Source organism: Arminella tubonensis (genome assembly GCF_003240585.1).
Taxonomy (GTDB): domain Bacteria; phylum Pseudomonadota; class Alphaproteobacteria; order Rhizobiales; family Rhizobiaceae; genus Rhizobium; species Rhizobium tubonense.
In genome coordinates, this window is record NZ_PCDP01000034.1 from 1 (window position 1) to 113,029 (window position 113,029).

General features: G+C 58.2%; 107 protein-coding genes and 15 pseudogenes (1 of these 122 cut by a window edge). 73 read left to right on the forward strand and 49 right to left on the reverse strand.

From position 1 onward, the window contains the following. Nucleotides 1-231 precede the first annotated feature (231 nt). On the reverse strand, nt 232-708 hold the full coding sequence (locus tag CPY51_RS10985) for an Lrp/AsnC family transcriptional regulator (protein WP_111160285.1): 477 nt from the start codon (nt 706-708) through the stop codon (nt 232-234). Between the two features lie 129 nt (nt 709-837). On the opposite strand from CPY51_RS10985, the gene CPY51_RS10990 reads away from it, so the two are divergent. From CPY51_RS10990 to CPY51_RS11030, 9 genes are read left to right on the forward strand one after another with little or no spacing between them, the layout of a single operon-like run. Next, nucleotides 838-2,313 carry an NAD-dependent succinate-semialdehyde dehydrogenase gene (locus CPY51_RS10990; RefSeq protein WP_111160286.1) on the forward strand — a complete coding sequence of 492 codons (1,476 nt, stop codon included), beginning with the start codon at nt 838-840 and terminating at the stop codon, nt 2,311-2,313. Nucleotides 2,314-2,324: 11 nt separating this feature from the next. Next, nucleotides 2,325-3,725 carry an aminotransferase gene (locus CPY51_RS10995; protein WP_111160287.1) on the forward strand — a complete coding sequence of 467 codons (1,401 nt, stop codon included), beginning with the start codon at nt 2,325-2,327 and terminating at the stop codon, nt 3,723-3,725. Continuing rightward, the gene (locus tag CPY51_RS11000) at nt 3,722-4,522 is read left to right on the forward strand and encodes an ATP-binding cassette domain-containing protein (RefSeq protein ID WP_111160288.1); all 801 of its coding nucleotides are present in this window, start codon (nt 3,722-3,724) and stop codon (nt 4,520-4,522) included. Before CPY51_RS10995 ends, CPY51_RS11000 begins: the two co-directional genes overlap by 4 nt. 45 nt (nt 4,523-4,567) lie before the next feature. Further along, nucleotides 4,568-5,371 carry a transporter substrate-binding domain-containing protein gene (locus tag CPY51_RS11005; protein ID WP_111160289.1) on the forward strand — a complete coding sequence of 268 codons (804 nt, stop codon included), beginning with the start codon at nt 4,568-4,570 and terminating at the stop codon, nt 5,369-5,371. 57 nt (nt 5,372-5,428) lie between these two features. Next, on the forward strand, nt 5,429-6,139 hold the full coding sequence (locus CPY51_RS11010; protein ID WP_111160290.1) for an ABC transporter permease: 711 nt from the start codon (nt 5,429-5,431) through the stop codon (nt 6,137-6,139). Nucleotide 6,140: 1 nt separating this feature from the next. Then, a complete protein-coding gene (locus CPY51_RS11015; protein WP_111160291.1) occupies nt 6,141-6,839 on the forward strand; it encodes an ABC transporter permease in 699 nt (232 codons plus the stop codon). A 34-nt stretch (nt 6,840-6,873) separates the two neighbouring features. Then, nucleotides 6,874-7,995, forward strand: a complete 1,122-nt coding sequence (locus tag CPY51_RS11020; RefSeq protein WP_275540471.1) for an NAD(P)/FAD-dependent oxidoreductase — start codon at nt 6,874-6,876, stop codon at nt 7,993-7,995. Nucleotides 7,996-8,043: 48 nt separating this feature from the next. Continuing rightward, the gene (locus CPY51_RS11025; RefSeq protein WP_111160293.1) at nt 8,044-8,397 is read left to right on the forward strand and encodes a cupin domain-containing protein; all 354 of its coding nucleotides are present in this window, start codon (nt 8,044-8,046) and stop codon (nt 8,395-8,397) included. A gap of 6 nt (nt 8,398-8,403) precedes the next feature. Beyond that, nucleotides 8,404-9,330: a 2-hydroxyacid dehydrogenase gene (locus CPY51_RS11030; RefSeq protein ID WP_111160294.1), complete on the forward strand. Its 927-nt coding sequence runs from the start codon at nt 8,404-8,406 to the stop codon at nt 9,328-9,330. Nucleotides 9,331-9,713: 383 nt separating this feature from the next. On the opposite strand, the gene CPY51_RS33365 is transcribed toward CPY51_RS11030, so the two are convergent. Next, nucleotides 9,714-9,989: a transposase gene (locus tag CPY51_RS33365; RefSeq protein ID WP_275540472.1), complete on the reverse strand. Its 276-nt coding sequence runs from the start codon at nt 9,987-9,989 to the stop codon at nt 9,714-9,716. Between the two features lie 656 nt (nt 9,990-10,645). Further along, on the reverse strand, nt 10,646-10,936 hold the full coding sequence (locus CPY51_RS11045) for a hypothetical protein (protein ID WP_111160296.1): 291 nt from the start codon (nt 10,934-10,936) through the stop codon (nt 10,646-10,648). Between the two features lie 1,216 nt (nt 10,937-12,152). Between CPY51_RS11045 and CPY51_RS11050 the strand changes: the two are divergent. Next, a pseudogene (locus tag CPY51_RS11050) lies at nt 12,153-12,419 on the forward strand (haloacid dehalogenase-like hydrolase); the annotation flags it as partial. A gap of 177 nt (nt 12,420-12,596) precedes the next feature. Here the strand turns inward: CPY51_RS11050 and CPY51_RS33370 are convergent. From CPY51_RS33370 to CPY51_RS11060, 3 genes and pseudogenes are all read right to left on the reverse strand, one after another. Further along, nucleotides 12,597-12,695: pseudogene (locus CPY51_RS33370) on the reverse strand (tyrosine-type recombinase/integrase); the annotation flags it as partial. Nucleotides 12,696-12,773: 78 nt separating this feature from the next. Next, the gene (locus tag CPY51_RS11055) at nt 12,774-14,285 is read right to left on the reverse strand and encodes a L,D-transpeptidase family protein (protein WP_244598598.1); all 1,512 of its coding nucleotides are present in this window, start codon (nt 14,283-14,285) and stop codon (nt 12,774-12,776) included. Nucleotides 14,286-14,775: 490 nt separating this feature from the next. Further along, nucleotides 14,776-15,765, reverse strand: coding sequence for an IS5 family transposase (locus CPY51_RS11060; protein WP_111160298.1), 990 nt, complete (start codon nt 15,763-15,765; stop codon nt 14,776-14,778). 775 nt (nt 15,766-16,540) lie between these two features. Between CPY51_RS11060 and CPY51_RS11065 the strand changes: the two genes are divergently transcribed. The 7 genes from CPY51_RS11065 (at nt 16,541) to CPY51_RS11095 (ending at nt 24,256) form a co-directional block, all read left to right on the forward strand. Beyond that, complete coding sequence (locus tag CPY51_RS11065; protein ID WP_111160299.1) at nt 16,541-18,157, forward strand: extracellular solute-binding protein; 1,617 nt, start codon at nt 16,541-16,543, stop codon at nt 18,155-18,157. A 69-nt stretch (nt 18,158-18,226) separates the two neighbouring features. Next, on the forward strand, nt 18,227-19,087 hold the full coding sequence (locus tag CPY51_RS11070; protein ID WP_111160300.1) for a carbohydrate ABC transporter permease: 861 nt from the start codon (nt 18,227-18,229) through the stop codon (nt 19,085-19,087). Continuing rightward, complete coding sequence (locus CPY51_RS11075) at nt 19,084-20,046, forward strand: carbohydrate ABC transporter permease (protein WP_111160301.1); 963 nt, start codon at nt 19,084-19,086, stop codon at nt 20,044-20,046. The genes CPY51_RS11070 and CPY51_RS11075 overlap by 4 nt, the downstream gene beginning before the upstream one ends. Then, nucleotides 20,043-21,140: an ABC transporter ATP-binding protein gene (locus CPY51_RS11080; RefSeq protein ID WP_111160302.1), complete on the forward strand. Its 1,098-nt coding sequence runs from the start codon at nt 20,043-20,045 to the stop codon at nt 21,138-21,140. The genes CPY51_RS11075 and CPY51_RS11080 overlap by 4 nt, the downstream gene beginning before the upstream one ends. Continuing rightward, complete coding sequence (locus tag CPY51_RS11085) at nt 21,140-22,198, forward strand: ABC transporter ATP-binding protein (protein WP_111160303.1); 1,059 nt, start codon at nt 21,140-21,142, stop codon at nt 22,196-22,198. The genes CPY51_RS11080 and CPY51_RS11085 overlap by 1 nt, the downstream gene beginning before the upstream one ends. 26 nt (nt 22,199-22,224) lie before the next feature. Further along, nucleotides 22,225-23,319 (forward strand): Gfo/Idh/MocA family protein, encoded by a 1,095-nt coding sequence (locus tag CPY51_RS11090; RefSeq protein WP_111160304.1) that lies wholly within the window; start codon nt 22,225-22,227, stop codon nt 23,317-23,319. Nucleotides 23,320-23,341: 22 nt separating this feature from the next. Then, the gene (locus CPY51_RS11095; RefSeq protein ID WP_111160305.1) at nt 23,342-24,256 is read left to right on the forward strand and encodes a sugar phosphate isomerase/epimerase family protein; all 915 of its coding nucleotides are present in this window, start codon (nt 23,342-23,344) and stop codon (nt 24,254-24,256) included. Nucleotides 24,257-24,313: 57 nt separating this feature from the next. On the opposite strand, the gene CPY51_RS11100 is transcribed toward CPY51_RS11095, so the two are convergent. Further along, on the reverse strand, nt 24,314-25,336 hold the full coding sequence (locus CPY51_RS11100) for a LacI family DNA-binding transcriptional regulator (RefSeq protein ID WP_111160383.1): 1,023 nt from the start codon (nt 25,334-25,336) through the stop codon (nt 24,314-24,316). A 319-nt stretch (nt 25,337-25,655) separates the two neighbouring features. Between CPY51_RS11100 and CPY51_RS11105 the strand changes: the two genes are divergently transcribed. The 7 genes from CPY51_RS11105 (at nt 25,656) to CPY51_RS11135 (ending at nt 31,962) form a co-directional block, all read left to right on the forward strand. Next, nucleotides 25,656-26,594: a sugar ABC transporter substrate-binding protein gene (locus CPY51_RS11105; RefSeq protein ID WP_111160306.1), complete on the forward strand. Its 939-nt coding sequence runs from the start codon at nt 25,656-25,658 to the stop codon at nt 26,592-26,594. 64 nt (nt 26,595-26,658) lie between these two features. Continuing rightward, the gene (locus CPY51_RS11110; protein ID WP_111160307.1) at nt 26,659-27,657 is read left to right on the forward strand and encodes an ABC transporter permease; all 999 of its coding nucleotides are present in this window, start codon (nt 26,659-26,661) and stop codon (nt 27,655-27,657) included. A gap of 1 nt (nt 27,658) precedes the next feature. Continuing rightward, nucleotides 27,659-28,441 carry an ATP-binding cassette domain-containing protein gene (locus tag CPY51_RS11115; RefSeq protein WP_195909507.1) on the forward strand — a complete coding sequence of 261 codons (783 nt, stop codon included), beginning with the start codon at nt 27,659-27,661 and terminating at the stop codon, nt 28,439-28,441. A 14-nt stretch (nt 28,442-28,455) separates the two neighbouring features. Next, nucleotides 28,456-29,667 (forward strand): aldose 1-epimerase family protein, encoded by a 1,212-nt coding sequence (locus CPY51_RS11120; protein WP_111160309.1) that lies wholly within the window; start codon nt 28,456-28,458, stop codon nt 29,665-29,667. Nucleotides 29,668-29,693: 26 nt separating this feature from the next. Continuing rightward, a complete protein-coding gene (locus CPY51_RS11125; RefSeq protein ID WP_244598617.1) occupies nt 29,694-30,773 on the forward strand; it encodes a fatty acid desaturase family protein in 1,080 nt (359 codons plus the stop codon). A 42-nt stretch (nt 30,774-30,815) separates the two neighbouring features. Continuing rightward, a complete protein-coding gene (locus CPY51_RS11130; protein ID WP_111160311.1) occupies nt 30,816-31,124 on the forward strand; it encodes a MocE family 2Fe-2S type ferredoxin in 309 nt (102 codons plus the stop codon). Between the two features lie 40 nt (nt 31,125-31,164). Beyond that, nucleotides 31,165-31,962: a 3-methyl-2-oxobutanoate hydroxymethyltransferase gene (locus CPY51_RS11135; RefSeq protein WP_111160312.1), complete on the forward strand. Its 798-nt coding sequence runs from the start codon at nt 31,165-31,167 to the stop codon at nt 31,960-31,962. A 112-nt stretch (nt 31,963-32,074) separates the two neighbouring features. Here CPY51_RS11135 and CPY51_RS11140 read toward each other — a convergent pair whose 3' ends face one another. The 3 genes and pseudogenes from CPY51_RS11140 to CPY51_RS11150 form a co-directional block, all read right to left on the reverse strand. Next, nucleotides 32,075-32,986, reverse strand: a complete 912-nt coding sequence (locus tag CPY51_RS11140; RefSeq protein ID WP_111160313.1) for an acetamidase/formamidase family protein — start codon at nt 32,984-32,986, stop codon at nt 32,075-32,077. Nucleotides 32,987-33,009: 23 nt separating this feature from the next. Then, nucleotides 33,010-33,733 (reverse strand): annotated as a pseudogene (locus CPY51_RS11145) (TIM barrel protein). Nucleotides 33,734-33,909: 176 nt separating this feature from the next. After that, nucleotides 33,910-34,938 carry a LacI family DNA-binding transcriptional regulator gene (locus tag CPY51_RS11150; protein ID WP_111160314.1) on the reverse strand — a complete coding sequence of 343 codons (1,029 nt, stop codon included), beginning with the start codon at nt 34,936-34,938 and terminating at the stop codon, nt 33,910-33,912. A 156-nt stretch (nt 34,939-35,094) separates the two neighbouring features. Between CPY51_RS11150 and CPY51_RS11155 the strand changes: the two are divergent. From CPY51_RS11155 to CPY51_RS11165, 3 genes and pseudogenes are all read left to right on the forward strand, one after another. Further along, nucleotides 35,095-35,511: pseudogene (locus CPY51_RS11155) on the forward strand (fatty acid desaturase); the annotation flags it as partial. A gap of 2 nt (nt 35,512-35,513) precedes the next feature. Beyond that, on the forward strand, nt 35,514-35,804 hold the full coding sequence (locus CPY51_RS11160) for a MocE family 2Fe-2S type ferredoxin (RefSeq protein ID WP_111160315.1): 291 nt from the start codon (nt 35,514-35,516) through the stop codon (nt 35,802-35,804). Between the two features lie 9 nt (nt 35,805-35,813). Beyond that, on the forward strand, nt 35,814-37,040 hold the full coding sequence (locus CPY51_RS11165) for an NAD(P)/FAD-dependent oxidoreductase (protein ID WP_111160316.1): 1,227 nt from the start codon (nt 35,814-35,816) through the stop codon (nt 37,038-37,040). Nucleotides 37,041-37,386: 346 nt separating this feature from the next. On the opposite strand, the gene CPY51_RS11175 is transcribed toward CPY51_RS11165, so the two are convergent. From CPY51_RS11175 to CPY51_RS11185, 3 genes and pseudogenes are all read right to left on the reverse strand, one after another. Next, nucleotides 37,387-37,803 (reverse strand): Tn3 family transposase, encoded by a 417-nt coding sequence (locus CPY51_RS11175; RefSeq protein ID WP_420820687.1) that lies wholly within the window; start codon nt 37,801-37,803, stop codon nt 37,387-37,389. 150 nt (nt 37,804-37,953) lie between these two features. Beyond that, nucleotides 37,954-38,313 (reverse strand): annotated as a pseudogene (locus CPY51_RS11180) (DDE-type integrase/transposase/recombinase); the annotation flags it as partial. Continuing rightward, a pseudogene (locus tag CPY51_RS11185) lies at nt 38,309-39,100 on the reverse strand (site-specific integrase); the annotation flags it as partial. The pseudogenes CPY51_RS11185 and CPY51_RS11180, both read right to left, overlap by 5 nt. A gap of 152 nt (nt 39,101-39,252) precedes the next feature. On the opposite strand from CPY51_RS11185, the gene CPY51_RS11190 reads away from it, so the two are divergent. From CPY51_RS11190 to CPY51_RS11225, 9 genes and pseudogenes are all read left to right on the forward strand, one after another. After that, complete coding sequence (locus CPY51_RS11190) at nt 39,253-40,485, forward strand: putative DNA modification/repair radical SAM protein (RefSeq protein ID WP_111160317.1); 1,233 nt, start codon at nt 39,253-39,255, stop codon at nt 40,483-40,485. Beyond that, nucleotides 40,485-41,942 (forward strand): UdgX family uracil-DNA binding protein, encoded by a 1,458-nt coding sequence (locus CPY51_RS11195; RefSeq protein ID WP_111160318.1) that lies wholly within the window; start codon nt 40,485-40,487, stop codon nt 41,940-41,942. The genes CPY51_RS11190 and CPY51_RS11195 overlap by 1 nt, the downstream gene beginning before the upstream one ends. Nucleotides 41,943-42,412: 470 nt before the next feature. Next, the gene (locus tag CPY51_RS11200) at nt 42,413-42,667 is read left to right on the forward strand and encodes a type II toxin-antitoxin system Phd/YefM family antitoxin (protein ID WP_111160319.1); all 255 of its coding nucleotides are present in this window, start codon (nt 42,413-42,415) and stop codon (nt 42,665-42,667) included. Then, nucleotides 42,667-43,092 carry a type II toxin-antitoxin system VapC family toxin gene (locus tag CPY51_RS11205; RefSeq protein WP_111160320.1) on the forward strand — a complete coding sequence of 142 codons (426 nt, stop codon included), beginning with the start codon at nt 42,667-42,669 and terminating at the stop codon, nt 43,090-43,092. The genes CPY51_RS11200 and CPY51_RS11205 overlap by 1 nt, the downstream gene beginning before the upstream one ends. Before the next feature lie 192 nt (nt 43,093-43,284). Beyond that, nucleotides 43,285-44,987: pseudogene (locus CPY51_RS34060) on the forward strand (ISL3 family transposase). 468 nt (nt 44,988-45,455) lie between these two features. Continuing rightward, entirely contained in the window at nt 45,456-45,728 is a 273-nt protein-coding gene (locus CPY51_RS11215) for a ribbon-helix-helix domain-containing protein (protein WP_111160321.1), read from the forward strand. Next, the gene (locus CPY51_RS33915; RefSeq protein ID WP_338049425.1) at nt 45,718-45,861 is read left to right on the forward strand and encodes a type II toxin-antitoxin system RelE/ParE family toxin; all 144 of its coding nucleotides are present in this window, start codon (nt 45,718-45,720) and stop codon (nt 45,859-45,861) included. The genes CPY51_RS11215 and CPY51_RS33915 overlap by 11 nt, the downstream gene beginning before the upstream one ends. A gap of 25 nt (nt 45,862-45,886) precedes the next feature. Next, nucleotides 45,887-46,015 (forward strand): hypothetical protein, encoded by a 129-nt coding sequence (locus CPY51_RS33920; RefSeq protein WP_338049426.1) that lies wholly within the window; start codon nt 45,887-45,889, stop codon nt 46,013-46,015. 99 nt (nt 46,016-46,114) lie between these two features. Next, nucleotides 46,115-46,717, forward strand: a pseudogene (locus CPY51_RS11225) (IS6 family transposase). Nucleotides 46,718-46,802: 85 nt separating this feature from the next. Here CPY51_RS11225 and CPY51_RS11230 read toward each other — a convergent pair. Beyond that, on the reverse strand, nt 46,803-48,644 hold the full coding sequence (locus CPY51_RS11230) for a type II toxin-antitoxin system HipA family toxin (protein ID WP_111160322.1): 1,842 nt from the start codon (nt 48,642-48,644) through the stop codon (nt 46,803-46,805). A 257-nt stretch (nt 48,645-48,901) separates the two neighbouring features. On the opposite strand from CPY51_RS11230, the pseudogene CPY51_RS11235 reads away from it, so the two are divergent. Then, a pseudogene (locus tag CPY51_RS11235) lies at nt 48,902-49,094 on the forward strand (helix-turn-helix domain-containing protein); the annotation flags it as partial. Nucleotides 49,095-49,163: 69 nt separating this feature from the next. Here CPY51_RS11235 and CPY51_RS11240 read toward each other — a convergent pair. The 3 genes from CPY51_RS11240 to CPY51_RS11250 all read right to left on the reverse strand — a co-directional run bounded on the left by CPY51_RS11240 (nt 49,164) and on the right by CPY51_RS11250 (nt 51,546). After that, entirely contained in the window at nt 49,164-49,421 is a 258-nt protein-coding gene (locus CPY51_RS11240) for a DUF2958 domain-containing protein (protein ID WP_111160323.1), read from the reverse strand. A 609-nt stretch (nt 49,422-50,030) separates the two neighbouring features. After that, nucleotides 50,031-50,969 (reverse strand): nucleotidyl transferase AbiEii/AbiGii toxin family protein, encoded by a 939-nt coding sequence (locus tag CPY51_RS11245; protein WP_111160324.1) that lies wholly within the window; start codon nt 50,967-50,969, stop codon nt 50,031-50,033. Then, nucleotides 50,959-51,546, reverse strand: coding sequence for a hypothetical protein (locus CPY51_RS11250; protein ID WP_111160325.1), 588 nt, complete (start codon nt 51,544-51,546; stop codon nt 50,959-50,961). The genes CPY51_RS11245 and CPY51_RS11250 overlap by 11 nt, the downstream gene beginning before the upstream one ends. A 517-nt stretch (nt 51,547-52,063) precedes the next feature. Here CPY51_RS11250 and CPY51_RS32820 point away from each other — a divergent pair. Further along, on the forward strand, nt 52,064-52,225 hold the full coding sequence (locus CPY51_RS32820) for a hypothetical protein (protein WP_195909501.1): 162 nt from the start codon (nt 52,064-52,066) through the stop codon (nt 52,223-52,225). A gap of 376 nt (nt 52,226-52,601) precedes the next feature. Here CPY51_RS32820 and CPY51_RS11255 read toward each other — a convergent pair whose 3' ends face one another. From CPY51_RS11255 to CPY51_RS11265, 3 genes are all read right to left on the reverse strand, one after another. Further along, a complete protein-coding gene (locus CPY51_RS11255; protein WP_244598601.1) occupies nt 52,602-52,973 on the reverse strand; it encodes a hypothetical protein in 372 nt (123 codons plus the stop codon). Nucleotides 52,974-52,985: 12 nt separating this feature from the next. Continuing rightward, complete coding sequence (fabF, locus tag CPY51_RS11260; RefSeq protein WP_111160384.1) at nt 52,986-54,251, reverse strand: beta-ketoacyl-ACP synthase II; 1,266 nt, start codon at nt 54,249-54,251, stop codon at nt 52,986-52,988. A gap of 199 nt (nt 54,252-54,450) precedes the next feature. Then, nucleotides 54,451-55,038 (reverse strand): TetR/AcrR family transcriptional regulator, encoded by a 588-nt coding sequence (locus tag CPY51_RS11265; RefSeq protein WP_111160326.1) that lies wholly within the window; start codon nt 55,036-55,038, stop codon nt 54,451-54,453. A gap of 98 nt (nt 55,039-55,136) precedes the next feature. Here CPY51_RS11265 and CPY51_RS11270 point away from each other — a divergent pair, with 98 nt between their 5' ends. The 5 genes from CPY51_RS11270 to CPY51_RS11290 all read left to right on the forward strand — a co-directional run bounded on the left by CPY51_RS11270 (nt 55,137) and on the right by CPY51_RS11290 (nt 61,847). Further along, on the forward strand, nt 55,137-56,249 hold the full coding sequence (locus tag CPY51_RS11270; protein WP_111160327.1) for an efflux RND transporter periplasmic adaptor subunit: 1,113 nt from the start codon (nt 55,137-55,139) through the stop codon (nt 56,247-56,249). Then, nucleotides 56,246-59,356, forward strand: coding sequence for an efflux RND transporter permease subunit (locus tag CPY51_RS11275; protein WP_111160328.1), 3,111 nt, complete (start codon nt 56,246-56,248; stop codon nt 59,354-59,356). The genes CPY51_RS11270 and CPY51_RS11275 overlap by 4 nt, the downstream gene beginning before the upstream one ends. Nucleotides 59,357-59,499: 143 nt before the next feature. Then, nucleotides 59,500-60,129 (forward strand): TetR/AcrR family transcriptional regulator, encoded by a 630-nt coding sequence (locus CPY51_RS11280; RefSeq protein WP_111160329.1) that lies wholly within the window; start codon nt 59,500-59,502, stop codon nt 60,127-60,129. 420 nt (nt 60,130-60,549) lie between these two features. Beyond that, nucleotides 60,550-61,530 (forward strand): 3'-5' exonuclease, encoded by a 981-nt coding sequence (locus tag CPY51_RS11285; RefSeq protein WP_111160330.1) that lies wholly within the window; start codon nt 60,550-60,552, stop codon nt 61,528-61,530. 170 nt (nt 61,531-61,700) lie between these two features. Further along, nucleotides 61,701-61,847: a DUF1127 domain-containing protein gene (locus CPY51_RS11290; protein WP_111160331.1), complete on the forward strand. Its 147-nt coding sequence runs from the start codon at nt 61,701-61,703 to the stop codon at nt 61,845-61,847. 152 nt (nt 61,848-61,999) lie between these two features. Here the strand turns inward: CPY51_RS11290 and CPY51_RS33925 are convergent, their stop codons facing one another. Both CPY51_RS33925 and CPY51_RS34065 read right to left on the reverse strand, forming a co-directional pair. Beyond that, nucleotides 62,000-62,344 carry a hypothetical protein gene (locus tag CPY51_RS33925; protein WP_338049428.1) on the reverse strand — a complete coding sequence of 115 codons (345 nt, stop codon included), beginning with the start codon at nt 62,342-62,344 and terminating at the stop codon, nt 62,000-62,002. Beyond that, complete coding sequence (locus CPY51_RS34065) at nt 62,257-62,754, reverse strand: transposase family protein (protein ID WP_111160332.1); 498 nt, start codon at nt 62,752-62,754, stop codon at nt 62,257-62,259. The genes CPY51_RS33925 and CPY51_RS34065 overlap by 88 nt, the downstream gene beginning before the upstream one ends. Nucleotides 62,755-63,130: 376 nt before the next feature. Here CPY51_RS34065 and CPY51_RS34070 point away from each other — a divergent pair, with 376 nt between their 5' ends. From CPY51_RS34070 to CPY51_RS11335, 8 genes and pseudogenes are all read left to right on the forward strand, one after another. Next, nucleotides 63,131-63,355 carry a DNA methyltransferase gene (locus CPY51_RS34070; protein WP_111160333.1) on the forward strand — a complete coding sequence of 75 codons (225 nt, stop codon included), beginning with the start codon at nt 63,131-63,133 and terminating at the stop codon, nt 63,353-63,355. 75 nt (nt 63,356-63,430) lie between these two features. Then, complete coding sequence (locus tag CPY51_RS11305; RefSeq protein ID WP_111160385.1) at nt 63,431-63,682, forward strand: ribbon-helix-helix domain-containing protein; 252 nt, start codon at nt 63,431-63,433, stop codon at nt 63,680-63,682. Nucleotides 63,683-63,684: 2 nt separating this feature from the next. Continuing rightward, nucleotides 63,685-64,050, forward strand: coding sequence for a type II toxin-antitoxin system RelE/ParE family toxin (locus CPY51_RS11310; protein WP_111160334.1), 366 nt, complete (start codon nt 63,685-63,687; stop codon nt 64,048-64,050). Between the two features lie 164 nt (nt 64,051-64,214). Continuing rightward, nucleotides 64,215-64,427: a hypothetical protein gene (locus CPY51_RS11315; protein ID WP_111160335.1), complete on the forward strand. Its 213-nt coding sequence runs from the start codon at nt 64,215-64,217 to the stop codon at nt 64,425-64,427. Between the two features lie 206 nt (nt 64,428-64,633). After that, nucleotides 64,634-64,777 (forward strand): annotated as a pseudogene (locus tag CPY51_RS33395) (3'-5' exonuclease); the annotation flags it as partial. Nucleotides 64,778-65,189: 412 nt separating this feature from the next. Next, nucleotides 65,190-65,564 carry a hypothetical protein gene (locus CPY51_RS11325; RefSeq protein ID WP_111160337.1) on the forward strand — a complete coding sequence of 125 codons (375 nt, stop codon included), beginning with the start codon at nt 65,190-65,192 and terminating at the stop codon, nt 65,562-65,564. A 60-nt stretch (nt 65,565-65,624) separates the two neighbouring features. Further along, nucleotides 65,625-65,804, forward strand: a complete 180-nt coding sequence (locus CPY51_RS11330) for a hypothetical protein (RefSeq protein WP_111160338.1) — start codon at nt 65,625-65,627, stop codon at nt 65,802-65,804. Nucleotides 65,805-65,892: 88 nt separating this feature from the next. After that, a complete protein-coding gene (locus tag CPY51_RS11335; RefSeq protein ID WP_244598603.1) occupies nt 65,893-66,381 on the forward strand; it encodes an NUDIX hydrolase in 489 nt (162 codons plus the stop codon). Between the two features lie 76 nt (nt 66,382-66,457). Here CPY51_RS11335 and CPY51_RS11340 read toward each other — a convergent pair. Next, nucleotides 66,458-67,308, reverse strand: a pseudogene (locus CPY51_RS11340) (IS701 family transposase); the annotation flags it as partial. On the opposite strand from CPY51_RS11340, the pseudogene CPY51_RS11350 reads away from it, so the two are divergent. Next, nucleotides 67,222-67,556: pseudogene (locus tag CPY51_RS11350) on the forward strand (XRE family transcriptional regulator); the annotation flags it as partial. The pseudogenes CPY51_RS11340 and CPY51_RS11350 overlap by 87 nt on opposite strands. Nucleotides 67,557-67,773: 217 nt before the next feature. On the opposite strand, the gene CPY51_RS11355 reads toward CPY51_RS11350, so the two are convergent. The 3 genes from CPY51_RS11355 to CPY51_RS11365 form a co-directional block, all read right to left on the reverse strand. Further along, nucleotides 67,774-68,157 carry a type II toxin-antitoxin system VapC family toxin gene (locus tag CPY51_RS11355; RefSeq protein WP_111160342.1) on the reverse strand — a complete coding sequence of 128 codons (384 nt, stop codon included), beginning with the start codon at nt 68,155-68,157 and terminating at the stop codon, nt 67,774-67,776. Then, nucleotides 68,154-68,354: a type II toxin-antitoxin system VapB family antitoxin gene (locus CPY51_RS11360; protein ID WP_111160343.1), complete on the reverse strand. Its 201-nt coding sequence runs from the start codon at nt 68,352-68,354 to the stop codon at nt 68,154-68,156. Before CPY51_RS11360 ends, CPY51_RS11355 begins: the two co-directional genes overlap by 4 nt. A 294-nt stretch (nt 68,355-68,648) precedes the next feature. Beyond that, complete coding sequence (locus tag CPY51_RS11365; protein ID WP_206607252.1) at nt 68,649-68,912, reverse strand: transposase; 264 nt, start codon at nt 68,910-68,912, stop codon at nt 68,649-68,651. Between CPY51_RS11365 and CPY51_RS11370 the strand changes: the two genes are divergently transcribed. Further along, nucleotides 68,860-69,228: a hypothetical protein gene (locus CPY51_RS11370; RefSeq protein ID WP_111160386.1), complete on the forward strand. Its 369-nt coding sequence runs from the start codon at nt 68,860-68,862 to the stop codon at nt 69,226-69,228. The genes CPY51_RS11365 and CPY51_RS11370 overlap by 53 nt on opposite strands. A gap of 131 nt (nt 69,229-69,359) precedes the next feature. On the opposite strand, the gene CPY51_RS11380 is transcribed toward CPY51_RS11370, so the two are convergent. After that, the gene (locus CPY51_RS11380) at nt 69,360-71,207 is read right to left on the reverse strand and encodes an ABC transporter ATP-binding protein/permease (protein ID WP_111160345.1); all 1,848 of its coding nucleotides are present in this window, start codon (nt 71,205-71,207) and stop codon (nt 69,360-69,362) included. 650 nt (nt 71,208-71,857) lie between these two features. Further along, a complete protein-coding gene (locus CPY51_RS11385) occupies nt 71,858-72,262 on the reverse strand; it encodes a host attachment family protein (protein ID WP_111160346.1) in 405 nt (134 codons plus the stop codon). Nucleotides 72,263-72,926: 664 nt separating this feature from the next. Between CPY51_RS11385 and CPY51_RS11390 the strand changes: the two genes are divergently transcribed. From CPY51_RS11390 to CPY51_RS32525, 3 genes are all read left to right on the forward strand, one after another. Then, nucleotides 72,927-74,717 (forward strand): putative bifunctional diguanylate cyclase/phosphodiesterase, encoded by a 1,791-nt coding sequence (locus tag CPY51_RS11390; RefSeq protein ID WP_111160347.1) that lies wholly within the window; start codon nt 72,927-72,929, stop codon nt 74,715-74,717. 367 nt (nt 74,718-75,084) lie between these two features. Next, nucleotides 75,085-75,270 (forward strand): DUF3008 family protein, encoded by a 186-nt coding sequence (locus CPY51_RS11395; RefSeq protein WP_111160348.1) that lies wholly within the window; start codon nt 75,085-75,087, stop codon nt 75,268-75,270. Between the two features lie 249 nt (nt 75,271-75,519). After that, nucleotides 75,520-75,696: a hypothetical protein gene (locus CPY51_RS32525; RefSeq protein WP_154677731.1), complete on the forward strand. Its 177-nt coding sequence runs from the start codon at nt 75,520-75,522 to the stop codon at nt 75,694-75,696. A 714-nt stretch (nt 75,697-76,410) separates the two neighbouring features. On the opposite strand, the gene CPY51_RS11400 is transcribed toward CPY51_RS32525, so the two are convergent. The 6 genes and pseudogenes from CPY51_RS11400 to CPY51_RS34075 form a co-directional block, all read right to left on the reverse strand. Beyond that, the gene (locus tag CPY51_RS11400) at nt 76,411-76,851 is read right to left on the reverse strand and encodes a hypothetical protein (protein ID WP_111160349.1); all 441 of its coding nucleotides are present in this window, start codon (nt 76,849-76,851) and stop codon (nt 76,411-76,413) included. Nucleotides 76,852-77,147: 296 nt separating this feature from the next. Beyond that, entirely contained in the window at nt 77,148-77,585 is a 438-nt protein-coding gene (locus CPY51_RS11405; RefSeq protein WP_111160387.1) for a hypothetical protein, read from the reverse strand. Nucleotides 77,586-78,088: 503 nt separating this feature from the next. Beyond that, nucleotides 78,089-78,394: a hypothetical protein gene (locus tag CPY51_RS11415; protein WP_111160350.1), complete on the reverse strand. Its 306-nt coding sequence runs from the start codon at nt 78,392-78,394 to the stop codon at nt 78,089-78,091. A gap of 841 nt (nt 78,395-79,235) precedes the next feature. Beyond that, complete coding sequence (zwf, locus tag CPY51_RS11425) at nt 79,236-80,702, reverse strand: glucose-6-phosphate dehydrogenase (protein ID WP_111160351.1); 1,467 nt, start codon at nt 80,700-80,702, stop codon at nt 79,236-79,238. Nucleotides 80,703-81,153: 451 nt separating this feature from the next. Next, nucleotides 81,154-83,682: a methyl-accepting chemotaxis protein gene (locus CPY51_RS11430; protein WP_111160388.1), complete on the reverse strand. Its 2,529-nt coding sequence runs from the start codon at nt 83,680-83,682 to the stop codon at nt 81,154-81,156. 209 nt (nt 83,683-83,891) lie between these two features. After that, nucleotides 83,892-84,044 (reverse strand): annotated as a pseudogene (locus CPY51_RS34075) (IS3 family transposase); the annotation flags it as partial. A gap of 319 nt (nt 84,045-84,363) precedes the next feature. On the opposite strand from CPY51_RS34075, the gene CPY51_RS11435 reads away from it, so the two are divergent. Further along, entirely contained in the window at nt 84,364-84,759 is a 396-nt protein-coding gene (locus tag CPY51_RS11435; protein WP_111160352.1) for a hypothetical protein, read from the forward strand. Between the two features lie 216 nt (nt 84,760-84,975). Then, entirely contained in the window at nt 84,976-85,455 is a 480-nt protein-coding gene (locus tag CPY51_RS11440) for a pyridoxamine 5'-phosphate oxidase family protein (protein WP_111160353.1), read from the forward strand. Nucleotides 85,456-86,028: 573 nt separating this feature from the next. On the opposite strand, the gene CPY51_RS11445 is transcribed toward CPY51_RS11440, so the two are convergent. Further along, nucleotides 86,029-86,211: a hypothetical protein gene (locus CPY51_RS11445; protein WP_111160354.1), complete on the reverse strand. Its 183-nt coding sequence runs from the start codon at nt 86,209-86,211 to the stop codon at nt 86,029-86,031. 188 nt (nt 86,212-86,399) lie between these two features. Between CPY51_RS11445 and CPY51_RS11450 the strand changes: the two genes are divergently transcribed. Further along, nucleotides 86,400-86,612: a hypothetical protein gene (locus CPY51_RS11450; RefSeq protein WP_111160355.1), complete on the forward strand. Its 213-nt coding sequence runs from the start codon at nt 86,400-86,402 to the stop codon at nt 86,610-86,612. Between the two features lie 215 nt (nt 86,613-86,827). Here the strand turns inward: CPY51_RS11450 and CPY51_RS11455 are convergent, their stop codons facing one another. The 5 genes from CPY51_RS11455 to CPY51_RS11475 all read right to left on the reverse strand — a co-directional run bounded on the left by CPY51_RS11455 (nt 86,828) and on the right by CPY51_RS11475 (nt 90,037). Continuing rightward, complete coding sequence (locus tag CPY51_RS11455) at nt 86,828-87,013, reverse strand: hypothetical protein (RefSeq protein ID WP_111160356.1); 186 nt, start codon at nt 87,011-87,013, stop codon at nt 86,828-86,830. Between the two features lie 1,088 nt (nt 87,014-88,101). Next, nucleotides 88,102-88,602 carry a hypothetical protein gene (locus CPY51_RS11460; RefSeq protein WP_146260118.1) on the reverse strand — a complete coding sequence of 167 codons (501 nt, stop codon included), beginning with the start codon at nt 88,600-88,602 and terminating at the stop codon, nt 88,102-88,104. Nucleotides 88,603-88,679: 77 nt separating this feature from the next. After that, entirely contained in the window at nt 88,680-89,123 is a 444-nt protein-coding gene (locus tag CPY51_RS11465; protein ID WP_111160358.1) for a hypothetical protein, read from the reverse strand. 26 nt (nt 89,124-89,149) lie between these two features. Next, on the reverse strand, nt 89,150-89,626 hold the full coding sequence (locus tag CPY51_RS11470; RefSeq protein ID WP_111160359.1) for a hypothetical protein: 477 nt from the start codon (nt 89,624-89,626) through the stop codon (nt 89,150-89,152). Between the two features lie 135 nt (nt 89,627-89,761). Next, complete coding sequence (locus CPY51_RS11475) at nt 89,762-90,037, reverse strand: hypothetical protein (protein WP_111160389.1); 276 nt, start codon at nt 90,035-90,037, stop codon at nt 89,762-89,764. A 162-nt stretch (nt 90,038-90,199) separates the two neighbouring features. On the opposite strand from CPY51_RS11475, the gene CPY51_RS11480 reads away from it, so the two are divergent. From CPY51_RS11480 to CPY51_RS11540, 13 genes are all read left to right on the forward strand, one after another. Then, nucleotides 90,200-92,002 (forward strand): adenylate cyclase, encoded by a 1,803-nt coding sequence (locus CPY51_RS11480; protein ID WP_111160360.1) that lies wholly within the window; start codon nt 90,200-90,202, stop codon nt 92,000-92,002. A 125-nt stretch (nt 92,003-92,127) separates the two neighbouring features. Next, the gene (locus tag CPY51_RS11485; protein WP_111160361.1) at nt 92,128-92,931 is read left to right on the forward strand and encodes a transporter; all 804 of its coding nucleotides are present in this window, start codon (nt 92,128-92,130) and stop codon (nt 92,929-92,931) included. Between the two features lie 45 nt (nt 92,932-92,976). After that, the gene (locus tag CPY51_RS11490) at nt 92,977-94,608 is read left to right on the forward strand and encodes a DUF1254 domain-containing protein (protein ID WP_111160362.1); all 1,632 of its coding nucleotides are present in this window, start codon (nt 92,977-92,979) and stop codon (nt 94,606-94,608) included. Nucleotides 94,609-94,671: 63 nt separating this feature from the next. After that, the gene (locus CPY51_RS11495) at nt 94,672-95,013 is read left to right on the forward strand and encodes a DUF2147 domain-containing protein (protein WP_420820688.1); all 342 of its coding nucleotides are present in this window, start codon (nt 94,672-94,674) and stop codon (nt 95,011-95,013) included. Continuing rightward, the gene (locus tag CPY51_RS11500) at nt 95,010-95,795 is read left to right on the forward strand and encodes a hypothetical protein (protein WP_244598605.1); all 786 of its coding nucleotides are present in this window, start codon (nt 95,010-95,012) and stop codon (nt 95,793-95,795) included. The genes CPY51_RS11495 and CPY51_RS11500 overlap by 4 nt, the downstream gene beginning before the upstream one ends. Before the next feature lie 37 nt (nt 95,796-95,832). Further along, nucleotides 95,833-98,037 (forward strand): DUF3604 domain-containing protein, encoded by a 2,205-nt coding sequence (locus CPY51_RS11505; RefSeq protein ID WP_111160363.1) that lies wholly within the window; start codon nt 95,833-95,835, stop codon nt 98,035-98,037. Nucleotides 98,038-98,063: 26 nt separating this feature from the next. After that, the gene (locus CPY51_RS11510; RefSeq protein WP_111160392.1) at nt 98,064-99,050 is read left to right on the forward strand and encodes a peptidyl-prolyl cis-trans isomerase; all 987 of its coding nucleotides are present in this window, start codon (nt 98,064-98,066) and stop codon (nt 99,048-99,050) included. Then, nucleotides 99,047-100,069: a HupE/UreJ family protein gene (locus CPY51_RS11515; protein ID WP_111160364.1), complete on the forward strand. Its 1,023-nt coding sequence runs from the start codon at nt 99,047-99,049 to the stop codon at nt 100,067-100,069. Before CPY51_RS11510 ends, CPY51_RS11515 begins: the two co-directional genes overlap by 4 nt. Nucleotides 100,070-100,198: 129 nt before the next feature. Further along, nucleotides 100,199-100,624 carry a hypothetical protein gene (locus CPY51_RS11520; protein ID WP_111160365.1) on the forward strand — a complete coding sequence of 142 codons (426 nt, stop codon included), beginning with the start codon at nt 100,199-100,201 and terminating at the stop codon, nt 100,622-100,624. Between the two features lie 15 nt (nt 100,625-100,639). Then, nucleotides 100,640-101,212 carry an OmpA family protein gene (locus tag CPY51_RS11525; RefSeq protein WP_111160366.1) on the forward strand — a complete coding sequence of 191 codons (573 nt, stop codon included), beginning with the start codon at nt 100,640-100,642 and terminating at the stop codon, nt 101,210-101,212. An 86-nt stretch (nt 101,213-101,298) separates the two neighbouring features. Continuing rightward, nucleotides 101,299-102,018, forward strand: a complete 720-nt coding sequence (locus CPY51_RS11530; RefSeq protein ID WP_420820689.1) for a hypothetical protein — start codon at nt 101,299-101,301, stop codon at nt 102,016-102,018. Between the two features lie 125 nt (nt 102,019-102,143). Continuing rightward, nucleotides 102,144-103,406 carry an alpha/beta hydrolase gene (locus CPY51_RS11535; protein ID WP_111160367.1) on the forward strand — a complete coding sequence of 421 codons (1,263 nt, stop codon included), beginning with the start codon at nt 102,144-102,146 and terminating at the stop codon, nt 103,404-103,406. 97 nt (nt 103,407-103,503) lie between these two features. Beyond that, nucleotides 103,504-103,851, forward strand: a complete 348-nt coding sequence (locus tag CPY51_RS11540) for a hypothetical protein (protein WP_111160368.1) — start codon at nt 103,504-103,506, stop codon at nt 103,849-103,851. A gap of 407 nt (nt 103,852-104,258) precedes the next feature. Here the strand turns inward: CPY51_RS11540 and CPY51_RS11545 are convergent, their stop codons facing one another. Then, entirely contained in the window at nt 104,259-106,187 is a 1,929-nt protein-coding gene (locus CPY51_RS11545; RefSeq protein ID WP_111160394.1) for an adenylate/guanylate cyclase domain-containing protein, read from the reverse strand. A gap of 292 nt (nt 106,188-106,479) precedes the next feature. Between CPY51_RS11545 and CPY51_RS11550 the strand changes: the two genes are divergently transcribed. Continuing rightward, the gene (locus CPY51_RS11550) at nt 106,480-107,589 is read left to right on the forward strand and encodes a sulfite oxidase (protein ID WP_244598608.1); all 1,110 of its coding nucleotides are present in this window, start codon (nt 106,480-106,482) and stop codon (nt 107,587-107,589) included. 468 nt (nt 107,590-108,057) lie between these two features. Here CPY51_RS11550 and CPY51_RS11555 read toward each other — a convergent pair whose 3' ends face one another. The 8 genes and pseudogenes from CPY51_RS11555 to CPY51_RS11590 form a co-directional block, all read right to left on the reverse strand. Beyond that, nucleotides 108,058-108,363: a chorismate mutase gene (locus CPY51_RS11555; protein ID WP_111160396.1), complete on the reverse strand. Its 306-nt coding sequence runs from the start codon at nt 108,361-108,363 to the stop codon at nt 108,058-108,060. A gap of 187 nt (nt 108,364-108,550) precedes the next feature. Further along, a pseudogene (locus CPY51_RS33400) lies at nt 108,551-108,733 on the reverse strand (DMT family transporter); the annotation flags it as partial. Between the two features lie 293 nt (nt 108,734-109,026). Next, on the reverse strand, nt 109,027-110,127 hold the full coding sequence (locus CPY51_RS11565) for an NADH:flavin oxidoreductase/NADH oxidase (protein WP_111160370.1): 1,101 nt from the start codon (nt 110,125-110,127) through the stop codon (nt 109,027-109,029). A gap of 405 nt (nt 110,128-110,532) precedes the next feature. After that, the gene (locus tag CPY51_RS11570; protein WP_195909505.1) at nt 110,533-111,174 is read right to left on the reverse strand and encodes a M41 family metallopeptidase; all 642 of its coding nucleotides are present in this window, start codon (nt 111,172-111,174) and stop codon (nt 110,533-110,535) included. A 267-nt stretch (nt 111,175-111,441) separates the two neighbouring features. Then, nucleotides 111,442-111,754, reverse strand: a pseudogene (locus tag CPY51_RS11575) (chorismate mutase). Nucleotides 111,755-111,939: 185 nt separating this feature from the next. After that, nucleotides 111,940-112,260: a DMT family transporter gene (locus CPY51_RS11580; RefSeq protein ID WP_111160372.1), complete on the reverse strand. Its 321-nt coding sequence runs from the start codon at nt 112,258-112,260 to the stop codon at nt 111,940-111,942. 196 nt (nt 112,261-112,456) lie between these two features. Then, nucleotides 112,457-112,912, reverse strand: coding sequence for a carboxymuconolactone decarboxylase family protein (locus CPY51_RS11585; RefSeq protein ID WP_111160373.1), 456 nt, complete (start codon nt 112,910-112,912; stop codon nt 112,457-112,459). A gap of 114 nt (nt 112,913-113,026) precedes the next feature. Continuing rightward, nucleotides 113,027-113,029: the 3' end of a GNAT family N-acetyltransferase gene (locus tag CPY51_RS11590; RefSeq protein WP_195909506.1), read on the reverse strand. 534 nt of this gene lie beyond the right edge of the window; 3 of the gene's 537 nt are visible here — the last part of the coding sequence; its start codon lies beyond the right edge, outside the window; the stop codon is at nt 113,027-113,029.

The following is a 113,029-nucleotide window of genomic DNA, read 5'->3' on the forward strand; positions in this document are numbered from 1 at the left end:
CCGGCTCCAACGCTGCGCGAGATGGAAGCTTCGCGTTTCCGCCGGTTGCTTACACCGCGCCAATTGGCGTATCCAAAACCGCCGAGGCTCTAATCGCTGCCGGATGAAAGTTCAGTGGCAGGTCACTTAGCCTGGCAATCGCGCAAAACCTCAATAATAGTGCGCTACAAGTTAAATAACTGAATTTATGATATTTATAAGCGCGCTGTGGTTCGATTCCTTTCAAAGTAGTCACTTAAATCGCTCGGCATCGATCGGAACAAAGAAGCCGACCTTGACCCGGTCCATGATCACCATGGTCTTGAAGCCCTTGATGTCGGGGTTCTCGTAGAAGAACTTCCGCGTGAACTGCTCGTAGTCCTCCATGCTCTCGGCGGTCACAATGAGCAGGAAGTCGGCATCTCCCGTCACGTAGTAGCCGTTCATGACTTCGGGCGTCTGTCGGATCGACTGCTTGAACCGGTCGACGATATCGGCTCGTTCGCGTTCGAGTGTGACCAGCACGAACATCGACACGGGCCGTCCGATTGTCTTTGGAACGACGATCGACACGTCTCCTTCTATAACGCCATCGGCGCGCAGCTTCTTCAGACGTCGCTGGACAGCGGTGGACGAAAGGCCCACCAGCTCCCCGAGCTCTTCGGAGCCGCGGCGGTTGTTGGTCTGAATTAGATTGAGAAGCTTAGCATCCAGGCGATCGATCGGCATGTGCAGTCCCTATGCGTCATTTTCGAATCTACGCAGTTACTGCGACAACTGCCGACATATAGCATAAATTCAATGCTGCAACGCACCTAACCTTGCTCGAAGAAACAGACGTGAATACCGAGCGAGAACATGCTTCATCCCACACCGTCCATCGCGGAACTGCTTGAGCACAATGCCCTCTTCGAGGTCAGGGCGTTCGTGGCCGGCGAATGGAAGGCTTCCGAAAAGACGATAGGCGTTGAAAATCCCGCATCCGGTTTGGAGATCGCCCGCGTCACGGTCTGCGGCGCGGACGTGGCGCAGGAAGCTATCAACGCTGCCGAGAGCGCCTTCTCCATCTGGAGCACCATGCTCGCCAGAAAACGCGGCCAAATTCTCCGCCGATGGGCGGATCTGATCGAAGAAAATGTCGAAGAACTGGCGTTGATCATAACGGCGGAGCAGGGAAAACCCCTGGCGGAATCTCGCGGCGAGGTCCTCTACGGTGCGGGCTTCGTGCATTGGTTTGCCAGCGAAGGCGAGCGTGCCTACGGCGAGACGATCCCCAGCCACAAGCCCAATAGCAAGCTCGTGGTTTCCATGCAGCCCGTCGGTGTGACGGCCGCGATCACCCCGTGGAATTTTCCGAGCGCCATGATCGCCAGGAAGGCCGCTGCCGCCCTGGCTGCAGGCTGCACGATGATTGTCCAACCATCTCTTGACACGCCTCTTTCGGCACTGGCGCTCGCCCGCCTGGCAGAGCGGGCGGGAATTCCCGCCGGGGTCTTTCAGGTCGTCGTTGGCGATCCCGTCGTGCTAAGTGAGGAATTCATTTCCGACCAGCGCGTTCGCGCCCTCAGCTTCACCGGATCGACAGAGGTGGGACGCATTCTGCTGTCGAAGGCCGGCAGGACTGTGAAGAAGGTCTCGATGGAACTTGGTGGCAATGCGCCGTTCATCGTCTTCGGCGACGCGGATCTTGAAGAGGCGGTTCGCCTTTGCGTCGAGGCTAAGTTTGCGACCTCCGGACAGGACTGCCTTGCCGCCAACCGCATCTATATCCAGTCGCCGCTCTATGATCGCTTCTGCGCATCATTCGCGAAGGCCGTAGCGCTGCTGAAGGTGGGCGATGGCCTCGATCCCGAAAGCGACATCGGTCCGATGACCAAGCGCTCGGTGGTCGAAAAATGTCGTGCGCATGTGAAGGACGCGCTGTCCAAGGGCGCCATCATTGCCACGGGCAAGCTGGACGAGCGAGAAGGAAACTTCGTCACGCCGACGGTCATTGTCAATGTCACCGACGACATGCTGATCGTTCGCGAAGAGACGTTCGGTCCGGTCGCTGCAATTCTCTCTTTCGAAACGGAGGAGGAAGTCGTCGCCCGCGCAAACGACTGCGAGATGGGCCTGGCGGCCTATGTCTGCACGCGGGATCTCAACCGCGGAATTCGGCTCTCGGAGAACCTGCAGTACGGCATGGTCGCGCTGAACACCTCATCCTTCACAGGAGCGCCTATCCCGTTTGGCGGCTGGAAGTCTTCCGGGCTTGGACGCGAGGGTTCGCGGCACGGGCTGAGCGAGTTCATGGAACTTAAATATGTCTGCTTTGGTAATCTTGCCGCATGAGGGAAATTGAAATGTATTCCATCGACGAAATTGCGGCGCTTGACCGCAACTCCGTTCTTCATCCCTTCACCAACCTGAAGGACTATGCGAGCGGCGCGGCTGGCGGCCCGACGATCATGGAAACCGGGAAGGGCGTTCGCATTACCGACGCCACGGGCCGCGAATACATCGATGGCTTCGCCGGGCTCTATTGCGTCAATGTCGGCTATGGACGCACCGAGGTGGCGGAAGCTATCGCACGGCAGGCCTATAAGCTCGCCTACTACCACAGCTATGCAGCTCATACGACCGAAGAGCTGGCCCGCTTGTCCGCCCGTCTCGTGAAAATGGCTCCGGGCGACATGTCCAAAGTATTCTACGGAATGTCCGGGTCGGACGCCAACGAGACCCAGGCGAAGCTTGTCTGGTACTACAACAACCTGCGCGGCAAGCCCAAGAAGAAGAAGATCATCGCCCGCGAGCGCGGCTACCACGGTTGCTCTGTCGTCTCCGGCTCGATGACGGGTCTGAATTTTTATCACGACCACATGGATCTACCCATCTCGGGCATCCTTCGCACCGGAGTGCCGCACTATTACTGGGGGGCGAACGAGGGCGAGACCGAGGAGGAGTTCTCGGAACGCCGCGCCAAGGAACTAGATGCGCTTATAGTGGCAGAAGGTCCAGATACCGTCGGCGCGTTCATCGCCGAGCCCGTCCTCGGTACGGGCGGCATCATCCCGCCGCCGGCCGGTTACTGGCAGAAGATCCAGGCCGTGCTGCGCGAACACGACGTGCTGCTGATCGCCGACGAAGTCATTACCGGCTTCGGCCGTGTCGGGGCCGATTTCGGTTCGCATCTCTACGGCATCGAGCCTGACCTCATCACCGTCGCGAAAGGCCTGACGGCCGCCTACGTGCCGTTGTCCGCGTGCATCGTCGGAAAGCGGGTCTATGAGGTGATGGAAGAGGGGTCGGCCAAGGTCGGAAGCTTTTCCCACGGTTACACCTATTCCGGCCATCCGATTGGGGCTGCAGCGGCCAACGCCGTGCTCGACATTGTCGAGAACGAGCAACTTGCAACGAAGGCGGCATCGCGCGGCGCCTACATGCTGTCCAGCCTCAAGAAGGCGTTCGCCCAGTTGCCGATCGTCGGCGAAGTCCGCGGCGTCGGCATGCTGGCTGCCGTCGAGTTCGTCGCGGATCGTGACAGCAAGACGCGCTTCGATCCGGCGCTGAAGATCGGCGCGCGCATCTCGCAAGCCGCCCGCGACCGCAATCTGATCGCCCGCGCAATGCCGCATGGGGAGATTCTTGGATTTGCCCCGCCGCTGGTGATGACCGAGGCAGAGATCGACGAGATGGTCGGTATTGCTTCTGCTGCCGTCAAGCAGGTGATGGACGAGCTCGTGGCTGCGGGACATCGTGTATGATCGTGGAGGCGGGAGCCGAGACAACTGCCGAGTATGCGTTGAAGATCCATGATCTTCATAAAAGCTACGGCGCGACTGCGGTTCTCAACGGCGTAAACATCAGGGTCAGGGAAGGCGAGGTGGTCTCCCTCATCGGATCGTCGGGATCTGGCAAAAGTACGCTGCTTCGCTGCGTCAACTTTCTGGAAACACCGACCTCGGGCGCCATTGATATGTACGGGGAGGCTATTTCGGTTGCGGCCGCCGGAAATGGTCTGACGACGATCACGAACAAGTCGAACATTCCGCGGTTCCGCACGGTGGCAGGCATGGTATTCCAGAGCTTCAATCTGTGGCCCCATCTTTCGGTGCTGAGCAACGTCACCGAGAGTCTCATCTGGGTGAAGAAGATGCCGAAGAAGGACGCCATCGAAGTCGCGATGTCCGTCCTGGAAAAGGTCGGGATGGCGGAGAAACGGGATGCCTATCCCGCGCACCTGTCGGGCGGCCAGCAGCAACGTGTCGCCATAGCCCGCGTTCTTGCCATGCAGCCCAGGATCATGCTGTGCGACGAGCCGACGTCGGCGCTCGATCCGGAGCTCGTCGGCGAGGTCCTGAAGGTCATCCGCAATCTTGCTGCCGAGGGCAATACGATCCTGCTCGTCACACACGAAATGCGGTTCTCGCGCGACGTATCGAGCAGGGTTCTTTTTCTTCACAAGGGGCTCGTCGAGCAAGACGGAAGTCCATCCGAAATATTCGGTAACCCAAGATCCGAACGACTGAGGAGGTTCATCGACACCACAGGCATGAATTGACGACCAGCCAATCTGCTAAAAAATCTCAAAGAAGGGGAATGCAAAATGAACAAGACCACTCTCGCCGCCCTGCTGTGCGGCTTTCTCGTGCCAACCATCGTCCATGCCGCCGGAGACACCCTTGCTATTGGGACCGAAGGCGATGCGCCCCAGTTCAGCATGGCCGACGCCAACGGCAATGTCACCGGCTACGATGCCGACGTCGGCAACGCGCTCTGCACTGAATTGAAGCTGACCTGCAAGTTCGTCGTGCAGTCCTTCAGCACGCTGATCCCGTCCATCGACACCAAGCGCTTTGACGTCATCATCTCCGGCCTCGGCATCACCGACGAGCGCAAGAAGAAGATCGACTATTCGATCCCCTACGGTTCCACGCCGCAGTACTTCGCGGTCGCCAAGGATTCTCCATTGGCAAAGATGACCTCGCTCCCCGACGTGACCAAGGCCCTTTCGGGAAAGACCGTCGGCGTCGTCAACGGCACGACCTACGCGAAATACATTGCAAAGCACATTCCGGACGCCGATCTCAAGACATACGACTCCACCACGCAGCTCGACGCAGACCTGTCGGCCGGCCGTCTGGATGCAGCCTACGGCGACGCGCCGACCTGGGACGACTTCCTGAAGTCAACTGACGGCGCGGGCTTCACGCGTGTCGGCATCAAGATCCGTTCGATCGACGATCCGGACACGCTGGGCCATGGCATGGGCGTCGGTCTGCGCAAGGGCGACACCGAGCTGCAGGCGAAGCTCGACAAGGCGCTCTGCAAGCTGATCAACGACGGCACCATGACCAAGATCAGCACGAAGTGGTTCAACGACGATTACACCTTGCCCTGCAAGCTCTAATCCAACCACATGCAGCCACTGTCGCATGACGGCAGTGGCTGCACGGAGGGCTGCGCAATGCAAACACTTTGGCTTCTCCTGATCGAGCAGGGTTGGGGCGCCGCAATCCTGCGAGGAAGCCTTGTGACCATTGTCGTCGGGCTGCTCGGCATGCTGATCGGGCTTGCCTTCGCCATCCCATTCGCGCTCGTGCGCTGGACGAAGATTGCCGCGCTGTCACAGGCGATCCATAGCTACACCTTGCTGGTTAGAAGCATCCCTGGACTGCTGGTCATCTATCTGCTGTTCTTCGGCTCCGTCGAAAGCGTCGATGCCGTGGCGGCATTCTTCGGATTCCAGGAGGCGGCCAAGAACGCCTACCCATTCATCATGGGAACCGCCTCCATCGCGATCATCTCCTGCGCCTATTCCGTCGAGGTGCTGCGCGGCGCGTTGCAGGCCATACCGACCGGCCTGCTTGAAGCCTCGAAGTCGCTGAGCCTTCCCCGCGGCATAGTCTACATGAAGATCATCGCCCCCCTGATGTTCCGCTATGCGCTTCCTGGCCTGAACAACGTCTGGCAGTCGACCATCAAGGACACCTCGCTGATCTCCGTCGTCGGTTTGGAAGAGGTGATGCGGCTCTCATCCATCGCAGCCGGGACAACACGAAGCCCGCTATTCTTCTACATGATCGCGGGGTGCGTCTTTCTGGCAATCACCGGTGTCAGCCAGATATCGTTCACATTTCTCGAGTCCCGTCTCGGGCGCGGATTCAAGGTGAGCTGACATGGATCTGGACCTGATACAGACGGCCCTGCCGCTTCTCTGGAAAGGCGCTGAGACGACGCTGGTCATCGCATTCTTCGGACTGGCGATTGGCCTGCCGCTCGGTATCGCCCTCGCTCTTGGAAGATTGTCATCAATCCGCTGGGTCGTGGCCGCGACTTCCATCTACAGCGCCGTGTTTAGAGGAACGCCGCTGCTGGTCCAGATATTCATCCTCTATTACGGGCTCGGCCAGCTTGGCGCCGTCAGGCACACGCCGATCCTATGGTGGTTGATTGGAAACAGCCTCCATTGCGCGATACTGGCGGTCATCTTGAACACGATTGCCTATACGTCGGAGATATTCCGGGGCGGGTTCCTCGCGGTGCCGAGAGGCATGATCGAAGCGGCGCAGGCGAGTGGCATGTCGCCATGGACAACGCTGCACCGGATCCACTTTCCCCTCGCTCTGCGACAGGCGCTGCCGGCTTATGCCAACGAGATAGCGATCCTCGTCAAGGAATCGAGCCTGGCGTCGACGATCACGGTTCTGGAGATCACCGGTTATGCCAAGCGGCTTATGAGCGAAACCTTCGCCATCATAGAGGTCTTCGTGCTGGCTTCGATCTTCTATCTCGCAGTTAATCTCATCGCACTGTCTCTGGCCTCATGGTTGGAAAGACATCTTGCCACGCCCGATAGCAGAACACGCGCGAAATAAGGGCTCGCTCCCGCGCGCATAGGATGATGCGCAAGTGGCCCTCACGACTACGAAAGGCAACGAAATGAAACATTTGATCGTCGTGGGAGCAGGGGTCGTCGGCCTCTCTGCAGCGAGGGCCGCCCTTAGATCCGGCTACAGCGTGACCGTTCTGGAACAGGGGTCTCTTCCCAATCCCAATGCTGCTTCCTACGACCAACACCGTCTTATCCGCTACCAGTATGGCAGCGCTGCCGGGTACACGCGGATGGTGGGGAAGGCGTTCGAGGCCTGGGACAAGGTCTGGGTCGATCTAGGCGAAGTCCTGTTCGAAAAGACGGGCACGCTGGGCATCGCCCACGGTTCCAACGACTACGTGGTGAAGTCGCTGGCGACATTAAAGGCGCTGGGAATTGCGCATGAGCGAATGACCAGCACGGAGATCGAGCGGATCGCACCGCAGCTTACTCTGCCGGAAACCGCATGGGGACTGCTTAATTCGGACGGCGGCGCGCTCCTTGCCGACCGCATCGTCGACGGCCTTCTGGCGTGGAACATAGCGAATGGGGCCGAGATGCGAGCCAGTTGCCGTGTGGAGCATGTCGACCTCGAACGCGCGTCTGTGAGCCTGGCCGATGGCGAGGTCCTCGAAGGCGACGTCCTCGTCATCGCTGCGGGCGCCTGGCTCGGACAACTGCTGCCCTCGTATTCGTTACCCACCTACCGCCAGGCCGTTTGCTATGTCGAGGGGCCGGAAACGATGATGGCCCACTGGCGCAACGGCCCGTGCCTGACGGACATCGGCGTCGGCGACAACTATGCACTGATGCCCGTGCGCGGCACCGGATTGAAGTTCGGATCCGGCGCGCATCGCAGGGCGGGATCGCCATCGGACGGCTTTGGTGCCGACCTTGCCGAGGGCTATGAGGTGATCGCTTCATTCGCTCCGTATTTGCGGAATGCGGATGCATACAAGCCGGTTGGCATGGCGGTCGGCTACTACGTCAAGGATAGCACCGAGAAGTTCAGGGTCGACGCCATCGGCAAGTCGATGATCGTCACCAACTGCGACGGCCAGATGTTCAAGTTCGGCCCGCTGATCGGCGAACGCGTCATTGCCTGTGCCAAGGGAACGATCAGCGCAGACGAACTTCAAAGTTGGGCAGCCGGCGCGTAAGCCTGAACCTTATTCCAACACACATTCAACAGAGGAAAGGCAACAGACATGAGTGGCATGACATTCTTCGACCACGACAATCTTCCGGAACCGCGCAAGGGCGCACCGCTTCCAGATCGTCTGGTCGAGGGCAACCCGACCTTCCTGACATGGGACATCGAAAAATCCGCCGACGGCAACGTGACCAGCGGCATCTGGGAAGTGACACCCGGCGCCTACTGGTCCATCAAGGGTGAAAGCTGGGAGTTCTGCTCCATTCTTTCCGGCATCTCCGAGATCGTCGAGGAAGGTCAGCCGACCCGCCGGATCCAGGCAGGCGACACCTTCGTCCTAAAGCCGGGCTTCAAGGGCATCTGGCGGGTGATCGAGACTACTCGCAAGCTCTGGGTACAGAAGGACTGAGCAAACATGACCTTCGTCTACAAAGCCGATCCTGCAAGAGGCGCCGAGTGGGCGAAGCACTTTGCTCTGGCGATGCCCGAGACACCGTTCCATGTGTGGCCTGACGTCGGCGATCCGTCGGATGTCCGGTTTCTTGCGGCATGGCAGCCCCCGGCCGATCTGATGGGCCTCTTCCCCAACCTGGAGGTTCTGTTCTCTATCGGCGCCGGGATCGACCAGTTCGATCTCGGCGCCATTCCAGCGCATATTCCGGTGGTGCGAATGATCGAGCCTGGCATCAGCAGTGCGATGAGCGAATACGTGACGATGGCCGCGCTCGCCCTCCATCGTGATCTCCCCAGCTATCTTGACCAGCAAAAGCGTAAGGTCTGGCAGGAGATCCGCGTGGTCCCGGCTTCCCAGCGCCGCGTCGGCATTCTTGGTCTCGGCGAGCTAGCCCAGGCTTCTCTTGAGAAATTGATGCCGTTCGGTTTTCCGCTTTCGGGATGGAGCCGCTCGAGACGAGTGTTGACCGGCGTGCATTGCTATGGCGGACGCGACGAACTTGAGGCGTTCCTAGCAGCGACCGACATCCTGATCTGCCTGCTCCCGCTTACTAGCGATACGACGAATTTCCTGAACGCCGACGTGTTTTCGAAGCTGCCATCGGGAGCATCTCTCATCCATGTCGGACGCGGTCCCCAGCTTGGTCACGAGGCGCTGCTCGAAGCCCTTGATAGCGGGCATCTGTCCGGGGCATTTGTAGATGTCACCGCACCGGAGCCGCTGCCGGAAGGGCACCGCTTCTGGTCACATCCCAAGATCGTCATAACCCCGCACGTCGCAAGCATGACGCAACCCGAGACGGCGGTGAAAGTCGTAGTCGAAAATCTACGCCGCCGTTCGTCGGGCGAGCCAATGACCGGAGTGGTCGACCGCGACCGCGGATATTAAAACCATATTGCGGACGACGCTGCCCCGTCCCCCAATCGCGCCTGAAAAAGATTTTTGACGCCGGCGTTTCGTTATCTTTTGTTCGCTCATGGAAGACTCGACAGGGCCCTTGGTCACCAAGGCGCGCGCATCGGTGCCGAAGGGAGCCTCACTCTGGCGCTTTTGAATCTTGTTGTCCTTGCCGACATCAACATGGCCAGTTCCTGCTGGGCGGGAGGGCAGCCGAAGCTTTTCGCCACGCTGGACCGTAGCCGGATGGCCTTGTCGAGGCTGGAAGTTGTTCGTGAGCCGCCGATCTCAGGTCCTCACAAGAATACTTCAACTACATTCAATGCTGTCCGACCACGACTGGGCTTCCGCAGGTTCGCGTACTGGCCGAGGTGCTAGCAGGGGAGGACCCGGGAGAAGCCCGGCACCGAAATCTCCATGCTCATCAGCGTCGCGAGACTGCGCATCAGACCTTGGGTCTGGCGCAGAGGCAGCCCGTAGACAAGACGCAGGGTCAAGCACAGCGTAATCGCCAGATCCGAGTATTTCGGCTGGCCGCCCCGAGATATCCGGCGCGACGCAGACCACAAGCAAAGCGCATCATCACTCACCCACACGGTCAAATCACCACGTTGACGCAGGCTTTCATTATACCGCGCCCAATTCGTCACCTGAAATTTCTGCTTGGCAATTTTGTGCCGTCGGTCGGCATTGAACTTATGCGCATCAAATGCATCCTGGGAGCAAAAACACAGCCAGATATTAGCAAACCCGGAATCGATGCAACAACGTCTATTGGAATGAACCAGTTGCAGGCCAGCGCAATGCAGAAGATCTTGCCGAGTTCAGTTTTAAGAACTAACCGCCGGTTATTTATCACTATTTGAATTTCAGGCACTGTGGTCGCCGGTTCAGATCCTCTCAAGGCGAACAACCTGTGCGTTCGTCGGCCGGAGATCATTCGCGAGCAGCTATTTGATTGCAGTTAGATCCATCGTGAACAAGACCATAGCGGGAATTCCGTTGGATCGGTCAAGAACAATGCTGATCTATGATTTGGCCCGTTCATATTTGGAGGAGGTATTTGATCTCGACATAGTTGTAGGACTTGCCGTCGTGCCCTTGATTTGGCCGCCAAAAGAATTTGGCGCCGGGAAACTGCCACCAGGCCGGAGGCGCGCCCGATGGCGCTATCATTCAGTAGATCGACCAGAACGACGCTGCATCGGCATCCAGTACTATCGTTTTAAAACTGTCGGGGGCGAAATCTTACGGCTAAATGCAAAACGACAGAATGAGTGCCAATACGCCAAGAAAGAAAACAGTATCAGCCACCTACTTGATGCGAACTTGCCGAAATCACGGTTAGATTCGGGCGGTGCTGGGCAGCCTGTGGTGGGGAGGGCACCTTGTGAAGGAATTCGAAAGCGGCGAGGTCGAAGTGTTCATCGCTGCCCACGACGGCGACAGTCCAGAATTCCGAAGCCGCGCCAAACATCGTCGAGACCTTTACCACCTCGATGTCGCCTGGCTCGGCGGTCGTTGCGGTGGTATTCGGCTTGCGCCGGGCCCAATAGAAGCGACTGGCTTCCAGTTGATCGATGCTGATCGTGTTCATGCGCCTTCCTCCTCAGACTCGGACAAAAGCCTAGAGCAGATTATTGACGGAGTCTCAGGGGAGGCTGAGGTATACAGTATTTGGCGAGCCGCAGCTGTTAAGCAAGGTTGGTTGGTATCGGACATGGGAGACAGCTAGTTTCAGTTGCCGCGCTGTCAGGGCCAACTTCCCCTCCGAAACGTCGCGAAACGTCATCGAGCCAGGTAGGCGGCCGACCCGAGTTGCGGTCGCAGACCAGGCGATGGGCCGGGCGACTCACCCGCGAATTCGCTTCTTTGCCTATGAGTTCACCAACTGAAACGAAGACCGGAAGACCCGTAATAACCTGGTTGCGACCCGCTCGGATCTAACTCGTTATCTTGCTGGACTCTCGTCGCCCACCGCCGACGGTTCGCGGCTTTGTCTTTGCCATCGGCGGAATCTGTCGACTTGCTGGCTGTTACGAGCGTAGATTGGCCGCGAGTTTTGGCGACCGTCGAGCAACAAGTCAGAAAAACAGCGGGAAGAACAATCAGAATGCCTAACGCAATTCTCCGTGTGACCCCGTACCGGATCGGCTGCGAAGACATCCCTACCGCCTTTTGACTATTGCTAATAATCAGATGCTATTCGATTTCACGTCCATTGGAAACTATAGGCTATTTAGGTCAGCGATGTCGCAGACTAGCGTGGCATGGATTGCCAGCAAGAGTAGGTCGCGTGCCACCCTGCTCGATCCGCTTGTCGTTTGGCACTTAATCGTAAGAATGCGGCCGTTCATCCAAGGTCTGGCATTTAAATTGAGACTGGCGGACGTGAATCCCGGTCCGGGACGACGATATACCTAGCCACAACCTTCTGTAATCGTTGAGATTTGCAAAGGTATCGCGAGCGAGATGCTCGTAACGAATATCGTGACGAATCCCAATTTAAGTGGCAAGAGCTGATCGAAAATCTCGAATTATGTGCCAAATCTCAAATTGTGTGCAGTGCTAAGTATATGATTTCCTTGGAATCGGAGTCTCACGATTAAATGCCAAACGACCCCATGCGCCGAGAATCTCAAATCAAGTGCAACTGCGAAGACGTCCGCGACCGACGTGCGCAGTCCACGATCTCGTCTATAGTGCTGGCGAAGCGAGCTTTGTTCTCGCCCATCATATGGCCACGCAGCATGTGAAGCATTTCCGGCCCGGCGCGTTGGACGATGGCCACACCAGCTAACAGGGCTGGCCTTATCCAAACCTGGATCGGCCACCGTCCAATCGCTGCGTTCGGCAATTCAGATGGCGACCTTCAGATGCTGCAATGGACGTGTAAGGTGGAAACTGTGCATTTCTGCCTGTACGTCCATCATACCGATGCCGAACGCGAATTCGCCTATGATCGGAAATCATCGATTAGCAAGCTCGATAAGGGATTAGACGAGGCACGGACTGACGGTTGGACTTTGGTCGACATGAAGAAAGACTGGAAGACGATCTACGTTTCAAGCGTCAAATGAAGCTGCACCGTCGGCATTCTGGCAAAGTTTAGAATTGCCGATCTGACTTTTCAGCAAGGGCATTGCGTTATGTCGCAGCAGAAGTGCTCGTTATGCTCGGAGTCTCCTTTTGGCGCGTTGCGCAGCCCTCGACTTGCGACCAAGTGGCCATCGACGCGAGCGCCGATGGCCACTGCTTTAAAGGTCGATTTGTTCTGAAAGAAGCAGTGCATCATCTACCTCGATCCCGAGGTATCGAACTGTGCTCTCCAGTTTGATGTGACCGAGTAGAAGCTGGACCGGCAATGGGGGATTACCCTGGCATTCTTCCTTTTCGGACAGAGACTCGCGCAGCCACATCGGTGGTATGCGGCACTATTGGGTGCGGCTGAACGTGGTGGTCGCCATCGCGTTCAGTGTTTCCGCATCGCGTCCGTAGATATCGTCGTAGTATTCGACGGTTCCGTTGGTTGTCGGCCATGCAGTGAAGTAGGCAACATATACAGGCACCTGTTCAGGAAGCGGCATATCCTTCTTTTCGCCACCCTCGATCTGCTGACTGACGAAGTCGACCGTCTGATTGAGGACGGCCGCCGCCATGGCTCGCGGGTTCTCCAGGCGCACACAGCCGTGGCTGAACATGCGGTCTTGGGACGCGAATTTGCCGCGAGCCGGCGTGTCGTGCATGTAGATGTCATGGGCATTGGGGAAGAGGATCTTCAATTGCCCGAGCGCATTATCTGGCCCTGGCGGCTGGACAACCGATATATTCTCGAGCGGTTGAGACCAATCGACCTTCGCTGATGGCATCTGCTTCCCCTTCACGGAAACGACATAGCCTTGTTTGTCCAGATAGGCCGGATCGCGCTTTAGATGTGGCAGCATCTCATTGTGAATGATCGATTGTGGCACACCCCAATCAGGATTGAATTCGACCGTCTTGATCGACGCATTGAAGAAATTTGTCTGATGGTTCTGCTGGCCGATAACAGCCCTCATCGAAAGTGTTGTCTGGTCGTTTTCGTTATAATATGCCATGTAGGAGGGCTGGTTGATGAAGACGTACCGCGGCGGGAATTGCTGCGGCAGCCAACGAATCTCCTCCATGGCCACGATTACTTTTTTGATATTAGCGGCGGTGTCCGGCCCTTGTCCGGATGTCCGCAGGTAATGCAGTTCGGCTGCAAGCTGGCCAAATTTCGGATTGCCCGGCATCAGTTTGTCGAAGACGGGCATGAGATCGGGCAAGCCGGATAGCTGGGACATCGTTGTCCTCAAGTCTACCGGCTTGCGTTTGAAATCGTAATAATGGGACAGCTGGTTCGGATCGATGCGGCCACGGAAATTGTCCTGCAAGAACATCAACATCTTGCTGGACAACGCTACCTCGAACTGGGCCAACGCCTTCGCTCGCTCCGGTGAACCTTGCGGCAGGGGCTCAAACGTTGCCGACACGGCGTAATCCTCTGGCGTCAACCCCCACTCGCCGGCCTGTTTCATCAGGTCGATTGCCTGCGCAGCCTTCACCGTCGCGCCCTTGCCATCCACCCAGATGAGCTTCGCCTTCGGCTGATTGTAGTAGGCCTCGATGACATCCGCGATATCGACGTTCATACGCACTTGCAGGCTGCTCATCTCGTGGAAGATTTTTGCCTGCCTGGCGGCTACGGGATCAAAAAGCGTGGCGAGAGGCGATGTATTATCCTGTGGCGAGAGTTCGGCAGTCCGACGCGTCGGCGCGGCGTAGAGAGCCGATGATTGAGTCCCACCCGCAAGAGCCGCAGGCGAGGCTTCCGGCGGCTTGGTGGTCGCCGCCAGCGCACTCCCAGAAAGCATGAATAGGCTGACGAAAGACGGGAGTGCACAAATGACTAGACTTCGTTTCATCTCATGTCCCACAACTCGACTTAATTTCTGTCCATGGGCTCCGACGGTGGTTCGGCATCGAGATCTACATGCCATTGTTTCGAACTATCGAAAGTTCCCGTCAACAGGCCGATGCCTTGTACTCATAAATAGGCCATTTGAAGGTCAATTAAGACGCCGATGATAAAGGCCAGAGATCCGCCTCACATAATGGATGGCCCCGGAAGGAGCCCGACCCGTTACATAGCCCATGCCATGGTAGGGCAAACAATGGTTCAGACCGTAACCTCTGCCATTTTTGACGATCGGCGCGGACGCGTTAAGCGACCGCGCGTTGTCGTCGTCTTCAGTCATCTCTTGTTCCGAGGTCGTGTTTGCAGTCTGAAGATCATAGCTCCCCAGATCAACGACGGCGGATTCTCTGATGCGGTATGCCGATTTAAATTCGGCGATGAACGGCGTTGGTGCATGGATCCGTTGTTGGCCACAATTAAGTCTATGATGGCGCTCGTCATTTCGTCTTTGCCTTGCAACGAACGGACTTCGGGCGTGCACAGGCAAGCATGCAGTTGAGAACGGCGCAACCGATGGCGACCTCTGTCTGCTGGGCCGGGAAGGAGCGAGCCCTCAAGCGCCGTGCGATCATTCCCTTGTATCGCCCGATGGCGGTCTCGATCAGAGCCCTCTTGCCGTAGCCGGTGGACGCCTGCCACTTCATGCGGCCATCTATATTGATCGACGCTATGTGATCGTCTCTCTGGCCGGGTGGTTCGGTGTCGGTTCGTTCCACTGCGTTCGAGCGTGGTGGAATGACAATCCGGACTTCGGCGCTGTGCCGCAGGACGGCGTTGTAGGTAGGGTCGCCATCATAGGCGCCGTCGGCGGCGAACAGGTCGATCTGGCCGTCGATCTGGTCGAGCAATGGCTCCACCTGCGAGGCATCGCCTGTGTCCTGATCTGTCAGCGTATGAGCTATGATCTCGCCGTTGTCGGCATCCAGGGCCAGATGCAGCTTGCACCACTTGCGGCGGGATTTGGCACCATGCTTTTCTTTCAGCCACTGGCCGGCACCGTAGATCTGCAGGCCGGTGCTGTCGACCAGCACATGCAATGGACCACCCGGCACTGCCGCTCCGTCATCCAATCCGACTGACGGCTTCCAGGTCCGCGCCCTGCGGCTTAGCGTCGTGTGATCGGGAACGGGCAGGTTCAATCCCATCAGTTGGAGCACCGAACCCAGCAAGCCCTCAGTCTGGCGCAGCCGCAGTCCGAACGCCAGGCCCAGCGTCAGGGCAGTCTCAATTGCCAGATCGGCATAGCGCGGCTGGCCACCTAGTGTCTTGCGCCGCAGAGCCTGCCATCCGACCAGCGCTTCCGGCGTCATCCACAGGGTCAGACTGCCGCGCCGACGAAGACCCGCCTCATATTCCGGCCAGTTCGTCACCTTGAACTTCATCTTGCGGATGCGATGGCGGCGGGCGGCGTTATGTTTATGCGGCATGGTGCGGAATCACAGTGATTGCGGTCTCAACTGCTTACTGTCCAACCGTTGAATGATCCGTGCGCCAACGCCGTGACGAACGGGAACCGCAGTTGCTGAAGTCAGAATTGCAAAAATCGTGCAGGCCGAGCCGCAGCAGTTTCGGCTATTGCAGTGACCTTTGTGTCGGTGCGGGGTCGAAGGGTTTGCAACAGAAGCGCAGTCAGACTTGGTGCGGTCGATGGCAACGACGATGGCTGGAGAGGAGAGATCACTATGGCCGTTAACAGCCAACACTTCGTTCCGTACGCTAGCGCCAAAGACGACCAGCGAAAAGATAATTGCAAGTTTTGCCCAAACGCGCACGAATGAGATTGTTCGCTTTCCCATAAGCCAATTCTAAATGGCAGGCAGTTCGAGTTCAACGCCACACTTGGACGGTCGCCTTTGGGCGAATTGCTTAGTCGACTCTACCATTTCGCCGCTCCGTATGACCACGTTCTCGTCGGCGGCACGGGAACTGGAAAGAGCGTGACCAGACTTTATCCGCCGCAGATATGATTTAAATTGATGTGATCGACAGCACCGCACCAAAATACATAAGATCCGAAATTCTCACGGCATTGGCATTGCGTACTCTTGCCGAAAGGACTCCTTGTCGCTTATTTCAGTATTTCAGTTGGACTAGGTGGAGCTATAAAATGATTTGAATTGATGTTGACATCAATCTTTTGAGGCGTCAATAATCCTCACATATCGGCGGAGGAGGAAGCTGCCGAGTAGGAGGAACACCAAAATGTCGAATCTTATTCGCATGTCGCGACGCGACTTGCTGGCCACCGGCGGCCGGGCGCTCGCTTTGACTGCTGCCGCGGGCATCGCCCCACAATTCATTCGTCCAGGCCGTGCCTATGCGGCCGATGCCCTCGCACCGGGTATGATCGGCGGCCCCACTGGGTTTGCCGGTGCCGAGCGCTATCAATATGGGCCCGACACCCCAGAGGGTCGGGCAATCGAGGCGGTAAAGCAGATAAAGGGTGCCGGCAAGGCGCCGACCAAGATCGTCCTTGGTCTATCCGACGGATCGATCGGCCAATTGACGAAACCGTTCCCGGCCGGCGCGCCTTCGATCAAGGATCTGTGGGAGAAAGAAACCGGCATCACGCTTGATATCGTCGGCGTCCCGAATGGTCAGGAATTCACCAAGACGATGCAGGACATCTCCACCAAGGGTGGGGCATTCGACATCTACGCCGTGGAATGGAACCGCCTTGGCGATCTGGCCGAGACCGGCGGCATCATCAAGATGGACGACTACGTTGCTGCCCACAAGCCTGAATGGGATGATCCAGAGCGCGGCTATGTCAACGGCAAGAAGGGCGTTTCGCTCCTCAACCAGTACCGTGGCTCGACCTACGGTGTTTCTCTCGACGGCGACTTCCAGACCTGGAACTACCGAACCGATCTCTTCAACGACGAGAACGAGAAGAAGGCATTCTCCGACAAGCACGGATATGCACTGGCGCCGCCGCGCACCTTCAAGCAGCTCGACGAGATCGCCGCGTTCTTCCATCGACCGGACAAGGGCCTGTTTGGCTGCACCGATCTCAGGAACCAGGGCTGGGGCTATACCAACTGGTACCAGCGCTTTACGTCGATGGCGTCGCCAAACCAGTATCTGTTCAGCGACGACGGCAAGCCGTTGATCAATTCCGATGCCGGCTACAAGGCGACACAGGAATACGTCGATTCGCTTTCCTACCATTCGCCGGATGCGATCTCCTGGGGATGGCCCGAGCAATACGGCAACTTCGCCGCGGGCGGAGCCGCGATGACATGCGCCTTCTCGAACCTGCCGAAGTTCCTCGATAACAAGTCGAACGAAGGCTCGAAGATCACCGGAAAAATCGGTTCGATGCTGCCGCCCGGTCGCGAGATCGACGGTCAACTCGTTCGCCGTTCCGTACTTTGGTTCAGTCTTTCGGCCTCCATCTCCTCGCAGAGCAAGAACCCCGAGATTTGTTATCTCCTGCTGCAATGGCTGGGTTCCAGCCGCATCTATTCCTGGATGACCGCCAATCCGAGCGGTTACTTCGATCCGTTCCAGCTGGCAAACTTCGCAGATCCTCTCGTTCGCGAGACCTATCACGCCTACCACATGGACGTGGTGCGTGAGACCGTCAGTCGCGTGGTTCCGTCGATCAACTATCCCGGAGCAACTGCATTTCACAATGCCCTCGACGAAAATCTGGTCGCAGCGCTGACGAAGAGCAAAACTGCTCAGGAGGCGATGGCGGACACGGAAAAGCAGTGGATGCGCATTGCCCGCCGTATCGGCGAGGACAAGCTGGTCGGGGCGATCAAGACCAACAAGGAAGCCTGGCCGACGACGCTGGACCCGCTTGAGGGTTGACGAAAAATTCCGACGTCCGGGCGGCCATGCCGCCCGGATATTTGTCAATCATTTTCGATCGTATCCTTCATGAACCGTTCGCTGCCCTTCGAAATCTTTCGCTACAGCGCCATTCTGGTTGCGCTCGCGGTCACGCTTGTCCCGACACTCTGGATGGCGTCGATGGCGTTCAAGCCGATATCAGAGTGGTCGGCGAGCGGCGCTGCGTTGACCTGGTGGCCCAAGCATCCGACGCTCGACAATTTCCGCTTCATTTTCGGGACCTCGACCAACGACCTGATTGTTGCTCTTGACCGCACCGCGGCCAAGCCGATCCTCGCCTCTTTGCTGTCGGCAGTGTTCGGAACGATCATCGCCATGGTGTGCGGCACGTCGGCCGCCTATGGCCTTTCCCGCTTCGGCTCGGGCCAGAACCTTCCGCTGGCGCTGATCCAGCTTCGGTTGTTTCCGCCGATGGCGGTGATGATCCCGGTGATGATCATGTGGGCCTTTTTCGGCATGATCGATAGCTGGTGGGGTCTGGCGCTGATTTACGGCATCGTGACGCTGCCTTTCGCGTTCTGGCTAATGAAGACATTCTTCGACGACATGCCGCGGGAGATCGAAGATGCGGCGCTGGTGGAAGGCTGTTCGCGCTTTCGCGTCTTCGTCAAGATAACTCTGCCGATGATGCGGCCGGCGCTTGCGAGTTCCGCGCTGTTCGTTTTCATCCTCAACTGGTCGGACTATCTGATCTCGCTGCTGCTGACGACGCGCGAGTGGGTGACAATACCGGTTTACATGGCTTCGCTGTCATCTTCGATGACCGGTCAGCTATATGGTGCCAAGGCAGCCCTCGGGCTGATCGCAGCGGTGCCGCCTGTCATCATGGGCATCGCCATCCAACGTCATCTCGTACGCGGATTGACCTTCGGAGCCCTGAAGCAATGAGCGTGCTTGCGACCGAGGAGAAGCTGCCTGTGGCCGTTGATGTCGAAAAATCTGGGGCGCGGCCGGAAGACGGAAGGCGACTTGGCTTGCTGCTGACGCTGCCGGCGCAGATTCTCGTGCTGTTCATCGCGCTGTTTCCGCTATTGATGCAACTTTATATCAGCATGACCGATTGGTCGCCGCTCGACGGCACCGGCTGGTGGCGCGCCTGGCAGGCATGGAATTACTTTGCCAACTACACTGATCTCGCCGTCGACAGCCGGTTCTGGAGCGCGCTCGGCCGCACGGCCCTGATCACGGTTGTTTGCGTACCTGCGGAGTTTCTGCTTGGCCTCGGGCTTGCCATCCTCTTCATTGACGATTTCCCTGGAAAGCGCTTGTTCTATTCCATCATGCTGATCCCGATGATGGTGGTGCCTGCCGTTGCCGGATATATGTTCTTTATGCTTTTCCAGTCGGGTGGCCCGGTCAACGACCTGCTCTCGGCCCTGACCGCAACTCCGATCACGCTCGCCTGGCTGTCTAGCCCCGGCACTGCCTTGATCGCAGTCATGGTGGCCGATATCTGGCAGTGGACGCCGCTGATGTTCCTGATCCTCCTGGCGGGTCTGGTCGGCGTGCCGGAAGACCAGATGAAAGCTGCGACGCTGCTCGGAGCCTCGTGGACGCAGCGCTTTCGAACGATCGTCATACCGAAGATGAAGACCATCATCATCATCGCGCTTGCCATCCGCGTCATTGAGAACTTCAAGATATTCGACACGCTCTACATCATGACCGGCGGCGGACCTGGTGTCGCAACCGAGACCATCTCTGTCTATATCTACAAGATCACGCAGCAGGACTTGATCTGGGGCTATGTCGCCGCCATCGCGCTCGTCATCCTGATCGTTCTTTCGGTGCTTGTCTCGCTGGCGATCAGCCGGATGAACGCTGCCAAGAAGGAGGCCGTCGCGTGACCACCATCCATCTCAACAACCTGGTCAAACGCTTCGGCGCCTTCACGGCACTGAAGACGATGGACCTCGAAATCCGCAACGGCGAATTCATGGCATTGCTTGGGCCGTCCGGCTGCGGAAAGTCGACGACAATGAATATGATCGCCGGAATGGAAAGCCCGTCAGAAGGACGCATTCTCTTCGACGGGCGGGACATGAACGGCGTCACGATGGGGCGGCGAGGCGTCGGCTTCGTCTTCCAGAACTATGCGATCTTCACCCATATGAGCGTCTACGACAACCTCGCCTACGGACTGAAAGTGCGCGGCACCGCGCAAACCGAGATCGACCGGCGCGTCAAGGCAATCGCCGAATTCCTGCAGTTGACGCCCTTGCTGAAGCAGCCCTCCGCGAAGCTTTCAGTCAATATCCTGCAACGGCTGGCGATCGGGCGATCCGCGATTGTTGAGCCGGCCATCTTTCTCCTCGATGAGCCGCTTTCCAACGTTGATGCAGCCTTTCGCGCTGTCATGCGCACCGAGCTCAAGCATCTGCAGCGCCAGTTCAAACAGACCATGGTCTACGTCACCCACGACCAGCTGGAAGCCATGACCATGGCCGATCGCATCGCCGTGATGGATCACGGCGTACTGCAGCAGGTCGGTACGCCGCTTGAAGTCTACAATGATCCGGTCAACCTGTTCGTCGCCGATTTCATCGGTTCCCCAGGAATGAACCGCCTGAACGGCAGACTGGCAGAGTCGGACCGCGGCTTGGTGGTCGATCTTGGCCGGTTGGGACGGACCGCACCGATCTCGTCAGATCTGGCCGCCGCGGCGCGGCACAATGGCGCGCGGGAGGTGGTCTACGGTTTCCGGCCCGAGCGCGTGTTGCTGAGTGGCTCGGGCGAAGGCATTCCGCTGCCGGTCACCTTCGTCGAGCGCATTGGCGCGCGAACCATCGTTCATCTCGGCGACGGCGAGCAGCGGGTCAAGGCGGTGTTCGACAACAATGTCGGCCTGCAATCAGGCAAGACGGCGCATGTCGCGATCGAGCCCGGCGCTATCCGGCTGTTCGATGCGAAATCAGGCATCGCGATCCGGGAGGCACGATGATGGCCGGTATTTCATTCCGCAATGTCACCAAGGCCTATGGCAAGAATGTTGCCGTCGACAATGCCTCGTTCGACATCAAATCCGGCGAGTTCTTCTGCTTCTTCGGCCCGCCGCTTTCCGGCAAATCCACCATACTGAAGCTCATTCTCGGACTGGAAACGCCGGATGAAGGGGAAGTGCTGATCGGCGGCAAACCGGTCAATCATGTCTCGCCGGCCGCTCGCAATGTGGCGATGGTGTTTCAGAACCTTGCGCTCTTCCCCCACATGAGTGCCGGCGACAACGTCCGGTTTCCGCTCGTCGAACGAAAGGTGCCAGAGGCTAAAATCCGCGAACGTGTGGATGCCGTGGCGGCGAAGCTGCATATCGGCCACCTGTTGCACAAGCCGCCGGCCCAGCTTTCGGGCGGCGAGCGTCAACGCGTGGCGATCGCTCGTGCTCTCGTCCGCGATCCCGTTGCCTATCTGATGGATGATCCGATCTCGGCGCTCGACGCGCGCCTTCGCGAAGAGACCCGCGTCGAACTGAAGCGCATCCAGCGGGAGCTTGGCCAGACGCTGATCTATGTCACCCACGACCAGGAAGAGGCAATGTCCGTTGCCGACCGGATGGCGATCATGCAACACGGCAAAATCCGACAGGTGGGCACGCCTGTCGAGATTTACGACAAGCCGGCCAACCAATATGTCGCGCGGCTGCTCGGCGCGCCGATGATGAATATCATGGCTGCCGTCAGAGGCGCCGGGCTGGAAATTGCCGAAGGTACGATCGTCTTGCCGTTCGACCTGACGCCGAACGCGGTTACGGGCGTCGGCATTCGGCCGGAAGACCTGAGGGTCGAACCCTGGCGCGAAGGCAGCGTCTGCCGGCCGGCCCGTGTGTTCGAGGTCGAGCCGCTCGGCGGCTATACCGTCGTGACGCTGGATACGGGCAGCGAAAAGTTGCGGGCGCTGATGCGCGGACAGCCCGAGGTTCAGCTCGACAGCGCCGTTGCGCTCAGCTGTGATGCGGCAAAAGTACATTTCTTCGGATCCGCGGGCGAGGCGCTGGTTCGATAAGACGAAACGAGTATTGGGAGGAACATATGTCAGACAACAAGGGATTCATTCCCGATCCGCGGGTTCGTGTCCGCGAATTCCGGATCGGCTGCATTGGCGCCGGCATGATCATGGCCGAATGTCATCTCGCAGCCTACAAGGAGGCGGGCTTCCCGGTTGTCGCCATCGCCTCGCGCACGCAATCGAAGGCCGAGCAAGTTGCCAAGCGCTGGGGCATCCCGAAAATGCATGCGACGCCGGAAGAACTAATCGCAGACCGGAATGTCGAGATCGTCGATCTGGCCTATCCGCCGGACCAGCAGCCTGACCTTATACGCATGGCTCTCGCCGCGCCGCACATTAAGGCGATTCTGGCACAGAAGCCGCTTGCGCTGTCGCTCGGGGAGGCGATTGCGCTGCGCGACGAAGCGGCCAAGGCCGGCAAGATCCTCTCCGTCAACCAGAACATGCGCTACGACCAGTCGATGCGCGTGCTGAAGCAGATCCTCGATCGCGGCGAACTCGGCGACGTCGTTCTGGCGACGATCGAGATGCGGGCCATACCGCACTGGCAGGGTTTCCTTCAGGGCTATGACCGCCTGACGCTCGCCAACATGAGCGTGCATCACCTTGATGTCTTGCGTTTCCTGTTCGGCGATGCGGAAGAGATAACGACGATCTCCCGCACCGATCCACGCACCGCCTTCGAGCACAAGGACGGCATCACGGTATCGACGCTGCGGTTCCCGAACAACGTTCTCGCAGTGTCGATGGAGGACGTCTGGGCCGGGCCTCGCGAAGAGGGCTTTGACGCCGACAATTATATCAAGTGGCGGGTGGAGGGCACGTCAGGCGTTGCCCAGGGGACGATCGGCTGGCCGGACGGCACGCCTTCGACACTCACCTATGCATCGAGGAAAACGACCGACGGCAAGTGGGTGACGCCGACATGGGAGACCATGTGGTTCCCGCATGCCTTCATCGGCGTGATGGAGCAGCTGCAATACGCCGTCAAATCAGGCGAGGCCCCGGCGCTTTCGGTCGCTGACAACGTAAAGACCATGGCGCTGGTGGAGGCCGGGTACCGGTCGATGGACAGCGGCCGGGCGATAAAACTTAACGAAATTTCGATCAATTCATGAATTCCAAGGGAGGAACCACACCATGATGCAGACAGGTATTTTCACCGGCTACTTTCCGTATGGCCTTGAGGAAACGGCCACGAAGATCCGGGCTCTCGATTTCAATACGGTGCAGCTCGACATGCATTTCAAGGATGTCGATGTTTCGGCGGGGCAGATCACCAAGGACAAGTGCGTTCGCATCCGCAACACCTTTCGCGACCATAATCTGCCGATCTCGTGTATCTCCGGATACACGAACATCATTCATCCTGACAAAGAGGAGCGCGGTCGTCGCGTCGCTTATCTCAAGGAAATCATCGGGCACGCCCAACATCTCGGCACGCCCTACGTGATCTCCGAAACCGGCACCTACAACACCGAATCCGATTGGGTGCATCATCCGAAGAACAAGACGGAGGAAGGGTTCGAGGAGTGCCGGAAGGTGGTTGCCGATCTTGCCCAGCATGCCTACGATCACGGTGCCGTCTTCCTGCTCGAGACCTACGTGAACAATGTCGTCGGATCGGTCGAGGAGACCGTCAGGATGTTCGCACAGGTCGATCATCCCGGCCTCGGGCTTCTGATGGACCCGACCAACTATTTCGAGACCCACAACATCGACCGGATGGATGCGATCCTCAACCAGGTCTTCGACACGCTGTCCGACAAGATCAAGATCGGCCACGCCAAGGACGTCAAGCGTTCCGGTTCCGACAAAAGCGAAAAGCATGCCGACATCGGCGATGACGATGCGCTGGAGAGCCACACCTTCCGCGGCGTCGGCGAAATCGAACTGCCGGCACCGGGCCTTGGTTCGCTCAACTACGATCTCTATCTGAAGCGTCTGGCGCAGAAACATCCAAACATCCCGATGATCATCGAGCATCTGGATGAAACCGACGTTCCGCGCGCCAAGAAGTTCCTTGACGGAAAGCTTCGCGCCCAGGGTCTTTAAGCCAGGTGACTTCAGCACTTCCTGCGCCCGATCCGGCGCGCAGGGAGTGCTGCCTGTTCAGACCTCTGGAATGTTTTCCTTGAAGATTACCTGCAGTCGCGGGGGATGCCCCTCATAGGGTGTCCCCAGGACCGCGTGTGCGAGAATATTGAGCGATTCACGCGCTTCGACCCGTGGATTTTGATCGATGACTGCGTCCATGGTGCCGTCGAGCAGCAGAGATTTCGTGTCTTCGGTCGCGTCGTGGCCGACGAATACGATCGAGGACTGGAGGTTACGCATCTTCAGCGCTCTCGCTATGCCCATGCTGCCGGCGCCGACGTTGTAGATTGCCGCAAGATCGGGATGCTTTTCGAGTAGCGCTGATGCCTCGGAATAAGCTCGCTCCTGATCGTCCAGCATTTCGCGGATCTCGACGATCTCGATATAGGGAAATTCCTCCGCCAGGATATGTCGGAAGCCCATTTCCCGCTCTTCGTGTCCCCGATAGGAAAGCGATCCTGCAAGCAATGCCACCTTGGCGTGGGGCCTCGCACCAATGAACCGACTGAGGAGGTAACCCGCCAGCCGCCCCGCCGCCCTGTTATCGATGCCGACATAGGCGATGCGCGGTACATGCGAGATGTCCGAAACCACTGTGGCGACTTTCACCCCGCTTGCGGCAAGCGAGCGGATGGCTTCTCTCACCGTCGGATGATCGAGCGCGATAACGCCGACGCCATCCGTGCGTCCCTCCAGCTCGCGAAGGGTGCGGGCGAGGGAATCCGGACTGAACCCTTCGATCATCAGCACGCTGACATCCAGCTCCGGGCGAGCGGACGCTAGAATTTCGATCTGGCGGCGAAACGTCGAGATGAAGGCATTGGCACCGGCGGGTAGCGCGAAATGCAGCTTGATCCTGGTCGGGTTGAGGGCCACCGTGCCGCCCTCTGTTTCAGCCGAATAATCGAGCTTTTGCGCCGCTGCGAGAACCACCTGCTTGGTTCGCAACTTCACGCCCGGGCGATTGTTCAGCACACGATCGACTGTTGCCGGAGAAACGCCGGCCTCGCGCGCAATATCTAAAATGGTGGACCGCAATTTCAGACCTTCTGTTCGCTGCAGCCTCTCGGCAAAGGCGTTGCTGATGCAATTTGATGTAACGGTCTCATTCAATTGGCCACAATCGACCTTCTGTCAATAGTTCGCCGGTTTCGATGGCTTGCCCATGACGTGTTTTGATATCTTTTGATGTTGACATGGATATGTCGCATCTTTATTCATCATTTCAGTCGGATGGCGAGGAGGCTGTCCACCCACAGTTCGCAATCAACCACTACTGCTAGCGGTGCGAACAGGCTTGCGACGGAGATCTGCCCGGCGCGGTATCGGCAACTGGCAGGTCGGTGGAGGAGACAACATGAAGATCTTTGCACGACTTGCGGCCGCTGCCGGCTTTGTCCTGGCAATATCGACCAGCTATGCGGCCCACGCCGAAGACACCCAGAAGACCTTCTACCTGCTCTCGCACGGCGGCCCGTCCGATGCCTTCTGGCTGGACTGGAATTCCGGCGCGACCAAGGCTTGCGCGCAGTTGAAAGTCACCTGCAAGATTTCGTTCAGCGGTGGCGACATGGCCTCGCAGAAAGAAGCGTTCAACTCGGCAATCGCTGCGAAGGCGGATGGCATTGCGACGACCTCGGCCCAGCCCGGATTGTGGACTGGCGAAGTCAAGGCAGCCAGAGCCGGCGGCATCCCCGTCGTCTTCTTCAATACCGACGACGTTTCGACGGACAGGCAGGCCTATGTCGGCGCCGATCTAACGGACGCCGGGGTGACGTGGGCGAAATATCTCGTCGACAAAAAGCTCGTCAAATCAGGCGACAAGGTCTTCCTCCCCGTCGAGGTTCCCGGCGCAAGCTACCAGCAGCTCGAAACGCAAGGCATTGCCAGTGTGTTCGATCCGCTTGGCATCAAATATGATGTCGTCGATTGCGGCACGGATCCGGCCGGAATTATCGCGAAAATGAGCGACTACATGGTCGCGAACAATCCGCCGGCGATCATTGCGCTCGGTGACTCAGTGGCTGCCAGCGTAAAGCGGGTATTCGATTCAGCCGGTGTCGCGCCGGGGAAGATCCCCGTTGTCGGCTGGGGCAATTCGAAAGAAACGGCCGAAGCCGTCAAGGCCGGCTATGTCAATGCGGCGGCCTGGCAGTACCCATCGGCTCAGGGTTTCATGCCCGTGGCTCTTCTGGCGCTTGCAGCGTCGGGCGAGCCGATCGGTTATGACATCCACACGTTCGGCCTTTACGACGCCACCAGCGTTGAGCCGATCCTGAAGCTTTACAGCAAGTGACGGCTCGGCGTCCGATCTGCCTGCGCTCGGGCGCCGTAACCACAACGGTTGGTGCAACATGACCATGACAACATCGGCGACAACAACTTGGAGCAGGGGCTGGCCGGCAATCGGCCGCTCACCGCAAATCGCGTCGCTCATAATCCTGATAGTGGTCCTTGCCGCGTTCTCTGTCGCGAACGGAAACTTCCTCTCTCCGCTCAACATATCGAACATGCTCGCGTTTCTACCGGAGCTTGGCATTATTGCGCTCGGGATGACCCTTCTGCTGACCGCCGGCGAATTCGACCTTTCGGTTGGTGCGGTGTTCGGCCTAGCGCCCGTGGTCGTTACGCTGCTGGTGCAGACAGCGCATATGAACATCGGGATTTCACTGTTGGCGGGACTTGTCCTGTGTGTCGTCATCGGCGCGATCAACGGGCTGGTGGTCACCAAGGTCAAGATTTCCTCGTTCTTGGTGACGTTGTCGATGCTGCTGATCATCAGGGGGGTGGCGCTTTACATAACGCAGGGCTTTCCGCTGAAATCCTGGGATCAGCCCGGATTATTCGTGACCCTCCTGGCCGGCACCATGGAAATCGGACAATTCAAGCTCTACGTCTCGCTCTTGTGGTTCGTCGGCCTGTCGTTGCTGGCCACCTACATCCTGCAATACGCCAAGCTCGGCAACTGGGTTTCCGCCATCGGATCGAACCGAAATGCGGCTGTTGCTCGTGGCGTGCCTGCCGACAAGGTTAAGATCTGGCTGTTCATCCTGACCTCCGTATTGGCGGGATTGGCGGGGATGATCAGTGCGTTTCGGATATCCGCTGCCTCGCCTGTCGCCGGAACGGGTTACGAGCTGGAAGTCATCGCAATGGTTGTCGTCGGGGGCACGGCGTTGACCGGTGGTCGCGGTACCATATTAGGCACCGTCGTCGGCGCCCTCATGCTTCGCGCCATACGCAACGGCATCGTGCTGATCGGCGTGCCGGGCCTCGCCTACAACATTTTCGTCGGCGGCATCATCCTTGTCATGCTGATCCTGCACGCTCTGCTGCAGAAGAATACGGCAAGGAGCTGAGATCATGGAAGAGGTTCTTCGGCTCGAAAACCTGCAGAAATTCTTCGGCAATGTTCGGGCGCTAAAGGATGCCACGTTCACGCTGAACGAAGGCGAAGTCGTCGCGTTGCTGGGAGATAACGGCGCTGGCAAGTCGACCCTGATCAAGGCCATCTCCGGCATCCATCCAGCCGACCAGGGCAATATTTTTGTGCGTGGAGCCAAGGTCTCGATAAAGTCGCCACGCGAAGCGATGGCACTTGGTATCGAGACGATCCATCAGGATACCTCCCTTGCGCCGGATTTAAGTATCGCCCGCAACCTGTTCCTTGGTCGTGAGCCCACCAAGCTGTCGTGGCTTGGCGTCTTTGCGCCAATGGATCTTGTCACTCTCCGCGCGGCGGCATCGACGCTCCTGAAGCGCGTCGGGATTTCCAAGAAGCTGAATGCGGATGCGCCCGTCAGCACGCTTTCGGGCGGCGAGAGGCAGTCGATCGCCATTTCCCGGGCTATGCAATTTGCCGCCAAAGTCATCATCCTGGACGAGCCGACCAACAATCTCGGGGTCGAGGAAACGCACGGGGTTCTGCGGTTCGTCAAGGAGGTTCGCCAGGCCGGGCATTCCGTGTTGTTCATCACGCACAATATTCACCACGTCTTCCAGGTGGCCGACCGTATCGTCGTCATGCGCCGTGGCGAGGTCGTCGCCGAATTGATCGTCGCGGAGACCGATTTGCTGACAGTCGAAAGCATCATCATGGGGGTGGACAAGGCCACGCTCGTGGGCGATGCGATGGCGCATTGAAGGCGGAATGCGCGATGGTTAAACTTTATGGTCAGACGCTCAACCGCCGCCAGCTTACGGAGCGTACCGGTCTGCTGTCGCAGGTCGCAGGCGTCCGGCTTTCGACGCTGTCCGACGGCGTCGAACGAGGAATTCGAATGCTCGAGTTCCGCACCGGGAGTGGGCTGCGATTTACCGTTCTGGTCGATCGGGCAATGGATATTGCAGACTGCGACTACAAGGGACTTGGGATCGCGTGGAATTCCCCGACCGGATTTCGCAATCCCGCCCTCCACGAGTATGAAGGCGAAAATGGTCTCGCGTGGGCGCGCTCCTTTTCAGGGCTGCTTGTGACGTGCGGTCTGGACCATATCCTTGGTCCTGAAAAGGTGCCCGCCTCCAACTACAACTATCCCGGAAAGACGACGATCCGCCACTCTTTGCACGGCAGGGTCGGCAATATTCCGGCCCGTCTCACAGGCTATGGAGAAACCTGGGAGGGTCACCGCTGTGTCCTCTGGGCCGAGGGCATCATCCAGCAGGCGGCTGTTTTTGGCGAGAACCTGCATCTCGTTCGCCGGATCGAAGCCGATGTCGGCGGCAACGAAGTTCGGGTCAGCGACCGCGTGATCAATCAGGGTTTCATGCCGACGCCACACATGATCTTCTACCACGTCAACGTCAGTTATCCACTCTTGGATGAGGGGTCGCGGTACGTCGCGCCGATCACCGATGTGATCTGGGCGTCCCACGCGGGCGCCGAGTACGCCAGTCAGAATGCCGGCTACAAGGTGGCCCTCGGACCTCAACAGAGCTTTCGCGAACAGGTCTGGCAGCACGAGTTGGCGGCAGATGGAAACGGCGACGTTCCCGTTGCCATTATCAATGATCGTCTCGGTCTTGGCTTCGAAGTCGTGACGTCCAAGGCGCAGCTTCCCTGCGCCTACGTCTGGCAGAATTATCAGGCGGGCCAGTATGCCTTGGGGATTGAACCTTCGACCAATCATGCGCTCGGAGAAACCTTTGCCCGTGAGCGCGACGAGCTGATCTGGCTTGAGCATGGCGATGCGAGGTCCTACGATGTCAAGTTGCGGGTGTTGGACGATCGCGAGCAAATTGACGCGACTGAGCGTAGGATCGAGGCGATTTCGGCGGCACCCGCGGCCGACTTCCCGGCGATGTCAAATCGATTTCCCCCTTTGCGGGGCAGAGAGGCTCGACCGAATGGAGCTGTGGCGTCGCAATGACAGGTCAAAAACAGGAAACAATCGTGATGAAGCGCGACTACAGCCTCGTCGGTGAAAGTACCAGAAAGGCAATCGAGACCGGATTGGCTTCCGCCGAATGGTATCACACCGATGTCCCCCGCAAGGTGATGAAAGATCTGATGCAACGCTCGGATCTTCCCGCCATTCGTGACACGCTGATCTGGATTTTGTCATTCGTCATCTCTGCAGCCGGGGCGATATATTTTTGGCCGACCTGGTTCTGCATACCCTTCCTGTTTGTCTATGGAGTGCTTTACGGCTCCTCCTCGGACTCGCGATGGCATGAATGCGGCCACGGTACGGCGTTCAAGACCCGCTGGATGAACAACGTCGTCTATCAGATTGCCAGCTTCATGCTGATGCGCAATCCCGTCACCTGGCGCTGGAGCCACGCGCGCCATCATACCGATACGATCATCGTCGGTCGCGACGCCGAAATTGCCGTGATGCGACCACCTGATCTCCTGAGAGTCGTTGTGAATTTCTTCGGAATTCTCGACGCCTGGTATTCGATGATCGCACTTCTGCGCAACTGCTTCGGTACGGTGAGCGCGGAGGAGAAGACCTTCATACCCGAGATGGAGTGGTCGAAAGTCATCTTCGCGGCGCGGATCCATATTGCGATCTACGTGTTGACCATCGGGCTGTCCATCGCCACTCGCTCGTTTCTTCCACTGATGCTGGTCGGCCTGCCACGCCTTTATGGTTGCTGGCACATGGTTCTCACCGGTCTGCTGCAACATATCGGACTTGCCGACAACGTCATCGATCATCGACTGAATAGTCGCACCGTGTACATGAACCCGATCAGCCGGTTCATATACTGGAACATGAACTACCACGTCGAGCATCACATGTTTCCGATGGTGCCCTATCACTCGCTTCCGAGATTGCATGCCCTGATCAAGCACGATCTGCCCGTGCCCAATCCTTCGATGTGGCACGCCTATAGGGAGGTCTTTCCCGTCCTTATCCGGCAGCTCAGGAACGAGGACTATTTTCTGAAGCGCGAACTCCCACCGACCGCGCGGCCCTACAAGGATGAATTCCACCATCTAGATGAACTTTCAGGCGCTGCCGAGTAACGGCTGAGCGCTTGGGAACAAACCATTGGAGAGCGCCAGATAATGTGGATCGAAGTGTGCAAGGTCGGTGATATCGATCAGGAAGACCTCATTCGGTTCGATCACGGCGACCGGACCTTCGCGGTCTACCGGTCGGATGAGGACGAGTATTTCGCGACCGACGGTCTGTGCACCCACGAGAAGGTTCACCTGTCCGACGGTCTCGTCATGGGCGACATCATCGAATGCCCAAAGCATAACGGCCGCTTCAACTACAAGACAGGAGAGGCAAGGGGGGCACCGGTTTGCGTCAACCTCCAGACCTATCCCGTCAGTATCGAAGCCGATAAGGTTCGGATCATGATAGGCTGATCGGCCTCGTATGACCTGTCAAACAACAAAGGATGTCCACATGCGCCAAGCAAGGCCCACCGTCGCCGATCTGAGAGCGATGCGCGGAAAGCGCCAGCTGACGATGCTGAGAGTTCTCACACTGGACGAAGCCGAAGCTGCCGAGAGGGCAGGCGTGGACATCGTCTCCGTCCCGCCGGAACTGGTCTGCGACCCGCGCTACCGCGAAGTCGCGCCCAGCCTTTTCACGATGCCGGGAGATAACTTCTACGAAGTCGGCACAGCGGACGATTTCGTTCGTTGGGCCTTCAGGCTCTACAAGGCCGGTGCCGACGCCGTTTATTGCAGCGCCAGCTATGCCACGATAAAGCGTATGGCAGACGAAGCTATCCCGGTTATCGGCCATGTCGGCCTCATCCCATCGCGGGCGACGTGGACAGGCGGCTTCAAGGCCGTCGGGAAAACGGCCGAAACAGCGATGCAGGTCTTCGAGGCGGTCAAGAACCTGGAGGCTGCAGGCGCGATCGGCGCCGAAATCGAGGTTGTGCCCGTCGAAGTGGCCAGGGCAATTTCGGAACGAACTTCGCTGATCATGTTGTCGATGGGCGCGGGGGACGGTTGCGATGCGCAGTACCTGTTCGCTGACGACATATTGGGCCAGACCCGTGGCCACGTCCCGCGTCATTCGAAGGTCTATCGCAACTTTGCCGCGGAGTACGAGCGTCTGCAGGCGGAGAGGATTGAGGCCTTTAGTGAGTTTGTAAACGACGTTACATCAGCGCGTTATCCGGAAGACCGCCACGTCGTCAACATGAGCAGCTCGGAGCTTGAGCGTTTCGAGCAAATGCTCCCGAAATAAATTGAGTCGAGATTTGATCCGTGTCGTATCGTCGCTGCTGCGACAATACGAGGTGTGACGAGATCAAAGGCGACCCTGGCATAGCCAATTTTGAATCATGCGAGTAAAATGCTTATCCCTTGATCAGCCACTTCTTGGCAACACGACAGGCGATCGTATAGGCGGGATCGAAGACATTGGCGACATCGTAGCGTACGACCTGGCCGAGTAGGTGGCTTGCGGCCTTCTTGTCCAGGCCGTAATCCGATGTCAGCCAGTTCAGCATTTCGGTGGTGGCGTGCTGGAGCGCCTGATCGAGAGGTCGGGCGTTGCCGATGGTCAGGATGTCTTCGGCGGTTTCGCCGCGCGGCCAGACCAGCGTCGCCATTTTTTCGACGGTGAGCCGAACCGTCACTTCAAACGTGGTTTCGACGCCGGTCCCGACAATCTCGCCATCTCCCTGGACTGCGTGACAGTCACCCAGAAAGAACAAGGCGCCGGGGGCCGACACCGGCAACCAAACCGTCGTGCCGGGACCAAACAGGCGGTAGTCCATGTTGCCGCCATATTCACCGCTGGTCGCTGTCGATATCGCCTGGCCAAGGGCTGGCGCGACCCCGAAGCACCCGATCATCGGGGCGAGGGGCAGAACGAAACTCTCGAGGCCGGTGACTGGCTCGGAAAGCCGCACGGTCGATGCTTCGCGATCGATGGTCCACAGCGTCATGTCGCGCGGTGGGAGGTCCCGAATCGTCTCGGGATCGACCACATTGGCGGCCACTGCACCGCGGGTAAAACCACTGTCTCTCGTCGGCGTCATACTGATGATCTCGACCTTCAGTGCATCCCCGGCCTCCGCGCCCTCCACAAAGATCGGACCATTCATCGGATTAGGCCCATGCGCCTGCCTGCCGCCGTCGCTATCGTATCCGGCTGCATCGAGTGTCTGCGTGATGACGGTATCGCCATCGGCGATCCGCAGCGCTGATGGAAAAGAACCGATGACATTGTGAAAGGTCGTCGGAATAAAGTGGTGCGTGGTCATATAGTTACCCTTGCTCGTGTGCACTAGCCTCCGGAGGCCAGATAATCCATGCCTGCCTTCAGTGCCGTTGCCGGTTGTGCCAGAGCGTGAACATCGGGGCAAAGGGCTGGAAGGAGAACGGACCGATATATCCCGCTTCCCGCATAACCTTCATCTGCCCGAGGTTGTCAATGCGGTCATCCTCGTCGACCAGCACGCGGTGGGGGGTCGCGAATCGGCAACCACAACGTCGGGATCGCTAACGCCCGAAATATGCACCAGACCCGTCATACCGGGAAAGATCGCCTTCTCGCCAGCGAGATGATGATGAAAGGTGTCATGGACAAGCTTAAAAGTCGATTGCGCCCGGAGATCTTCGATCGCGGCGGCCGCTTGGTTGCAGCGCCGTTCGAAGATTGGCCTGACGGATGCCATCTTGCTTGCCGCTGCCGTCATTGACCGGAACCAGCACGAGCGCCTTGGCGCCGCAATCCCTGGCATAGTCGATCGAGCTCCAGGCCTCGGCTGCGCGGGTATCGTTCCATTCGTTGAAACGCTGCAGGGCGTTGATCGAGATGATCGTCAGACCATGACGGGCGGCTGCGTTCTTGATCACGGACGCGGTGTTCCGTCAAGAATGGCGTTGCCCGAGAGGTCGTTGCGAATTTCGACCGAATGGACGTCCAGCGATTTCGCCATCGCAAAGAAATCGTCGATCGGCATCGACGGAGCGCACATATGGTTCAGCGCAAATCGAATGGAATTCAGGGTCTTTCCTCCTCAGCCGGTCCCGATCACAGAAGGACATTCGGTCGACACGGCTCTTCGCCAAGGCCTGTCGAAAATAACGGTGCAATCCATGCAGCAATTTGTCTCTCACCCGTCATCGATGATAGAAATCGGATCTGGCTGATGGGATTCTTTCATTCTCTGACGACCTGCTCTCAAATATTCTCGGAGATGAATATCTCGAACGGCAGGAAGGATTGCCCCGGCACGGCGGCATCGCCTCGCTCCACCGCGTCGATCATCAGGGCCATCAGTTCCTTGCAGAGTGCGGGCAACGGCGTTCCGATGACCATCGTCACAATATCGTCCGCAAGAGCCGCCTTTGATTCCGGCGTCAGTTCGCTGACGATGGCGATGAGTTTGCCGGCCAATCCCTCCTCGCGGATTGCCGAGATAGCGCCTTCCATTCCGCCGCCGCAGATGTAGAGGCCGACAAGGTCCGGATGCTTCTGCAGCAGGTTTAATGTCGCCTCATGGGTGATCTCGGCGGTCTCGAGATTGATCAGCGTGTCCAGAACCTCGAATTCGGGAGCATTCTCACGAAAATAGGATCGAAAGCCAATCTCGCGAAGCTCGTGCCCATGGAAGCGATGGCTGCCGACAAAACATGCGACTTTGCCTGGCTTGTCTGCTGATTTGGCAATCATCCATGCGGCGGTTCGCCCGGCCTTGCGGTTGTTCAGCCCGACATAGGCGTTACGGACACCCGACGCCAGATCGGATAATAGCGAAAACACAGGCACGCCACTCTCTTTCAGTTCCTCGACGACCGTGGACAGTGCGGGATAATCCGGCCCGACCAGAGCGACTGCCTGGCTACGAGAGGAAACAGCCCTCAGTTTCTCGATGATAGCCGTCGGCGTCGAAGCTGCCGAGAACTCGATCCGGATATCAATGCGGGCACTTGTCACCGCAAGGGCGGCGACTTCCAGTTCTCTAGCGAAGGCCTGGTAGAAGGACTGGTTCGGCTTCTGCAGAACGATGCCGAACCTGTACTGCGACAGATCCTCGAAGACACGTTGCCGCAACAGGCCGACGGCATGATAGCCGATCGACTGCGCCGCATCGTAGACCCGTCGAGCGGTCTCTTCACGCACCCGGTGGCGGCCGTTCAACACCCGATCGACCGTTGCAACGCTCACGCCTGACGCCTTGGCAAGGTCTGTAATGGTAGGACGGCGCATGCGGGCTCCTGATGTCTTCCACCATCGATGATACACGAACGTGATAGTTTATGATAGATTCCATCATTACGGCATTGAGGCAAGCGGAAAGTCGACTTATCCTGATGCCTATAGACTTTGACAGACTTTGCAGGAGCGCGAACCCCGGAGGCGACAATGACGATGCATACCCCGAAGCGTGACTACGACCTGACAGGCGCCAGCGCCAGCGCCGCCGTAGAGACGGGGCTGGCTGCTGCGGAATGGTATCACACCGACGTCCCGCGCAAGGAGATGAAGGCGCTGATGCAGCGATCCGACGGAGCCGCCATTCGCGACACGGCCATCTGGATCGGCTCTATGCTGGTGCTTGCCGGGCTCGGCATCTATTTTTGGGGAAGCTGGCTGTGCGTGCCGTTCTTCCTGGCATATGGCGTGCTATACGGCTCTGCTTCGGACAGCCGCTGGCACGAATGTGGCCATGGTACTGCCTTCAAGACCCGCTGGATGAATGACGTCGTCTACCAGATCGCCTGCTTCATGATCGTGCGAAATCCGGTTAGAACGAAAAGAAAATGCCCGAGGAGGAAAACCATATGAGCGGAAACTGGCTTGAAGTCTGCGCGGCGGAAGAGATCGACGAGGAAGATGTCATCCGTTTCGATCACGCCGGCCGGACCTTCGCCATCTATCGCAGCCCCGACGATGAATACTTCGCGACGGATGGCCTTTACACACACGAAAAGGTCTATCTCGCCGATGGGCTCGTCATGGACGAGATCATCGAATGTCCGAAGCACGGCGAAGCAAAAGGCGCTCCGGTCTGCGTCAATCTCGCGACTTATCCGGTAAAGGTTGAAGGCGGCGCCGTCTTCATTTCCATCTAGGTGCCCGCCATGTCTCATTTCGTCATCGTCGGGGCAGGGGAATGCGGTGCACGCGCTGCGTTCGCGCTTCGCGAAAAAGGCTTCGCTGGCGCGATCGCGCTGATTGGCACGGAAACGATCGCTCCCTACGAGCGGCCGCCGCTGTCCAAGGAAACGCTGGCAGAATTGCACCTGCCGAAATTCGTGGCCACGCTGGAACGTTACGCCGAGGCCGGCATCGAGCTGCTGACTGGGGTGACGGTTTCGCACATTGATACGGCAGGCAAGTCGGTCACCATGTCAGACGGTCGGCGCATCCTGTTTAACAAGCTGCTACTGGCGACCGGTGCCCATGCGCGACCCTTTCCCGGCATTTCAAGCACGGGCGGCCGGATCCGGTCGTTGAGGACGCATGCGGATGCCTTGGCGCTGCGCGAGGTAATCGTGCTCGGCCGACATATCGCCGTTATCGGCGGCGGCTTCATCGGTCTTGAACTGGCCGCAACCGCCCGCAAGCTCGGTGCCCAGGTCACGGTCGTCGAAGGCCTGCCGCGCGTGTTGAAACGCGGCGTGCCAGAGGAGATTGCCGAGGTAATCGCGGGACGACACCGGCAAGAAGGCGTCACTATCCGTTGTGGCGTGGCTATCGCTGCGCTCGAGGAAGATAACAAGGAGGCCCGGATCCGCCTTGCAAGCGGCGAGACCATAACCGCTGACGTGATCTGCGTCGGCATCGGCGCGCTGCCGAACATTACCCTTGCGGCGGATGCCGGGCTGACGATCGACAACGGCATCGCCGTCGACGATCGGCTCCAAACCTCGGCGCCCGATGTCTACGCCGCCGGTGATTGTTGCTCGTTTCCGCTGACGCTATACGGCGGCCGACGGGTCAGGCTCGAATCCTGGCGTAACGCGCAGGAGCAGGGAACGTTGGCTGCCGCCAACATGATGGGAGCAAACGAACCGATCTCGGCGGTGCCCTGGTTCTGGTCAGACCAGTATGACCTGACGCTACAGATTGCCGGATTGGCCGATGGCGCTACCTCGGTGCTGCGTCGCGATCTCGGCGACGGCGCCTTTCTGCTCTTCCATCTCGACGATGCCGGGCGGTTGCTCGCCGCCAGCGGGATCGGCCGAGGCAATGTCGTTGCCCGCGATATTCGTCTGGCGGAAATGTTGATCGCCGCTCGCGCCCATCCCGAACCGATGGCTCTGACGTCAAGCAATATAAAACTGAAATCGCTGCTGGCTGCCTGACGCCGTGCCAGAAGGCGTTGTTGCGCGGATCATCCGTCGACTGATATTGAGCGGTGGTTTTCAGTCTCCTGATCGGGATTTCGCCGATGCCGCACAAGTTCAATGCCGACCGGCGGGACAAGATAGCCAAGCAGAAATTTCAGGTGACGAAATGGGCGCGGTATAATGAAAGCCTGCGTCAACGTGGTGATTTGAACGTGTGGGTGAGTGATGAGGTGCTTTGCTTGTGGTCTGCGTCGCGCCGGATATCTCGGGGCGGCCAGCCGAAATACTCGGATCTGGCGATTACGCTTGCTTGGCCCCAGTACATTATTGGGACCCAGATATACGGTAGACGATCTTCGGTTCAGGATGGTGCCAACCTGATTGGCAGAAAGCCTTCCTGATCGACCTCCAGGGCGTCAGACCACACATAATCGCCAGTAATATTGATATGGTCCCAGCCCAACGGCGACAGTTTTGAGATCATCTTCTCATCGAATGGCCTGCCTTGGCGGCGCATGGCCTCCGTGATCCGTCCGAGATAGCGGCAATTGAAGAGAACGATAGCGGCCGTGACAAGATTGAGGGCAGCGGCCCGGCTCGCCTGATTTTCATGGCTACGGTCCCTAAAGCGGCCCAGGCGATGGAAGGCGACGGCGCGGGCAAGGGTGTTTCGTGCTTCGCCCTTATTGAGTTCTGCAGTGACGAGTTGCCGGAGAGCGGGATCTTCAAACCACCGTAGGGTGAAGAGGGTGCGTTCGATGCGCCCGATTTCGCGCAAGGCCGCCGCCAGACTGTTCTGCTGCCGGTAAGGCTGACAGCTTCTTCAGGATAAGGGAAGGCGTGACCACCTTGTCGGCGAGTGCCCGGATCACCGGGTTCTGTCGCAAATTTTTGCAAAGGGCGCAGAAATGGCTTTCGCTGGACACAGTTATGCAGCGAGCGCGGCGAATTGCTGAAATGCGGATTGGCCGCTGGTTGAAAATTGCTGCTTGCGGATCATGTGGGCGACTTCGATACCATCCAGTGTCGCTGATGCAGACTGGCAAGATTTGAAGCCCTTCATGGGACGGGTCAGTTTCTTGATGAAACGATGATCTTGCTCAATCATGTTATTGAGATATTTAACCTGCAAGATCTCGATCAGCCAGAACCATCCCTGCAACAGCAACAGCCAGTTCATGTTTTGCAAGCCTGCGAAGCTCGCACCGCTCTTGTCGATGACGACCTTTTCGGGCCAACCATTGTTCTCGATCGTGCGGGCGAAGAAGGCGCTGGCGGCAGCCTCATCGCCGTTCGGTGTCGTTGTAGTAACTCGCGCCCGCGCTACCGACTTGTGCAACGACTGCTGCATGGCTTCCTGGAGCGGGATGCCGCGGTCGGCCGCTTCGGTCAGATAGCCGGAACGCAAGCCATCGCCAAAAGCATCACCGGATCGAGACCGGCTTGTCTGACGCGTGCCTTCAGGATCAGATTGACCGACTGCGGCGTCAAGGCGCGGCAATCGATGTTGCCCCACTGGTCGATACGACGGAAGATTGGCCCTGCGTCAATTTTTGCCTCCTCGATCCATTGCTTCAAAGCCTCGACCGGACGGCCGATCAGGACGGCATGGGCCTTGTCTTCTACATTCGTCGTCTTGGTGCGGCCAAGGTGGAGTGTCAGGCAGAGAAGGAGATGGGAGGCGGCATTGCGCGGATCGGCATGCACGGGTTCCTCGTCGACAAGATCCTCAATCCTCATTCCTGCAATTTCTGAGCGCCGGCGTTCGCCGGAAGCGAAGGCCGTCAGAAGAAGCGCGTAGTCACGGCTATCGACCAGGCGGTCGCCGGCGCAGGTGCCCAATAGCTTTGCCAGGATTTCACCAGTGACCGCGTTTTTTGCTCTTGCGTTGCCTCGGCGGCCCACTGCTCTTACAGCCAGCCTCAGCGCAGACTTTAACGATGGTGCGGTGAAGGACCCCGTCAGGCCGCGCCGACGGGTCAGGATCGACCAGGAGGTCAGGCGCCGGCGCACCGTATCGGGCGCATGTGGCCCTCCGCGCGCAGCAGCCCTTTGGCGCGCAACCCTGCCAAGACGCTCGTTTTACCTCGCGAAGATTGTCCAGGAGCATCTCCTAGCGGGACATGTGATTCCGATTTGCATGTTGGCGAAAGGCGGGCGGAGGCTTTGTTCACCTTTTCGCCATGGCCGGGTTGACGCATGGCGGTAGAACATATAGTGAACATGGATGAAGAAGTCGCTGAATGAACGCCTCGCCATTCTTTCCGATGCTGCCAAGTATGACGCATCCTGTGCCTCGAGCGGAACGGCTTCCCGGAATTCGTCGAAGTCCGGAGGATTGGGTTCGACGGAAGGATCCGGCATCTGCCATGCCTACGCACCGGATGGACGTTGCATTTCGCTGCTGAAGATACTGCTGACGAACTTCTGCATCTACGACTGCGCCTATTGCATCAACCGCTCCTCCAGCAATGTCGAGAGGGCGCGCTTCACAGTCGAGGAAGTGATCTGGCTGACGCTTGAATTCTACCGTCGCAACTATATCGAGGGGCTATTCCTGTCCTCGGGGATTATCCGCTCTTCCGATCACACCATGGAAGAGATGGTGCGCATCGCCCGCGAGCTTCGGACGACGCATAATTTCCGAGGCTACATCCACCTGAAGTCCATTCCCGAGGCTTCCGCCCGACTGGTCGAGGAGGCGGGTCTCTATGCCGACCGGCTGTCGCTCAACATCGAACTGCCGACCGACCAGGGTATCAACCGGTTCGCGCCTGAAAAGAAGCCCGCTGGCATCCGTCGCTCGATGGGAGAACTCCGGCTGAAGATCGAGGAGGCAAGTGAGCCGACGCTGCAGAGCAAGAAGCGCAAGCGCTTCGCTCCCGCCGGCCAGAGCACTCAAATGATCGTCGGCGCGGATGGCACAAGCGATGCGACGATCCTCGGGACAAGTGCCCGGCTCTACGGAAGTTATGGTCTTCGCCGTGTCTATTATTCTGCCTTCAGCCCCATTCCCGATTCCTCGAAAAACCTGCCGCTCATCAAACCACCTCTTATGCGCGAGCACCGGCTCTATCAGGCGGATTGGCTCTATCGTTTCTACGGCTTCGGCGTCGATGAAATCACCTCGACCCAGCAGAACGGAATGCTCGACCTCAATCTCGATCCGAAACTTGCCTGGGCGCTTGGGAACCGACAGGCATTTCCGGTCGATATCAACAGAGCCGAGCGCGAGACGCTGCTGCGGGTGCCGGGGCTCGGCACCAAGACCGTGAAGGCGATCCTGTCGGCGCGGCGCTTTCACATGCTGCACCTCGAGGATCTGGCGCGGCTCGGCGTTTCGGTGAAGAAGGTGCAGGCCTTCATCGTCGCTGACGGTTGGACGCCTCGAAAGCTGGCTGATCGCCAGGATTTGCGCTCGATGTTCGAGCCAAAACCCGAACAGCTGTCGTTGCTCTGATGGTTGCGGTCATCCTCAATGGCAGGGGGGAACTGACAGAGTGGCGCGACGCGGCACGAAAGCTGATCGCTGCCGGAATTCCCCCGGGGCAAATCGACTGGCACATCGGGAAGGAAGGCGACGACCTATTCGCAGCATCGGACAGTCCGCTGCCCGATCTTGCGCCGACCGGTCCTGCACCGATCAACGTGACGCACTCGTTTATTTCATTGGCTGAGGCGGTCGTTTGTCACTCTGATCTCAGCCGCTTCGCCCTGCTTTATCGTCTCCTGTGGCGGCTGAAAACTGATCGGCGGTTGCTCGAGGTGATGTCCGATGAGAATGTGCATGCGGCTCTGATGATGCAGAAATCGGTGCGCCGGGATTGCCACAAGATGACGGCCTTCGTTCGCTTCAAGGAGGTTGATACGGATATCACCACCAAGGGACATCGCCGACGTTTCGTCGCCTGGTTCGAGCCAGATCATTTCATCGTTGCGCGAACCGCCTCGTTTTTCCAGCGACGGTTTACCGATATGGATTGGCTGATCGCGACGCCGAAGGGGTCTGCCGCGTGGGATGGCAAGACCGTCTCGCTGTCCGATTTGCCCCAGCAGAAACTCGACATACACGACGACGCCGAGGATCTTTGGCGCACCTATTTCTCCAATATTTTCAATCCGGCGAGGCTGAAGGTCAAGGCGATGGTGGCGGAGATGCCGAAGAAATACTGGAAGAACCTGCCCGAGGCATCACTGATCCCGGGAATGATCGCCGGAGCGGAAGCAAGCGTTCGGGCGATGGCCGAGCGGGCGGCAACCGAACCCCAGCTGTTTCACCAGCGCCTGCAGCAGGCGGCCGCCAAACTTCCCGATGTTCCCGCGGCGCCTGCTGGCTCGCTAGACGAGTTGCGCGACCAGGCTCGGGGCTGCACCCGTTGCGATCTCTATTGTCACGCGACGCAAACCGTATTCGGCGAGGGGCCTCCTGATGCTAGGGTCATGTTCGTCGGGGAACAGCCTGGCGATCAGGAGGATCTCGCCGGACGTCCGTTCGTGGGGCCTGCGGGCAAGGTGTTCGACCAGGTCATCGGCGAAGTCAGTATCGACCGCGGCTCGCTGTATGTCACCAACGCCGTCAAGCACTTCAAATACGAGCCGCGTGGCAAACGCCGAATTCACCAGAAGCCCAACATGGGCGAAGTTCGTCAGTGTCGGTGGTGGCTCGACCTTGAACTGGCATCGATAAAACCGAAGTTGGTCGTTGCCATGGGCGCAACCGCGCTGTTGGCATTGACCAAAAAAAAGCAACGGCTGGAAGACGTGCGCGGAAAGCCGATTGCTCTTTTCGAAGATCGGCAGCTGTTCGTGACTGTCCATCCTTCCTACCTGCTGCGCATACCCGACGAGGTGCGCCAGCGAGAGGAGCGGGCCAGGTTCAGCGAGGATATGGCGAATGTCCGCCGGCTGATTGGCTAGCGGTAGCAATTCCGCCTGGTGTCGCGCCGTCGCTGGACCATGGCTCTGTCTCGAACGTGGTTGGAAGGTTCGGCGGTGCTTGTGGCGCGTTCGGTGTCTTGCGATCCTCTCGATCGAGCACGGACTGGTGGACCGACGCTCCGTCGGAGGTCGGCCAGGCAGATAGATGCCCTTGGCTGTTGATTTCCACGCGGAACTGAGCCGGGTTTTCCATCGAGAAGTGAGCCACCTCTGAGTATGATTTTCTGATCAGGTTTTGGTCAAGGGATTGCTTGTTTCCCTCCCGGCCTTCGACCGGCGCTATGCTGATTTCTCCGATACTCTCCATCTTTTTTCGGATCGCGCCTTGCTCGTTTCACGTCACGTCGGCACGATCGGCGGCCGTGACTACTTCTTGCAATTCCAGCTTCGGTGAATTAAATGTGGTTACGTAACCACAAATGTCGGGGTCACGAACGTTGGAGTTTGCCATGACCGTCACCACGCTTTCAGGCCGTGAACTCAATCACGATCTAGGGCGCGCGAAACGCGCCGCTAAGGACGGCCCTGTCATCATCACTGACAGGGGCCGGCCGGCGCATGTCCTCATGTCATTTGATGAATACAAGCGGCTTACCGGTAAAATGCGGACGCTCGGTGATATGCTGGCCGCGCCGGGAGCAGAAGACGTTGACTTGCCTCTCCCACAACGCACTGAACATGCCAAGCCGGTTGACCTGTCCTGATGCTATTACTTGATACCAATGTCGTGTCTGAGCTGCGCAAAGTGGCGAGCGGCAGGGCTGATCCCAGTGTCGCGGTCTGGAACGAGACCATCGATCCGGCCGAAACCTTCATTTCGTCCGTGGTTCTGCACGAGCTGGAGATTGGCGTTCGGCTGATGGAGCACAATGACCCCGTCGCCGGGAAGGTACTGCGCAACTGGCTGGAAAACACGGTCCTCGGGGCATTTTCCGGCCGTATCCTGCCGCTGGACGAGGCGGCAGCCATTCAGGCGGCGAAATGGCATGTACCCAATCCCAGGCCGATCAATGACGCTTATATCGCGGCAGTAGCCTTCACCCTACGTATGACACTGGTCACACGAAACGTCAAAGATTTCGAGGGCATGGGAGTGAACCTCGTGAATCCGTGGGATTTGCCGGCGTAACAGTTTTAGATTCCAACTGAATCGTCTCTCTCGGTTCCCACCTGGACCCGACGGAGTCACCCTGACTTTCCGGCGTGATCGTTTCTCGTTTGACACTTAAACGTAAGAATGCGGCTGTTTCGAATCTGTTTGGCAGATAATTGGGTCTTCCTCACTTTGTGTGGTTAACAGACCGTTAGCGCTGGCGCCGGTATGAGCAGGCATGCGAACGAATCGAAATGGTCACCCGGTCCGGGTATTAGAGTGCAGAGCGTCGTGTTTAGCGATGAAGGCAAATGGGTTGTGTCTACCTGCGGGCCAACGTCAGGCATATGCCCTGATTGCCGACACCAGAGCAGAAAGCGGCGGCTGGTCGTACCGCAGTCTTCAAGACCTGCCGATCCAAGGCAATGCCGTGACGGTGAAGCTCCAGTTGAGCCGCTGGCGTTGCACATATCGGCAGTGTACACGGCAACCGTTCACTGACCGGGTCCCAGCGGTTGCCTCCCCCTATTCTCGGCGGACAACGAGGGTCGCGGAAATAGTCGGCCTGCTGGGCCACAGTACGGGCGGCCGCCCCGGAGAGCGCTTGATGCAGCGGCTGGGATGTCGATCAGCGACGACACCATCCTTCGACACTTGAAGCGGAATGCCGCACCAACCGACGACGAAGCCCCGGCTCGGATCGTTGGTATAGATGACTGGAGTTGGAGGAAATCGTGGCGCTATCGCACGATCATCGTCGATCTTGAGCGACGAAAGGTCTTGGACGTTCTCGACGACCGGAGTGTGGTGAACGTTGCACAGTGGTTGAAGCGGCACCCCTCTATCGAGGTCGTGAGCCGAGATCGATGCGGGCTTTATGCGCAGGCTGCCCGTGATGGGGCGCCGCAAGCATCGCAGGTCGCGGATCGCTTCCATCTCATCCAAAATTTGCGACTCGCTATCGAGGAACAGATGAGTCTTTCCGGCCGTGCTACCGGCAGAGCATTACTGCCTGACGGCGACATCGAGATTGATAATGACGATCGAGCTACGCGTAACCAACTCCCTGAAACGCTGAGGCGCGATCAGCTTCGCCAGGCACATCGGCAGTCTCGGCAGGATGTGTTCGAGACGGTACACGCCTTGAGCAAAGGGGCCTGTCGAGCTCGGAAATTGCACGCCGCACCGGATATGGACGACGCAGCATCGCGAAATGGCTGACTTTCGCGGCGCCACCCGATCGACGCAGGGCCGCGTTGCAGCCGACATCTCCTCTATATTTCGAAGCGTTTCTCACCCAGTGTTGGAGGGATGGCAATCGCTGCGGGCGGCATCTGTTTCACGATATCTAGCACCGCGGATACACCGGCAGCGTCTCCAATCTCGAACGCCTCCTGGCAAATTGGCGCCGCGCCGAGAAGCCGGGAAAGGATGACGATGATGCGGTACGGCTCGGATCGAGATCGCCGACGAAACACATGACAATACGCCTGTGCGGGATCCGCAAACCGGCCATTTGATCTCACCGGTTATTGCCGCAACTCTCTGTATAAAGCCGCGCGGTGCGTTGACCATCAATCGGGCGCGGAAAGTCGATGCCCTCAAGCAGGGATCACAAACGTTTGCTGTCCTGCGCAGCTTCTCCATGCGATTTCGCGGTATATTCGTAGCCGAACTTCCAGGAGACTTGAAGAATGGATCGATGATGCCATTCATTCCGGGTTCGCCTCCTTGGCCCGCTTTGCTCGCGTTCTTCGCCGTGATATCGACGCCGTCTGCAACGCCATTGACCTGCCCTGGAGCAATGGTCAGGCGGAAGGTCAGATCAAGCGCCTGAAAACGATTAAACGCGCGATGTATGGCAGAGCAGGCCCAGAGCTTCTCGAGCGCGGATGATGCCCATCAAAATGGCCGATCTCCACACAAAGTGAGGAAGACCCCGATTAAATGCAAAACGACACACGCAGTGGGTTTCAAAGCGGTGCTGTTTCATCGTTTTCTCGTCTTGGTTCGGGTTGCAGTCGTGCAACCTTGCCCATCGGCTAGATCGGGGTGTTCAAGCTGTCAAAGCCTCGGCCGTGCTGATTGTCCTTGCGGGGCGCTGAGGGCCGGCCCCTAAGGTCACGGACTACTTATAAGGTGTGATGCCCGGAAGAACGGCGTTCTTGGTGTGAACGAAAGTCACGCTGTAGCGCGCATTGACGCTCCTAACGCTGTGCTTCCACATCGAACATTCTCTCACTCGCGGTAATGTTGCAAGATCAATCGCGATGCACTCGCGGATTTCATCGGACCTTCAACAATTCTTTCGAGCCGCGCCGGCTTGTCCGAATAGGCAGAAAAAGCACACGACAGTGTCGTGTCATGTGGTATAAGAGGGAGACAAAGGACATCGACCCATGCGCAGCAGATCTATCACCCTGACCCTCGGCAAACAGCAGAGCAGCATTGATGCACGGCTGGAATCCGGCGAATTCGAATCCGCCAGTGAAGTGGTGCGGGCCGCACTACGCGCCCTCGATCGCGAGAAAGAGATCCTGGACGATGCCATGCGGGCGAAGCTCCGCGAGGCCATGGATGATCCCCGCCCGAGCATTCCGGCAGCCAAGGTGTTCGCCCAGCTTCGCGCCTTCCACGAAGACCAGGTGAAAGCCGACAAGCGTGGCGCATAACGTCGAATTCCGGCCGGCCGCCCAGGACGACCTGATAACCCTCTACCTTTATATCGCCGAACAGAGCGGCCGCGCGCGGGCCAGCGCCTACATCGACCGCATCGAAGCGGCCTGCATGGGCGACCTTCCCTGAACGCGGAACCGTCCGGAGCGACCTCGTGCCGAACCTACGGATCATCGGGTTCGAGCGGCGGGTGTCAATCGCGTTCATCGTCAAAGGCGACATCGTCGAGATCCAGCGCATCTTCTACGGCGGGCAGGATTACCCCGAGGAGTGGCCGGCCTAACGGCCGCTTGCCCTTTCTTGAACTGCCAAAGGCAGGGGTGCACCCCATGCACTCCTGCCTGACCGGCGAGGGCCGGGGATAGCAGCTGCGAGAGGCGCGATGTCACGTTGTCTGTGGCTTAACGGTTCCCGGATAATGGGGCGGGATGAGCGAACCCACCGTCAGCTATAAGAACCACCGCTTTCCGCCGCAGATCATCGCCCGCGCAATCTGGCTCTATTCTCGGTTCCCCCTGAGCTTGCGGCTGGTCGAGAAAATGCTGTTGGAGCGTAGGATTGTTGTGTCGTATGAAACGATCCGGCGATGGGCCCGCAAATTCGGCCCGGCTTACGCAAGGCAGTTACGCAGAAAGAAGCCGTCGCGAAGGGACATCTGGCGTCGGGACGAGATCGTGATTTCCATAGGCGGCCGAAAATACTGGCTGTGGCGCGCTGTCGATCAGGACGGTTATGTTCTCGACGAGATCGTCCAGAACCGCCGCGATACCAAGGCTGCCAAACGATTGCTGGTCAGATTGCTGAAGAAGCAAGGCGTGATGCCGAAGCGCATTATTACCGACAAGTTGCGCTCATACGCCGCGGCAAAGCGGGTAGTCACGCCAGGTGTCGCGCACCGCATCAAAAACGCTCAGCGCTGGCCACCCACATCTATCGAATCCACGCCATGGCGCACTGGAAAACCGTGACCGGCGCGCGTGCCTGATTTCGCAGATCCACACCCTCTTCGATTAGAGAGGAAACAACGTGACATCGCGCTAGGCAGGCATGGTCGACTGGAAGGATTCTACCTACTCAAAATCGTTCAGACGCTCGCGGACAATCTCCCGCATCTCTGCCGCCCGTTTAGCGCTGTCTGACCCGTCTGTCAGCGGGTCCGGCAGAGCTAGATTGTCCAGGCCGCGCGCGAGCGCCGCTGCCAGTTCATCCATGGCCGTATCCGCCGCCGCCGCCGGAATACCCGCCGTCGCTGCAAAACGCCTGAAATCCGCTCTCTTTAGCCGTTCATCCTTGCCGCTGATTTTGAGCGCCATACGGTCACTCTGCAGGTTCGGGAACACCCGCGTCGTCACCGCATCGTAGAGTGGCGCCATACGGACGGAGCTAAAATCCCTCCTCCGTGGCTCTGCGATTTTCAGGACGGCCATGTTCTTCAGATGCATATCGCCGTCCGCGATCAGCCAGGCGAAGAGTGCCCGCCGCAGGACCAACAGCAGGTCCGCATCCGGGTTAGTAGAGAGCGGGCGCAGGGCGGCCGCGATCCGTTCCATGGTGCCCGTGTATTTATCTTCCGCGGGCACTCCCAGAACGGACGTCATGTCCTCGAGCGCCAGACGTCGCATGTCGTCAAGGCTGGTGCGGATGTCGAACCGTTCAACGGCAAGGGCATGGGGCATGCCATCCGGCATAGCGACGAGCGCAATGGCGGGCACGATGAATCCGGCCGCCCGGCCGAGTTCCATGGATTGCCATTCGATTGCAGGCAGCGCCTCGAATCCCGACGTGCCGGCGGGCTTGAGAATATGCGTGAACGGCTTGTTCGTGCTGGGCATGAGGGTGCCGTCCGCATCGAGGAACATAGGCGCCTTGATTTGCACGCCCGAAAGGCGCGGTGTCGCGCCCGACGCGAAGATTTTTGCAAGGTTCTGTTCGAACGGACCCTGTATGTCGCCGCGGCCGGGGCCGGCATAGACCCCTGTGAACAGGTGATCTGCCGTGAAGCTGTTCAGCCTCGTCAGCAGAATATCGGCCGGGAGGGCCGCCAGCTCGCTTAGCCGCTCCACAATGGTGATGTTCGACATGTAGCGCTTGCCGGTCCGCAGTTCCGCCCGCTCGTCCGGACTGTTCAGCACACGATTCAGCCAGCCTTCCGGCAGCAGCGATTCAATGAACGGCGGCAATCTGCCGGGCGTGGTCTGGCGCACAAGCGGCGGGCCGTCCGGATTGGAGGCCGTCCAGCGCCATTCGAAGCCATCGTGCACCAGTTTGCCAATCGGCGCCCTGTGCCATGCGACGATCAGTTCGAGCGCAGCCTGATTGGGAACGGCAACGGCCGCAGCCGGTTGTCGTTTGAGGAAACGCTCGGCAGCACCGCCTTCCGCAAGCCAGTCATTGTCCCGGGCAAGCTTGAACACTGCATCGGCGGCGTTGTCCGGATTCCCATATTCTTCAATCAGCCGCGCTGCGATTCCTTCTTTCATCGCTTCGTCGAACGAGGCCGCGTGTTCACTACGGATACGGAAGGCTTCCAGAAAGCGCTGACGCAGCGAAGATACATCCACGCGAAACTCGCCCATGTCGTCGCCAACCGCCGCCTGCGCGACGGAAGGGCGGTCCGGCGCTTTATTCTGGATGATTTCGAGCGTTCTGATACGTTGCCGCTGCACGCGGCGGCCGGTCAGGAACAGGCGGCCATCGCGCATCGGGCCAAGCAGTACCGCGCTGGCGGCCGACAGATAGGCGTTCGGATAGAGATATTTGGCGATGCGTACTGCGTGGGTCCGTATGGTCTGATCTATATCATTGTTGGCATCGACATATATGCCGCGCATAAGATGGACCAGCTTGCCAGCCTCCGCCTGACGGTGGGCACGCATTTTATCGATGTTGTCGCCGACGAGATGGAGAGCCATGTTGTGCAACTTTCGCGTATTTCAGATACGGAAAAGTTACATCATTTATTGGGGACCTTCAAGAAAAAATGAAACTATCTCGTATCTGAAATACGCGATAGTTTCACAAATCGACATCGCGAAATTCATTCAAAATATGTTAACATACTGATATATAATCATATTATTCGAGCGGTTTTCGATCGTATCGGGATATTGCGCGCGATCCGGCTGCCTGCCTACTGTGGACGCCGGCATCGCGCTTGCCCGTCTCGACGCATCACGATCGCGAAACCCGGCTGCTGGCGATTGCGCACGGGCTGATCTCGGCGGGGATGTGCGAAGACGCTCGATGTCACGCGGCAGGCGGCGCGGCGGCTTGTTTTGGAGTTGGGCTTAAGGGAGATGACGGGGAGGGGGAGGTTTCGCGCGTGGAGGATTACATGGTTGGTGCGTTATCTACCTTGTTAATCTGTTCAGTGTTGTTGCCGGTAGCTGGCTATGCCTAGGGGGCCAAACTTCGGTTGGCGCCCTTGCAGGCTACGCATGGATCTTGCTGACCCTTGCTGCCTCTTCGGCATAGGCTGACAAGGTCCGGTTTGCCGTGAGATGCAGGTCCCGTTCGACCTTCAGCCCGAACGGACCGGCTACGCTGGTCAGCTCGGTCATGCTGACCGATCCCAGCTCGGGAAAGCCCATGCCGAAGTCGCACAGGCCGAAGGTCAGGTCAGGCTCATCCGGATCGATTTCGGTCAACAGCCAGGTGGCGTTGCCCCAAGGCGTGAAGAGTTTGACCACCGCTCGAAGTCGATCTCGTCTTCGGTGCACCGGACAGGTTGCTGCTGGCGACCATTCGCACCAGCTGTGAAATAATCTCTTTGGCGAAGAGCTTCATGTCAGCCCCCTACGCGTCTGCTTTAGGAGCGCGAAGGGCGATGCGGCCGGTCCAGCGGCACGGCCTCGAGGACCAGCGCTCCACCGTCGCCCATCTTCATGGGCGAAGAAGGCACCGACCTTGGTCCAGCAGCTTTCTTGCCTTCGCCTTTCGCCTCACTGACCACGTAGGCGTTGAAGGAACGTGTTTTTCGGCTCCTGCATGCTAGGGGTTTGTTTTTTGAAGTTCATGGTTCATCTCCTTAGTTGGTGGGTTGTTGTCCTGATGGACGGTTCCCCAAGAACACCGCGATGAAGGCGGTTTGTCCCCCAACGCGGAGGCGCTGCAGGCGGCGAATGGAGCGGGCAGGCGGACAGGACAAGCGTCCGTGCTATGTAGGAATCCGATTCACGCGTAGGGCCACGACTCCCTGCGCACTGGATTTCTGCTTTACCCCCGCATGCCGGTGACGTACCCCTGATACAGGGGATAATCAGGTCGTGCGAAAGCTCGGCCGGAATGCGATGGGACCGCTACAGGCGCTCTGCGTAGGACGCGAAACGCGCGAGGATCTCTTTCAGGCTGGGCCTGCCGTGGTAATAGAGCGCCGCAGTCCGCTCATACGCACGTTCGTAAAGTGCGAACGTATCGGGGTCGGAGAGGCTGAACGCCGGATTGCTGCTGATATCGGGATTGTCGAGTTTCGGGAAGCGCCGGTCCTTGTGGGCGCGATACGCTTCCGTGCCGATGAAGGCTTGCACGGCCGGTTGCTCCAGCAGGCAATAGACGTCGTAATAATGCCGGAGGAAATTGGCAGGGAATTGTCCGGTTTCCTGCTGCTTGCGATATTTCGTGGAGATGGTCTGGAGCTTCTCCACCAGCGTGTAGCCGGGTTCGTAGCAGGGTACGGCCAGCGCGCGATTGTCGATCAGCTCGACGCGCGATGACGCATAATCGTAGGCCCAGGAGCTAATATCCTTGTCTATGTTGGGTGCCACCGTATCGAAACCGGCTTCGAGCAGCACGCCGTCCTTGAGCACCGACGTCGTTCCGGCCGTCTCGGGATAATGAAGGCGGATGCCGCCGCTGCGATAGCTCTCGTTGTCGAATTCGGTATCGCGCTCGATGCTTTTGATGCCGTCGATCTTGATCGTCTTGGCCAGCCAGAAGGCCTTGCGGCTTTCGCGGTGTGCAGGCTTGTCGTGATTGGGGCCGGTCTTGACCCCCATCTCCTCGGGAGGCTCGATGCGGATATCGATATCCTCCGAGAAGCGGTTGATGATGCGGTACCCTTTGGAAAGCGAGGTGCCGCCCTTCAGCTCGAACGCCATCCCCAGCTGCTGCAGGCCGTACAGGCAGTGCATGATCCAGTAGTCTTTTTCAACCAGCACCGGCTGCACCTTCATTTCCTCGGCGACGATGCGCAGCAGGGCCCCGAAATCCTTATGGTGATGCAGGAATTCAGCTGGCATGCGCGTCCGCTACGAGGCCGTTGAAGAATTTGCGAGTGCGCACCATGCCGTATTCCTTGGCGGCACGGGTGAGGGCGCTGCGATTGCCCTGCAGCGCACGTTCTTTCACTCGGGCTAGCAGCTGTTCACGGTCCTCGGCCAGATGGTCGAGATTATTGACCAGGTCGACCAGCAGGAACTCTTTGGTCAGGGTTTTGGGGAAGGCCGGTTTCCTGCGAAACTCGAATTCCCGACCGCCCAGCGTGAAGTTGCCGTGACGCTTATGGTTGTAGACGACGGTCTTGTTATAGAGCTGCGTCGCTCCGACACCCAGGCTGTTATAGGCATTGGGCGAGGTGACGAGATAACGGTCATCCTTCAGGAAGGCCTCGACGAGAGCATCATCTTCAGCGGGAGCCTTCCCGAACGCCGTCTGCTTCGGCCGGTGATAGACACCGGTCGATAGTTTGGTCAGATACCCTTCCGCCAGCAGCAGCTGCAGGTGCCGATCGACAGAGGACGACCATTGGGCGAGGTCCTCCCGACGGTAGACCTTGCCGGACCGCAGATGCTTTTTCAGTTCCTGTAACTTCGTCATCGGATAGCTCCTGCACTCACCATAGCAAAATATGGGTGTGAATGCAATTTTTTCCAAATTTCATGCAAAAATATGCATGTTATGGAGATCTAAAGCGCTGATAGCGTTAAGTTTTATGGGGTCGATTTTTCGCAAGCTTCTCTACTCGAACAATGTAAATCCGGGAACCACCTTACCATACTCACCCTTCCGTATCACAAATCGTTCTCGTCGCAACTTTCCGAGCTGCAGGCCTACGCGATCGACTGCGTCATCGTTGCCGAAAAAATGCCGCCTGATATATTATCCTGTATAAAACGTACTCATGATGTCCAATTAATGCAATTTGTCGGTGCCCGTAGCTTCGCAGGTGTTCACACTTGGTTACTTCGTCGGCTCGCTCAGCTTCCCCTATGTCGCCGGCCGGTGATCGGTTGCACCTGCGCTTATGGATCACCACATAGACAGCAAGGCAAGCAGCGCCCCCAAACGGGCCGGCTACTGCGCTGGCCGTAACCCAACATGATGGAGAGTTCAGATGGCTGACACCATGGAAGCAAACGCGTCCGACAAAGCATACGAAGCGGTGTATCTGGCAAAGAAGCACCGAATTTCACTGGAAGACGCAAAGAAGATAGTCGAGGAACACGGCGCTGATCGCAAGGCGTCCGACAAGGCAGCACGTCGCATTGCTGCGTGACGCCATCGAAGCGGCCCGCTGATACGGGCCGCTTTGCTTATTTGATCATAAATGCACCAGCCAATCCGACTAGCACGACGCACTGCAGTATCCACATGGGCCATTCTTCGGCCATTGTTGTTTCCTCCCGCGCCTATGGCGCCAGGAGATTGTATTATTCCTTCAATGTGGCTGGAAGAGATCTAACGAGCTACTCCCAGCGGTATTGGCAACCGCAACGGTTCGGGATTTCTTGCATGCCGAGTCTTGCGATTAAATGCAAAACGACAAAGGCGTTCACGTTTCGCTTGGCACGGGCCGCCCGCGATCACCCGCGCTACGCAGGCGTAATAACCATATATGACGAGTTATCGAACGATCTTGTGCATATATGGAATTAAATGGCGAGCGCTTTCTCAGTCTGGTCATTTACGCAGGCGGCTTCATATTCGCGCGCCAGCGTGCCGGAGACGCCCACCTGTCGAAGCGCCTCACGCCATTCATCGGAAATAAGCAGCGCCGCGTCGCGGATTATTCGACGAGCGTCCGCTTCGTCGATCTCGAAGAATTCGCAGGCTTCCAGTGCCAAGCTGATTGACCGGTCGTGCACGCCACCTTCCAGAATGGCCGTTTCGAGATGCGGATTGCGGTCAGGCGCGGGGTTCACGTCAAAAACCGGAGATAATCGCCAGCGGCCCGCTCCTGCGCCAACCCACGCGACCCCGCGCGCACGCTCGACCTGGTTTGCTCCCATATTGATGCCCACCATCCACTGATCGCTTTATGTCCACCGTTTGAAGAGTGCGCTGGCATTGACCCCGCCAAAGCCGAAACCGTTAGATATTGCGTATTCGGCGTCCAACTGACGCGCCTTGTTTGCAACGAAATCGATGCCATCGGCTTGCGGATCGGGAGCATTCAGGTTCAAGGTCGGTGGCGCAATCTGGTTGCTGAGCGCCAAAATCGTGAAGATGGCCTCAAGCCCTCCGGCCGCGCCGAGCAGATGTCCCGTTGCTGATTTTGTCCCGCTGACCGCGACTGTCTTGTCAGAACCGAAGACAGTCTTGATGGCCCTGATTTCACCGAGATCTCCAACCGGTGTGGAGGTGGCGTGCGCGTTCAGATGACCAATCTCACGCGGGGCTATTCCAGCCTGCGCGATAGCGATCTCCATGGCTCTGCGCGCCCCGTCCCCGTCTTCGGGACCGGAGGTGATGTGATGGGCATCGGCTGTCGTACCGTATCCGACCAGTTCGGCTAGCGGCGTGGCGCCGCGAGCAAGCGCATGGCTCAACGCTTCGATGACCAGCATGCCCGCTCCCTCGCCCATGACGAAGCCGTCGCGCGACATATCGAAGGGACGCGATGCCCGGCTCGGCGTTTCGTTAAAGCCGGTCGACAGCGATCTGGCGGCGGCAAAACCGCCTAGACTGACAATATTCATGCAGGCTTCTGTTCCGCCGCAGATAGCAATGTCGGCTTCATTGGATCGGATGAGCCTGGCGGCATCGCCGATCGCCTGAACGCCGGCAGCGCACGCGGTTACCGGTGCGCCGAGGGGACCTTTGAAGCCATGGCGGATCGAGACTTGTCCCGCTGCGAGGTTGACGAGAAACGATGGTATGGTGAAGGGCGAAAGACGACGAACACCGCGTTGATCGACGGTGCGAACCGCGTCAGTTATTGCAGGAAAGCCGCCGATGCCCGAAGCGATGATCGTCGCGGTTCGCAGCCGGTCATCGTTCGAAACCGGCTTCCACTTCGCCTGCGCGAGCGCCTCTTCAGCGGCCGCCAGTGCGAAGATGATGAACCGGTCGACCTTGCGTTGGTCCTTTGGTGCCAGGACCGTATCCGGATCGAAGCCACCTTCAGGATCTTCAGTGAACGAGGGGACCACTCCCCCTATTTTCGAGGGGAGATCTCCGACGACATGGTCCGCGAGACGCCGAATACCGCTCTGACCCGCAAGCAGGCGCGACCAGGAGATGCCGACATTCGCTCCAAGGGGGCTTACCGCTCCCATTCCTGTTACAACGATACGACGCATATGTTTTCCGCCTGTTTCTTTGAATTTTGGCATGCTTCCAGTCTGCCGGCCGTCGAAGCGGCCGGTGTGAGGTCTCAAAACCTGCAGTTTTCGTTGGAAAGCGTTATTCGCCTCGCATCCGGTCTGGAAAGTCACTTCGACCGATGATTGGATGGGATAATCGAGACCGCTCTCAAGCATGGAGGCGACCTTGAAATCGTCAGGTATCACCATCACCGTGTGCAATGCGCCTGACTTCTCCAGCCGCCGTATCGAGGATGTTCTGCGACAAGTTCTCATCCTCAACGAGGCGTGACATCGTGACAGCACCTACCATAATGGACAAAATCGCCATTGCCTTGCCGCTAGGGTTTGACCTGTTGGTCTCGTGCATCAGCTCGTCTAGGACCTCGAAGTGAGCTCGGATCCCGTCCTCGAATGGTCGTCGAACCTCTTTACTTTGCCGCGCCGCATCCGCTCCCAAGGCCACCAAAGGGCAACCGTCAGCCTTCTCGCCACGATGTCCGGCCGAGAGATAGAACTCGATGACTGCTTCAAGTGGATCTGAGCTTTCGGCCGCAGCTGTCGACCATCTGCGTGTGGCGCTTTCCATCGCACGCCTGGAGGCGTGTGCCGCAAGATCATCCTTTGACGAGAACTGCTTGTAGAAGGCGCCTTGCGTTAAGCCGGCACCCTTCATTAGATCCTTGAGGCCAATGCCATCGAAGCCGTGCTCTCGAAACAGACGGCTGGCGACGTTGATCACGACCTCCCGATTTTCCTCGGCCTGTGCTCGGCTCACTCTCATATCGATCTCCGATTAGATTTCATTTGACATCTATATCTCAAATAGAGTTAGATCGCAATCTAAATCATCCACGTCGCTGGTCAAGAAGAGAACTTGAAATGAAACGCAAACATATCCTGACTTTTGTAGGTTTCATGGCGGCGGCGGGGGCCGGTGCCTTTTTCCTGATTTCCGAATCCCCTAAACGGGAAGCCGAGGCTGCAGACCCAAGGACTGCTTCACCACTGGTAAGGGTGACGGAGACGAAAAAGACCGGCACAGCGGAACGGTCGTTTACCGGCGCCGTCGCTTCAAGAATACAGAGCAATCTCGGGTTCCGCGTTCCGGGCAAGATCGTCCAGCGGTTGGTCGATGTGGGTCAGCAGGTGAAACAAGGCCAGCCGCTGATGCGCATTGATGAAACGGATCTTCAGCTCGCCCTGACGGCCAAACGCAATACGGTCGTTGCAGCGCAGGCTGTTCTCCTCCAGGCACAAGCCGACGAGAAACGCTATGCGGCACTGGTAAAGAATGGGTTGGCCGCCACGCCGCAACGCTACGAACAGGCGAAAGCGACACTCGACACGGCCACAGCCCAGCTTGCCGCGGCTGAAGCCGACGCCAAGGTCGCAGAAAATGCAGCGACCTACTCCGTCCTGTTTGCAGACTCGGACGGAACGGTCGTCAATACGCTTGGAGATCCCGGACAAGTCGTGGCGGCGGGCCAGACGGTGGTTCAGCTCGCCCAAGCTGGACCGCGTGAAGCTGTCGTCTGGCTACCTGAGACTTTGCGGCCCCAAGTAGGATCCGAAGTAGAAGCCAGTGTCTACGGAGGCGACGGTCTTAGCGGAAAAGCTCAGCTACGACAGATCTCGGATGCTGCCGATCCCCAGACCCGGACTTACGAGGCACGCTACGTTCTCGATGGTGCTGCCGCCTCTGCCCCGCTCGGCTCGACGGTCACGATTAAGATTCTGGACGCGGGCAGACAGTCGGAGGTTGCTGTTCCCGTCGGCTCCATTCTGGACGACGGCAGCCGGACAGGTGTGTGGGTTGTCGACAGCGGCACCTCCACCGTGAAGTTCACCCCGGTCGAAATCAAGCAGATCGGTGAGGAGACGGCGTTTGTCACCGGCATTGGTATTGGTGAGCAGGTTGTCGCGCTGGGGGCGCATCTTCTGGAAAATGGCGCGGCTGTCAGGATCGCCTCTCAGCAAGAGGTGAAAAAATGAGTTTCAATCTTTCCGCCATTGCCGTTCGCGAACGCGCCATCACGTTATTCTTTATCGTTCTGTTGGCCGCCGCAGGGGCCTATGCCTTCGTCAAGCTTGGACGCGCCGAAGATCCCTCCTTTACCATCAAGACCCTGACGGTCACCTCGGTCTGGCCAGGCGCTACCGCGCGTGAAATGCAGGATCTTGTCGCCGAGCCACTTGAGAAACGCATTCAGGAACTCACCTGGTATGACCGGGTCGAAACGACAACACGGCCAGGCTACGCCTATCTCACGGTAACACTCAAGGATAATACTCCCGCGAGCGCCGTTGCTGAAGAGTTCTATCAAGCTCGCAAAAAGCTTGGCGACGAAGCCCGAAATCTTCCTCCCGGCGTTATCGGACCCTTTGTCAACGATGAATATTCCGATGTCAGCTTTGGCCTTTATGCACTGAAGGCGAAGGGGCTGCCGATGCGCGACCTGGTTCGGCAGGCGGAGGTGATCCGTCAGGATCTCCTGCATGTCCCTGGCGTCAAGAAAATCAACATTCTGGGGGAGCGCCCCGAACAGATCTTCGTCGAATTCTCCTATGTCAAGCTCGCAACACTCGGAATATCGGCGAGCGACATCGCCGCAGCTTTGCAGAGACAGAACACGGTCACGCCGGCCGGCTCGATCGACACGCGTGGCCCACAGGTTTTCATCCGTTTCGACGGAGCCTACAACAGCGTGCAGGCGATTGCCGACACGCCGATCGCAGCAGCCGGACGGACGCTGAAGCTTTCCGATCTGGCCGATGTGCGGCGCGGCTATGAGGATCCCGCGACCTACGTCATCCGCCATGAGGGTGAGCCGACAGTCATGCTGGGTGCCGTGATGCAGCAGGGCTATAACGGTCTTGAACTCGGAAAGGCGCTTGAAGCGCGATCCGCCGAGATCGCGCAGACACTACCGCTGGGGATGACGCTCACGAAAGTCAGCGATCAGGCCGTCAACATCCAAGAAGCGGTCGGTGAATTCATGCTCAAGTTTGCCATGGCGCTTGGCGTCGTTCTGTTCGTCAGTCTGGTGGCACTCGGCTGGCGCGTCGGCATCGTTGTCGCGCTTGCGGTCCCGCTGACGCTCGCCGTCGTCTTCCTCATCATGCTGGAAACCGGCCGGTTCTTCGATCGCATCACCCTTGGCGCGTTGATCCTAGCGCTAGGGCTTCTCGTGGACGACGCCATCATCGCCATTGAGGTGATGGTGGTGAAGATGGAGGAAGGCATGGACCGCATCAAGGCGGCCGCATATGCCTGGAGCCATACGGCGGCGCCGATGCTGTCCGGCACCCTCGTCACAATCATCGGACTGATGCCCGTGGGCTTCGCGAGATCGACGGCAGGTGAATATGCCGGCAACATCTTCTGGGTCGTGGGTTTTGCCCTGATCGTTTCCTGGATCGTCGCGGTGACCTTTACGCCCTATCTCGGAGTAAAGATGCTGCCTGATATCAAGCCGGTCGAGGGCGGTCATCACGCCATCTATGATACGCCGAACTACCGTCGCCTGCGCTCCCTCATCGAATTCGCCGTTCGCCATAAATTCATGGTGTGCGCCGTGGTCGGCATCACGATGGCAGTCTCGGTCGTCGGCATGGGAAGCGTCAAACAGCAGTTCTTCCCAACCTCCGATCGGCCCGAGGTGCTCGTCGAAGTTCGTATGCCTGAGGGTACGAGTATCGAATCCACGACAGCGGCGGTGGAAAAGGTCGAAGGCTGGCTGAAGACGCAACCGGAAGTGAAAATCGTCACCAGCTATGTGGGGCAGGGTGCACCTCGCTTCTTCTTCGCCATGGCCCCGGAGCTTCCCGATCCCGCCTTCGCCAAGGTGGTCGTGCTCACGCCTGACGCCCAATCCCGTGAGGACTTGAAGCATCGCCTGCGCGCCGCGATTTCAGAAGGGCTGATTCCTGAGGCATCCGTGCGCGTAACGCAGCTTGTCTTTGGACCCTACACGCCATTTCCGGTCGAGTTCCGGATTATGGGACCGGATCCGGATGAGCTCTACAAGATTTCCGAACAGGCTCTAGCCATTATGAAAACTGTCCCTGATGTCCGTCAGGCCAACCGGGATTGGGGCAACCGAACCCCCGTGCTGCGGTTTATCCCCGATCAGGATCGGCTCAATCTGATTGGTCTTTCACCCTCAGAAGCTGCCCAGCAGATGCAGTTGCTGCTCAGCGGTATCCCGGTCACCCAGGTGCGCGACAATATCCGCAACGTTCCCGTCGTCGCGCGTAGCGCAGGTGACAACCGACTTGATCCTTCAAGGCTTGGTGATTTCTCGCTGATGAGCAGGGATGGCCGGCAGGTTCCACTCGATCAGATCGGGCACTCGGAGATCCGGTTCGAGGAGCCGATCCTGAAACGCCGTGACCGCACGCCGGTGATCACGATCAGATCCGATATCAACGAGGCGACGCAGCCCCCGGAAGTTTCTCAGCAAGTCATGAAGGCGCTTCAGCCGCTGATCGCATCGCTCCCCGTCGGATATCGCATCGAGATGGGCGGCAACATCGAGGAATCGCTTAAGGCCAATGTCGCACTGGTCCAGGTCTTCCCCCTTATGATCGCTGCCATGTTGATCGTCATCATCCTCCAGGTGCGCAGTCTATCGACGATGACGATGGTCATGTTGACCGCACCCCTTGGACTTGCAGGCGTAGTCCCGACCTTGCTTCTGTTCAATCAACCCTTCGGCTTCAACGCCATTCTTGGGTTGATCGGACTGGCGGGTATCCTGATGCGCAACACGTTGATCCTGACGGAGCAAATCAAGGAAAATCAGGCCGCCGGGCTCGATGACTACCACGCTGTCATCGAAGCGACCGTGCAGCGGACACGTCCTGTCATCCTGACTGCGCTTGCAGCGATCCTGGCCTTCATCCCTTTGACCCATTCAGTATTCTGGGGATCGATGGCTTACACACTGATTGGCGGGACGGCGGCAGGCACTGTGATGATCCTTCTCTTCCTTCCGGCACTGTACGCTGTGTGGTTCCGGATCAAGCCAACGAAAGAAGACAACCCCGTGGAAGCGATCAAAGAATTGGAACCGCCGAGGGCAATGGCCGCCGAGTAGGGCGCCCTGTCGTGCAAGCATCTTTCCGGTGTTTCAGGTGGCCGCTTCCGCGCCGGCGGGCACCCATCAATTGACGCGGGCCGCCGGCAAAATCGGAAGCGTCCAGGAACGCCAGCTGGTCAGAAATTCGTGCTGGAGACGTCATGAGGCGCCGTATCCCTATAGAGATTGACGTCAACGTCTCGCGGGAGCGCATTCTGGATGTGGCGGAAGAGCACTTTCGCCGCATCGGTTACCAAAAGACGTCGGTGGCGGACATTGCATCCTACCTCGGAATGAGCAGCGCCAATATCTATCGCTTTTTCCCCTCAAGGGCGGCAATCAACAGGTCGATCTGTGGCCGCTTCTTAGCGGAAACGTCTCGGTGCGCAGATGCGAATGCACGAATGAAGGCGCCAGCCTACGAGAAGCTCGTAAATCTTTTGAATATCCTCCACCTGAAAAGAAAAATGACGTTCATCCAAGAGAAGCCTGTTCACGATCTGATCGTTGCCGCAACGGAGCAGGACTGGTCGCTGATCGGTGCCCATAGCGACCAAATCGTGGCGATCATTGAGGCGATCGTACGCGAGGGGATGGAAGCAGGCGAGTTTAGGGTTGAAGATGCCGCCCAATCCGCCCGAGGTGTGATGAACGCCTTCATTCCTTTCTATCACCCCGTTCTCGTCGAGCAGCGGGTCCGGAACGGTGAAGATACCGAAACGGGCCTGCGCGAGCAGCTGGGCTTTATCCGCAAAGCTCTGGGCGCACGAACCGTCTTGTCGCGACTGTAGGGGCAGGCCCTCTGGCCGCCGTAGCGCGAGTGGAGGTGGGGTCGGATCCCATCAAGGCGTTCACATTTAATGGCCCAAAAGCGCCACTGCGGCGGTCGCTGGCTTTAGAGCGGACCCGCGCGCCGGGGCTGTGGTCCCGGTTTCCGGCTTTTTGCCGGCGAATGCTAGATCTCCTGCGGCAACCCCTTTACCGGTCTTGCGGGAGGCGAACGGCTTTCGCAGTTCCCGCGCCAGCTTGCATGCCCTTTTCCTGTGTTGGACCGCTTCCGGTCAAAGAACCAAGAGCCGTTACTGCGTGGAACTGCGGTTGTAAACCTTGTTCGCCGGGTTGGCTGAAATCGTACCCCACCAACAGGGTTGATCTGCCGATCGTGCCGTGTTTTGAAGTAGGAAAATTTGCGGCGGGCTTTGACAACAGGAATGGCAGAACAGTTTGACATGTTTTCGAAGCTCGCTCCGCGGGACCAGGTAGTCCCGCGTGGCTCCTCCAAATCCGCCGAACCCGGCAGGCATGCCATCTCCATGAGTGAAGAGGACATGGTCCGACATCTGTCGGAGACGGGTCGATATCGGATCCTGCAGAAGCTCATGCCGCGTGCAGTCGCACCATTCCCACGTCCGGAGTACCCGCTCAGGGGTATCATTCTCGACACTGAGACCACGGGCCTTGATGCTCGCAGGCACGAGATAATCGAGATTGGCGTGATCGCTTTCACCTTCGATGCGACAGGAAGCATCGGTGAGGTGACCGGCATCTACGGTGGACTTCAGCAGCCAAGCGCTACCATCCCCACCGAGATCACCAGGCTTACCGGGATTACAGATGATATGGTGGCCGGGCAGTCGATCGATATGGCTGCGTTGCAGGCGCTGATTGAACCGGCTGATCTGCTGATCGCCCACAATGCCGGTTTCGACCGGCCATTCTGCGAGGCATTTTCTCACCTGTTTTCCGGCAAGGCCTGGGCTTGCTCCAACTCTGAGATCGACTGGTCGTCGCGGGGATATGAGGGCACCAAGCTCGGATATCTGCTCTGGCAAGCGGGGTATTTTCATGAGGGTCATCGTGCGGTCGACGATTGCTTTGCACTTCTGGAGGTGCTGGCTCGAGAAATGGACGGACCGGCTTCCATCGCTTTCGCCGAGCTCTATGAAGCAAGCCAAGCTTCGCGTGTGCGGATCTTTGCGGAGAACAGCCCCTTCGACATGAAGGACCACCTGAAGGCGCGAGGCTATCGCTGGTCCGACGGAAGCGACGGCCGTCCCAAATCCTGGTGGATCGAGGTTGGCGAAGAAGCGCTCGATGATGAGCTGCGCTATCTCAGGGCCGAAATCTACCGCTATCCGGACGCCGATCCACCAATCAAACGCCTCACGGCCTTTGACCGGTTCCGGGCCTGATAGCCCCCTTCAGCCCACCCCTGATTGGACCCTTGCTTTGAGCGCATGGCCGACCTGAGACCTTGTGCCTTATCGACAGGCGTTCAGGAGCCTATATCCCAATCATCGAAACGACGTTGGAACCAAAGCATGGTATGTGGTGTCAAGAGACCTGACGAAAGGGGATCATCATGAACGTAGCAAGCTCTTTCAACACGTGGCGCAAGTATCGTCAGACCGTTACCGAACTCGGCCGCATGAGCTCGCGTAAGCTGCAAGACCTCGGCATTGATCGCGCCGACATTCACAGCGTTGCCCGCGCATCGGTTGCTCGCTAAGCGACTATTTCCAAGCCAATCTGAATGACAATACGCCCGCTGATGCTGCGGGCGTGTCTGTATCTGGTCTACAGCGACGCGCTAAAGCCGGAGATTTTTCCTTCAGATGTGGCCATGCACGTTTCGCATGGCTGCACTGCAGCAATGTCTATTTAATGTGCGGCGAGAATGGATATTCTGGTGCTCATCGAAGCGATGCACCTCCTCCCGCAGAGCTTCGATTTCAGACGGCCCACTCCTCCTCCCAAGGGGCGTCTGTCGGAACAGCGGCACTCCTCCTCCCAGCCGTTGTTCGGTTCTTTTCGAAAAGCCTGCCGCACCTCCTCCCGCGGCAGGCTTTTTCGTTTTGCGGACTGGCCGATCAGAGCCCGAGAGCTAGCTGCGGTTCTTGCACGCTTTCTTCCGTGTTTTAGCGACGAAAGACTAATCCCCAAGAGCCGCACTGGACGTTTGAACGGGAACACCGAGGCAAGCAGGAACTCCGCATTCCCCAGCATCTGGTCGACGTCCGAGACGACGCCCGAGACTGTCTGGCTGCGTGCTCGACTATTATCTCAAAGCCTTTCGTCCGTCGCCCGTATCGATCCAGAACGTCGGCGCTAAATCGTTCGCAGGAGATGCGACGTCCGCACAGCACGGCATCACACCAGAACCGTCGCACGAAAATGTTCAGTTCGACCCATCGACCAGCGAGCGGCAGGTCTGTTGGCCGACGCGAATACCGGCTCTGGACTCGCCGGCTTTGCCGACCGCAATCTGAGCAAAGACCGAACGGCTGACCTGACCGCAACTGGATCCTGAAGTGACCTTCCTCAACCTCGACCGCATCTACACTGCAAAGCCGTCCGGAGCCTGGCTCGCGCGCTGAAACCCGTGCACGTCCGGTGAGCCTCCCATGAATCAGCATCAAACTCGTCTCAAACAACAGCAATTTTGAGTCTGAGCCGCTTCCGTACCCATGTTCGCGGCTCCGCCCATCGGGCGGGGCCTCCTCTTAAGCCTTTAATTCCGATATCCACTATCGGATGAAAATGGATGGAAAAATGGATCTCGCCGTATCGTACCATTGCGGATGGAAACGGATGGGATAGTGGATGACAGCTCTCGACCTGTCGCCTCTCGACATTGCGGATTACGCCTGAGATCCTGTCACTGATCGCGGAGATTGACGAGTTCAAGGGCGCATGGCGTCCCCTTGGCCGCATTGCGCCCGACGCTGCTGCCGCCCGAATATAGGGTTACGCCTATAACCGACGGCCGCAAAAGTTTCCCCTGGCTTTCGAATGCAACGATGTCTCCAGGCGCGACTCCAAGGATTGAACGGGCAAGCGCCGATCGTTCCGCTTCAAGCTAGGTGTCGGCGGGGAGATCTCGTTCTTGACCCATTTTGCGGATCAGGAAGTACATTGTTGGCGGCACGTCGCTGCGGGCGCCATTTCCTTGGCATTGAGCTTGAGGGCCATCACCATCTGACCCCCAGCTTGCAGGTTTATGCCACACTCCCATAAGGGAGTGTGGTGATGAATATTGACAATATGTGCCACGATACCCCACAATAAAGGGAGAACGAAAAGGATATGCCAATGGCCTCGGGAAGTATTCATGTGAAGGTAGGCGGCCAATTGCAGGCGCATATTCAGCAGCAGATTGGTGAGGACGGCCTCTACGAGAACGCCAGCGAGTATATTCGGGCGTTGATCCGCCGCGACTTGCAAACCCGTGACGAGGCATGGGATGAGCTGCAAAAGGAACTCGCAACTGCGATGCGGGCGGGTGATAGCGAGTTTGTCGCGGTTTCCGCTGAAGACGTCATCCGTCGCAATACGCGTCGCTGATCGTGGCAACCTATCGTTTTTATCCGCACGCGGATGCTGCGCAGGACAAGATTTGGCGCGACACCGTTGAGAAATGGGGCGAGAGACAGGCCGTGACCTACATCACGGGGCTTCACTCGCACTTGAAGCGTCTTTGCGAAAGCAATGCGCTTTGGCGCCAGCTTCCGCAAAAGCTTGCGGTTCCCGCCGATGTCAAACGCGAGGCGTATCTCAGCCGCTATGAACATCATTATTTGTTCTTCCGCGAACTTGATAACGGCGATCTCGGCGTGATCAGCATTTTGCATGAGCGCATGGATGTGCCAGTGCGCCTTGCGGAGGATTTGGCCGCCTTGATTGCAAAACAGGAAAAGACCGACGAGATCTAATCGTCTGTCGCCGCAAGGGGGTTAGAGCATTCGAAGTCCGGCCGATTCACACGCTCATGCGCGAGGCAATGCGTTCCTTGAAGTCACGCCTGAATATCTCAAGGTACCACCTCAAGCGATGTTTCGCGAAATTCAGATTTTCAGGCAGACCACCGAGGGACGCGATGACGCTCAAGGGCATCAAATACGCCGACTTGAAAACCGCGCTCATTCCGGACCGGCAACTGAAAGAAATGGCGCTTGTTTTCGACAGAAACGCCATCCAGAACAACTGGTACGGCTTGCCGGTATTTCGCAAGGTCATCCCCCTTTTTGACAGGAACAGCACTCATTCCGTCATGGTGGGGACCAAATTGTGGAGCGGATCCGAAAGTTGACCCCCTTGGGAACGGAACCCAATTTATTGATCTGGTTACGCAATTCGCGCCAAAGTGGGGTTACGATCGGCGCGGGAATAACCCCACTTAATTTCTTAAATTTTAGCTGCACTTCCAAATGGTTGTCGCGGATATCAACGGGGCGAACCTTTGGAGCCGATTCACACACGCCAATGGCAAGGTTGAAAGTTTTGGTTTTGCCGCTGGCAGAACTCAGCCCCTTCGATATGAAAGATCATTTGAAGGCGCCGGGCTATCGCTGGTCGGACGGCAGCGACGGTCGTCCGAAGTGCTGGCGGATCGAGCTTGCGGAAGATGCACTCGAAGAGGAACTTAGCTATCTGCGCTCGGGATCAAAGCGGTGTTGCGTACAAAGTTGAAAGAGCGTTTTTCATCGTTTTTACTGATGGTTATGCGCCGATTACATCCTCGCGCGGCCTGATGCCAAAGCAATTCGAGAGGGTCGACGGGCCACTCGAAAGACAGCGGAACGGCAAGCTTACAACTGGCTTACGTCAACTCGAAAGTTATCCAACTGGCGACGAGCTTGTCGCTCGAGCCGATCAAGGACCTGCCGAGTAGGGAACGTCACATAGGCGGAGGCTGATTTGATCAATGGCGACCAGCGCCCCGACGTTTCCATCCGCGCTGTTCAGCGCGGCGCGAGGAGGGCATCAATCCGACCCCGTGCCTTTCGTTGGTTGTTTGTGACAATCGCATAGCGTTAGGGTGCGCCATCATCAACAATGAAGAGCATTTGGAATGAGTGATAAGAAGCGCAAGAAGGTCTATGACGCCTTGATAGAGGGTGCGAGCCAGGGTCTGAGCGACAGATCGCTTTATGATTTCGTGCTTGAGAAATGCCCGAAGACGACAAGCAAGCGCATCGTGCGCGCTTCGTTGCTAGCCCTCAGCGACCCCGACGTCAAGGATGCGAAGGTCCTTCAGGTCGTCTATGCACTGGCGATCAAGCACAGGCTCGATGGTGGCCCGGAAGCGGCACCAGATGATATCGAGGCTACACCAGAGGTCGTCGAGGAGCCGCCGATCAAGCGTACGAAGGCACCGAAGAAGATTGCCTCACAGAGCGATCCGGCCTCGGTTAGCCTTCCTTTCACGCCATTGTCAGGCAACTGACATGGAAGTGTTACGCGGACACGTTAAATATCCTCCTTGAGTCCCAAGGAGGATACTCTCATGCACACCAATGAAATGACGATGTCCGAAGTCCTCAGGGACCCGATGATCCGTCAAATGCTGCGCGCCGACAGGGTGCCGCTCGGCGAGTTCGCAAAGCTGCTGGAAAGAACGGCGCGCGCCAGAAACGAGGCCTATGCGGTCGAAGCGCAGGCAGCGAGCACAGCTCGCCCGCATTAATCTCTCCGCCGGATCGCAAGCGGTAGTCGTCCGCGCAGACGACATCGTAGCCCTCCAAGCGAAAGACAACCCAACGGAGCCATTTTTGTTGAAAGAGTCGGTTTGGTCGAGCGAACTAAAGAGGCGCTCCGGTGAATCGCTGTCCGCTGTCGAGATCGATCAAGCCGGGGCCCTCTGCTACCGCCAACGAGGCAAGGATGGTCTTGTTGAGGTGCTGCTTGTCGGAAGTCTGAGGAGCGGACGCTGGGGTCTTCCAAAGGGGCACATTGAGCAAGGCGAAACGACCAGCGTTGCCGCCGAGCGGGAAGCGTTTGAGGAAGCCGGGGTGCAGGGGAAAGTGAACCCTGCTATCTTCGGTACATTCACCTACGCCAAGGACAGCAATGCGCGCCGTTTGAATGTGAGTGTGCACCTCCTGGGGGTCGAGCGTATCGCAGCGGAGTATCCGGAAAAACGCATTCGCAAATCGAAATGGTTTCCGATCGAGACTGCCATTAAAGAAGTGGGACAACCTGGACTGAGCGAGACGCTTCGGAAGTTTAGGCGCTTGGGTCGAATGCAAAATGGAACCGCCTAGGGTCGAGATGGTCATGAACGCATGCGCCCCTTCGCAAAGGGGGACGAGATCCCTGCCTCAGCCTAGCCTTACTGCGTCTGCAGACATCCTGCGGTAATTCTTGAGCCAACGCCTTTGCCGATACCGGGCTGTGTTCGGGGCTGCGGCGCATCAGCGAGGTTGGCCCCTTTCCACGCCAAGGCTTGGGCGGCAAGGGGCCGTCTCCGGGTCGCCAGACGCTGAGTGTCGGTTGCACCCCCACAGCATAGGCAAGGCCGAGCACCGACAGGCCGGTGCGGAATGCGCCGTCCGCGCCATAGCCGGCGTCGGCCAACACCACGCCGGGTGCAACTCCGGACGCTTGGGCGGCTCGGATCTGGTCGAGCGCAATTGCGGGCTTGGTCTGGAATACAACGTTGTCAGGGTTCTTCGCCTTGCGTCGCCGCTCCGGATCGTTGGCCAGATCTCCGGCAGATACAGCCGGTACGCTATCGGCAAGCTCGCCGCGACGTTGGCGATCGAGAGGCTGACCGCGACCTGGCAGTTGTCCTGCTTGCCGAGTTGGCCGCAATATTGCCGCGCGACGCCGACCGAATGCGTGCCCTTCTTGGGAAATCCGGTGTCATCTACGATCCATGCCTCAATCGGCCGATTCTGCTCGATCAGCGGCAGCAGCAAGTTGCGAACCCGCGCCAGAAGCGCTTCGTCCGACCACGGCGCTTGGCCAACGAAATGCAGGAGCGACTGATGCTTGGACGATACTCGCGCTGGCGCCGTCATCGCCGCGAGTGGTTCGACACTCTTGCGGTCCATCGGAGCCGCTCCGCCACGGGTTGGTGAGCCGGATGGCGAGCTTTCGGCGAAGACGAGATGCTCAACGCGGACGCATTTTCCGAGCTTCTTGGCGTTTCGCGGGTAACGGTCAACACGAAGCGTCAAAACGGTCAAGTGCTCGGCCTCGACGGCGGCAAACGAGGGTTCCGTTTCTCGGCATGGCAACTGGATCAGGACGGGCGCCCGTATGCGGCACTCCCAAAACTGCATGAGACCTGGCGAGTGCCTGAGCGGTTTACCGCTTCCTTGTTTCGCCACACGGCGCTCTTGACGGTCGAACCGCGCTTGACGCCTTGAAGCGTCGCCAGGACGGCGATGTAATCGCCGCTGCTGAGGGCATTGCCCACGGTGACTTTCGCTAAATGGCTGGTAACAAGCCGTCTGCCGATATCGAGCGTTTTCCGCGATATTGAAACTAGTCCTCCAGGGCTAACTCCGGCTCCGAGGTTTTGCCGCGGTTGGCCCGCTGACCGATGGCCAGCTCGAATCCTTTTGTAAGCGTGGGACTTTACAAGTGAGCCGCCGGTTCCGATCCCTTAAGACCGAAAGCATCACCTCGTGGCAGTATTATTTCAGGATTTAATTGGGCGCGTTGACCGGTATGTGCAGTGACGCCCGCACCTTTTCGGCCGCTGTCCGCAGGCGCTTGTCTCTCGTCCATAACGCCGCTCGCTGGTCAAGGAGGACCGATGCCAGCAAGTGAGCATCCGTGTAGCCAATGCCCATGCTGAAAATACCGTGGCGATCGATCATTGTCATGACTTCGTCATGCGTGGCGACCACCGCCTCGTGCTGAGCCGCCAAGAAAGCCATCACGCCGCGGCGATCCTGAAGGCTGCCAAGCGCCAGTTCGCCGATCACGCATGGGTGGCAAAGTAGGCGATCATCCTCAATAATCCTGCGCAGCTCGGTATCGACATGACGGAAATGATCAATCCAGATCGAGGTGTCTGCCAGTATCACTTAGCCACCACGCTCCGGCGCCGCGGCGCCGCCGCGGCATCGGGCATCGTTCCTCCGAGCGCAATGAGGCGCTTTCCTGACTCCACACGCACGAGCGTCTCCAACGCTTGGCGGACGAGCGCCGCGGTTTCCTTGGTACCGGTTAAAGATCTGGCCCTTTCCACAAGCGCGTCGTCGAGATTGATAGTCGATCGCATGATCTTGCTCTTTTGTTAAAGCAGTAAATTAGCACCATTTGGTGAGAAAAACTACGCCTAGCTTCTGCTCTATGTACCAGAGCAGTTCTCTAACTAAGGGACGACGACACAATAATCTCTTGGACAGCTGGGGCACTCCCCCAAGGTCGGAGCAAGCGCAGTTTTGCGCCTGCCATATGCGTACACATCGTAAACGCTCATTTCCAGGTGCGATGCAGCAAGACAGCAATTTTGCGAGCAACAGCGACGATGGCGCGCCGCCCTTTGTCTTCATCAGGCGCACACCCCATGCTTTCAAGCTACTCCAGCAATCGATCGGACAAGCATCGCATTGGCAGCAGCGTAGAGCGTCGCCTGTACATCGGCGTCACCAGCATGTGAGATGCGGCCGGGATTGTCTTTTTCGCCAGATTGGAAGCGTCGCGGCGTCAGTCCGAAGTGGGCTCCGACAGTTCGCGAGCTTTTGAAACGGGCTGGGTCGTCGGCTGCGGCCTTAAAGCCTCTTATGGCACATACAGTGGTTTCTGGCTTTGTCGATAGCCTGCAGGAGCCGCGCACACCCTACATTTCTCCAAGCCGTCTGTCGAAAGCGCTCGGCGTGCCGGTAAACGGCCTAGCGGAACTGACGGGCGTCCATCGCAACACTCTGCGCAATCCTTCTTCCGAGCGCCTGCAAGGACGTATGCGGGAAATGATCAAGGTTATCTCGGCGGCGGCGGAACTAACCGGGGCGCTCGATAAGGCGATCTACTGGTATCGCAACGAACCTATTGGGGACTACGGTCACAAGACGGCGGCGGAACTCGTCGCTGAAGGACATGTCGAAGCGGTTCTGGCCTATATCCGTGATCTTGGTAATGGCGCGCGCGGGTGAAGTCTACGCGTTTGGCTCGAAAGGCAAGCGGATCATGGACGAAGCGAGAGATTTTGGCCTGGCCGAGGGCCTGACTATCCCGCCCCATTCCAAAACTGGGCTGGACACTATCTGAATTGAAATCGGCTACGCTAAGGTAACTTGCGTGAATACTTCACAAGGCGCGTGAGAACAGTCCGTTTTTTCTTGAACGGAACCAGATCGATATCACTTACAAGCCTCGCCCCACCCTCGCGCCGTTCCAGAGTGATTTTGCGGCTGTGGAAGGCCTCGAGTTCAGCGCGATGACCCACGCTCAAGATGGTGGCTTTCGGTAGTTCACGGATCATCATCTCCATGATCTCGGTTTGAGTTTTTTCATCGAGTGCTGACGTTGCTTCATCCAACACTATGATATCGGGGTGGTGTAGCAGAAGACGCGCAAACGCCAGCCGCTGCTTTTCGCCACCCGACAGCGTGTGATCCCATGGTGCCTCATCCTCGATCTTGTCGTTGAGGTGACCCAGTCCGACCATGTCGACTGCCGCCTTGATCTCATCCAGCGTCCAGGTGTCAGCCGGCCCAGGATAGGCGACCGCCCGTCGAAGCGTCCCCGACGGGATATAAGGCCGTTGCGGCAACATGAACAGTTTACTGTCGGGGCGGAAATTAACGCTGCCGTCACCCCACGGCCAGAGACCAGCGATGGCCCGCACCAAAGTGCTCTTGCCTGAACCCGATTCGCCAGCCACGAGCACCCGCTCGCCCGGCTCTATTGCAACCTGGGTTTCCTTCACAACGGCGGTACCGTCGCCAAGCGACACCGAGAGATCCTCAAGGCTGAGTATTGCATCGCCATCAGTTTCACCACGCCTGATGCGTCCGAGGGAGTCGCTCTGCTCTGCTCGCTCCAGCCCATCAAGCGACATCATTAGCGACGCGACGCGCCGCGCACAGGCGTTCCAGTCTGCCAGCCGCGGATAGTTGTCGACCAGCCATCCGAACGCGCTTTGGACGATGGTGAAGGCAGATGCCGCCTGCATCACCTGGCCAAGTGTCATGCTCCCGTCGAGAAATTTTGGCGCGCAGAGGAGGACCGGTACGACAGGCGCAATCAGCATCGATGCATGCGAAACAAGGGTGGTGCGCATATACTGGTGCGCAAGTAGCCGCCACTGCTGCCTCACACTGGCGAACGTCTTGTCCAGGTCACTACGCTCCTCTTCTTCGCCGCCGAGCAAAGCAATACTCTCACCATTTTCTCGCACCCGGGTGAGCGTATAGCGAAATTCGGCTTCCACTTGGTTCTTGGCTTCGGAGACATGAACGAACTTGCGGCCGATGAATGCAATGGAACCGGAAGTGATAGTGGCATAGAGGACGGCCGTGACAACGAGGAAGCCGGGGACGGTAACGAACGAGCCCGCGATCGGTAGCGTCAAAGCCCCGCCAATCGCCCAAAGGACCACGATAAAAGTCGAAGCAGACACAAATGCCGCAATGACGCCGGCGATAAAATCGACCGGTGACTCGGTGGCTATCCGCATGTCCTCGGAGATGCGCGCTTCGGGGTTCTGGTGATCGCCGTCGATGAGATTCAGCTGGTAGTAGCGGCCGTTTGCGAGCCAGCGCGCGATCAGCGCCTTCGTGAGCCAGGAACGCCAGCGGCGCTGGATTAGCATACGAACGTACACCTGAATGGTAACAATTCCGACGCTTCCCAGCACAAGCGGCAGAAACACCGCTGCCAAGAAATAAACGGTGGGAGCATTGCGTTGCTCTATGGCGTCAAATATCCCACGATTCCAAACGTTGATTCCATATTGGAAGCCGACGTTGATCCCGATCAAGACAAGCAGCCCGATCGACGAAGGCCAAGCGAACCTGTCACCCTCGCGTCCCCAGTAACCGCGAGCGCTGATCCAGAAGCGCGTAAGCAAATACGCTCTGCGCGCGTCCTCAGCTTGCTCAGGGGTCAACTCGGGACCGACGTCTATCATATCTGGTGGCGGCGCTGCCTCTGAGTTCAATTTATTCTCCCGATGAGGTTTCTAGACGTCCAGCTTTAACTATCCGATATCGCTTCGAGATTGGAAATAGGTCTGACATTGGCGCGACAACACTTGTCGTTGCTTGGGATATCGAGGGAAGCGCATCGTGAGGTGTTGTCAGCTCACAAGCCGGAAGGGTCTGTCCGTTTTGATTTTGAAGAAGAATTTGAGGAAAACCTTCATCTAGGTTCATGAACTAGTCGAGTTGCATTCGTTTGTCACTGTCGCTTTCGCCAGCTTGTCGCGGCAGCAATCGAAAATGGCGATGCGGCCGTCCTGGCAACTTCCTGAGAGTATTAGCGAGGCAGAGGTAATGCGCCGCTGGCAGCCTTGTCATCTGGAGGACGAGAATCGTGAACAGCTCGCCGTGTGACATCGGCGGGCAATTTTGTGGGCGACGTAGACCGTTGGCCAGCCTGTTGCCGGTTAACATGATCTTTCCGTCACTGCCGAATATTGCTGCTTCCAAGCCGATTTCGCCCTCGTCGCCCTTGCGGTTGCCGGATAGAGGCTTGGAACTTCCATTAGCATAATGTCAGGTTCCAAGTGCGACTTTGCCCCGCCATTGCTGACGGGGCCTGTTTCATCAATGTCTAGGTTTAAGCGGCAGCGAGGGCCTTTTCGATGTCTTGGAGGGAGTGGCCTGTTAGATCCTTATCGAGTTCGCCAATGAGGACGGCCGACAAGGATTTGTGATAGCCTTTGCGCATTTCCCCAAGCGTACGCGGCGCGGCGACAATAACCAGACCCTTAATCTTGCCGTCGAGCACCTGCTTATTGAGCATATCAGTGACGCCGGAGCCGAAGCCATCCTCGTCCTGTTGGCTGTCGTCCGGGTTTGCCGAGCTACTCGAATGACGGCCGCCGGAAGAAATTTTTGAACTATCGATTTCTGCGGAAGGCAGTGCGGTCAGCTTCAGGTTCGCCGCGTCGCCATCGTTCTGAAACAAGCTAAGCTTTTCGCCATCTGCAACCGCGATGATGGTATTCTGTGGTAAATTCATTTGTCTGTCCTTGGTGAGGGCAATGCCAATTCCACCAAGCGGGTGGGCCAATGCCGGTTTCTGATACCGAGTTAACCCTGCTGTGCGGCATCCGTTCCAGAGCAGCGATGCGGGCATACCACATAAGCATGGTAGATCGGTCGAAACCTCCCGACCTTCCGACCTTCACCCATCGGCGCTAAACACCTACCGCCGCTTCGATATTTTCCCGGAGCGCGCCAAACTTAGCCCCTACTTCTGTGGGGTTTTTCTTTGGCTTGAAACGGAGCGGCCGTTTCGCATTTGCGGCTTCATCCAGTCCGCATGGGACGATCCGGCCAGGATCGGATTTTTGGGGCCCTTGTCTCTTCATGCTGCGGCCTCCAATCCGAATGAGACCTCTATGTCGTCGGGCCCCATGCAATGAAGCACGACAGCGATCTTGCGGGCGACAGCGACGATGGCTCACCGACGCCCTGCGCACTTGGTTTGCTGACCATCGGCCCGCGGACGGACCGAATTCCAGAAACGGATTTTGCCGTTGCGAGCGGGGTGTCAGAGCCTCTTGCCAGCGCCAATGGCGATTTCACTTCGCGTCGAACTTCTAGTTTATCGTTTCATCATATTCATAGAAACCTAACCTTACCGTAGGAGGATAACGGGCACCCACCGCTGGCGAAAACTCATGTCTGAAAGCTCTCCCGTGAAGCCCACGCTTCTGACCCTGCACACCGATCCTGCCTTTGTGGATCCAACCAATTTGCAAGGCGTCGCGCAGGAGCTAGGCGCTGCAGCAGCTTTGGCCGAGCGTGAAGGCTGGCTCGAGGGGATGGTCAATCAACTTCCTGATTACATCTACGCAAAGGACTTGGAGGGGCGCTTCCTATTTGCGAACCACGCCATCGTTGTCAACAATGGCCTAGACCATCTGAGCCAGTTGGTGGGACGTACGGACTTTGATTTCCTTCCTCATGAAGCCGCTCAAATGGCGACGGAAGTGGAGCGTCGGGTGGCTGAAACGGGAATTCCCGATTTCGGCTGCGAGGAGTTGGCATTTCGTGGTGAGGGGGAGCGATGGTTGATGATCACCCGCGTACCTCTGAGGGACGAGTCCGGCACAGTTGTGGGCATTATCGGAGCCTCGCGGGATATCACCGCGCAGAAATCTGCCGAACGACTGGCGCACTTTCTCGCCGACCACGATCCGCTGACGGGCATGGCAAACCGTTCGTTGCTTGATCGAAAGCTTAAGTTGACAGTAAAGGCGGCCGAAGTCGGGGGTGGTGGTTTGACGTTGGCATTCCTCGACCTCGACAACTTCAAGCTAATCAACGATAGCCTTGGCCACTCGGTCGGCGACCAGTTTCTGAAGGTCGTCGCCACCAGGATATCGGAGTTGACCAGCGATCAGGGGTCGATTGCCAGAATCGGTGGAGACGAGTTCGTAATTGTCCTGGAGAATATGGATCCCGAAAGCTGTTCGATCCGATTGTCTGAAATCAAAAAAGCGATTTCCGATTCAGTGATGCTTGGCGGAGTTGAGGTTAGGGCGACGTGCAGTATCGGGGTTGCCAGCTATCCGGTCGACGGCAAGACGGCGGAGGATCTCCTAGCCTCGGCAGACATGGCGATGTACCGGGCGAAGGAACTTGGAAGGGATGGTATCGTCCAATTCAGTTCGGACATGGCCGCAAGTGCTCGAAGGAAGCTTTCGCGAACTGACGAGCTTCGCCAGGCACTTCTCCGACAGGAACTCGTGCTGCACTTCCAGCCGCAGGTGGACGTCAAAAAGGGCAGAATCGTAGGGGCCGAAGCCTTGGTGCGCTGGAACCATCCGAAGGAGGGGCTCGTCTTACCAGGAGATTTCATTTCTCTCGCTGAGGAGACGGGATTAATCGTCCCCATTGGGGACTGGGTTTTGCGGACTGCATGTCTAAGTGCGAAAGCGTGGCAGGACCAAGCCATTGGACCAATCCGCATCAGTGTCAACGTTTCGGCGAGGCAGTTCCAAGAAACGGGACTAACTGAAACGGTTGCAACGGCGCTCAAAGAAAGCGGTCTGCATCCGATGTGGCTCGAATTGGAGCTAACGGAGAGCCTGATAATGAAAGATCTCGTCGGCTCCGTTGCCAAAATGCATGAGCTTGAAAAGCTTGGGGTAAAACTTGCTGTCGATGATTTTGGCACTGGTTATTCCAGCCTTGGAGCACTGAGACGATTTCCGTTGTCGCGCCTTAAGATCGATCGGTCATTCGTCGAGAACATTCCCCATGACACCGACGATATGGCAATAACCTCCGCAATCATCTCACTTGCCCACAAGCTTGGACTAGAGGTCATCGCTGAAGGGGTGGAAACGGAGGAGCAGGCGCGGTTCCTTATCGAAAGCGGCTGTGACGAGATCCAAGGATATTTGTTCGGACGACCTGAGCCAGATACCATTTTTCTGGCGGCGATCACAAACTGTGGGCGTTGAGACAAGCGGATCCGAGACGCGACCGGCAGATTCATCTTACTGGAGCAGGAAAATGGGACTGACGCAGCCCAGCTGAATGCTTTTTTACGGAGTCGCTTGCTGCGTTCGAAGGAGTGATGTGTCTTAAAACGCACGCTCCCTCCAGGTTGTATACCTCTAGGCAATTCGGACTGAAAAGCCGAGTTTTGACGGAGATTATTTTTCCCTCCCTGTTGCCACCGCATCTCGGCTTAGGAAGGCAACCTCTATGTCGCAGAGTGTACGCCCGGCGCTGGCCACAGGAAATCTCAACCATTCCGCCCGCCAGGAGCGCGGGTTCCGGAACCAGGGCAGAGGTTGGACGTTCCCCTGAAAACAGGAGGTTCACATGCCAGCCAAATCGAAAGCTCAACAGAAAGCCGCGGGTGCAGCCCTTTCCGCAAAACGCGGTGAGACCCCAAAGGCGGAACTCAAGGGCGCTTCCAAGCAGATGGTGGAATCGATGAGCGAGACGCAACTCGAAGAGTTCGCGGCCACGAAGACCAAAGGGAAGCCGGAACATGTCCGAAAATAGTTGAAGGCTTTTGTTGCCACATAGGAAACAAGCTCTACGGTCATGAGAACCCGGCTCCAAGGCCTGGACGACACGATCTGACCACGCGACGCTGGGAAGCTGATACGCGCAAAGCCGATGCACTTTGGAAACGGGCCATTTTCTCACTTTCGGAGAGGCGGCGAACCGAAGTGCTGGCTAACTTCCCTCGATAAACGCGACATAGTGATGCTTACGAACGATTGGTGATGTTCTTGCAAGGAGGACCAAATGGACCAGCCGGGGAATCCAACTCAGGAGCAGACGAAAGCTTATGACGCGGGTGCAGAGGCATTTCAGGCTGAGGGCGAGGTGGCAAAGAACCCTCATGCAGAGGGCAGCGATGCTGGCAAATATTGGGAATGCGGATTTCTCGATGCCCAGAAGGCGTCTCGCCACGGGCGATGAAATCCGTTCCGTCGCAAAATTCCTGGAAGGCCACACCGCCCCGTGCAGCTCAACGTAATACTGACGTTTCTCGATTTGTCTACCGAAAAACCAGCCCCTTCCGCGATGTCCTTTGCCAGACGACTTGGCAATGGGATTGGCCCTTGGCTCAATCTCACATTCGTGTGATGTGAGCGATAGCGTATCTGGATTCCCCACCTAACCGGATATGCCGAGCGTTTCTCTGCAGAGGCGGCGCGGATCCCCCGGGGCGGCGCCGCCAGCCTCTCCTTTGAACGCGTGGCAAGAATAGTCCAATTTCGATCTTTCCCGATAGTGACGCAGTTCGTGCGCATCAGGAACGGTCCTCGATGCCTTCAGCGATGACATGGAGCCGGACGAGGGTCACCTCGTCAACGGCGCCAAGCGCCAAGCGCCGAACCAGGCGTGGCCGAGCTGCTGCGAGCCACGGCTGGCTGCCCTTGCTCGGGGGAGGGGAGACACCCAACTGTCAAGTCGTTCAGGGGTTCCAAGTCGGGAAAGTGGCACCTCGCCGCCGCCCGTCCAGCGTGAGAATGCTCTCATTGTAGGCCTGAGCTTCCGTCAAAGCTCAGAAGATTTGCCCCATGCCTTCAACACCGCTTGATTCCGCGATTGGACCGCACTGCCTAGGTGCTTCCTGGAAATGCTGCCTATTCTGACAATCTGTCCCATACAGAGACGAATGACGAACCATTACTTTACCGCGATGCTCATGCCACTGAGATCGGCGTTAATTTGCAGGCCTACCTGCCTACCTGAGAGTTCGAGCTGGGCGCCCTTGTCATTGGTCATGACGATCACCTGGGCTCCTCTGCCGACGGCGCCGCCACCGCCCACCGCCCCGTAGACCCCCGTCACATCCCCGGCGCGACGAATGTGGCGAACTGTACCTTGGAAATAGGTCTTAGAAGCGCCGAAGGCGAGGCCGCCCGAGAGGCCGCCGACCGAGACGGGATAGTGGTGGCCATGGAAGGTTAGAGTGCCCTGACCGCCGGCGCCACCGACGAAGAAGGCCGCCTTGTAGATGGCGAAGCGGATCGTGCCGCTATCGGCATGCGCGGCGCTGGCAAGGCTGACCCCCGCGGTGGCGATGACGGCAAACGCGGCTGAGCGAAATCGTGGCGAAATTTGCATTCTATCAACTCCTCAAGATCGCCGCTGACCCAGCCCGTTGGGCACATCAGCGCAGCAAATTTATAGCTGAACACTCTCGCCCGCCATAGGTTCCAACCGTGGAGGCTCATCTGGCAGCGAGAGGGCCCGCCCGCTTCTTTCTGGACAGAGGAACGGGCGCAGTTCGCAACTGCTTAGCGGGGCCTCTGCCATGATCACCTTGTCCGAGGTTCGCCAACGCATTACGCTTGCTGAACGTTTTCATCGCTTCCAGGCTTCGAGATCGATTCAACAACGGCTCAGTGCACAGCGGAGCACTATCCTACAAAAATATCCAGCAATCGGGCAAACAGGCCCCGATATGCCCCCATGGAGATAGCACGGATATGGTGAGCTGCATTGGCTGCGCTGAGCGTTCCGCCAAAATGGCAGTGGCAGACGAGCCTATGCAACTGATTGTCCGTCAGTTCGAAGAATCGCTTCGCTTCGCCGTAGCTATCGCCTTCCAATCCTGCTGCCCGCAAAACCGGATCGTCAAACGCCACCGACATCGGCGAGCCCTCGACGCGCATGGCCTCACGCTCCAGGGCCGGTCGGTACTCTGTCTCATACAGTGTTGAAAGGGGTCGGTGGGGATTGCGATCGAGCAGCTCCGCCCAGCGTTCAAGACGTTCGCGCCGCGACATAGCAGCGTGCGGATAGTCGTGATTGACCTTGGCGACGGTCTGCAATTGCTCAAGTGCATGGTGCTTCATGTCGGCCTCCTGTTCAAACGATAGCTGATCCATCTATATGGGGCTTATCCCAAATCGAGCGTGACTCCGATTCATCGTGGAGTCCAATCACGATGATCTGGGGCGCTAGTGTCCGTCTATAGCCTGTGATTCGAGCGCAAAAGATCAGGCTAGAATGTTGCCAAAACCGTGGAGTTACGACGTTCCATTGGAGCCGCTCGCCATCCGCCGGATCATCGGTCTCGTCAGCGAGGAGACGAGCAAGAGCCGATCAGATTTGCGACAATAAAGTCTGCCAGCGGCCGGATGACCTGGCCCCTGATACCAAGTCGGTCGTCGAGATAATGCCAGAAGGAGAGCCCGAGCTTTTGCAAGTCTTCATCAACTCGAGCATGCTGTCGCGCGCAATCCGGCCATCGCGGCTCAGGGTGCGCCTGTATTTCCTTCGCAAAAAAAGTTGTCGCAAGCTCACTAGATTTTGCCGCTCGCCACGTATCGAGTCTTGGTGATTGTGACGCGAGCGCTTAAATCCCTGAGCCGTCGAGTTGCTGGGCGTCGTCGCCTTCCCAGGGAGAAGGCATGGAGGTGCGATTGAGATTGGCCGACGGCATCGGCATCCAGCACTTCAATTCCGGCTCGGCATATTCGACCAAGCGGCCGGGTGAGGAATCAGAGGCGCGCCAGCCTTCTGCACCGAACCGATCGCCATTCGACCAATAGGCGAGGTCAACTTCTGCCGGTCCTTGTTCGGACGGGCGGATCGTAACGAGGATCCGGCTGCCGTCTCTCGGTGCGCTTGCCATCTGGCGCCAGCGGTCTGGCTCGTCCATCGTTTTTCCTCCTGCCTTGCTGCTGCGTGAAAGTGTCGCCTCGCCATCGAAAACGGTCAACTTAAACTTTGCACACCGATCCTGCATATTTCGCTGGAAACTGCCGCTTGACAACGAATGCCTCCTGGTCGCTCGAGGAATGGTGTGCCGCGCTGCGGCAGGCAGGAAAATCTGCCGCCGATGCCGCTGGCGATCATCGCCCGAGGCGCCGGGAACGTGAGTGTCCTGCCCCCGACGCCCCGCTCCGCCGCCCGCTGGTAGCCCCGATCCTGCGCAACACCGCATCACCACGGCGACCCGTCTCGTCGCCTTCAATCTCGGGCCTGGAGTCCATCCCGTCGCCGCCGGCATCGCAGCCGAGAGACCAGTTTGCTAGCGCTTCTCGCGGCTACATTGTCGCGACCGAGCTTCGCTTAAAGGAACACGACCGTTTCGTTTTGGCCCGGGGATGATGGAACGCCGGCTGATCGGCCGGCGGACCTCGTCAAACTGCCGGTGCTGATCGAGCTCGTTATGGCAAAGCCGCTCCTGTCGGCCGGTATGGTCGTGAAAACGCTCACCACCTTCCGGACCAGTGATGCTTTCTCTCACGTTTCTAGAACGCCTTGGCTCACCTCGGATCGTGAAAGATGCTTGATCCGAAACCAGGCAACATAGAGCGGGCAGGAACCACGATGCCGCCCATCGTGGCATAGGACATCGTCCCCCAGAACACCTCCCTTGATATGAGGATTAGAGCATCATTGAGCTGTCGCTTGTCACTTGATCCTGGGGCTGCGGCTGTTCATCAAGGGGCGGAATTTATAGCACACACCCTTGAAAATCGGTTGCTTTTCGTCGATTACTCCTTCGATGAATCCCGCCAGGCGCGCTCGAACGGCAGCCGCCAGGCGTGCGGGGCGATCAGCTGGTGGATCGACTTCGGACCCCAGCCGCCTTGGTCGTAGAGCCGCACCGGTGGCGGATTGTCGAGGAGGGGCTGGGAGACTTCCCAAAGCCGCTCGATGCCCTCGGCGGTGGTGAACAGCGTGTGGTCGCCGCGCATTGCGTCGAGGATCAGGCGTTCATAAGCCTCCAGTACTTCGCCGATCAAACCGGTTTCACTCATGGCGAATTGCAGCGAAAGCTTGTCGAGTCTAAAGCCAGGTCCGGGTCGCTTGCCATAGAAGGAGAGAGAGACCTTGGAGGCGTCGGCGAGATCGAAGGTCAGATGGTCGGGACCCTGTGCGCCGACACCCGAGCCGGCTGGGAACATCGATTTCGGGGGTTCGCGGAATGCGATCGAGATTATACGCTGCCCCTCGGCCAGGCGTTTGCCCGTGCGTAGAAAGAAGGGCACGCCGGCCCAGCGCCAATTGTCGATGGCGCATTTGAGCGCGATGAAGGTGTCGGTGTCGCTCTCGGTATCGACCCCCGGCTCTTTGCGATAACCGATGTATTGACCGCGTACCACATCGCGCGGCTCGATTGGCAGCATGGATCGGAACACCTTGTTCTTCTCCTCCGAGATCGGCACCGGCTCCAGGGCAGTTGGCGGCTCCATCGCCATGAATGCCAGGATCTGGAAGAGGTGGGTCACGACCATGTCGCGATAGGCGCCCGTGGTTTCGTAGAAGGCGGCGCGGTTCGAAAGCCCAAGTGTCTCCGGGACGTCAATCTGCACATGATCGATAAAATTGCGGTTCCAGATCGGCTCAAACAGGCCGTTGCCGAAGCGAAAAGCCAGGATGTTCTGCGCCGGTTCCTTTCCGAGGAAATGGTCTATGCGGAAAATCTGTCTTTCGTCGAATACCTCGTGTAGCTTTGTGTTGAGTTCCACTGCGCTGGCGAGGTCCGTGCCGAACGGTTTTTCCATGATTATGCGGCAATTTTCTACCAACCCAGCGTCTGCGAGAAGCTGCACGGCAGGAAGTGCAGCTTTCGGCGGTACGGAAAGGTAGTGCACACGCCGGGTCTCGGGCCCCAGCGCTTCCTCCGCCGTCTCGACGGCTTCCTTCAGCATCCTTGCTCCGCCAGCAAGTGGCACATAATCGAGCGATGCGGCGAACGCCTCCCATTCGGCCTGCGTAAACTTGCGGGTAAGGAAATTGTCCAGCGATTCCCGGGCAATCGACCTGAAACCATCGGCATCGATATCATCAAGCGAGACACCAACGATGCGGCAGCCCGGAATGAAGCCAGCGTTGATAAGATGGAACAGTCCCGGAAGCAGCTTGCGCCGGGATAAATCGCCCGTTGCACCGAAGAGCACGACGACCTGTGGATAGCCGGGGCCAACCCGTGTGGAATTCCTGCGCAAAGTACTCATTCTAGACCCTTCCGTTATACTACCCTAACCTGACCTGTCCTTATCAGGCTTGATGAAGCGCTTGCCCTTGTGCTTGAGGCCGCGAAAACAAATGCCACCGATTTCAGGTGAGTAGGGGCATGGATAACAAAGCCGATCAAGGGGGCTGCATTTGCTATGCGGCCTCCCAGACCTGATTCAGCATTTTCGCAGCAAGTTCCGCCTTTGTCCTGCGGCAGGAAGCGACCGTGGTGATGCTGCTGTCATTTGGCAGATATATCGGCATCCGGGAGCCGCGTTTTCCGCCGGATGGCCGTCAAACAATTGACCTCTGTCTTCTGCTCTTCGCAGGCGATCAGCATGCAGTCATAATCGCACCGCTTCTTTCCCTATCGGCGGAACGGCCGCCGAGATAGCCCTTCTCAAGGGCTTCGCCGTTGCGCGGGGAGAAGTTCAAGAATACATCCTGCCATCAGGCTGCGGCCTCGTAACCCCTTGAAGCCGGGCTCTCGCGGCCTTCAAGGCGAAAGCGAGCGATCATATCGGTGAGCGCAAGTGCCTCGGATGACAGCTGTCGGGTCGCAGCATTCGTCTCTTCCACCATCGCCGCATTCTGCTGCGTCATACGGTCAATATCGTTCACCGACGCGTTGATCGAATGGAGTGTCGTTGCCTGTTCACGGCTTGACGAGGCGATGAGTTCAATATGTCCGACGATGTGAACGATCTCGCTGGAAATCTCCATCAGCGCGTTGCCGGTACGGCCGACGAATTCGGAGCCGGACGCAACCTCTCGGACGGAATTGTTGATGAGTTCGCCAATTTCCTTGGCTGCGCGCGCCGAACGGTGTGCCAGTTCCCGCACCTCCTGTGCCACGACAGCGAAGCCCTTGCCGGCCTCACCCGCTCTTGCCGCTTCGACCCCAGCATTGAGGGCCAAGAGATTGGTCTGGAAGGCGATGGCGTCGATGGCGCTGACAATCTGGACGATCTTGCCCGACGCGTCTTCAATCCGCCCCATTGCCGAAACCGCGTTTTGGACTACGGAGGCGGAGGCGTCGGCGCCCTGTTTAGCACGTTGGACAAGGGCAAGCGCTGCTGCCGCCCTTCCTGAAGAGGTATTGACAGCGGAGGAAATCTCCTCGACCGCCGCTGCGGTTTCCTCAAGTGCGGCCGCCTGTTTTTCCGTTCGACTGGCCAGGTCATCCACGGCTTCCGCCATCTGCCGGCCATTGTCGTTGATGAGGGTGGACGTCTCGCGGATATCGCAGAGCGTTTCCCTGAGACCCGCGACCGACATGTTGAAATCGGTGCGGATCCGGTCAAGCTCGGCGGCAAAGGGCGTATCGATTGAGAAACTCAACTCCCCGCGTGACAGCCGCGTAAGCCCTTCTGCAAGTGCCTCGATTACAACGTCGACCTGCGCCTTAGCGCTACGTCGCTCAAGTTCGTTGCGGGCGCGCTCAGATTCCGCATCGCTGCGAGCGATCTCGGCCTGCTGCTCCATTTCGACATTCGACAGCGCATTTTGTCTGAAGACGGAAAGCGCGCGGGCCATTTCGCCGATCTCGTCGCCGCGTGCCTCGCCGGTGATTGCGGTGTCGAGCCTTCCCTCCGCAATCTTGCGCATCGCTGCGGTAATCTGGGTGATCGGTCCTTTCAGGGTGACCACCAGCGCGGCGCCTGCGGTCATAGCGATCAGAATGCCGAAGACAATTGCGCCGCCGGATATCCTATTGGCCTGCTGACGGTCCTGACCGGCATTTTGCCTCTGCGTTTCGGCAAATTGAGCAAGTAGGTTCCAGGTGTTGTCGATCTGCCCGGCAGCGCTGTCGAATTCAGCCAGTTTATGCGCAGCACCTGCGGAGAGCGCTGCTGCGTTCGCCTCAAGCAGGTCGAGGACGGGCTGGGCCTTCTTCGGAATTTCGGCAAAGACGGGATCGTCGTTCACCACGCCGGCAAGACGGCCGAGCTCGGTCTGGTACATGTAGATTGACTGCTGGACTTTCTTCACGCGCGTCTCGTCCGGATTGCCGACGAGCTCGGCGAAGCCGACGCGGATCTCGTTGTTGCTGTTGACGATGGCGCGCAGTTCGTTGCCGACGTTGGTGGCCTGCGAGATATCCTTGTCCGACGCGGCAAGCGCAAGCACGGAGGCCCGCATCAGATCGTCGCCAATCATCTTGAGACTGTCGCCAGCTGCAGCAAGATTGGCAATGGCAGTATCCGTCGCTGGGACATCCAATGTGTCAGTTGACGCTTTCGAAGCCTTGGTGATGGCATCCACAGCGGCGGCAAACTGCTCGGCGAGGGCTTGTTTGTCCGTCGCTACAGCAGACGAAAGCTGCTCCCTCGCCCCTTGCAAATCGGGCGCATATTTGGCCAGCAGGCCAACTTTGTCAGCCGGCGTCGTCGCGTTCGTATAGTCATTGCGAAGTTTTGTCGCGACGGTGGCTGCGCCGCTGATGGAGACGGAATTGTTTAGGCCGCCCTTGTTGGCATTTTCCATCTTTTTGGCGCTAGCCATCAGCATGAACGAGCGCTTGCCGACCTGCCCCTGCAGGTCAAGAAGCGCAGTGGAAGCAGCGCCCACGTCACTGAGAATTTGCTGCTGTCCCGCTTCGATTTGCCAGATCGCTTCGATCTTTTGCGGGATGATTTGCGACTGACCAAGAGCTCGGTCAAGAAGCACCACATCGGTCGTTGGTCTTAGGCTCTCGATCGTCTGCTTCAGGTTTGCAAGTTGCTCCCGGGCGTCCGTGAGTGCGGTATCGCGGGCTTCCTGCGACGGCTTCATCAGAAAGCCGGTCATACTGGAAGAAACATGTTTGAAGCCGTTGAGGGACTGCAAGACATGATTGGAAATCTCCATCCGTCCTTCAAGAAGGCTGGACGCGTAGTACCCCGTCAATCCCACTGCGCACAGGCTAACGACGAATGGCGCCAAAAGTACGAGTACCTTCGTCTGAATGCGGACCCGCGACATCAAACCATTTACCACGAATGCACCCTCACTACCGATTTCAGCCAAGCTGTCATCCTTTGTTTAAGAACCTGTGAATGGGTTGATCCGAGGTTTCAGGGATGACCAAAATTCAATCGACGAGAGTGTTTATCACGGTGTGCGAAACGCCGTTCAAGCGGAGATGGCCTTGCCCCCATCCAATTTTGAGTTTGCTTCAGCCGTTTTGGTTGCTGCATTCGAGGCGCCGCGGCGGGTTGCGGTGCGAAGCCGTTTCGGCCGTGCAACATCACGATAGTCTGAGCGAACCCGGCCGGTGTCAGCCACCAGAGGCTCGATTTGCGTCGCTGATCGTCTTAATCGTCGCGCCAGTTCGAAAGTGCTACTCGCCGCTTGCGTAGTTGGACGCGTGCCCCGAACTCGAGCGTATCGTGACGATCTCCGTCCGCTAACCTCATCTAAGCCTTCTGCCGCAGAAATTCCGGATTAAGCAAAGTGCGACGCGGACGACACAAGATTGTCTGAGCGAACGGTCCTGCCTGGAAAAGATCTGTTGCGTTTGCCGAAGCCGTTCACGCCGGCGCAGTTTGAAGCGGCAATGACCATTGCAATCGTCGTCCTACAGACGAGCAGCAAGTTTTTTGCGTTCATACGCATCTTTTCTCTTCTGACCGCGTTTGATCCATCAGGTGCCAACCTGGAAACCTGTAGGAGAAGACAATGCACTGGGGCGAGAAGCGCGGCCGGAAAAACTTCACCAGACAAAGCGTTGAAGATCGAGACGATCGCGTTGAGGTGGGCGATCTGCCCTTCCCGGATGCACCTCCGACGGTCTCTGAGATCGCCGTGCGGGAGTTGGCCGAGGAGAAGGAGAAGCTTCGAAGGGAAGTTGCCCTGCTTCGTTATCGGCTTGCCTCTGTCGCAGAAGACAAGGCAGCATCGATCAAGGCGAGGGCTGTAGATCTCAACACCTCAGCGCACCGACAGCTCGGGGCACTCCCATGGCTGAAGCTTGCAACGGTCTTTGGCGCGGTTTTTGTAGTCAACCGTTTGCTCTCGCAAGGATTTTTCGAGGCGACATTTGTCGCGGATAAGAAGGGCCGCCGCAGATTGTAGAGCGGGTACTGCCAACAGTCACATCCGACTACGCTGCAAGAGTAAGATCGACTTTGCCGGACGGGCGAGCCACAGCAACACTGAAGCTATCTGCCGCCAGTTTGGGTTGCCTGTCATCAGCATTGCGACGTAGTTCTCAGTCTCAAGCCCAATGGCCACGAGAGGAACAACTGTTGTTCCTATGTGTTTTTCCCGTGTTTAGCGTGGGAGAGGATCATGGAAGAAAACGACGACACCGAACGCGTATGGAACCTCGTCGACAAGATCGGATTCTGTATGCTTGCGACCCGCTCGGGAGAGCATATCAAGGCGAGGCCGATGTCCGCCTACGCCGAGCCGCTTGAGAACTCGATCTATTTTCTCACGGATGTGGCAAGCGACAAGGATGAGGAGATAACTCGGTGGCCAAACGTCTGCCTGGCATTTGCCGACACTCGGGGGCAGAAATACGTTTCGCTATCGGGCGTCGCCGTCGTCATCAATGATCGCGAGCTCATCAAGGAGCTTTGGGCGACACCGGCCAAGGCTTGGTGGGAAGACGAAGACGATCAGTCGATACGTGTGCTGAAAGTGACGCCGACGTCAGCCGAGTACTGGGACAGTCCGGGCACGGTGATTAGCTACATCATGATGGCGGCGGCTGCGATATCGCACACAAAGCCCGACATAGGCGATAATGCCGAGGTGGACCTCTGAGGCGAATTTGGAGCAGTTTGAAGCGCTCGAATAGGAGGTTCGGAGTCGAATCGAAGCACCACCGGTGGAAAGAAAGTGCAACAATTCTGTAGCGGAGGTTGAGGGCCATTCCCGACTGATGCATGCTGACGAGGAACAAACGCTTGCGATCTTGACGTCGCATCGCGCGATTGTCGACGTTCGGATTGAAAAAGCGCACGGGTAGATTTTCGGAACCGCCCGCGACAGCGTCTTGGCAGGAATCCCATCCATCCTTCGTGCGTTCGACGAGGCCGTTCAGCAATCCATGTGGCAGGCCAACCACAAGAGCTTGCGGAGGTCCGACGGATGAATTCCGCGTCGGGATAATCTAGGCGATGCGCTGGTTAAAACGGTGACATATTCGGCGATGGCGTCAACATCGCCGCCCGGCTAGAAGGGCTTGCCGACGTCCTCGCATTTGTGTGATGAGGCGGTCGAGGAGGAGGAATCTTCTTCGCTGCCGTCCCAAGACGATGGTGCGAGGATGGTAACTGCCCGGTCAACGCCTTGTTCGGCGCAGTTCGAGGGTGCCGAGCGTGCCGGCTGGCTTTGTTAGAGGGCGACACCCGTTATGGGGTCAACGATCGGTCGTTCGCTTTCGTCGCGGGAGCCCGGTGGCAAAACGGCGGGCGAAGCCATCGATTCCCTGTCGGCGGCCACGGGCTTCTCGGGCACGGATTGGACATCGTTCGGACGGCGCTGTTCCGGTGTGGCGTTGGTGTCGTTGGTGGTCATGGCTGGATCTCCTCTTGAGAAGATAAACGCCGCAAATGGTCCGGCGGTTCCAATGCGGTTCCGTTCCGGCAGCAGACCAACCGCCGGAGCTAGCGATCATGCACTAAAGACCAGGATTTTGGCGGGGAACATGGTAAGAGCTGCAGCTGTCTCACCGGCGTTTAACTCGCTTGCGGCGGATAAAGGTAATGCCGGACGCGCCGTTGCCAGAACTGGCATTTCCTTTTCCCGCGTTGGTGCCTCAGCCAGAGTTGCTGTTCAAGCCGAATTGCCGTCACCACCCTCAAAACGAGGTGGTTTCACTGGGCCGCGTTACCGCGCACGATCTGGAGTTCACAATCGGCGTCAGTTTCGGCTCTTCGCCTTGCCCCGTAAAATTGCTCGGCTACAAGGTCGCTTAAGGCACCATGTGAGCGAGCCCGTGCGGCCCACGCCGGGATTCCCGTCGCGTTCATGCTCGAAGTTCCACGTCGGACAAGGTCCGCCGCATTCTCGAGCTGAGGACGCTTCTGGATCAGATCAAAATGTGCTAAAGATAGTGCCACGTCGGGGGACGCAACATGTCTAGTTTGCTACTGAGGGAACTGTCTTCGCCGGATGCTCACCGTCATCGGCGTCACGCCGCCAGAAGAAGTCCTTGATTTTCCTCGCGGTTCAGTGCGGCGGCCAACTCCTCGGCCTCCTCGGCTGTGAGCATGTCCATGACAAATCCGTTAATCAGGGCTTTCTGCCCGGTGACTTCGTCGAAGATGGCCCAATAGATGTTGAGATTCTTGTGAACGCTATATCTGTGGGCTTCCATGGGAAATTCCTTCTTCTTGAAGCACCTGTAGAATTGCACTTCGCCCCCAGGAAATGAATCGTGCACGCGTATATCGAGCCTATCCATTTGGATAGTCGACAGCCACCATCAAGGCTCGAGAGGGGCGACCACCAATCGCGTCAAGATTTTCCGCGACCTCTCTTGGTGACCACTGTCTTCTGCCGATGGTCACTTGCGGTCATTTGTGGGCCCCGAATTGCATCTGCCATAACGGGCTAATCCGGAGGTCGCCAACCTCGCATGCAGTTAGGTGCATAGAAGTAGCCGCCAGTAGTGAGGTAATGACCGCCGTCAAGCCAAGGCAAGTGGTACTCAACCAGAGTTGCGGCGCGACCCCTGACCTTGTCTAAAAAAGAGGACGGCTGGTAGTGATCGCCCAGCACAGCCCATACATTAGGCAGCGAATATTCTGCGCGGACACCTGCGTTGACCGATCCCCTTTCTTGCAGGACGGCTAAGAGTTCGTGGGCTTCGGCACGGTGCCATTTCCAAACAACCGGTCCCTCGGTGCAAAACCCGCTATAGTTGAGGCCTACTTTAGTCGTTACAAAAGCCGCAAATATTGTCGCCATTCCCAACGAGATTGGAACTAATCTCCGTCTGTGGCTGCCGCGCCTGTTTCGCATGTCAAAGCTTTCTATTTGCTTTCGAGCAATGTCGGACATGACAGGGTGGCAGCTTTCGTTAAGCCAATCCACGCCTGATCACCGCTAATGGCGCGATCCGGCCAAGGCAAATCTTCCGCAGTCGGCCCAAAGCAGTCACTGGATTGCCGCCGAGGCAAGCGACAGTAAGGCGAACGGCACGCCAAAAGCACGTTCTCGGTCACCAGAGGATGCATGTGGAGTCGCAACCGCGCCGCGATTGCCCGCTGATACGGTTGGAAAGCGAGTCGCGGTTTGACGCAGAATTCGAGTTGACGATGTCGGGGCGGCAGGCGTCGATGTCCAGCGCACGGGCGCTTGAACGCACTACCCGCGCCCCTCCTCAGGAGCGCGGGTACCGACCGTCCAAAGCCATTCATGCTGCCTCGATCTTTCATGCGAAGGTTCAGTGGGCGCGTTTTTTCACTTACTCATTTCGATAATGATTTCGTCGCGGCCCAGACTGAGTGTTACGCCCGAACTCGTTCCTTTCAGATGCATGACGACCCCGGCTTTGTTCTGTAACCAAAGGTTACTGGTATAGCCGGTTTCGAGACCGATTGGGCCAGTGCCCTGCGCGTAGGGACCTGCGAAGTCTGCAACATTGTTGAGTTTGTAGACGTCACCAGCGACCACGACTCTAGACAGGCTGCCCGGGCCGATGACGGTTCCAAGAAGCTTGAATGGAAGTTGTTGCCCCTTGAAGGCCAGAACACCTTGTCCAACTCCCGCTCCCCCAACGAACGTCTCCGTCAGACTGACCGTGCCGGATGGCACAAGTCCGGCGATACTCTGTGCAGTGGGGATCGTGGTTGGTACGGGGGAGGATGTGCAGCCCGCCACCGAAAGCAAACTGGCCGCCGCAAAGGCGGCTGAAACGTTCCTCATGGATTTCCTCTTGTAGCGGCTTTCAGTCTTCGTCATTTCCTGTATCCGTTTGATCTCCGGGAGGGTCTCGTCCCCCAACATCATTCAACAGCGTTTGGCAAAGCTTGTTAACTTCAGGGTCTGGACCTCCCGGTACTCAACTCCACGCGACAGGCCCTGCCGAAATCCAGTAAAAAATCCATCGCGCCCGAGCCCGCGAGATCACGAATCTCATGAAGGGAGCGATTAGGTGCAAGGTAGCTTTCAATGATCCGCTCCATGGCGGCCTCCGCTGTTGCGATCACCCGGTCGGAAGCAACCAGGCGCATCTGGGCGGCCAATGCGTATAACAGTACCAGGTCAGACACATCATCCTTTTGATGGCTAAGCGCATCGCCGTAAAGCCGCGTGGCTTCGGTGATGAAGTCGGTGAACAGCTTCTCACGCCTGGCAATTTCAGCCTCGCGACGCCGGTCTTTCAACTGCGAACTCTGCGTCAGCCACGTGGTGGCAAACGAGGTCAGGCTGCCGATAGCTACTCCGGCGAGACCCATCAGAGCTGACATATATTGCTCCAAGATATCTCCTCACGACCTTCGCTAGACTATCGCGGGCAAACATCCCAAAAGCCGGATGTCTTTGCGGGAGAGGTGTAGTACCAGCACTGTCCCGATGATGGTGGTTGACCCGCGACCGACACTGCGGCGGCACCAGCGATGAAGCCGATAGCGGCACCGGCAGCGATTGCGCCACCTGGACGCCAGTATCGACGGGGATTGACCACGACGACGCCACGCGGGCGAGCATAGCCTCGGCTCCCTCCGGCGACACATCCACGAGACCCGCAGGCAGCGCCACCACGCCTGTAGCCGCCGCGTCCGACTGCTCCTGCCGCACATCCCCGAGGACCGCATCCGGCCGCAGCACATCCGCGAGGACCGCAGGCGGCGGCTCCCCGCCGGTCGTAGGCGTCCGCAGGTGACGCCGCGAGCATCGGAGCTGCCACCAGCATGAAGAGAGCCAGGATCGTCGCGGCGTTTCGAATGAAGGTGACGAAGGTGATGTGTCCAGCTCTCAACATAATGCCGCTCCTCGGGATACATGAGGAGATCAACCTGGCCATAGCTAAGCGGGCGGTCAACGTATGCTACGAGGTTGTTACGGTAACATGCAGGGGGGAGCGACAGCGAGACCGTCAGCCGAACCTACGGAAGGGCTAGCGTTTAGGTGTAGGCTTTCCGAAAGGGATCACCGACGCGCCATCAAGCAGAACCACAATTTCCTGCGCCAACTCATCGGCGAGCAGGGAGAGTTCGTTATAGCGTTTCTGGGCATCAGGAGCGTCTGAGGCCTTCCATTTCCGCATGATTGTCTCAGCGCTTTCAAAGTCGAAACATAGATCGCGAAAACTCTCACTTCGAGATGCCAGCTCATCAATCGCCTTGGCGTGTTCGGGAAAGCGAAGTTTCACATAGCCCACGTCGTAAGGCATCTCGTCCGACCCCTCCAAAGGCTCCATCGGAACGGATCATGTCCCTAGTGCAACCGCTGGTTCATTATGATGGACGCACTGTTGCTTGTGCAGTATGTTACCGTAACAGACTGTAATTCACCTACGATTGGCAAGTACCTCAGGGGGCGGAGGGGACAGGCAATGGAAACAGGTGTGCCAGGCGGGGAAGACGGCTCGACTCTATCGAGGCCGCCACCGAGTCCCGAGGAAATTCGAAACCAGCTTGCGCGTATTCTAGCCAGCCCGCAATTTCCGGGCAGCGTCGGTCGCAGCGCGATTTTCCTCAGCTACGTGGTGAAGGAATTTCTCGCGGGCCGCGCCCAACGCATCAAAGGCTACACCGTTGGAATCGAGGTGTTCGGCCGGGCGGAAGGCAACACACAGGATGATCCGGTGGTGCGAATAGAAGCGGGACGCCTTCGGCGCTCGCTGGAACACTACTATCTCACCGATGGTCAGCGCGATCCGATCCGGATCGATATTCCTAAGGGAGGCTATGTCCCGACCTTTACCTGGGCTTGCTCGGCTGCCGAACCTGTGACTGGTGCGAATTCTGCAGCGAAGATGCCTGATGCGACGCCATTCTCAACTCGTCCAGCAAAGGTCCGCTTCCTAATTCTTGCTACGATATGCTGCGGCGTGTTTCTAGCAGGCTGGCTGGCCCTGAGACCTGCCAGCTCCCCAAGGCCCTCAGCGACTGCCGCCGCTGATGTTTCTCCATCTCCTCGCGTACCGACGTTAACAATCGCTTCATTCGCCGATCTTGGCGAAGGAACGCAGGCAAAGCCCTATGCTGTCGGGCTAACTGAGGAATTGCTGACGACCCTGCCGCGCTTCAAGGAGTTGAGAGTTCTCGGCCGTGAAGCCTCGCAGAACTTACCGAATGTTCCAAACCTGGCTCAGGCGCGGCGCGAGCTTGGTGCGCAGTATCTGCTGGCCGGGGGTGTCCGAATTGTTTCCGACAAGGCTCACGTGACGGCGCGGTTGCTCGATACCACCACGGGGACCATCCTTTGGTCACAGATCTACGATGACGATCTGCAATCGCGAAGCTTGCTGGCGATCCAGACCGATGTTGCAAATAGAGTGTCGACGGCTGTTGCGCAGCCCTATGGCATCATCTCGCAGGCCGACAGCGCCGCGCTGACGCCCAACGACCTTGACGCCTACGCCTGCACGCTTCGCTTTTACGGTTACCGCGCCGCACCGAGCATCGAAAGCCACACCCAAGTCAGGGAGTGTCTGGAGACGGCAGTGGCGAGGTTCCCGTCCTATTCCACGGCCTTTGCCATGCTCTCGATGACCTATCTCGATGAAAGCCGTTTCTGGTTCAACCATGCAGCCAGCACCGACACCAAACCAGCTCTGGAGAGAGCATTGCTGGCTGCGCGACGGGCAGTTCTGCTCGATCCTGAGAACACCCGTGCCCAGCAGTCGCTCATGGGAGCATTATTCCTTAGCCGACAGGTGGCTGACGCTCTACGAGTGGGCGAGCAAGCGATGACGATCAATCCCAACGACACGGAGTTGATGGGTGAATACGGCTCCTTCCTTGGCCAAAGTGGCAACTGGGAGCGCGGCGCTGAGGTGCTTCGTATCGTTCTATCCCTCAACCCCGGTGGTGGCGGCTACTATCGCGGCGACCTTGGCCTTTCCGAATACATGCAGGGAAACTATGCCGACGCGGCCGACGAGATCAGACAGGCCGATCTGCAAAAATTTCCGCTATTCCACGGTGTCGCTGCCATCATCTTTGCTGAGAACGGCAATGCGGAGGACGCCGCCCGCGAAGCTGCCAAATTCAGCGAGATGGGCGCTGCCTTCCTCGCCAATCTGGATTTCGAGCTGGCTCAGCGCATCGACAGGCCTGAAGATCGCGCACGCATCCGCAAGAGCTTGATCAAGGCAGGCGTTCGAATTCCCGACGCCGTAGCCGAAAAGTAAACAAGCACCCAGCCACCTGCCTCCACCTGGTTCGCGCCCGTAACCTACGCGGGTGTTACGGTAACACGCTTGAAATTACGCCAGTTGCAGGTCACCGATGTCTGAATGCCGGACGGGGGTGTCACATGGTGTCCTATTCAAAGTTGATCGCGGCCGGGCTTGCGATATTTGTCATCTGCAATTCAGTCAGCGCCCAGGAGTCCTCGGAAGACCTTGCCAAGAAGCTGTCCAATCCGATAGCCTCGCTGGTCAGCGTGCCGTTCCAGTTCAACTATGACCACGGCTACGGACCGAACAACGGCAACAAAGAGACCCTCAATATTCAGCCGGTCATTCCGTTCTCGTTGAACGACGACTGGAACCTCATATCCCGCACAATTGTGCCGCTGACCTGGCAGAACGATATCGCCGGACCGTCGGGATCGCAGTTCGGCCTTGGCGACATCACCCAGAGCCTGTTCTTCTCACCATCAAAACCGGGCCCCGGCGGCATCATCTGGGGTATCGGACCAGCCTTCCTGATCCCGACGGCAACCGATTCCCTGCTCGGCAGCGGCAAGTGGGGTGCGGGTCCGACGGCCGTGGTCCTCAAACAGGACGGACCTTGGACCTATGGTGCACTTGGCAACCACATCTGGTCGTTCGCCGGACAGAGCAATCGCGCCGACGTCAGCTCGACCTTCCTGCAGCCATTCCTCTCCTACACCACCAAGGACGCCTGGACATTCGGGCTTAACACGGAGTCCACGTACAACTGGGAGACCCATGACTGGTCGGTGCCGATCAATCTGACGGTCTCCAAGCTGGTGAAGATCAACAAGCAGCCGATCAGTCTTCTCGCGGGGCTGCGCTACTGGGCAACCGCGCCAGACAACGGTCCGAGCGGTCTTGGCGTGCGAGTAGCCGTGACCTTCTTGTTTCCGAAATGACCAGAACCGAATCCAACGAACAATGATCAAGGACGGGGAAGCATCATGATCTCGATCAAAGGCAAAGTTTCACTGTTGGCCATTCTTGCTACGGCAGCCAGCCTGAACGGCGGCGGCGCGGTGTTCGCCCAGAGCGCCACCGACGTTCCGAAAGAGATCACCACTCCAGACAAAGTCGAGTCGCGGATCGGCACGCTGGAGTTCAAGGACGGCGCTCCGAGCGCCGATACAGCCAGCAAGGTCTTCGACACGCTCGATTTCACCCGAGGCCTGGATGCCTTCCTCAACAGCTACGGCGGCGCTTCGGCCTATGGCTTGCAAAAAGGGTTCAAGAGCATCGGCGCGGACGACAATACGGTCGTCATCTTCCCCGAGCTGATGGATTCGAAGTCGCTGTTTCTGACCGCCAACGCCGACACCATCTACTACCTCTCGGTCGTCGACCTGACCAAGGGTCCTATGGTGATCGAACAGCCGCCGAAGGGGCTGGGGACCATCAACGACATGTGGTTCCAATGGATCATCGACATTGGATTTCCCGGTCCTGATCGAGGCGAAGGGGGCAAATATCTGATCCTGCCTCCGGGATATGACGGCCCGGTTCCGGACGGCGGTTTCTTCGTCGCCAAATCGAAGACAAACAGAGTCCTTTATGCCTCACGGGCTTATCTGACCGAGAATGATCCGAAGCCAACGGAAAAGCTGATCGAGGATAACCTGAAGATTTATCCCTACACGCCGGGTGGCGTCGGAACCAGCATCGCCACGGCGCTCGAAGGCAAGGTCAAGCTGGAGGTTAATCCTCCCATCCCGGAGACGAAGTTCGTCGAAGCGAGCGGAAAAGCCTTCAACACCATCCCTCCGAATGACTACACGTTCTTCGAGACGATCAACGAAAACGTGCAGCAGGAGCCCGCCGATTCCTACAATCCGGAGCTGGCCGGGCAGCTTGCCGCCATCGGCATCGTCAAGGGGAAGGACTTCAAGCCAGACGAGCGGATGAAGAAGATTCTCACCGACGCTGTCGGCGTGGGAAATGCCGCCGGACGTGTGTTCAACTGGCGTGCCAGCGAGCAGCCGGGTTGGGCTTATTATCCCGGCTCGTCGTGGTCGAGCATGCTGTGGGAGGGCGGTGCCAATTTCGAAACACCGCCGCCGATGATCACCAAGGAAGGTCTTTTTGACCCGTTGCCGCCGACAGGGGCGCGAACGCTGAATTCCAAGACGGCGTTCTACTACGCCTACACCCTTGATTCTCCGGCGATGATCATGCGTCTCCCGCGCGTAGGTTCGCAATACCTGATGGGCTTCATGGACGGCAACAAGAACTATTTTGACGGAGCCAAGACCTACAAGGTGACGCTACCGAAGGGCATTCCGGCCGAAGCGTTCTGGTCCTTCACCGTCTATGACAACCAGACGCGGTCGATGCTCGACACCCCACAGCGCTACCCTCGCGCAGGGAGCCAGACCTACCCGTCGCCCGCCGCCGAAGCTGCTGCCGATGGATCGACCACTGTCTATTTCGGACCGACGCAGCCGTCCAGCGTCAAACGCGGCAACTGGATTCAAACCATTCCCGATAAGGGATGGTTCACACTCCTCCGCCTCTACAGCCCGCTGCAGCCGTTCTTCACGAAGGAGTGGCGGCCAAGCGAGATCGAACTGGTTCCCTGAGGGAAAGCGAAACGGGTAGGCGACACGCGTAGTCGCATTCTAGCCTGGAAAAAAGGGACACAAATGACGATGAGAATCTTCCTACTCACGGCCGCTCTTTTCACATTCGCCAGCACCTCCCACGCGGCGGACCCCATCATCGGCAATTGGAAAACGGAGGTTGGCACGACGGCCGCCATCGAGCCCTGCGGTGGCGGCTACTGCATCGTCCTAAGGACGGGTAAGCACAAGGGCGAGCAGATCGGCACCTTCAAAGGCAGCGGCAGTAGCTATTCGGGCAAAATTACCGACCCGGACGCCAAGAAGACTTACGACGGCAAAATGACTGTCTCGGGTAACTCGATCAAGATGAGCGGCTGCGTCATGAGGGTGTTCTGCCAGTCGCAAACCTGGTCGCGCCTATGATGATTCATCGAAAGAGGATCGCCATTGCCATTGTTATCAGCCTAGCAAGTTCGGCTCCGGTGCTAGCCGCAGACTTGGTCGCGCCATCGCAACAGGCTCCGCTTATCGACGGCTGGAAATATCAGGCATCGATTTATGCATGGGCGACTGCGCTCAACGGCGACGTCGGCATACGCGGTCTGCCGCCCGCCCACGTCAATCTCAGCGCCTGGGACGCCATCGAGCATCTGGACGGTGCCTTTGCCGGTTCGCTGATGGCCAATGACGGCACATGGTTGCTGTTTGCCGACTTCCTGTACGCCAAGGTCAAGGCCGACTACGACTTCAAGCGCTCCTCCGGAACTGCCGACTTCGACCAGGAACAGATACTGTTCACGGCTCTCGTCGGACGACGTATTCCGCTGCCTGACCAGAACCTGCAGCTCTACGGCACCATCGGCTTGCGCTACCAGCACTACAGGGCAACGCTTGACGTCGATCCTCAGCGTTTCCGCTCAAGAAGCCGCAGCGGCTCACAGGACTGGGTCGATCCGGTCATCGGCCTTTCCTTGCACTACGACTTCAGTCCGAAATGGTTCCTCGACGCGATGATCGACATCGGCGGCTTCGGGGTCAGCTCGCACTTCACGACACAAGACACCGTCGCCGTCGGCTATAACTGGAACGACCATATCTCCTCGTCGCTCGGCTATCGCGTGCTCTACACCAACTACGACAAAGGCGGGTTCAGCTATGACGCGACCCAGCACGGGGTCATCGTGAGCACAATTATTAAATTCTAAATTCAAGCACCAGCACTACTTCAGGGAGGATATCGACATGCGCCGGGCAACCACGAAAGCAGTCTTACTCTCGTCAACGATCCTCATCCTCGCCGCGTCGGCGGCATTGGCGCAGGAACGACATCCTTTCTTCGGTCAGACGCACCAGCACACCAGCTGGTCGCTTGACGCCTATATCATCGGCAACACGGTGACCGGCCCCGAGGAAGCCTACCAGTATTCGATGGGCCAGGTGATCAAGCATCCCGCCGGTTACGACGTCCAGATCAAGACGCCGCTCGATTTCCAGGGTGTCACCGATCACGCCGAATATGTCGGCGTCGTCCGGCTGGCGAACGATCCGAACTCTGCGGTCAGCAAGCTGCCCATCGCCGAAAAGCTGAAGGTGACCAAGGATAATCCAGCCGTCAAAATTTTTCAGTTCCTGGCTGGCAGTATCGCCAACCACAAACCCATTCCGGAACTGCTTGATCCGAAGTTGGCTGACTCCGTCTGGTCGCAGAACGTCGCCATCGCCGACAAATACAACAAGCCAGGCCAGTTTACGGCGTTCTGTTCCTACGAATGGACGTCAATGCCGAACAGCCAGAACATGCACCGCAACGTGTTCTTCAAGGACTGTGCCAAGGTTCCGCCGCAACCGTTCAGCGCCATCGATTCGGACCACCCGGAAGACCTGTGGAACTGGATGGACAAGCAGAGGCAAGCCGGAAACGAGGTGCTCGCCATCTCCCACAATGCCAATCTATCAAACGGCATGATGTTTCCGACAGACGTCGACAGCAAGGGCAATCCGCTTGATGCGGCCTGGGCGCAGCAACGCATGACGAATGAGCCGCTGAACGAAATCAAACAGGTAAAAGGAGCCTCCGAGACACATCCGGACCTGTCGCCGAACGACGAGTTCGCCAACTACGAGATCATGAACTATCTGATCGGCATTGATAACAGCACTTCGAAATTACACGGGAGCTACGCCCGCGAAGCCTATGAGAACGGTTTGGCGATGCAGGCGACACGCGGCTACAATCCCTACAAGTTCGGCGTGGTCGGCGCTGGCGACTCGCACAACACGGTCACCGCCTACTCGCAGTCGAACTTCTTCGGCGATCACGGGCTGGTCGATGCCACGCCCGAGGCGCGGCTGGCCGGAAAAGTCGAGGCGGGCATGAACATTCTGCAGACGGGAACCTCCGGCCTGACCGTTGTCTGGGCCGAAGAGAATACGCGTGCCTCGATCTTCGACGCGATGCAGCGCAAGGAAGTCTATGGCACCAGCGGTGTGCGCATCCAGGCACGGATGTTCGGGGGATGGGACTACGACAAGGGCCTGCTTTCCAACAAAGATTGGGCAAAGACTGCCTATGCCAGCGGCGTGCCGATGGGCGGCGATCTTCCTCCGGCCGACGGCAAGGTTCCTTCGTTCGTGGTCGACGCCGTCAAGGACCCCGATGACGGCAACCTCGACCGCATCCAGATCATCAAGGGTTGGACCAAGGAAGGCCAGATATTCGAGAAGGTCTTCGACGTCGCCTGGTCCGGCGCTCGGCAGATCGATCCGGTCACCGGCAAATTGCCCCCGGTCGGCAGCACTGTCGACATTTCCAAGGCAACCTACACCAACGACATCGGTTCCGTGGAACTGAAAGCGGTCTGGACTGACCCCGAATTCGATCCGAACCTGCACGCGTTCTACTACACGCGTGTGCTGCAAATCCCGACGCCGCGCTGGAGCACCTATGATGCTGCCAAGCTCGGCAGGCTCCCACCGGACGGCGTATCGGCCACCGTGCAGGAACGCGCCTGGACAACGCCCATCTGGTACACGCCGTCGCCAGCCGCCGTCGCCAAGGGCGAGCGCGGTCTCACGGTCGCCGACCTGGCTAGCGCCGGTTCGAAGGAACTGACGGACGACCAGCTCAAGCAACTGGTCGTCGGCAAGACGTTGAAGGTCCGCAACAGCGTGACTGGACAGACCTTCGACGTCCTGTTTGGTACCGACGGCAAGCGCATCGTCACCGAGTCGAACGGCGGCGCACCGAAGGCCGACGACATCTTGCAGATCATGCACCCAAGCACATCCGGATCGGCGGCCGCCTACGTCATCCGCGAGGGCCATATCGTCACGACCATCGATGGCACCGACTTCGAACTCACCGTTTATAACTCCGGCAACAGATACATCGCCGCCCGCAGCAACGAGTTTGGCTACGCCAACTACGAAGTCGAGGACGTGCAATGAAAGCGGCGGCGGAAGGTAGAGGGAAGATGAAACTGTTCCTTATTGCGCCCGAAGCGGCAGTCGCGCCGACGGGGACCGGCCAATCGGCTGGCGATAGACAGTGGCGTCGGATTCTCAAGGAACCACTGCTGCACTTCCTGATGGTCGGTGCCGGGCTGTTCGGCACCTATCACCTCCTGAACCCAGAACAGCCAAACAGCGTCGGATCGCGGACCATCGTTCTAACCAAAGACGATGTCAGGCAGCTGGCGATTTCCTGGCTGGCGCAGGGGCGGTCGACGCCGACGGCCGATCAGGTCAAAGGACTGGTCGACCAAAAGGTCACGCAGGAAATCCTTTTTCGGGAAGCGGTCTCCCTTGGGCTTGACCGTGACGACGAAGTGGTCAAACGCAGGCTTGCCCAGAAGATGGACTTTCTGGCGGCCGATGTTGCCAACATGCAGGAGCCGACCACCGAGCAGTTGCAGACCTGGTACGCTCAGAACTCCCAGAGCTTTGCACTTCCGGCGCACGCGACCTTCCGGCATCTTTACTTCTCGGCCGACAAGCACGGTGGCGACGCGCAAGCTACCGCAGCCGTTGCTTTGAAGCTGATCGCGGACAAGTCGCCAGACGCATCTGAGGTGTCTGCGCTCGGCGATCAGTTCATGTTCCAGGACCACTATGGCGACGCCACTCCCGATCAGATGTCGAAGGAGTTTGGCGTGGATTTCTCAAAAGCGCTGTTCAAACTTTCACCGGGACAATGGGAGGGCCCGATCCAATCCGGCTATGGGTGGCATCTCGTTTGGGTCGACGCCATCGATCCCGGCCGCGTTCCGACATTTGCAGAGGTCCAGCCAAACGTCAGAGCAGGATGGATCGAAGACCAATATCGCGCGATCAAGCTTACCGCGCTGAACGAGATGCGGTCGCATTATTCGGTCGTCGTGCCTCCTATCGAAGTCAGCGACTTCGAAGACCTGAAGATACCTCCGGGCACCAGCAACGAGTTTGAGGTGTCGGCGCAATGAACAACCCGAGGACCCTCGCATCGCTGTTGATATTGGCTTGCTGCGCGGTGATCGCAACGTTCGCACTGACGGCAAATGCGGTCGCCCACGAAATACGGCCCGCCTACCTGCAGATCGATCAGACCGGTCCAAGCCGATACTCAGTCATCTGGCGCACGCCATTGCTTTCGGGGATGCGGCTTCCGATAGCCCTTCGGTTTCCCGACGAGGTCCGCGACGTGACGCCACCCGCCGAGCATGAGCTTTCGGACTCGTTAGTGCAGACCCGGATCGTCGAGACGACGGACAGAGGCCTCGCTGGGCAGCGCGTCGAGTTCGTCGGGCTGCAGGCGACCATTACGGACGTTCTGGTCCGCGTGCATCTTCTTGGGAGTCCTGTTTCGACGACCATGATCCACCCGTCTCATCCATGGTTCGAGATTGCCGCGAAGGTTGATCGCCTGGACGTTGCGAAGACCTTTGTGATGCACGGGATCGACCACATCCTGACCGGCTACGATCATCTGCTGTTTGTACTCGCTTTGATGTTCATCGCCCGCCGCTGGCGGGCATTGCTGGCGACCGTCACGGCGTTCACGGCGGCCCATTCCATTACGCTAACGCTTGCGACGCTCGGCTTCGTGCATGTGCCGGGACCGCCGGTCGAAGCTGCTATCGCCTTCAGCATCCTGCTACTCGCCTGTGAGATCATTCGCATCCGGCGCGGACAATCGAGCCTGACCGCTGAGAGACCTTGGCTGATGGCCTTCGCTTTCGGTCTTCTCCACGGGCTTGGCTTTGCCAGCGCTCTTGCAAACCTGGCACTTCCTTCGGGTGACATCCCGCTGGCTTTGCTGTTCTTCAATATTGGGGTCGAGCTTGGGCAGCTGATGTTTATCGCGGCGATCATTGCTTTTGTACGGCTGCTAAAAATGGTTCGTTACCCGCCCTACGTCGGGCGTAACTCAGTGATCGTGACGTCCTATGTCATCGGTGCCTTGGCTGCGTTCTGGTTCGTCGAGCGACTGGCAGCATTTTGAGGCAAGCGAGGTACGAATGACCACTCCAACCGACCGTATGCTACGGTAACACACGGTCCTCCCACTTCCCTTCCTGCGCCGTGCTTGCAAGGGATACATCCACGGTTTGATATAAGAGGGGAACCAAGCATGAAAAGCAGACTAGCCATCATCGGGGCGGGAGCGCTTGTCGCCTTTCTCGGCCTCTCCGTGGTCGCCCGCGCCGACACCATCAGCTATGCCGACGCCGTGACCACGCTTGCCAAAAGCTGCGGCGAGGACATCAAGAAGGTCTGCAGCGGCCTCAACCTCGGCAACAACGCCATCGCCGACTGCCTGCAGAAGAATACGGCCAAGGTCTCGCCGACCTGCACTTCGACGCTTGCCACCGTCATCACCTCCATCAAGCAGCGGCAGGCCGCACAGATTGCCTACTACACGGTCTGCAGGCGCAACATGGCCACCACCTGCAAGGGCGTGAAAGGCGACGGCAACATGCTGTCCTGCCTCATCAAGGCCGAGCGCATGACTGGACCAAAATGCACCCAGGCGATCACCGACGCCGGTTGGCGTTAAGAGGGAGGAACGAACATGTCTATTCGTAAGATCAGTGCTGCGCTCATTGGCGGCATCATGCTTCTGCCCATCACTGTTTCGGCCCAGGAAGTATCGCAACAGCGGATCATCACCAGCCTCGACAATGCCGGGAAAGTTGCACCACAGATCGATGTCATGTTGCTGAAGCAGCAGGCGGCGCAAAATCCTTCTGGAAGTGCGGCAGGCCTTCCGGACTGGAGCAAGCTCGCCCAGCTCTCGCAACTGGTCGTCGAACTCAACTTCGTCAACAATTCCGTCGCCATGGAGCCGGAGTCCTATCGCACCCTCGGCCTGATCGCCGATGCGCTGCATCATCCCAATCTGGCGCGGTATTCGTTCCTGATCGTCGGGCACACGAGTTCCACAGGCGACGCCAAGCATAACCTGCAGCTGAGCGAGGACCGCGCCAATGCGATCAAACTCGCGCTGTCGACGACCTTCGCCATCAAGCCGGGACGCCTGTTCGCCGTTGGTGCTGGCCAGGAATATCCGATTGATGCGACCGATCCAAAATCGGCGGTCAATCGACGGGTTCAGCTCTTCAACCTCGGTCTGTTGAAGCTATGACGATCATCGGGAACTTCGCGCCCCGCAGGTTTCCGAGCCATGCAGCTATCCATTGGCCGCAAAACAGCAATTATGGGAGTAAGACATTGGCCAGAATTCACAGGACATTTGGCATCGCGCTGGTAGCGGGCTTCATGGCGTCACCGATGGCAGTTCATGCCGAAGACGCTATGTCCGCGCCCGGACAGAAGACCATCGGTGCGCCCTCAGCAGCTCTTGCCGCAAAAGTCATTCCGTCGCTTGCTGTCCTCAATTCCGCAGGAGCGACACTCGTTGACGGCAAGCTGGCGATGACGGGCATCTCCCCCACCTCGATTGTGTTCGCCGACCGCCCGTTCCGCACCGCCGGGCACACGTTGACGTCGGAGTTCGTCAAGCAGTGGGGTGACGGAACGGATAGCTTCGCCAAGGACCCGCCCAACGCAACGATCTCGGTTCTCAGCAATGACGGCACTTCGGTAAAGGACGCTGTCGTCACCCTGAAAATGCCGAAACTCGAAGGCGGAACTCTGACCTTCGACGTCGCGGTGCTTGAGGGCGACCTCAACGCCGCCAACGGCCCAGCCTCCTTGTTCATAGACTGGTTTGCCGCGCGTGGCGGTTTTGGTGGCGGAGTTGTCGTCGGTGGTGGTGGTTTCTATCACGCTCCCGTCTGGCGCGGTGCCTATTACGGTCATCCTGCCTATGGTGGGGCGCTTGCCGCTGGCGCTGTCATCGGTGCTGCGGCCGTCGCCTCGGAATATCACCCGTATTACGGATATGCACGGCCCGCCTGCGGCTACTATCCCTATCCGCCGTGCTACTGACGATTGTCATCGATCGCCGGTCCGAGGATCGGCGACACTAGAAGGCTGCGAACGCCTTCCGACTTCCGCATAGGGGCTTGAACGCATTGGGCAACACAATATCGAGGACGCACTCCCTCTGTGCAATGATTCAGATGGCTGCGCTCACCGCAATGCTCTCTGCGTGCGGCGGCAGGGCTGTCAACGTGCTCGGCCCAGTAGCTGAAACATCGCCGAATGCCAGCAAGGTAGAAATGCTGGTGACGACGACACGGGCACCGTCACTCGTTCCCGGCGAAATGTACAGCGGCGAGCGGGCGCTGACGAACTCGTTTGCCCAGATGACCGTCTCGATCCCGCCGCCCGGCATCCACAAGGTCGGGGATGTCGAGTGGCCGCGCAAGCTGCCGTCCAACCCGAAGACCGACTTCGCCACGCTCGAAGCCGACCAGATCAACAAGGACAAGGCCATCCAGTGGCTGAACGTATCGGTGAAGAAGAGCCCGGACCATAGCGTATTGGTGTTCGTCCACGGCTTCAATAATCGCTTCGAGGACGCGGTCTACCGATTTGCTCAGATCACCCATGACTCTGGCGCTCACAGCGTGCCGATCCTTGCCACCTGGCCATCGCGCGGCAGCCTGCTTGCCTACGGTTACGACCGAGAAAGCACCAACTACTCTCGCAACGCGCTGGAAACGCTGTTTCAGTTTCTAGCGAAGGACCCTCAGGTGCACGAGGTCAACATCCTCGCGCATTCGATGGGCAACTGGCTGGCGATGGAATCCCTGCGGCAGATGGCGATCCGCAACGGCAGGCTCCCCACCAAGTTCAAGAACGTCATGCTCGCCGATGCCGACGTCGACGTCGATGTCTTCCGCCAGCAGCTCGCCGATCTAGGACAACCGCGCCCGAACTTTACCCTGTTTGTCTCGCGTGACGACCGGGCGCTTGCGGTCTCCAAGCGCGTTTGGGGTGATGTCGGCAGGCTTGGAGCCATCGACCCATCCATCTCGCCGTACAAGGAAGAGATCGCTGACAATCATATGACGGTTGTCGACCTGACGAAAATCAAGACCAATGACGGACTGCGCCACAGCAAGTTCGCGGAATCGCCGGAGATCGTCCAGTTGATCGGCAAGAGGCTGGCAGATGGACAGCCGCTTAGCGACAGCCGGGTCGGGCTGGGGGATAATATCGTGGCCGCAACGGCCGGTGCGGCTTCGGCCGTAGGCACAGGCGTTGCGCTGGCTGTCGCTGCTCCAGTGGCAATTGTCGACCAGAACACCAGGGAAAATTTCGGCAAGCAGGTGGCGGCGATCTCGGGGGCTTCGCCGTCAGCCAAGAGCCCAGGTTCCGTGCCCGCTAATTGCAAGGTCAAGGACGCAGTTCCGGGTGCGTGCAAGTGATGCACCAGTGATGGAGCCTCTTATGCAATGGTCCGGTGACTGGGCGTAGGGTCTTCCAGCTCTCGTCCTGACAGTCGTCTTTCATGTCTCGGTCTTTATGCTGATCACCAACGTGTTCGCGCCACGTCCGAACGGAAGTCGCCGCCGTCCACTACGCTTCATTCTGCTGGTCGCGGCGATAGCGTTGCTGGCTGCCATAATGCATGGTCTGGAAGCCGCTGCCTGGGCGATACTCTACGTCTGGCTTAGCGCACTACCCGACCTGTCCGAAGGAATTCTCTATTCGCTTGGAGCCATCACCAGTTATGGACACGCATCGATCTTTCTCGAAAATCGTTGGCGGTTGCTTGGCTCCATCGAGGCAGTGAATGGGTTGATCCTGTTCGGTCTGACCACTGCATTTCTGTTCGCGGCGGTCCAGAAGGTCTGGCCGGATGAGAACTAGAGGACCGGACCGATCCTGTGAGCCTCAGCTCGTCGTACCAGGTCAATGAGTTTTCGAGCTGGCGTGGTCGGATTTGGCTGCGCACGGCCGCTAGACAGAGTGGGTGCTGCCAGTCGAGCCAACCGCTGCATTGACCCATCCAACTCGCCATATCAGGAAGAGGTTGCTGACAATACATGACGGTTATCGACTGACGAAGATCAAGACCGATAACAGGCTGCGCCACAGAGCCAATGGCCGCTGTTGGCGCGATCCGGAAGCTTTACCGGCTTCGGGAGTTGACCCAAAGCCGACATAGTGGCTGCTCGCGCAGCGTTGCAACCATTTGTGTCATCGCGCCAGACCCTCGGCGACAGCGCTCGCCGGTACCGGGGCGATCAGCGGCTCTCGCGTTGCACAGGGCCGTTCTATGGCTGCCCGAGAGGTTTCGCCTTCCCCGCCTCGCATTCCGGCAGTCGCACAGGTTTGGCGATTTTCGCAAGCGCCTCGGCCTTGGCGCACGCCGGGAAGCCAGCCAGCGGCATTGTCTCTATGAACCGACCGCGCTCCATTGTGCTTAGGCCGGGTTCATTGATCATGCTCTCGACAGTCAGGTCCGGGTGCTGCTTGAGAGCTTCTGTAACCGAAGCAGTCGCCTCATCGGTTCGACCCAGTGCCGCGAGCGAGCTGCTACGGACCACCCAGGTCCACTTTTGGTAGTTGTTAGGCGTCATGCGCTCCAGCATCTTCACCGCGTCCTCATACCGGCCCGCCATAAAATAGGCAGGTGCGAAGAAGTTGGACGCCCACATCGGATAGTTCGGGTCCAGCCGCATTACCTGATCGACCATTTGAGCGCCGCGTTCGGGTTCACCGAAGCGTGCTGCGAAGCCGGTATAGAAAGTCAGGATTTCGGACGAACCTGGCGCTAGGCGAAGGGCCGTGTCCAGCTCGGCCTTGGCGCGGCCCATGTCGCCCTTATTAGCAAGGCTCATGCCGAAAACCGCATGTGCCTCGGCGTCGCTCGGATCAAGCCGCACCGCGTGTTCGGCCACATCGTCGGCCGCCTTGCGGTTGCTCTCTGGATCGACGCCAAACAACTCCAATAGTTCATGAGCATGGTAAAGTTCTACCCAGGCACGGGCCAGCCCCGGGTCCAGCTCTTTGGCGCGGTTGAGAAACGTGATGGCCTCCTCCTCATCGGCTTTGGTGAGTTTTTCAATCTTCTCGCTCCCGAGCAGATAGTAGTCATAGGCATTGAGGTTTTCAGGCCGTTTACGTTTGGCTGCAGCGCGCCCGGCCTCTTGAATTAGTCCCACTCCGCCGCCGAGGCGGTTGGTGACCTGCTCTGCGATTTCGGTCTGAACGGCGAACACGTCCTCGGCGGGCCTGTCCCATTTCTCCGACCAAAGATGGTGGCCGGTTTTTGCATCGATCAACTGTGCTGTGATCCGTACCCGGTCCCCCTGCCGCTGGATCGAGCCTTCCAGTACAAAGCCGACATGGAGCGCACTAGCAACCTGGCGGGCATCCACCGGCTTGTCTTTATAGGCTTCCGTCGAGTTCCGCGCCATCACTTCGAATTCGGGAAACCGCGCGAGGTCGGTGATGATGTCCTCGGTCAGGCCGTCGGCCAGACGCCCGCTAGCCTCGTCGCCGCCATAATTGTCGAAGGGCAGCACCGCCACCGACGGCTTGGCGCTCAAAGGTTCAGGCTGCAAGAACCACCATACCCCGCCGCCGGCCAGAGCCAGCGCCACGATCGCCGCCGCAGCCGTCTTGGCCCAGCGCGGCATCATTCCGAGAAGCGGGCGACGTGCTCGTTTGCCGTCGAGTCTCAGCCGATACATCCGCACCGGGCGGCTGATGTTCTTGACCTGGTGCTCGCCGGCGAAATCGAGCGGCCAGTCGAGTTTGCCCTGGAGATGATCGTAGGCCGTGCCCGACACCATGACGCCGCCCGGCTCGGCCAACTGCTCCAGCCGCGCGGCGACATTCACGCCATCACCATAGAGATCGCCATCCACCAAAGCCACATCGCCCAGATTGATCCCGATGCGGAATACGAAGCGCTCAAGCTCCGGTAGGCCGGCGTTGCACGCCGCCACGGTATTCTGAATCTCCGCGGCGCAGGCAACCGCATCAACCACACTGTCGAAGGCGACGAGCGCGCCGTCGCCCATCAGCTTGACGACGCTGCCATGGCGCTGGGAGATGGCGGGATTGATCAGGTCGGAGCGGATGGCCTTCAGTCGCTTGATGGTGCCGGCCTCATCGGCCTCCATCGCCTTCGAGTAGCCTACCATATCCGCCGCTAGGATCGCCAGCAGCTTCCGGTCGAGCGCGGGGATACTCATCATCGTGCCCCTGCATGAAAATGCACTATGCCGGGAATCCTACACCCATCAAAGCACCGCAGCTAGCACACCGTGAAAACGGCATATCTGCTTGGGCGCAAAGCGGCCAAGACCGCCGTCGGCCCCTTCACCTTTGTTGCCGTTCGAGGTCGATCCGAGGAACGTGCGGTATGTGCTAGAATGCGGCCCGAAGACGGAATGCGACAGACGCACTGCGAGGGGCGGTGTGATCGTACCGGAATTCGCGCGACCGAGAGCCGACGTTGTGCTCTTGAAAGGGGAGACGAGGACGATGCCGACACCACAGCAACCCAGTCTAATAGTTCGACAGAAGTCCCCACAGAACATCGAGTTTCCGTTTGCGTCGCTCTCCAATTGGCTAATCCCAACCGACCTGTTCTTCGTGCGAAACCATTTCCCGTCGCCGGACCTCGATGCGCGAGACTGGAGATTGCGCGTTGGCGGGGCGGTGGAGCGGCCGATCGAACTTGACCTGGACAGCATCAAGGCGATGTGGAGCACGACTTTCACCGCCGTCGTCGAGTGTGCAGGGAACGGGCGCGTCTACTATGTGCCGCCGAAGGAGGGGTTGCAGTGGCAGAACGGAGCCGTCGGCAATGCCGCGTGGACAGGTGTTCTTTTGCGCGAGATTTTGGAAATGGCGGGCGTTAAGCGAACCGCACGTGAGGTTCTGCTCGCAGGCGCCGACAGCGGCGTCGTCGACACGAACAAGAAAACGGCTTCTCCCGGCCCCATCGCTTTTGCGCGCAGTTTACCGCTTGAGAAGGCCATCGCTGACAGCACGATCCTTGCCTATTCGATGAACGAGGAGCCGTTGACGCGCGATCACGGCTACCCGCTACGCGCGGTCGTGGGTGGCTGGTTCGGCATGGCTTGGGTAAAGTGGATCACGCATATCACGGTTGTGGAGGAACCGTTCCTTGGCTACTGGCAGGCGCGCGACTATTTCCGTTGGGAGCGCAGCCTCGGGGAACCCAGGCTGGTCCCCCTTGCGGAGATGGAGGTCAAAGCGCAGATCGCGCGTCCCGTACAGGGGGCGCATCTCATCGCCGGCCAACCGTACCGGATTTTCGGAGCCGCCTGGAGTGGAGAGGCTGTTATCCGGCAGGTGCAGGTCTGCACCGGAGACGGCAGGGGCTGGCGCGAGGGAAGGCTCCTCGAGACAGAACGTCCCTTTGCATGGCGCTTGTGGGAGTACATGTGGACCCCTGAAGAAGTGGGGCGATATATACTGCGATGTCGCGCGATCGATGGGGCGGGGTGCGTGCAGCCCGACCTCCAGGGTTCCGACTGCGAGAGCTACGCGGCCAATTGGATCGTTCCGGTGGAGGTTACGGTCGTTCCCGAGCCACAGACGTACGAGGAGGAATTCGTGATCTAATCCCCGCATGGGGCGGAATGGCGCCTTTTGGCGGCGCATTTGAGACCCACGCTTACACGGTCGATCTGGTGGAGTAAGGGGTCAAACCCCAGTCGATAAGCTTGCTGAGCTACAAAATTAATCCACCCCACAATGCAGAATGCTTCTCTTCCAGCAACGATGGCATCTAATGGATGACGATCTCTCCGGTGACTGTTGTTGGCACGAGGCAGGAGACCCGAGCTTCCGGGTGAGCCAATTGCGCTCACTCTGCTTCATTGCCTGAACATTGGACGAGCAGCTGACCTAGGAAGGTTTGACAGCTATCCCTACCTCTTGCAATTGTCGCGTTACCACGGCAACTCTTCGGCACACTTTGCCACCTTGCTAAACGTGCAGCGCGGAACTAAATTCGGGACTGCTATGAGGAAGTTAGCCGGTTTCGACGGCAGTCGAGGTGCCAGTTTGCGCTTCAGAGTCCCATGGAATCTAAGCTCGATTTCTTTCATTGAAGGCAATGGTTTCGTGATGTCCGATCACCTCCTCGATAATGACGGTCAGAAATTTTTCCGCAAAGTCGGGGTCAAGGCCCGATGATAGTGCGAGCAAACGCAGTCGGTTAACCTGCTCCTTTTCGCGGTCAGGGTCCGTTGAAGGGAGGCGGGCCGTGGCTTTGAGAGCGCCAACCGCCTTGGTGCACCGAAAGCGCTCGGCCAAAATGTGAACCAGCACTGCATCGATGTTGTCGATCGAAGCGCGCAAATCGAGCAGCTCCTGAGATAAAGCCGATGTCATGATAGATACCTTTACTGATGTGGGTTCTTTGAACGCGGATGAGGAAGCCACATGCGTTCTACGCAGTTCCTGCATCTAGCGTTCCGGCCGTTCGCCGGGTCGGTGCGTCAGCAATCGTTCGGATGTTCGGTGCTGCGAACCACTGTCAGCCCCTGTCGTCGGTCATTGGTTGAAATGTCGTTCTTCCTCAATTTCCAGAGACGAGCTTCAGTCCGATGACGCCTGCCAAAATGAGAGCGATGCAGAGTATCCTCAAGGGGTCGGCTGAGTCGCCTAGCACCACTATTCCGAGAATCGCGGTGCCTGCTGCGCCGATACCGGTCCAGACCGCGTAGCCTGTTCCCACAGGCAGTGTCCGCAGCGAGAGTGAGTGTTGGTTTCCACGCGGAACTGAGCCGGTTTTGGCTTTCATTTTGACAGGTGAAATCTTGCCAGGATCGTATTGGCGTGTCGTGAAAAGGACTCCACTTCGAGCAAGCCGCCGAGGCCCGGGCATGCATCGCAGAACCTCCCGACGCCACAAGCTGATGCAAGAATTATGGTCGCCGAGAAAACGTCACAAGGTCAAAAGTTGTAAAGCGGCCTACCTTTGGAAGGAGATTGAGAAATCGAGACGAGCAAAGATCTCGCCTGTAAATTCGCTCGTTCGGTCGATGCACTCGCTTACTCGGGGTCGAATAGCTCTTTGAAACGACTAGGCTGGGACCGGAGGTATTGGTTCGGCGCGCGGACCTTTGCGCCAAAATGGGCCGCAGCATGCCAAGGCCAGTTCGGGTCGAACAGGATCGTACGAGCGAGGGCGACCATGTCGGCGTCACCCGTTCCGACGATAGCTTCAGCCTGCTCGTAACCGGAGATCATTCCGACCGCGACAACGGGGACTTTCACTTCCCGCTTTACTTCACGGGCAAGTGGCACTTGGTAACTCGGGCCTACCGGAATCTTTTGAGCTGGATCGAGGCCCCCGGTCGTGACGTGAATGACGTCACAACCCCGTTTTTCAAGTTCCCTCGCGAATGTGATTGTCTGTTCTAGATCGAACCCGCGATCGACCCAGTCGGTTGCCGAGATTCTGACGGACACCGGCTTCTCCGCTCGGAACGAAGCCCGCACCGATTCGAAGACTTCAAGTGGAAACCGCATACGATTTTCGAGCGATCCGCCATACTCGTCGCTTCTTTTATTGGAAAGCGGCGAAAGGAATTGATGTAGCAGATATCCATGAGCGGCATGAACCTGGATCAGGTCGATGCCGGCTTTGTCTGCACGAGCCGCCGCCGTCCCGAATGCATCTCGTATCCGATTTAGCCCGTCTTTATCCAGGGACAACGGTGCGGACTGGTTCTCAGCATATGGCACCGATGACGGTCCGTAGGTCTGCCATCCAAGCCCATGTGTCGGCGCGAATTGTCTGCCGCCCTTCCACGGTACTTCAGTCGAGGCCTTGCGGCCCGCATGACTGAGTTGCAGGGCTATGGGCATGTCCGACCAGCGCCGAATGCTATCGAGTGTTAGGCTCATCGCGGCATAGTTCTGATCGCAATAGAGCCCTAAGTCCCCATGGGTTATGCGGCCATCTGGGGTTACTGCCGTTGCTTCGATCGTTAGCAGCGCCGCACCTGAAAGGGCAAGCTTCCCCAAGTGAATCAGGTGCCACTCGTTCATGCAACCTTCTTCGGCCGAATATTGACACATCGGAGCTATGACGATGCGGTTTGCTAGATGGAGGCTTTTGATCTGTATAGGATGAAAAAGCTTAGACATCTGATGCTCCAACTCGGGTTCCTGCCGCCGACGGATCGTGCGCGTAAACTACGCCGACGCGGGTTGTACCTGGCGGCGTAGCGTGACGGCGAACACGATGAGCCCGGTCAACGTGAGGAAAAAACCTGCCCATACAGCCGGAAGCAGTCCGAGCCCGCCAACTATCGAACGCTACACTTGTTAAGTCTATGGATTAAATCGTGCCGCATCTGGAGACCTTTTGGAAGGTCCATGATCGATCTTTGGCTCTGGGACATAAATTGTTCCAGTGTTGAGTTGTGCCTACTTCGTACCGCAATTTCATGACGTTGTGGTTCAACGGTCGTGATCGCTACCCACCGGAGGGTCGTGGCTCCAGAGCCTCGGGGATACTTGGCCATGACAGTTGCTGACCGTGCTGCAAACTCAACCCGCTGCAGGCGACTTTTGACCTCGTCCGGTGTCAATCAACCCAACGACCTCATCTCCCGACAGGAATTTTCTCGACAACAGTTCGGCAACAACTCTGTGCAGTGCGGGCTCGTTGTCCGCAATCAACTGCTTTGCCCTGGAGTGCTGTTCCCGGAGAATCGCATCAATGCGGTTCCAGAGGATCGGATTCCGCACCCGGATCTCCTCCAGCCGGACATCGCTATCGCCTGCTTCGGAGACGAGCGACCGTCCCATCCCCAGCTGGCACTCGAGTTGCGTGGCGAGATTGGTCGCTGAATGGAGGTCGCTGCTCTCGTTGCCTCCCGCTCCATCCGAAAAGGAACCGTAGACGATCTCCTCCGCGGCGATTCCTCCCATCAGCATGGCGATCCTGTCGAAATAGTTTGACCGCGTTCTGCGCGAGACGGGTTCAACGTCGAAGTGGGCGCCTCCAAGAGTCCGCCTGCCGCCTTCCGCGAGGAATGTCTCCTCGATCGAAAGTGCGACCAGGGGAAGGCGGCCAATGAGAACGCCGACCAGCGCATGCGCGGCTTCGTGGACGGCGACGCTTTGCTGGAACTCCGGCGACAATGTCGTCCTCTCGGGCATGGCTGCAAGGAGGTCCGGCATGGACATAGACCGTCCAGCCCTCCGTGCCGTCCTCCTCGCGTCGCGCGCCACCTTTTCGATGTCCGCGCCTGTGAATCCCATCGAGAATTTCACGAACTCGCTGAAGTCGGAGCAGGCAAGTTCGCCGCCGAGATGATGCCGAAGGATGGAGCGGCGCGCACTTGCATCGGGGAGGGGGATCCGGAGATGGCGGTCCAGACGCCCTGGCCGAAGCAATGCGGGCTCGACTGAGCGATGATGGGATTTCAGCTAGTTCAGGCGCAGGAGTACATCTCAAGTACCAGCGCAGCCAGTATATAAGGCGGCAGTACTTTTATGATGTCCGATCACTTCATCGATAACGAAGAACAGAAATTTTTCCGCAAAGTCGGGGTCGAGTCCGGATGACTACGCGAGTGAGCGCAAGCGGTTCACTTGCTGCTTTTCGCGGTCAAGGTCGGTAGCGGGCAGACGCACCTTGGCCTTGAGGGCGCCCCACTGCCTTGGTGCAGCGTAAGCGTTCAGCGAGCATATGGATCAGCACAGCATCGATGTTATCAATCGAAGCTCGCAGGTCGACCAGTTCCTGAGGTGAATTTGATGTCATGATAAATACCTATACTGTTCTTGATGCTTGGGCTGGGACCTGGAAACCCCATAGGGAGCCGTGGCCTTCCCTGCATCAGGAAGATTTCAGCTGTTCGGGTTGGTGACGTTCATATCCGTTGAATGATTGTTTCCGCGAACCATCGTCAGCGCTTTTCACAGTCCTCTTTAGAAATACTGCGCCTCCTAACTTCCCGAGACGAGCTTCAGTCCGATAACTCCTGCCAAAATGATAGCGATGCAGAGTATCCTCAGGGGGTCGGCTGAGTCGCCTAGCACCGCTATTCCGAGAATCGCGGTGCCTGCCGCGCCGATACCGGTCCAGACCGCGTAGCCTGTTCCCACCGGCAGTGTCCGCAGCGAGAGTGAGAGAAGAAAGACACTCGACAAGCCGGCGGCGACCGTCAACAGCGCTGGTATGGGTCGCGTGAAACCTTCGGACCACTTCATGCAGAAGGCGAAAGCAATTTCGATTATACCAGCGATGCTAAGGAGTATCCATGCCATGGTAACAGATCCATTGATTAGTTCGCCAAGCGTTGCGCCCGGTCGAGGTTGGCGAGAGCCTTGTGACGCAAGGCAACCATGGCTGGGGGTCGATTCCCCGACGCTGTGGCCGAGAGACATTCACCAGCCACTCACGGAAAAGTGGGCGCCAAGGGATAGACGCGCCTGTGCGCCAAGCGCCCGCGTGTGGCCGATCTCAGCTTCTGGCGACAGCGGCCGGGGTCGAGCGGAAGGTAATTCCGAACCGATTGAAGGCGTTCATCAAGCCGATCGCGTAGGTTAGATCGGCGAGTTCCGTATCGTTGAATTCGCCAGCAGCGGCTTCATAATCTGCATCGGGAACACCGGTTTCGGCGACGCGAGTTACGGTCTCCGCCCAGGCGAGCGCGACGCGTTCGCGGTGGGTGAATAGTCCACCTGCATCGCGCCACACCGGTACGAGAACGAGTTTTTCGACCGTAAGGCCGGACTTGAGCAGAGCGCGGGAATGCATATCGATGCAAAACGCACAGCCATTGATCTGCGAAACCCTAAGATAGACAAGATCCACCAGTTCTTTTGGCAGGCTGCTTTTTTGAAGGGTGAGGTATACCGCGCCGAAAGCCTTGTAACCATCGGGCGAAGCCTTGGCGTAGTCGATACGACTGGTCATGACGAATCCTCTTATTGCTGGTTGAGGACTCTATCGTGCCGCATCTTGGCATAGCTGAGGAGGGGCAAGATTTGTCTTGTCTATTGGGCCATAGTTTTCTCTTGCGAGCGAGTATCA

Excerpts from the sequence above, each read along its gene's own strand:
- CPY51_RS10985 (WP_111160285.1), bottom strand. The coding sequence starts at position 708 with ATGCCGATCGATCGCCTGGATGCTAAGCTTCTCAATCTAATTCAGACC.
- CPY51_RS10990 (WP_111160286.1), top strand. The coding sequence starts at position 838 with ATGCTTCATCCCACACCGTCCATCGCGGAACTGCTTGAGCACAATGCC.
- CPY51_RS10995 (WP_111160287.1), top strand. The coding sequence starts at position 2,325 with ATGTATTCCATCGACGAAATTGCGGCGCTTGACCGCAACTCCGTTCTT.
- CPY51_RS11000 (WP_111160288.1), top strand. The coding sequence starts at position 3,722 with ATGATCGTGGAGGCGGGAGCCGAGACAACTGCCGAGTATGCGTTGAAG.
- CPY51_RS11005 (WP_111160289.1), top strand. The coding sequence starts at position 4,568 with ATGAACAAGACCACTCTCGCCGCCCTGCTGTGCGGCTTTCTCGTGCCA.
- CPY51_RS11010 (WP_111160290.1), top strand. The coding sequence starts at position 5,429 with ATGCAAACACTTTGGCTTCTCCTGATCGAGCAGGGTTGGGGCGCCGCA.
- CPY51_RS11015 (WP_111160291.1), top strand. The coding sequence starts at position 6,141 with ATGGATCTGGACCTGATACAGACGGCCCTGCCGCTTCTCTGGAAAGGC.
- CPY51_RS11025 (WP_111160293.1), top strand. The coding sequence starts at position 8,044 with ATGAGTGGCATGACATTCTTCGACCACGACAATCTTCCGGAACCGCGC.
- CPY51_RS11030 (WP_111160294.1), top strand. The coding sequence starts at position 8,404 with ATGACCTTCGTCTACAAAGCCGATCCTGCAAGAGGCGCCGAGTGGGCG.
- CPY51_RS11045 (WP_111160296.1), bottom strand. The coding sequence starts at position 10,936 with ATGAACACGATCAGCATCGATCAACTGGAAGCCAGTCGCTTCTATTGG.
- CPY51_RS11055 (WP_244598598.1), bottom strand. The coding sequence starts at position 14,285 with ATGAAACGAAGTCTAGTCATTTGTGCACTCCCGTCTTTCGTCAGCCTA.
- CPY51_RS11060 (WP_111160298.1), bottom strand. The coding sequence starts at position 15,765 with ATGCCGCATAAACATAACGCCGCCCGCCGCCATCGCATCCGCAAGATG.
- CPY51_RS11065 (WP_111160299.1), top strand. The coding sequence starts at position 16,541 with ATGTCGAATCTTATTCGCATGTCGCGACGCGACTTGCTGGCCACCGGC.
- CPY51_RS11070 (WP_111160300.1), top strand. The coding sequence starts at position 18,227 with ATGAACCGTTCGCTGCCCTTCGAAATCTTTCGCTACAGCGCCATTCTG.
- CPY51_RS11075 (WP_111160301.1), top strand. The coding sequence starts at position 19,084 with ATGAGCGTGCTTGCGACCGAGGAGAAGCTGCCTGTGGCCGTTGATGTC.
- CPY51_RS11085 (WP_111160303.1), top strand. The coding sequence starts at position 21,140 with ATGGCCGGTATTTCATTCCGCAATGTCACCAAGGCCTATGGCAAGAAT.
- CPY51_RS11090 (WP_111160304.1), top strand. The coding sequence starts at position 22,225 with ATGTCAGACAACAAGGGATTCATTCCCGATCCGCGGGTTCGTGTCCGC.
- CPY51_RS11095 (WP_111160305.1), top strand. The coding sequence starts at position 23,342 with ATGATGCAGACAGGTATTTTCACCGGCTACTTTCCGTATGGCCTTGAG.
- CPY51_RS11105 (WP_111160306.1), top strand. The coding sequence starts at position 25,656 with ATGAAGATCTTTGCACGACTTGCGGCCGCTGCCGGCTTTGTCCTGGCA.
- CPY51_RS11110 (WP_111160307.1), top strand. The coding sequence starts at position 26,659 with ATGACAACATCGGCGACAACAACTTGGAGCAGGGGCTGGCCGGCAATC.
- CPY51_RS11120 (WP_111160309.1), top strand. The coding sequence starts at position 28,456 with ATGGTTAAACTTTATGGTCAGACGCTCAACCGCCGCCAGCTTACGGAG.
- CPY51_RS11125 (WP_244598617.1), top strand. The coding sequence starts at position 29,694 with ATGAAGCGCGACTACAGCCTCGTCGGTGAAAGTACCAGAAAGGCAATC.
- CPY51_RS11130 (WP_111160311.1), top strand. The coding sequence starts at position 30,816 with ATGTGGATCGAAGTGTGCAAGGTCGGTGATATCGATCAGGAAGACCTC.
- CPY51_RS11135 (WP_111160312.1), top strand. The coding sequence starts at position 31,165 with ATGCGCCAAGCAAGGCCCACCGTCGCCGATCTGAGAGCGATGCGCGGA.
- CPY51_RS11140 (WP_111160313.1), bottom strand. The coding sequence starts at position 32,986 with ATGACCACGCACCACTTTATTCCGACGACCTTTCACAATGTCATCGGT.
- CPY51_RS11150 (WP_111160314.1), bottom strand. The coding sequence starts at position 34,938 with ATGCGCCGTCCTACCATTACAGACCTTGCCAAGGCGTCAGGCGTGAGC.
- CPY51_RS11160 (WP_111160315.1), top strand. The coding sequence starts at position 35,514 with ATGAGCGGAAACTGGCTTGAAGTCTGCGCGGCGGAAGAGATCGACGAG.
- CPY51_RS11165 (WP_111160316.1), top strand. The coding sequence starts at position 35,814 with ATGTCTCATTTCGTCATCGTCGGGGCAGGGGAATGCGGTGCACGCGCT.
- CPY51_RS11190 (WP_111160317.1), top strand. The coding sequence starts at position 39,253 with ATGAAGAAGTCGCTGAATGAACGCCTCGCCATTCTTTCCGATGCTGCC.
- CPY51_RS11195 (WP_111160318.1), top strand. The coding sequence starts at position 40,485 with ATGGTTGCGGTCATCCTCAATGGCAGGGGGGAACTGACAGAGTGGCGC.
- CPY51_RS11200 (WP_111160319.1), top strand. The coding sequence starts at position 42,413 with ATGACCGTCACCACGCTTTCAGGCCGTGAACTCAATCACGATCTAGGG.
- CPY51_RS11205 (WP_111160320.1), top strand. The coding sequence starts at position 42,667 with ATGCTATTACTTGATACCAATGTCGTGTCTGAGCTGCGCAAAGTGGCG.
- CPY51_RS11215 (WP_111160321.1), top strand. The coding sequence starts at position 45,456 with ATGCGCAGCAGATCTATCACCCTGACCCTCGGCAAACAGCAGAGCAGC.
- CPY51_RS11230 (WP_111160322.1), bottom strand. The coding sequence starts at position 48,644 with ATGGCTCTCCATCTCGTCGGCGACAACATCGATAAAATGCGTGCCCAC.
- CPY51_RS11245 (WP_111160324.1), bottom strand. The coding sequence starts at position 50,969 with ATGCCAGCTGAATTCCTGCATCACCATAAGGATTTCGGGGCCCTGCTG.
- CPY51_RS11250 (WP_111160325.1), bottom strand. The coding sequence starts at position 51,546 with ATGACGAAGTTACAGGAACTGAAAAAGCATCTGCGGTCCGGCAAGGTC.
- CPY51_RS32820 (WP_195909501.1), top strand. The coding sequence starts at position 52,064 with ATGGCTGACACCATGGAAGCAAACGCGTCCGACAAAGCATACGAAGCG.
- CPY51_RS11255 (WP_244598601.1), bottom strand. The coding sequence starts at position 52,973 with ATGGTGGGCATCAATATGGGAGCAAACCAGGTCGAGCGTGCGCGCGGG.
- fabF (WP_111160384.1), bottom strand. The coding sequence starts at position 54,251 with ATGCGTCGTATCGTTGTAACAGGAATGGGAGCGGTAAGCCCCCTTGGA.
- CPY51_RS11265 (WP_111160326.1), bottom strand. The coding sequence starts at position 55,038 with ATGAGAGTGAGCCGAGCACAGGCCGAGGAAAATCGGGAGGTCGTGATC.
- CPY51_RS11270 (WP_111160327.1), top strand. The coding sequence starts at position 55,137 with ATGAAACGCAAACATATCCTGACTTTTGTAGGTTTCATGGCGGCGGCG.
- CPY51_RS11275 (WP_111160328.1), top strand. The coding sequence starts at position 56,246 with ATGAGTTTCAATCTTTCCGCCATTGCCGTTCGCGAACGCGCCATCACG.
- CPY51_RS11280 (WP_111160329.1), top strand. The coding sequence starts at position 59,500 with ATGAGGCGCCGTATCCCTATAGAGATTGACGTCAACGTCTCGCGGGAG.
- CPY51_RS11285 (WP_111160330.1), top strand. The coding sequence starts at position 60,550 with ATGGCAGAACAGTTTGACATGTTTTCGAAGCTCGCTCCGCGGGACCAG.
- CPY51_RS11290 (WP_111160331.1), top strand. The coding sequence starts at position 61,701 with ATGAACGTAGCAAGCTCTTTCAACACGTGGCGCAAGTATCGTCAGACC.
- CPY51_RS33925 (WP_338049428.1), bottom strand. The coding sequence starts at position 62,344 with ATGCTGGGGAATGCGGAGTTCCTGCTTGCCTCGGTGTTCCCGTTCAAA.
- CPY51_RS34065 (WP_111160332.1), bottom strand. The coding sequence starts at position 62,754 with ATGCTGATTCATGGGAGGCTCACCGGACGTGCACGGGTTTCAGCGCGC.
- CPY51_RS34070 (WP_111160333.1), top strand. The coding sequence starts at position 63,131 with ATGCAACGATGTCTCCAGGCGCGACTCCAAGGATTGAACGGGCAAGCG.
- CPY51_RS11305 (WP_111160385.1), top strand. The coding sequence starts at position 63,431 with ATGGCCTCGGGAAGTATTCATGTGAAGGTAGGCGGCCAATTGCAGGCG.
- CPY51_RS11315 (WP_111160335.1), top strand. The coding sequence starts at position 64,215 with ATGACGCTCAAGGGCATCAAATACGCCGACTTGAAAACCGCGCTCATT.
- CPY51_RS11325 (WP_111160337.1), top strand. The coding sequence starts at position 65,190 with ATGAGTGATAAGAAGCGCAAGAAGGTCTATGACGCCTTGATAGAGGGT.
- CPY51_RS11330 (WP_111160338.1), top strand. The coding sequence starts at position 65,625 with ATGCACACCAATGAAATGACGATGTCCGAAGTCCTCAGGGACCCGATG.
- CPY51_RS11360 (WP_111160343.1), bottom strand. The coding sequence starts at position 68,354 with ATGCGATCGACTATCAATCTCGACGACGCGCTTGTGGAAAGGGCCAGA.
- CPY51_RS11370 (WP_111160386.1), top strand. The coding sequence starts at position 68,860 with ATGGCACATACAGTGGTTTCTGGCTTTGTCGATAGCCTGCAGGAGCCG.
- CPY51_RS11380 (WP_111160345.1), bottom strand. The coding sequence starts at position 71,207 with ATGATAGACGTCGGTCCCGAGTTGACCCCTGAGCAAGCTGAGGACGCG.
- CPY51_RS11385 (WP_111160346.1), bottom strand. The coding sequence starts at position 72,262 with ATGAATTTACCACAGAATACCATCATCGCGGTTGCAGATGGCGAAAAG.
- CPY51_RS11390 (WP_111160347.1), top strand. The coding sequence starts at position 72,927 with ATGTCTGAAAGCTCTCCCGTGAAGCCCACGCTTCTGACCCTGCACACC.
- CPY51_RS11395 (WP_111160348.1), top strand. The coding sequence starts at position 75,085 with ATGCCAGCCAAATCGAAAGCTCAACAGAAAGCCGCGGGTGCAGCCCTT.
- CPY51_RS32525 (WP_154677731.1), top strand. The coding sequence starts at position 75,520 with ATGGACCAGCCGGGGAATCCAACTCAGGAGCAGACGAAAGCTTATGAC.
- CPY51_RS11400 (WP_111160349.1), bottom strand. The coding sequence starts at position 76,851 with ATGCAAATTTCGCCACGATTTCGCTCAGCCGCGTTTGCCGTCATCGCC.
- CPY51_RS11405 (WP_111160387.1), bottom strand. The coding sequence starts at position 77,585 with ATGAAGCACCATGCACTTGAGCAATTGCAGACCGTCGCCAAGGTCAAT.
- CPY51_RS11415 (WP_111160350.1), bottom strand. The coding sequence starts at position 78,394 with ATGGACGAGCCAGACCGCTGGCGCCAGATGGCAAGCGCACCGAGAGAC.
- zwf (WP_111160351.1), bottom strand. The coding sequence starts at position 80,702 with ATGAGTACTTTGCGCAGGAATTCCACACGGGTTGGCCCCGGCTATCCA.
- CPY51_RS11435 (WP_111160352.1), top strand. The coding sequence starts at position 84,364 with ATGCACTGGGGCGAGAAGCGCGGCCGGAAAAACTTCACCAGACAAAGC.
- CPY51_RS11440 (WP_111160353.1), top strand. The coding sequence starts at position 84,976 with ATGGAAGAAAACGACGACACCGAACGCGTATGGAACCTCGTCGACAAG.
- CPY51_RS11445 (WP_111160354.1), bottom strand. The coding sequence starts at position 86,211 with ATGACCACCAACGACACCAACGCCACACCGGAACAGCGCCGTCCGAAC.
- CPY51_RS11450 (WP_111160355.1), top strand. The coding sequence starts at position 86,400 with ATGCCGGACGCGCCGTTGCCAGAACTGGCATTTCCTTTTCCCGCGTTG.
- CPY51_RS11455 (WP_111160356.1), bottom strand. The coding sequence starts at position 87,013 with ATGGAAGCCCACAGATATAGCGTTCACAAGAATCTCAACATCTATTGG.
- CPY51_RS11460 (WP_146260118.1), bottom strand. The coding sequence starts at position 88,602 with ATGACGAAGACTGAAAGCCGCTACAAGAGGAAATCCATGAGGAACGTT.
- CPY51_RS11470 (WP_111160359.1), bottom strand. The coding sequence starts at position 89,626 with ATGTTGAGAGCTGGACACATCACCTTCGTCACCTTCATTCGAAACGCC.
- CPY51_RS11475 (WP_111160389.1), bottom strand. The coding sequence starts at position 90,037 with ATGCCTTACGACGTGGGCTATGTGAAACTTCGCTTTCCCGAACACGCC.
- CPY51_RS11480 (WP_111160360.1), top strand. The coding sequence starts at position 90,200 with ATGGAAACAGGTGTGCCAGGCGGGGAAGACGGCTCGACTCTATCGAGG.
- CPY51_RS11485 (WP_111160361.1), top strand. The coding sequence starts at position 92,128 with ATGGTGTCCTATTCAAAGTTGATCGCGGCCGGGCTTGCGATATTTGTC.
- CPY51_RS11490 (WP_111160362.1), top strand. The coding sequence starts at position 92,977 with ATGATCTCGATCAAAGGCAAAGTTTCACTGTTGGCCATTCTTGCTACG.
- CPY51_RS11495 (WP_420820688.1), top strand. The coding sequence starts at position 94,672 with ATGACGATGAGAATCTTCCTACTCACGGCCGCTCTTTTCACATTCGCC.
- CPY51_RS11500 (WP_244598605.1), top strand. The coding sequence starts at position 95,010 with ATGATGATTCATCGAAAGAGGATCGCCATTGCCATTGTTATCAGCCTA.
- CPY51_RS11505 (WP_111160363.1), top strand. The coding sequence starts at position 95,833 with ATGCGCCGGGCAACCACGAAAGCAGTCTTACTCTCGTCAACGATCCTC.
- CPY51_RS11510 (WP_111160392.1), top strand. The coding sequence starts at position 98,064 with ATGAAACTGTTCCTTATTGCGCCCGAAGCGGCAGTCGCGCCGACGGGG.
- CPY51_RS11515 (WP_111160364.1), top strand. The coding sequence starts at position 99,047 with ATGAACAACCCGAGGACCCTCGCATCGCTGTTGATATTGGCTTGCTGC.
- CPY51_RS11520 (WP_111160365.1), top strand. The coding sequence starts at position 100,199 with ATGAAAAGCAGACTAGCCATCATCGGGGCGGGAGCGCTTGTCGCCTTT.
- CPY51_RS11525 (WP_111160366.1), top strand. The coding sequence starts at position 100,640 with ATGTCTATTCGTAAGATCAGTGCTGCGCTCATTGGCGGCATCATGCTT.
- CPY51_RS11535 (WP_111160367.1), top strand. The coding sequence starts at position 102,144 with ATGATTCAGATGGCTGCGCTCACCGCAATGCTCTCTGCGTGCGGCGGC.
- CPY51_RS11540 (WP_111160368.1), top strand. The coding sequence starts at position 103,504 with ATGCTGATCACCAACGTGTTCGCGCCACGTCCGAACGGAAGTCGCCGC.
- CPY51_RS11545 (WP_111160394.1), bottom strand. The coding sequence starts at position 106,187 with ATGAGTATCCCCGCGCTCGACCGGAAGCTGCTGGCGATCCTAGCGGCG.
- CPY51_RS11550 (WP_244598608.1), top strand. The coding sequence starts at position 106,480 with ATGCCGACACCACAGCAACCCAGTCTAATAGTTCGACAGAAGTCCCCA.
- CPY51_RS11555 (WP_111160396.1), bottom strand. The coding sequence starts at position 108,363 with ATGACATCGGCTTTATCTCAGGAGCTGCTCGATTTGCGCGCTTCGATC.
- CPY51_RS11565 (WP_111160370.1), bottom strand. The coding sequence starts at position 110,127 with ATGTCTAAGCTTTTTCATCCTATACAGATCAAAAGCCTCCATCTAGCA.
- CPY51_RS11570 (WP_195909505.1), bottom strand. The coding sequence starts at position 111,174 with ATGTCCATGCCGGACCTCCTTGCAGCCATGCCCGAGAGGACGACATTG.
- CPY51_RS11580 (WP_111160372.1), bottom strand. The coding sequence starts at position 112,260 with ATGGCATGGATACTCCTTAGCATCGCTGGTATAATCGAAATTGCTTTC.
- CPY51_RS11585 (WP_111160373.1), bottom strand. The coding sequence starts at position 112,912 with ATGACCAGTCGTATCGACTACGCCAAGGCTTCGCCCGATGGTTACAAG.